We start from the raw sequence: 115,343 nt of genomic DNA on the forward strand, positions 1-115,343 counted from the left end.
TCCAACCCCAGGAAACCCTGAGGCCGGGGATGTCAACATATCTGGCGTTGACTTTTGGCACGCTGTTGAGTTCTCAAGGAACGGACGCTTCCTTCGGGCGGCTTTCACACCGGCCCTCCGGGCGCTTCGTTCTTTCGTATTCCCAGCTTATCAGATGTTTTCCGCTCCGTTTTCCGGAGTTTCATTCGTCCGACTTGCCGGTGTCTTCTGCGGCTTGGCGCCCCGTCCGACGTTCTGAACTGTAGCCGACCTCCGCTCCGAAAAGCGAATCCGGCCGCAATCCCTATAAATAGAAACGCCGAAGAAACCCGGAGCCGGGTGCCGTTGGTATTTCCAGAGGATTGGCCGCCCGGGACCGTCCGCGCCGTTGCGTGTCCGGTGCTCCCGTTCGAGCGACTTAAAAACACTACCCCTCCCCCGCCGACGGGGCAAGTTCACCCGCTGGTCAGGAGTAGAGCGCGTCGATGAGGACGGCGTAGCGGGCCTCGACGACGGTGCGGCGGATCTTGAGGCTGGGGGTGAGTGTGCCGTCCTCGACGGTGAAGTCCTGGTCGAGGATCGCGAGCGCGCGGGCCCGGGTCGCGGGGGCGAAGTGGGTGTTGGCCCGGTCGAGCTCGGCCTGGACGAGGGCGCGGACGGCGGGGTGGTGGGCGAGGTCCGGCAGCCGTTCGGTGATGCCCCGGTCGGCGGCCCAGGCGGTGATGGCCTCCGGGTCGAGGGTGACCAGGACGGCGGGGTGCGGGCGGCGGTCGCCGATCAGCACCGCCTGGGAAACGCAGGGGTTACGGCGCAGCAGGTTCTCCAGGGCGGTGGGGGCGATGTTCTTGCCCGCGGAGGTGATGATGAGGTCCTTCTTGCGGCCGGTCACGGTGAGGAAGCCGTCGGTGTCCAGGGAGCCGAGGTCGCCGGTGTGCAACCAGCCGTCGACGACGGTCGCGGCGGTGGCGGCGGGGTCGTGGAGGTAGCCGGCGAAGACGCCGGGGCCGCGGGTGAGGATCTCGCCGTCCTCGGCGATCCGGATCTCCACGCCGGGCAGCGGTCGGCCGACGGTGCCGTGGCGGCGTTCGTGGAGCCGGTTGGCGGTCATCAGCGCGCTGCTCTCGGTCATGCCGTAGGTGTCGAGCACGGGAATCCCGCAGGAGTCGAAGAAGTCGAGGATCTCCGGGGCGATCGGGGCCGCGCCGGTGGCGGCCATCCGGATGCGGCCACCGACCGCCTGGGCGACCACGTCCGGGGGCAGGTCCTTGACGGCGGCGTACGCCTTCTCGAACAGCCGGGGCGCGGAGGGCAGGACGGTCGGGCGGACCTCGGCGAGTTCGGCGATGACGGCTCGGATGTCGCCGCCGAAATAGGTGAGGGTCACGCCGTGGGAGAGGGCGACCAGTTGGATGGAGCGCGACATGATGTGGGCGAGCGGCAGGTGGAGGTAGACCTCCTCGTCCTCGCCGAGTCCCTCCACCAGGGCGGCGGTGGCCGTGCAGGAGGCCCGCCAGTTGGCGTGGGTGATCATGCAGCCCTTGGGCCGGCCGGTGGTGCCGGAGGTGTAGATGACGGTGGCGGTGGCGGACTCGTCCGCCGCGCGGGCGAGCTCGTCCAGCCGTTCGCGCTCGGCGTCGTCGGGCGGGGTGCGCAGGGAGTCGAGCGAGCGGTACGGCTGTGCCGGGTCGGGGTCGAAGACGACGACGGTGTCCACGGCCGTGGCGAGGGCGGCGGCTTCGGCGCGTGCGGGGGTGTCGCAGAGGACGATCCGGGTCCGGGCGTGGTCGAGGACGTGGGCGCGGTCCTCGGGCGGGCCGGTCGGGTAGACGGGGATGCTGACGGCCCCGGCGCGGGCGACGGCGAGGTCGCAGAGTGTCCATTCGGGTCGCGTCTCGGCGACCAGGCCGACGTGGTCGCCGGGGCGGACCCCGAGGCGGATCAGTCCGGCGGCCAGTCGGTCGACGGTCTCGGCGAGTTCGTTGTAGTCGAGCGTGTGCCAGGTGCCGTCGCGCTTGTACCGCAGGGCGGCGCGGTTCCCGAAGGCGCGGGCGGCGAGGCCGGGAAGGTGGGCGACGGTGGGCGGGGTGAGCATGGACACGGTGGTGCCTCCTTCGGGTGACGCGAACGACTCGTGGACGGCAGCGGTGCGGCCGGCTGCCGCGGGGTGCCCAGGTGGGTGCCGCGGGGTGCCGCGGGTTCCCCGGTGGGCTCAGAGGTCGAGTTCGGTGTCCGTGATCGGGTAGGCGACGCAGGAGTGGGTGTAGCCGAAGCGTTCGTCGGAGAGACGGAGGCGGGCTTCGGTGGCGGTGTGGACCTGGCCCTTGACCACGCGGATCCGGCACAGGCCGCATTCGCCGGAGCGGCAGGCGGCCTCGGGGCGGAGGCCGGCGTCCTCCAGGGAGTCCAGGAGCGGCCGGTCGCGACGGGTGCGGTAGCTCAGGCCGCGGGCGGTGACGGTGACCTCGGCCGCCGGGTCGGTGCCGGTCGGCCAGTGGGCCTGGGCGGTGGGGTCGGCGGGGGCGCCGTTGGCCTCGAAGCGGATCCGGCGGCGGGGGTGGCCGAGGCCCGCGAGCTGTCGCAGGGCGTAGGGGTAGAGGGCCTGCGGTCCGCAGACGTAGACGGTGCGGCCGGCGAGCGGTCCGGCGAGGGCCTCCACCAGGGCTCCGGTGAGCAGGCCGGTGGGGCCGGTCCAGCCGGCGGGGGCGTCCTGGACCACATGGTGGACGTGGAGGTCGGGGTGGGCGGCGGCGAGGGTGTCGAGTTCGGCGCGGAAGACGATGTCCTCGGCGCTGCGGGAGCCGTAGAGGAGGTGGAAGCGGCGGGGCAGACGGTGGTCGACGATGTCGCGGATCATGCTCATCGCCGGGACGACGCCGGAGCCGCCGGCCAGGAAGACGACGTCCTCGCCGTGGAAGAGCGGGTTGTGGTGGAAGGTCCCGGTGGGGCCGGTGGTGGTGAGGGTGTCGCCGGGCGCGAGGGTGTCGATCAGGTGGTTGCTGATCCGTCCGCCGGGCACCCGGCGCACGGTCAGGTCCCAGTGGTCGGGCCGGGCGGGGCTGGACGCGATGGCGTAGGGGCGGTTGGTGCCGTCGGCGAACACCCCGACGTACTGACCGGCGAGGAAGGGCGGCAGGTCTCCGCCGTCGGGGCGGCGGAGACGGAAGGTGCTGGTGCTGACGGTCTCGGCGCGGATCTCGGCCACGGCGAGGCGCAGCCGCCGGGGGTGGTGGGCCTCGACGGCGGTGGCGGTCGCGGCGGGGTCGGTGGCGCGGTGCGGGCGGGCCTCGATCTCGGCCCGCACGGTGTCGTGGTCGTCGAAGTGGGGGGCGGTGGGGTGGCCCACGGGGGCGGTGGGGTGGCTCACGGGCGTTCTCCGTCCGGGTTCGGGAGCCTGCGGGGGGCGGAAGCGTGCGGGAGCAGGAGCCTGCGGGGAGCGGGAGCCGGGTGGTCCGGGGCTCAGGCCGCGTCCCTGGCCCGCAGCAGGCGGCGGGCGACGCGGGCGCCGGCCTCCAGGGTGGGCTGGAAGCCGCCCGGTCCGGCCCAGGAGCCGGCCAGGTGCAGTCCGGGGACGTGGCTCCGGCGTTCGCTGTCGCGGAAGAGCCAGCCCTCGGTGCGGTCCTGGTCGTAGCCGTAGATCGCGCCGCCGGGGTGACCGAGGTAGCGGGCCATGGTGAGCGGGGTGGCGACGTCGACCTCCTCGATCGCGTCGCGGATGCCGGGGGCGACGGCCTCGACCCGGTCGAGCAGGGTCTGCGCGTAGGCGAACTTGGTCCGGGCGTAGTCGGCGGGCGGGATCTTCTCCCAGTGGTCGCCGTACTGGAGGGTCATCAGGCTGACGTGGGTGGCGCCGGACGGGGCGAAGCCGATCGGTGCCACGTCGTAGGAGGTGACGCAGATGCCGCGGGCGGGTTCCAGGGTGCGGGTGGCGGCGTAGGTGCGCTCGTCGTCCTCGTCGGCGTGGACGAAGGTGGTGCTGGTCGTGAAGCCGAGTTCGGCGGGCGCGGCGGCGAGGCCCATGTGCAGGACGACGCCGGAGACGCCGGTCCGGCGGGTGGCGAGGTCCTCGCGGACGGCGGCCGGGACGGCGTCCGGGCCGAGCATCGCGTAGGTGACCGGGAGCGAGGCGTTGGAGACGACGTCGCGGGCGGTGACCTCCTCGCCGTCGTCGAGCCGGACGCCGGTCACCCGGCCGTGCTCGGTGAGCAGGGCCGTCGCCGTCGTGTTGAACCGCACCTGTCCGCCGGCGCCGAGGAAGGAGTCCAGGATCGCGGTGGACAGTGCCTGGGATCCGCCCATGAGGTGCCAGGGCTTGTACTCCAGGTAGGCGAAGAGGGTGAGCGCGAGGTCCTGGAAGGCGAGCCGGGAGGGCGGCTGGCCGAGGTAGGTCCAGTAGGTGCCGAGGACCGACTTCGGGCCGGGGTCGTCGAAGAGTTCGTCGAGCACGTCCTTGACCGGGCGCAGCCCGTACCGGAACAGCACCGGGTCGACCTGCTCGGGCGGCATGCCGCGGATCGCCGCGATCTGCCAGAACGCGACGTCCCGGACGAGTTGGAGGAAGCGTTCGATCCGGTCGCGGTTGCCGGGGAAGGCGGCGGCCAGGGCGTCGCCGGTGCCCTGCCAGTCGGCGGGCAGGGTGACGTCGTAGCGGCCCGGGACGACGGCCCGGTAGAGGTCGTGCTCCTCGACGAACTCCAGCTTGTCGCTGACGCCGAGGCGGTCGAGGAGGCCGCGGAGGGTGAAGGGCTGTCCCTCGGTGCCGACGCCGGAGAGCTGGTGCAGGGCGACCTCGAACTCGAAGCGGCCGCGGCGGAAGGAGGTGGCGCAGCCGCCGGGAAGGTTGTGCCGCTCGACCAGCAGGGTGCGCAGGCCGGCGAGTTGGAGGCTGGTGGCGGCGGTCAGTCCGGCGTTGCCGGCGCCGATGACGACGGCGTCGAAGTCGGTCACCGGTCCGCCGTTCCGGACCCGTCCGCCGTCCCGGCGGCGTCGACCGTCCCGGCGGCGTCGGCGGCGATCCGGTCGAACTCGGCGGCCATCGCGGCGGCGAGCGCCTGCGCGCCGGAGAGCGGGCGGACCATCACGGTGAGCTCGTCGATCCTCCCGTCCTCGTCGAGGTGGAGGAAGTCGCACCCCTGGATCCGCTTGCCGCCGACGGTGGCGGTGAACACGAGGGCGTGGTCCCGTCCGTCGGGGTCGCCGATCTCGCGCACGTACGCGAAGTCCTCGAAGACGCGCAGCACGCCGCGCAGGATCGCGCCGGTGATCGCCTTGCCGGGGTAGGGCTTGAAGGCGACGGGGCTGGTGAACACGACGTTCTCGGCGAGGAGATCGGTCATCGCCTGGGCGTCCCGGTCCTCGACCGCCTTGCGGAAGGGGTGCATGGGGAGACCTCCGGTCCTAGTCATCGAATTGAGTAGGTCTACTCGCGAGTATGGAGCGGTCGGGAACGCGCTGTCCATAGCCCTCGGTCGCCGTGTCGACCGGTGCTGCTAGCGTGACCGCATGGCTTTGCGGCACGCGGTGATGGCCGCCCTTCTGGAGGGTGAAGCCTCCGGCTACGACCTCTCCAAGGGCTTCGACGCCTCGGTGGCGAACTTCTGGATGGCCACCCCGCAGCAGCTCTACCGCGAGCTGGACCGGATGGAGGCGGCCGGCCTCATCTCGGCCCGGGTCGTCGAGCAGGAGAAGCGCCCCAACAAGCGCCTCTTCTCCCTCACCGAGGCCGGTCTGGCCGCCGTCCGCGCCTACACCGCCGAGAACGCGAGCAGGCCCACCACGATCCGCGACGAGCTGTTGGTGAAGGTCCAGAGCGTCGACGCCGGTGACGCCGGCGCCGTCCGCGCGGCCGTCGCCGAGCGGCTGGCCTGGTCCCGCGCCAAGCTGGCCCGCTACGAACGCCTCCGGGCCAAGCTCCTCGACGGCCGCACCGAGGACCAGCACCTCGCCGAGGCCGAGCGGGTCGGCCCCTACCTCACCCTCCTGCGCGGGATGGCGTTCGAGCGCGAGAACATCCGCTGGTCCGAGACCACGCTCCGGGTGCTCACCGCCCGCACCGCGTCCCACGGCTGACCGACGGGCCGCACGAGCCGGTCCCCGCGACCGCTCGACGATCCGCCGGACGGACGTTCCGCACCCCTGCCCCGCCGACAGTGGCGCGGGCGGTTCGGGGGTGCGGAACGGCGGTCACTGGTCGGCGGCGCGGGACCTGCCCTCGACGGCGGTCAGGACCGCTTCGCCCAGGCGCAGGCCGGGTGCCCGGCGGCGGGGGACGCGGACGCCGGCGGAGGGGGTCGGGTGCCGGGCGGGGCCGGGGACCAGGGCCGGACCGGGAACCAGGGCGGGGCCGGGGATCAGGGCGGTCAGGCGGGCGGGCATCACGACCGCTCCCCACTCCTCCAGCAGCGCCTGTGCCTGGCGCTCGCCGAGCCGGTGCCCGTTCTGCTGGTGGATGGCCAGCGCGCGGCGGGCGAAGTCGTGCGCCGCGGCGCCCCGGGCGCTCTGGGACCGGGCCAGGATCAGCAGGCTGTCGGCCTCGCACAGGCGGAAGCCGTGGGTCTCCGCCAGCCGAAGCGCCTGGAGGGCCCAGTCGCGCGCGACCTCCGGCCGCCCCACGGCCTCGGCGGTGGCGGCGGCGGCCACCAGGGCCCGGCTGTGCCAGCCCGGGTTTCCCGACGCCGCCGCCTGGGCGACCGCCGCCCGGTGGGCCTCCGGGTCCCGGTCGACCGTCGCCAGGACGCCGCGCGCCAGCCAGCTCCAGCGGGGCGTGTCCAGCTCCCGCGCCAGACGCCAGGCGTGCTCCGCGCAGGCCCTCGCCGCCTCCGGCCGCCCGGCGTTCAGGTGGACCCTGGCCAGTTCGCTCAGGGCCACCGACTCCACGTCGGTGTCGCCGAACTCCCGCAGGCCGACCAGGGCCCGGCCGTACAGCGCCTCGGCCTCCTCCAGCCCGCCCAGGGCGTGCTTCACCATGGCCAGGTTGACCAGGACGTACGGTTCCTGGTCGCGCGCGCCGACCTTGGTGACCAGGTCCAGTGCCTGTCGGCGGAAGTGCAGCGAGTCGGCCAGGCGGCCCGACTCGAAGTACACCTCGCCGAGCCGGGAGAGGGTGATCACCGTGCTGGAGGCGCTGAGGGCCGTTCTGGCCTCGGCCATCGCCGACTCCAGGCGGTCGGCCGCCTCCTCCAGGTGTCCGGTGAGGGTGAGGATCTGGGCGATGAAGTTCTCGCAGCCGTCGATGCCGTGGCGGTGGTCGATGGAGCGCGCGATCGACAGCGCCGTCCTGAACCCGTTCATCGCCTTCGGGTAGTCGCTCACGCTCATGTCCGCGTGCGCCAGGCTGTACCAGCCGCTGAACTGGCCCTTGGCGTCGCCGAGGCGTTCGGCGGCGCGGATGGCGGCGTTGGCGGCGTCCATCCAGTCGCCCACGTTCATCTGGGTCGCGAAGTAGGGGTGCAGTCCGTCGACCAGCTGCCAGACGTGGGCGCCGTTCGGGTCGTCGTGCAGGGTGGCGATCAGGTTCTGGATCTCGCTGTCGAACCAGGCCAGGGCTTCGGCCGCGGTGTCGAACTCCCCGTCGGGCGTGTGCTCCGCGCCGGACATCCGGGTGTACGCGGGGAAGGCCGTCGCCTGAGCCGCCAGGGTGCGTCTCAGGTACCAGCCGGTGAGCCGGGCGCGCGCGGTCCCCCGGTCGGGCCGGGAGTCCTCGGCCTCGGCGCGCGACCGGGCGTACAGCCGGGTCAGGTCGTGGAGGACGAAGCGGTGCGCCACCGATTCGCCGATCAGATGGGCGTCCAGCAGGCGGTCCACCAGCCGGCAGGTCTCGACCCGGGTGAGGCCGGCCAGGACCGAGGCCGCCGCGACCGTGAAGTCCGGGCCCGGGAACAGGCCGAGGCGGCGGAACAGTCGGCGGGTGTCGGGGTCCAGGGCGTCGTAGGACTGGCCGAGGACGGTCTGCATGGTGCTGTCGCTGTCGCCGGGGGTCTGGAGCACGGCCAGGCGGTTGCCCTGGAGCAGGGAGCCGATGTGGTCGCCGATCGACGCCAGCGGATGGTTGGCGATGTTGGCCGCCGCGATGCTGAGCGCCAGCGGCAGGCCCCCGCACGCCTCGGCGAGTCGGCGGGCCGCGCCCGGCTCGGCCCGCAGCCGCTCGGCACCGAGGATGCGTTCGAGCAGTTGCTCGGCCTCCTGCGGCGGCATCGGTTCGACCGTCACCTGGCTCGCCCCGTCGCGCACGACCAGGCCGGTCAGCCGGACCCGGCTGGTGATCAGGGTGGTCGAGCCCGGCCCGGTGGTCAGCAGCGGGCGGACCTGCTCGACCGAGCGGGCGTTGTCGAGCAGGACCAGCAGCCGCTTGCCGGCCACCGTCGAGCGGTACAGGTCGACGAGTTCGTCGGCCTCGGCCGGGATGGCGTCCAGGGGCAGCCCCAGCGAGCGGAGCGCCCGGGCGATCGTCTGCGCCGGGGTCATCGCGGGCTGCGTGTCGTGGCCGCGCAGGTTGATGTACAGCTGGCCGTCGGGGAAGAGGTCGGCGACGGTGCGGCCCCAGTGCACGGCCAGCGTCGTCTTGCCCACTCCGGCGGGGCCGACCACCGCGACCGTGCGCGAGACGCCGCGGTCGGCCGGTCCCCCGGTCAGGAAGTCGTCGAGCTGGTCGAGCAGGCCCCGCCGGCCCACCAGCGGTGGCGCGGAGGGCAGTTGCATCGGCACCGGCGGTGCGGCCGGTGGCTCCGGGGCCTCGGCGGGCGCGCTGTCCGCCGGCGGCGCGGGCATGGGGGCCGGTTCGTTCTCGGCGAGTGCGGGCGCGGGTGCAAGTGCGGACCCGGACGCGGGTGCGAAGGCGGGTGCGGACACGGCCGGGGCCGGTGGGCCGAACGGCGCGGCGTCCAGTGCGGGATCGGCCCGCAGGATCGCCTGCTCCGTGTCGGTGAACCGGCGGCTCGGAGTGAGCCCCTGCTGCTCGGCCAGCAGTGAGCGCAGTTCGCGCGCCTGCTCCAGCGCCGCGGACTGGCGGCCCGAGTGGTAGAGGGCGAGCATCAGCTTCCCCCGCAGCGTCTCGTGCAGGGGGTGCGCCGCGACCAGCGGCATCAGGTCGTCGATGAGCGCGCCGTAGTGCCCGGCGGCGAGCTCCAGGTCGGCCAGGTCCTCGTAGGCGGTCAGCCGCAGGCTGGTGAGCTGGGTCTGCGCGGACTCGGCGTAGCTGACCGCGATGTCGGCCAGCGGCATGCCCTGCCACAGGGCGAGCGCCCCGCGGATCAGGCGCACCGCCGAGCAGCTGTCGCCGCGCACGGCGTCCTGGCGGGCCCGGGCCATGCCGTCGCGGAAAACGTCCAGGTCGAGTTCGCCGTCGTCGACGGCGATCGAGTAGCCGGGCGCCCGGCTCTCGATCGGGATCTCGGCTCCGGCGTCGCGGCACGCCCTGCGCAGTGACGCGATGTCGGCCTGGATCTGCGAGCGGGCCGTCTGCGGCTCGGAGCCGCCCCACAGTGCGTCGATCAGCTGCCCCGTGGACACCACGTGATTGGCGTGCAGCAGCAGATAGGCCAGGACCGCCCGGCAGCGGGGGCGTCTGATCGCCACCGGGGTGCCCAGGAAGTCCATTCCCACTGGTCCAAGCAATGTATAGCGCATAGCCGTCCGTATCCCCCGTCAACCCAGGGCGGCCGACCACGCGCCCGGCGTCCGTCGCCACCCCGTCTTCCCTGTACTGGCCAGCAGTCGCACGGGGAACGGTACTTGAGCCGGCAGGTGTATACAATTTTATTGGCTTGATCCAGTTTCCCCTTGACACCGGCCATGGCGCGTGCACGGCAGGCCATGGCCGGTGTGCCGGGGGAATCGGACGGTGGCAGATGACGATCCGATGGATCGTCAGAACGTCTTCTCGGAAAGCCGGTTCACCGGGACGACGGGCCGGCCGCCTCGGTCGTCGCCGCCGGCACGGCGACCGGCTTGCCCCCGGACGGGGCCCCGGCGTCCCGCTCGCCGACGATGCCGACGGTGCCGTCCGCGAGCCGCTGGACCGAGCGCACGCCGCGCGACAGGTTCAGCAGGACGCACGGCGTGCCGATGACGGCGGCGACCACCAGCAGGGTGGTGCGCAGCCCGAGGAGCTCGGAGACCGGGCCGGCGGCGGCGTAGCCGGCCGGCATGGCGATCAAGGAGATCATCCAGTCCAGCGAACTGACCCGGGCCAGCATCTCCTTGGGGAACAACTGCTGCTGGGTGGTCGCGAGGACCTCGCCGCCGAGCGCGGTGGTGGCGAAGGTGACGGCCACACCGACGGCGACGAGCAGAACCGGGGCGGGCGGAGCGAGCAGGGCCAGCGGGACGCTGCCGAGCAGGGCGAGGACATTGGTGGTGACCAGGGGGCGCCGCGGCAGGTAGCGCAGCGCGGCCAGCCCGCCGAGGATGGAGCCCACCGCGCCGGTCATCAGGACGATGCTCCAGCCGGTGGCGCCGCCGTTGCCGTTCTCCATCACGACCGGGCCCAGGACGAAGAAGAACGCCAGGCCGAAGTTCCACACGCCCCAGGCGAACAGATTGGCCAGGTACCAGCGGCGTTCGGCCACGATCGCCCAGCCCTCGCGCAGCTCGGTGAAGAAGTGCTGCTGCTCGGGCCGTTCCAGCGGCTCGCGCAGGCGCATCCGGGAGACCAGGACGAAGCTCAGCAGGAAGCTGAGGGAGTCGATCAGCAGCGCGATGCCCGGGGTGGAGACCGCCAGCAGCAGCGCGGCGATGGCCGGGCCCAGCACCTTGGTGCTGTGGTCGGTCAGACCGAGCAGGGCGTTGGCCGGCTGGAGGTTCCCTGATTCGACGAGTTCGGGCACGACCGCCCTGGAGGCGGGGGTGAAGAAGGCGAAGGCCATGCCGGCGACCGTGTAGGTGACGCCGAACTGCCAGACCGCCGCGTGGTCCAGGAACACCATCGCGGCGAGCAGGCCGTAACAGACCGCCTGCACGGCGTCGGTCGCCATCAGGACCAGCTTGCGCGGCAGCCGGTCCGACCAGACCCCGCCCACCGGCAGCATCACCACCTGGCCGACCGCCTGGCAGGTCAGCACGATGCCGACGTCGACGGCGGTGCCGCCCGAGTGGAGGATGGCGAAGACCACCGTCACCGGCATCAGGGCGTTGCCCAGGGCGGAGACGCTGCGGGCGGTCCACAGCAGCCGGAAGGGGCGGTCCCGGAGGATGCTCAACGACTTCGGCACGGGTATGGGCACAGGTAGCCCTGCTTTCTGGGTGAGGGGGTTTCGCGGACCCGGCACGGGCCCGGCGGACGGTGGACCCGCGTCGTCAACAGCCGTCCCCCGTCGCGCCGCGGCCGACGGCGTACTGCTGCTTCGCGAACAGGACGGTCGTCGGTGTGTCGTCGGCCCGTGCCCACGTCACCGTGCCCGCGATCAGCGTGTGGTCCAGGAGCTGCACCGTCTCCCGCACGGTGCAGAGCATGGCGACCGACGCCTCCGTCAGTACGGGCACCCCGTCCACGCCGTGCCAGGGCACGTCGGCGAACCGCTCCGCCGCGGTGCCGGTCGCGAACTGCGCGACCAGCCGCCGGTCCGACCAGGACAGCACGTTCACCGCGAAACGCCCCTCGGACCGGATGTGCGCCAGGGTCCGGCTCGTGGTGGCGAGGGAGAGCAGCACGGTGGGCGGGTCCAGGGACAGGGACATGACCGCGTTGGCCGTGCACCCCACCGGTCCGGCCGAGGTGATCACGGAGACTGCGGTCGGCAGCCGGGAGATGGCGTGCCGGTATTCCTCGGCGGAGACGCTCAGCCGGCTCGGTACCCGGTCCTCGGTCCTCATGACGCTCCTTTCGGCCTGCGGCAGCCGGTCGTACCGATCAGTCGCCAGGGGTTGTCCGTCGGACAACCCCTAGTCGCGCCGGTCGGCGATCATGGCGGCCGCGGCCTGTCGGTCGATCTTTCCGTTGGTGTTCAGGGGCAACTCGTCGAGCACGGCGATGCGCCGGGGCAGCATGTACTCGGGCAGGCGGGAGCGCAGGTCCGACATGATCAGCTCCGGCCGCAGGTCCCGGCCGGTGCAGATCGCCTCCAGGGACAGCCCGGCCCGCGGGTCCGGAACGGCGAGCACGACCGCGTCGCGGACACCCGGCCGGGCGCGCAGCCGGGCCTCGATCTCGCCGAGCTCGATCCGGTAGCCGCGCACCTTCACCTGCTGGTCCGTCCGCCCCAGGTGGACCAGCCGCCCGTCCCGCCGGGCCACCCGGTCACCGGTGCGGTACCAGTGCGCGGGGGTGAGCGGCCCCTCCCCGGTGTACGGGACCGAGGTGCCGGTGCCGCCGTCGTGCAGCAGGAAGCGGTCCACGTCGTTCAGCGGGTCCAGATAGCCGGGGAAGCGCTGGGGGCCGCGGACGACCAGTTCGCCCTCCTCGGCCGGACGCCCCTGCGGATCGAGCAGCAGGTGTTCCAGCCCCGGGTACAGCGCCCCGATCGGGACCGTGCCGTTCGCCGGGCGGGGCCACTGCGCGACCTCCCGGGGGAGGCGGAACTCGGCGCAGCTGATGGTGAGTTCGGTCGGCCCGTAGAGGTTCTCCAGGGTGCTCCCCGGCGCGGCCGCGGCCCACGCCTCGGCCTGTTGCAGGGTCAGCGGCTCGCCGCAGAACAGGCTCCACCGCAGGGCCGGCAGGGATCCCGGGGTCAGGGCCCGCATCCGGCGCGCGTAGGACACCATCGACGGGACGGAGAACCAGTGGGTGAGCTCCGCCTCCGCCGCCCACCGCACCGGCGCCAGCAGGTCGCGCCGGGTGGGGACGACCAGGGTGGCACCGCTCCCCCAGGCGGCGAAGAGGTCGAACACGGACAGGTCGAAGGTGAGGTCGAAGGTCTGCGACAGCCGGCTCCCGGGGCCCAGTCCGTACCGCGCCACGACGTGTTCGAGGTAGGGGCCGAGGTTGCCGTGCCGGACCGGCACGCCCTTGGGAGCGCCGGTCGAGCCGGAGGTGAACAGCACGTACGCGAGGTCCTCGGGCCCGGCCCGTCCGGGCGGGGGAGGCCGGTACCCGTCCGCCGCCGCCGGTGGGTGCGCGAGGGTCAGCACCGGGACCGGCAGCGCCGGGGCTCCGGGCGCCTGGTCGGCTCCCTCACCGGTAGGACCGGCGGTGGGCCCGGCGGTGGGCCCGGCGAGGACGAGGTCGAGCCCGCCGGCGGTCACGATCGCGGCGTTCCGGGCGGCCGGGAACGCCGGGTTGAGCGGGACGACCGTGGAGCCCAGCAACTGCACCGCGAGATAGCCGGCGTAGGCGACGACGCCGCGTTCGGCCAGCAGCCCGACCCGGCGGGGCACCCCGCCGGTCGCGGTGAGCAGCCGCGCCGCGACGCGCTCGGCCGCGTCGTGAAGTTCCCGGTAGGTGAGGCGCTCCGCCCCGATCTCCAGGGCGGTGCGGTCCGGGAACTCCGCGACGGAGGCGGCGAACCAGTCGTACAGGGTCTGCTTCACGGTCGTCCTCGCACGGGATCGGCGGTGCCGGACTTCTCGACGGCGGCGGTCAGTTCGGTGAACGCCTCCTCCACCAGGCCGGTGCGGGGCCGGCCGCGCGCGGCGGACATGGCGGCGATGCGGAGGATCCTGGGGACCTCCTGCCAGGCCGCGGTCTCGGCGGCGGCCTGCCCGGGGTCCAGCAGGCCGTCCGTGACCAGGACCTCGTTGCGGTACGCGTAGTGGCGGGCGGCGGCCCACATGTCGTCCGCGTGGCGGGCGATCGCCGACGGGTCCGCCAGCAGCACCGCGAGGACGTGGGACAGCACGGCCACCGGTTCGAGCAGCCACTGCCCGTCGTCCGCCGCGCCGGGATGCGGGTCCGGGGCGGGCGCGGAACCGTCCCGGGTGCGCACCAGCCAGCGGTACCGGTCCCCGGCGGGAACGGCCGTGGCCGAGCCGAGGGCCATGACGTCCCGGCGGACCACCTCCGGCCCGGGCCGCACCACCGGTGCCAGGGCGAGCGCGAGCGCGGCGTCGTCCAGCAGGCCCCGGAACGGCTCCTGCTCGCCGTGCGGGGTGAGCGCCGCGAAGTGGTCGGCCACGTCCCAGGCGCCGCCGCGCCGTCCGCACACCAGGATCCAGTGCGGGGCGGCGGCCCGGCCGAATCCGGGCGCCCAGCCGAGCCGCTCGGTGTTGGCGGCGGCCAGCACCCGGCCGCTCGCCTCCAGTTCGGCGAGCAGCAGCTCCCGGGCCGTGCTCCAGTCGGCGGCGCCCCGGTAGGCCAGCGCCGCGCCGTCCGGTGCGATGTCGATCCGGGCGTGGTGCGAGAAGGCGAGCTCTCCCGCGGGCAGGTCGGTGCGTACCGCCAGCCGGGTCGCCTCGGCGAACCGGTGGGACACGGCGGGGTCCTCGGTCGCCAGGTAGTGGACCAGATTGGTGGTGTAGCAGCTCAGCTGGGGCGTGGTCGTCAGGGCGTCAGGCACGGCGGTACTCCGGGTCGGCGGGCGGGGCGTGGCCGCGGTCCGCGGTGGCGGGGTCCGCGCGGGAGGTGAAGGCGCAGCTGAGCGGGACCGGGGAGGAGTCGCGCAGGCTGATCCACCGGTAGCGGCCCCAGCGGCCGTGCCGGTGGCCGGGGGTCACGGCGACGGCCCAGGGGCGGCCGGCCAGGCCGGTGCCCGCCGCCTTGACGCACGATTCCTGGACGGTCCAGACCCAGGCGAACTCACGGGCCCGCTCCGGGGCGGGCAGGTGTTCGATCCGCGCGGCGTGCTCCCGCAGACAGCGGCGGAGCATGCCCGCGGACGGCTCGCCGGAGGGGAGTTGCACGTCGACGCCGACCCGGCGGCCGGGCGCCAGGGCGGCGGCGCTGACCCCGCCGTCGTGGGAGATGCTCACGCCGACGTCCGGGTGTCCGAGCAGGCGGGGGCGTCCGCGCGGGTCCGGGCGGACCGGTGCGCCCGCGAGGTCGGGACGCACCTCGCGGATGAGCCGGCGCAGGGTGGCGCGCCCGGTCAGGAACTGCTCGGCCCGCCACGGCGGGAGGCCGCGTGCCTGGGCGAGGTCGTCGTGGTCGAGGTCGGCGTGGTCCTCGTGGTCCTCGTGGTCGAGGTCCGCGTGGTGGTCGTGGTCGGGGTCCGCGTGGTCGAGCCGCGCGGTGCCGGCCGCCGTCCGGCCGGCGCGGTACATGACCCAGACCCCGTCCGTGACCTCGTACCGGCCGCCGGGGTGCCCGGCGTCCGCTGCCGCCGTCATGTCCGCAGCTCCGCCAGGAGCTGTTCGGACAGGTCGGCCACGCTGTCGAGCATCAGCTCGGTCACGCCGCCGCCGATGCCGAGGACGGCGGCCTCGGCCCGGACGGTCTGCGCGCCGCCCGCGGCGAAGCCGTCGGCGCCCTGGAGCTGGGCGCACCGGGCGAGCACGGCGTCGGCGGTGAGGCCGACGGCCGACTTCAGCAGGGCGCCGGCCGACAGGTTCCGGCCCTGGGCGGCCGTTTCGGCGAGTTGCTCGCACAGGGCGCGCAACTGGGCGACGCGCACCAGGCACTCGGCGAAGTCCCGGCGGACGACGGCGTTGTGCCACAGCGGTTCCCCGTCGACGGTGCGCCGCCGCAGCCGCTCGCGGGTGTCGGCGAGCACCCGGCCGGTGAGGGCGACGGCCCACTGCGCCCCGGCCAGCCGCTCGGTGCTCATGTGCCGGGCGAAGACGGCCAGGCCGCGGCCGTTCGCGCCGACCAGGTGGTCGGCGGGCAGGCGCACCGTGTCGAACCCGATGTGCCCGGTCGCGGCGTTCGCGAGCAGTTCGGTGGCGGCGGGGCGCACGGTGACGCCCGCCGCCGCGGCCGGCACCAGCACCCAGCTGAAGTCGGTGAAGTGCCGGCCGGGGCGGCGCCGGGCCAGGACGAGCAGGTACTCGGCGCCGCGGGCGTTGGTGACCCAGCGCTTGCCGCCGTGGACGACCAGGCCGCCGTCCTCGAACCGGAGCTCGGTGCCGAGTCCGGCGAGGTCGGAGCCGGCCGCCGCCGCGTCGGTGGCGGCGAGCGCCACCTGGGCGGCGCCCGCGAGGACCCGTTCGTGGGCGGCGGCGACCGGGGACGGCGCGGCCGGGGCGGCGCCGGAGCGGACGGACCGCCCGGAGCCGAGGATCGGCAGCGCGCTGGCCGCCTGCACCAGCACGCTCAGCGTCGCCCCGTTGTCGCCGCGGGCGTCGACCGCGCCGAGCAGGGCGCCCAGGCGGGCCGGGTCCGCGACCGGGCCCAGGGCGTTGCCGTCCCGGTACAGCCCGCGCAGGACGCCGGCCTCACCGAGCGCCCGCCACACGGCGGGCGCCGGCGCGCCGGCCGGAACCCCCGCCAGCGCCCGCGCGGCCGACTGCCGGCCGGCGTCCGGCGGCGTCTCCCGGTCGGCGGCCCCGGGGCCGGGCGCGCCGGATGCCGGGCCGGGACCGGCGGATGCGAGGTCAGACAAATCGCACCTCGGGGTCGAGGAGGGCGAGCTTGCCGTCCGTCAGGTGCAGCCGGTCGTTGCTGTAGTTCAGGGACGCCGAACGCAGGTCCCGCAGCGCCTGTTCGAGCCGGGTCGGGGAGCCCTTGAGGTAGCCGTGCCGCATGCCGACCGCCTCGATCAGGCCGTCCACGACCGCGAAGCACTCCTCGGCGGCTGTGATCTTGAGCGCGTTCAGCTGCAGCTGGACCCTCGGCAGGCTCAGGTCGGCGCTCCCGGCGACGGTCCGCTCGGTCCGGAGCAACAGCGCGTGCACGGTGTCCAGCCGTCGGCGCGCCTCGGAGATCCTGGTCAGCAGCAGCTCGGAGTCGAGGTCGACCCGGTTGCGGTTCTCCCGCGAGCGCAGCATCCGCAGCACCCGGGAGAGCGCGCCGGCCGCGGTGCCCAGCCAGGCGGCGGACCAGCCCAGGTGCGCCATCGGGCCGAACACCGAGGTGACGACGGTCCGGAAGCCGCCCTGCTCGCCGACCACCTGGTGCCGCGGCACCCGGCCGCGCAGCCGCAGCGCGACGCTGTGGCTGGCCCGCATGCCCAGCGGCTGCCAGTCGCCGGTCTCCTCGACGGTGAGCTGGTCGCGGCGCGCGTGGACCAGCGACACCTGGTTCGGCGAGGTGGCACCCGGCGCGAGCATCGTCACCAGGAAGCCGTCGGCGTGCGCGCCGCCGGTGACGATGGGCGCGAACCGGTCCACGTCCAGCTCGTCGCCGGCGGCGTCGAGGGCCGCCTCGGCCGTGAGCAGGTGACCGCCCTTGCCCGCCTCGGTGGTGACCGAGGCGAGGTAGGTCCGGCCCTCGGCGACGCCGGGCAGCAGCTCGCCGCGCAGGCGCTCGTTGCCGTGGCGCACCACCGCCGCGACCTGCTGGCAGTGCATCGCGAAGATCATCGCCACGGACATGTCGGCGCGCCCGAGCGCGATCGACGCCTCGACCATGTCCCGGGTGCTGCCGCCGAGCCCGCCGTACCGCACCGGGACCAGCAGCCCGAGCAGCCCGGTGCGGCGCAGCTCCGCCAGCGCCTCGACGGGGAACACGGCGTCGCGGTCGGTCCGGTCCAGGTGCTCGGCGGTGACGGCGGCGACGCGGCCGGTCAGCTCGGCCAGCCGCTCGGGCGTCGGACCCGCGGCGGCCCCGGGGGCGACCAGGGCCTCGGGGTCGACCTCGGCCGGGGGGACGACTGCGGCCGCGCTCACGCCGGGCCCGCTTCCGAGGCCGCGTTGATCACGTTCCAGAGCGTGCCGGCGGTGGCGAAGGTCGCGTCGTTCATGTCCTCGTCGGGCAGGGCCACGTCGAAGGTGTCCTCGATGGCGAAGAGCAGCTCGATGGCCTGCATCGAGTCCAGCCCGTACTCCCTCAGCGCGGTCCCGGCGGTGATCTCCCGATCGCCGAGGAACTTGAGGAAGGGCGTGAGCAGTTCGGTGAAACGGGGGTCCAGACGGGGGTCCATCAGATCACTCCAGGGGTGGGGCCGGACGGGAGCGGAACAGGACTGCGGGTCAGCGACACACGGGTCGTCACCGGGGCGGCGCCGGGCCGGTCGCTGTCGACCACGGCCTCCGCGGGCAGGGGGTGGCCGAGGAAGCCGATCAGGCTGGCGTGGAGGCCGTAGGCGCCGACGTTGGGGACGGCGACCAGGTCGCCCGGGGCGAGGGCGGGCAGTTTCGCGCCGCGCGCCCAGGTGTCGAGCGGGGTGCAGAGCGGGCCGGTCACGATGGCGTCCAGCTCGGGGGCGGCGTCGGGGCCGCCGGCCGCGCGGACGAGGTGCGGGGTGAGCGGGGGGAGGCGGCGCAGACCGGACATCCCGCCGAGGTGGTGGATGCCGGAGGCGAGGACGACGACGTCCCGGCCCTGGGAGCGCTTCACGTCCAGGACCGGCGTCACCAGCGTGCCGGCGGTGCCGACGAGGTAGCGGCCGGACTCGAACACCACCTCCGGCGCGCCGTCGCGCCAGCCGGACAGCTCCTCGTCGAAGAGCCGCTCCAGCCGGGGGCGGAGCGCGGTGAGGTCGACGGCCGCGCCCGGCTTGGCGAACGGCGCGCCGAACCCGCCGCCCAGGTCCAGGATCCGCAGCCGCGAGCCCTGTCCGGCCAGCAGTCCGGTCAACTGCCGGGCGGTGGCCAGCGAACGCCGGAACTGGCCGTACAGGGCGTCGACCTCGGTGAGGTTGGTACCCATGTACAGGTGGAGTCCGACGACCGCGGCCCGGGGCCGGTCCCGGAACCGTTCCGGCTCGCCCGTCACCCAGCCGGTGTCCGCGCCGAACTGCGACGCGACCCCGGTCATGACCAGGCCCTGGCCGGGGACCGGCTGGTCGTCGTTGATCCGCAGCAGGCACTCGGCCCGGACGCCGGACCCGGCGGCGATCCGGTCCAGTTGCTCGATCGCGTAGGGCGAGTCGACGGAGAACAGCCGCACACCCCGGTCCAGGGCGTCCCGGATCTCCTGGTCCGACTTGCCGGGCCCGGTGTAGAGGACGGCCGCGGGGTCCCAGCCGGCGTCGAGCGCCGCGTGCAGCTCACCGGTCGAGCAGACCTCCGGCCGGGTGCCGCGCTCGCGCAGGGCCGTCAGCAGCGCCGGGTGCGGGTTCGCCTTCAGCGAGTAGTACAGGCCGGTGCGGTCCGGCAGGGCCGCGCGCAGCAGCGCGTGGTTGCGGCGCACCTCCGCCGTGTCGTAGACGTACGCGGGCGTCGGCACGCCCGCCAGGTCGGCCATCGGCACCGGCAGCACCCCGGCGCGCTCCTCAACCGCGGACACGGGCCACCTCGTTCGCCAGCGCGGCCAGCTCCTTGCGGTCGACCTTGCCGTTGCCGGTGAGCGGGAGGGCCGGCAGCACCACGCAGATCCGCGGGATCTTGAACTCCTCGATCACCTGACGCATCGCCTGCAGCACCTCGGCGCCGGTCGACCCGTCGGTGACGGTCACGAACAGCCGGGTGGGCGCGGAGCCGTCCGGTGCCAGGACCGCCGCCGAGGCGACGGCGGGCAGCCGGCGGGCCGCCGCCTCCACCTCGACCGCGCTGACCCGGAAGCCGTTCTCCTTGTAGACGTCGTCGCGCCGGCCCTCGACGTACAGGTAGCCGTCCGCGTCGACCCGGCCGTAGTCGCCGGTGCGCAGTTCGGGGAACAGCCCCTCGGTCCTGGGGTAGCGCCGGGCGGTGAGTTCGGGTTGCCGCCAGTAGCCGGACATGACGTTCGGGCCGCGGACCACGATCTCGCCGTGCTCGCCGGGCGGCAGGCGCTTCCCGTCCTCGTCGACGACGAAGACCTCGGTGCCGGGCAGGGCCGGGCCGCTGGAGCCCGGCCGGTCCAGATCCCCGTTCGCGGGCATGATGGTGCCGCGCTTGCACTCGGTGAGCCCGAACATCAGGTGCACGTCCAGCCCGGGCAGGTGCGCGCGGAGCACGGCCAGCGCGTCCTGCGGCATCGCGGCGCCGGTGTTGGTCAGCATCCGCAAGGGGGGCCGGCGGTCCCCGGCGCGCTTCAGCAGCCGCCCCAGCGCGTCGGCGACGGCGGGCACCGCGGGGAGCACGGTGGCCCGCGCGGCCAGCAGGTTGGTCAGCAGCGGCGGCCCGACCTCCGCCGGGCGGCCCAGCCAGACGTGGGCCCCGCTGCGGGCGCCGAGGAACAGCTGGTAGAGGCCGTAGTCGAAGGACAGCGGCAGCGGGCTGTAGACCACGTCGTCCGGGCGGTAGCCCAGCACCCGCTGGATCGCCCGCACCGAGAACAGCAGCTGCTGGTGGGTGCTGACGACGGCCTTGGGCAGCGAGGTGGTGCCGGAGGTGTAGATCAGGCAGACCGGGTCCACGGCGAGCGGCGCGCCCGGGATCGGCTCCTGCGCGCCCTCGGGGTCGAAGGCGCGGGCGGTCGCGGTCGCGAGGTCCTCGGCGCCGACGCAGTGCTGCTCCGCCGTCGCCTGGTTGAGCACGGAGTCGCTGATGATGAGCGTGGGCTCGCTGTCCCTGAGCACGTGCTCCAGCCGGCTGCCCTGCACCTGCTCGTGCAGCAGCGAGAAGGCCACGCCCAGCCGCGAGGCGGCGTAGACGAGGGCGGGCACGGTGGTGGACGCCGGGGCGCTGATCAGCAGCCGCTGGCCGCGCCGCAGGCCGAGTTCACCCAGCCAGGTCGCGACCCGGCGGCTCGCGGCGGCGAGTTCCCCGTAGGTGACCGTCCGGCCGTGGCAGGTCACGGCCGGACGGTCCGGCCAGTGTGCCGCCGCCTCGTCCAGCAGCTCGTGCAGCAGGTCGGCGGTGGTGTGATCGGTCATCAGGATTCTCCGAGACGGGCGAGCGCGGGCCCGGCGGACGGGGACCGCCGCACGATCGCGCAGATGGCGTCGATGTCGTGCAGGTTCTCCGGCACCAGGTCGGCGGCGTCGAACTCGAACCGCAGCTCCTCCTCCAGGCGCTCGACGATCTCCACGATCCGGAAGGAGCTGAACTGCGGCACGTCGGCGAGGGACTGCCCGTCCAGCAGCGGTTCGACCGCCGTGCCGAGCACCGAGGCGGCCACGGCGGCGACCGTGCCGCGCAGTTCGGTGCCCGCGGCGGCGGGCGGGGCCGCGGCGGTGCCTCCGGCGGCGGCCGGGACGGCGGCGAGGGCGGCGCCGAGGACCGCCGCGTCCGCGTGCAGTTGCTCGCGGAGGCGGGGCAGCAGCGCCGGCGGCTCGGTCCGGCCGCGTTCGACCCGGCGCGCGGCCAGGTAGGTCTGCTCGGTGAGGGCGCCCCAGGCGCGCACATGGGTGTCGACGGCGTCGTCCGGGGCCGCTCCCGACGCCGCCCGGAAGGCCGCGTGCAGTCCGCGCGAGCGGGCGAGGAACCAGGTCTCCAGGGTGAGCCGGCCGAGCGCCGCGTTCCGGTCGGGGTGCCGCGCGTAGGCGTCGACGTAGGCGTCGACGGCCCCGGGGCCCGCGAGGTCGGCCGCGGGCGCCACCGTGCCGGGCCCGGGGGCGGCGGGCGCCAGCTCGGCGACCAGGGCCGGGCCGGGCACGGCGGCCGACAGCTCGCGGGCCGGCAGCGACCACCGGCCGGGGCGCGCGGCGCCCCACGGGGTGTCGTTGTGGTAGCCGTCCACCACGCTCACGCCGTCCGGGCCGTCGGCCTCGACCAGGAAGCTGTGCTCCAGGTGGCGCTGCCCGAAGTAGGGCACCCACGGCAGGTGGTAGGCGTCCGCCACCACGTAGCGCCCCCCGGCCGCGGGGAGGCCGTCCGCCCCGGACGACCGGTGCAGCGAGCGCACCTCGATCCCGAGCGCGGTCCGCGCGTCGGCGAGGTGCTGCTCGACGGTCCGGGCGACGGTCGGCAGCCCGTCGGGCCCGGCCGCGGGGCGGAACCGCAGCGTCGCGCCGAGGCCCAGGTGCGTGCCCGCGCCGTGCCACCGGTCGGCGAGCACGGCCAGGTTCACCTGGAGGCAGTCGAAGAGTTCGTACGGAAGGGCGGGCGGCGGGGTCTGCGTCACGACGCCGCCGCCGTGCGGTCGACCGGTCCGGCGACCGCGTCAGGATCAAGTCCAGTGTCCATACGGCATTCCTTCGCAGGGGAATCGGGAGGAGTGGTGGCCGGAATCCGGATCGGAGGGATATCGGGGTGCCACGGGGGCGCACCGGGAAAGCAGGTGTGTTCACCGCTCGCCGAGGAAGCTATCGGAGCGCCTTGATATCGCCGCCATCCGTGCGCCATGCGCTTGGTATGCAGACCCCTTCCACGACCGCGACGGTGACGTTCCGACCGGCTCACGACGATGTTCCGACGGTTCGGCGACCGAATTCTCCGGGTTGTCCGCACAGTGCCACGAAGGTGGCATTCGGGCTGCGAACAGCCGGTCACCAGGGCCGTCCCGACCTCGAACGAGAGCGAATCGCCCCCCCGAACGGCTTTCGGGGTACGGGCGCCGATCCACCGGGCCGGCAAGGCCGACGGGGCGGTGGCTCGGGATACCGGAGAGTTCCGCCGGGGCCGGGCGCATTTGTCGCGGAGGGAATTCATGCCGCACGCATGGCGCACGAATGGCGGCGATATCAAAGTGCTCCGCTAGCTTCCTCGGCGAGCCACAAACCAATCCACGAGGGAGGGGACGGCGGTGCGCCACGAGGCATCAGGCACGAGCGACGACGGCCTTTACGGGAACAGCGGGGCCGACGGCTCCGAGGCGAACGACCACTCCGGCACCGGTGCCGATCACCGCGAGGCCGACGCCGCCGGAGCCGGTGACCTCGACATCGCGGTGATCGGCATGGCGGGCTCCTTCCCCGGGGCGCCCGACCTGGACCGGTTCTGGTCCGTCGTCCGGGCGGGGCGGCGGACCGTGCGCACCGTGCCGGCCCCCGAACTCGGCGCCGGCGCCCACGGATCGGCCCCCGGCGCCGCGACCGCCGTCCGCGCCGGGGGCGTGCTCGACGGGGCCGAGCTCTTCGACGCGGCGTTCTTCGGCTACAGCCCGCGCGAGGCCGAGCTGCTCGACCCCCAGCAGCGGGTCTTCCTGGAGTGCGCGTGGACCGCCCTGGAGGGCGCCGGCTACGGCTCCCCGGTCGGGCGGCCGGTCACCGGCGTCTACGCCGGGGCCAGCCTGAGCACCTATCTCATCCGCCATCTGCTGCCCGATCCGGGCCTGGCCGAGCTGCGCGAGGAACAGCTGCTCGGCAACATGACCGACACCCTCGCCACCCGGGTCGCCTACCACCTGGACCTCCACGGTCCGGCGCTGTCGGTGCAGAGCGCCTGCTCGACCTCCCTGGTCGCGATCCACCTCGCCTGTCAGGCGCTGCTCGCCGGGGACTGCGAGATCGCGGTGGCCGGCGGCGTCTCGGTGCGGCTGCCGCAGCTGACCGTCCACGACGGCCGGGGGAACGGCATCCTCTCCCCCGACGGCGACTGCCTGCCCTTCGACGCCCGGAGCGCGGGCACCGTCAGCGGCAACGGCGTCGGCGCCGCGGTGCTCAAGCCACTGACCGCCGCGCTCGCGGACGGCGACCGGGTGCACGCCGTGATCAAGGCCACCGCCCTCAACAACGACGGCCGCCGCAAGGTCGGCTTCACCGCGCCCAGCGTCCAGGGCCAGTCCGCCGTCCTGCGGGCCGCCCAGGACCTCGCCGGCGTGGACCCGGCCGACATCGGTTATCTGGAGGCGCACGGCACCGCCACTCCGCTGGGCGACCCGATCGAGTTCGCGGCGCTCGCCGAAGCCTTCGCCGGGCGCGACCCCGAGCGCGACGGGCGGTGCGCCCTGGGCTCGGTCAAGGCCCTGACCGGGCACCTGGACGCGGCCGCCGGCATCACCGGGTTCCTCAAGGTCGTGCTGGCCCTCAAGCACGCCGTGGTGCCGCCGAGCCCGTACTTCGGCGAGCCGAATCCCGGCATCGACCTGGCCGGCAGCCCGTTCGAGGTGCCCACCGCCGAGCGGGCCTGGGAGCGGCCGCGCGGCGGCCGGCGCCTGGGCGCGGTGAGCGGCTTCGGCATGGGCGGCACCAACGCGCACGTGATCCTCCAGGAGGCGCCCGACCCGGCGCCGGCCGGTCCGCCGGTCCGCGGGCGGCAGCTGCTCGTGCTCTCGGCCCGCACCCCGGGCGCGCTGGACACCGCCCGGGAGCGGCTGCGCGAGCGCCTCCTCGCCGGGGCGGGGCCGGGCGGGCTCGCCGACGCCGCCTTCACCCTCCAGGCCGGCCGGACCGCCTTCGCGCACCGGCTGGCCGTGGTCGCGGACTCCACCGCGGCGGCGGTCGCCGCGCTCGCCCCCGGCTCGCCGCAGGCCCTGGCCGGCCGGGCCGGCACCGGGCGCCGCGACACCGTGTTCATGTTCTCCGGCCAGGGCGCCCAGCACGTCGGCATGGGCGCCGGGCTGTACCGCGCCGAGCCGGTGTACCGGGACGCCTTCGACACCTGCGCCGAACTGCTCCGGCCGGTCCTCGGCCGGGACCTGCGCGAGCTCGTCCTCGACGCTGCCGCTGCCGGTGCCGGTGCCGGTGCCGACGACTCTGCCGGGGCAGCCCCGGCCGACGCCGAGCCGCTGCGCCGGACCGAGTTCGCGCAACCCGCGCTGTTCGCGGTCGAGTTCGCCCTCGCCCGGCTCTGGGACTCCTGGGGCGTCCGGCCCGCGGCGATGATCGGGCACAGCGTCGGCGAGTACGTCGCCGCCTGCCTGGCCGGCACGATGCCGCTCCGGGACGCGCTGCGTCTGGTCGCCCTGCGCGGGCGCCTGATGCAGGCGCTGCCGCCGGGCCGGATGCTGTCGGTCGCGCTGCCGGCCGAGGAGGCCGAGCGGTTCACCGGGGGCGGGGTGGCGGTCGCCGCCTCCAACGCCCCGTCCCTCAGCGTGCTCTCCGGACCGGCCGAGGCGCTCGACGCCGTCGGACGGACGCTGGCCGCCGAGGGAGTGGCGGTCCGTCCGCTGCACACCTCGCACGCCTTCCACTCCCCCGCGATGGACCCGATCCTGGCGGAGTTCCGCGCCCTGGTGGCCGCCGTCCCGCTCGCGGAGCCCGCGCTGCCGTTCGTCTCCAACCTGACCGGGACGTGGATCACCGGCGAGCAGGCCACCTCGCCGGACTACTGGGTGCGGCACCTGCGGGGACGGGTCCGCTTCGGCGAGGGCCTCGCGACCCTGGCCGGGGCCGGACCGCTGGCGCTGGTCGAGGTCGGACCGGGCACCGCCCTGGCCACCCTGGCCCGGCAGCACCCCGGGGTGTCCGGGAACCTCGTGGTCACCAGCCTGCCCGCGCCCGGCCGCCCCGACCCCGCCGACCGCACCGTCACCGAGGCCCTGGCCCGGCTGTGGCTCACCGGCACGGAACCGGACTGGGCCGGCTACTGGCGCCACGACCCGCGCGGGCGGGCCGAGTTGCCCACCTACCCGTTCGAACGCGGGCGCTACTGGATCGAAGCGCCGGTCACCGGGACCGTCCCCGGCCCGGTTCCCGCCGCGGACGGCACCGCGACCGGCTCCCGGCCACCGGCGCAGCCCGCGCCGCTGCCCGGGACCGGACCGGCCCCGGCCGCGCACCCCCGGCAGCTGGCCACCCCGTTCGTCGCGCCCCGGGACGAACGGGAGGAAGCCGTCGCCAGGATCTGGGGCGATCTGCTCGGAATCGCCGACATCGGCGTCCACGACGACTTCTTCGAGCTCGGCGGCCACTCGCTGCTGGCAACCCGCGTCGTGTCCCGGCTGCTCGACGTCCTCGGCGTCGAACTCCCGCTCGGCGCCGTGATGAAGGCACCGACCGTGGCCGCGCTGTGCGACTACGCCGACGAGGAGCTCATGAACGCCTATCTCGACAGCCAGTCCCCCTCGACCTCCCCGTCCCAGCCCGCCTCCAAGCCCCAGCCCGCTGCCGCCGACCCGTCGGCCGACCCCCGGAACGAGGGTGTCCGATGACCGAGACCGTCCGTGAACCCGCCCAGGAGATGTCGGCGGACCAGCGCGCCGAACTCCTCGCCCGTCTGCGCGCCGAGAAGCGCGCCGCCGCCGCGGCCGGCCGGCCGCGGCCCCGTGACCCCGGCCTGGAGCTGGTCCCGCTCAGCCCCGCGCAGGAACGCCTCTACTTCCAGGACCTGCTCGACCCGGGCAACCCGGCCCTCAACATCACCGTCTCGATCCGGATCCGCGGCGCCGTGGACCACGGCGCCCTGGAACGCGCCCTGGCCGCCGTCGTGGACCGCCACGAGGCGCTGCGCACCGCCTTCGTCGCCGGCCCCGAGGGGCCGCGCCAGCGCGTCGTGCCCGCCGGGCCGGTCACGGTGTCCGTCGAGGCCGGCGCCGACACCGACGGACACGCCGACACCGACGGACGCGCCGCCGCCGACGCGGCCGCCGCCGGGACCGCGCCGCACCTCGACGCGGCCCTGCTCCGGCACGCCCGCACCCGGCTCGACCTGGTCACCGGACGCCTGCTGGCCGCCGCGCTGTTCCCGGTCGGCGGCGACGAACAGCTGCTCCAGATCGTCGTCCACCACATCGCCTTCGACGGCTGGTCCACCTCCGTCCTCGTGGGCGAGCTGGTCGAGTCCTACCGCGCCGACACCGGGGACCGCCCGGCGAAGCTGGAAACCCTGCCGGTCCAGTACCCGGACTTCTCGCTGTGGGCCCGCGAGCGCGCGGCGGGGGAACGCCAGGCGCGGGGCCTCGCCGCCGTCCGCGACCGCCTCACCGGCGCCCCGTTCGTCCTGGACCTGCCCGCCGACCGGCCCCGGCCCGCGCTGCAGACCCACAACGGCGCCCTGACCCCCCTCGTCCTGGACGCCGGGACCAGCGCCGACCTGGCCGCCCTGGCCCGGGCCGAGGGCACCACGCCGTTCGTCGCCCTGCTCGGCGTCCTGACGATCCTGCTCTCCCGCGCCTCGCGCGACGCCGAGCTGGTCGTCGGGTCCCCGGTGGCCGGGCGCACCCGCCCCGAACTGGAGCCGATGATCGGCTGCTTCGCCGACATCCTGGTGCTGCGGATGGCCCCGGCGGCCTCGGCCACCTACCGGGACCTGCTGCGCGCGGCGCACGAGGAGGCCGGCCGGGCCTACGGGGACCAGGAGGTCCCGTACGCCAAGGTGGTCGAGATCCTGGCCCCGCCGCGCGACCCGTCCCGCAACCCGCTGTTCCAGGTCATGTTCGGGTTCCACGAGGTCGTTCCGGCCCGCTTCGACGACGCGGTCCCGGCGTTCACCGTGGAGACCCGCGACAACGGCGTCACCGACTTCGACCTCTTCCTGAACATGGAACGCCGCGCGGACGGCTGCTTCGAGGGCGAACTCCGCTACAACACCGACCTGTTCACCGCCGAGGCGATCGCCGACCTGACCGGGCGGTTCGCCGAGGTGGCGCGCGCCGTCGCCGCCGCCCCCGACACCCCGTGGACCCGGCTCGCCCCGGCCCGCTCCGGACTGGTCGCGCTGGCGGCCTCGTTCCCGGTCGAGCCGGTGCTCCCGGCGCTCCGCGCCTGGGCCCGGCACGCGGGCCTCGGACTGGACTTCGAGGTGTCGTCCGAATCCGGCCCGCTGGCCGGCCGGCTGCGCGCGCTGAACGGCGTGTTCGGCCTGAACCCCGGCGCGGCGCACGTGGCGCTGCTGCGCTGGGAGGACCTGGTCAGGGCCGGTGCCGTGCGGGACCGGCGCGACCCCGAGGAGGTCGGCGCGGCCCTGGACCGGGGTCTGGTGGAGCTGTGCGACGCCCTGTCCGCCTACCGGGCCTGGTCCGAGGACCCGCTGACGATCGTGCTCTGCCCGCCGTCGGCGGCCTGGGCCCGCTGGCAGGGCACCGAGGTCTTCGACGGGGCGGCCCGCCGGCTCGACGAGGCGTGCGGGCGCTGGTCCGACGTCCGGGTCCGCACCGCCCGGGCCGAGGCGCCCGGCAGGCACAACGCCTCCGAGGACGCCGACGGCTCCGACGGCTCCGACGGCTCCGAGGACGTCCTCGGCCACGACGAGGAGCGGGAGGACGCGGACTTCCTCGACGGACTGGACCTCGTCCCGTACGCCGGTGCCGACTTCTACCCGCTTCTCGGCGCCTCCGTGGTGCGCGGGCTGCTGCCGCTGACCGTCCGCGACGAGGACGGCCGCACGGCCGAACTCACCCCGGTCTGGCCCTCGCGGCTGGCCGCCGGGGCCGCCGGACCCGTCGACGTCGCCGACGCGTCCGACGGCACCGACGGCGGAGCGGCGCCCGGCACCGGACTGCCGGGCGCGGGCGGATTCCGCGAGCCGGCCACCGACACCGAGCGCCGCCTGGCCGCGATGTGGCAGCAGACGCTCAAGGTCGACCGCGTCGGCCTGGACGACAGCTTCTTCGCGCTCGGCGGCCACTCCTTCCTCGCCATCGAGCTGCTGACCCGGATCAAGGCCGAGTTCGACCGCTCGGTGGAGCCGTTCGAGCTGTTCAGCGGCCCGACCCTGGTCCACCTCGCCCACCTCGTCGACGCCGCGGCTCCCGGGGTGGTCGACGACGGTCCGGTGCCCGTGTCGCGCGAGCAGGTGCTCGCCCCGTCCTCCACCCAGCGCCGGCTGTGGGCCCTGGCCCAGGTGCACGGCGCCGGGCTGCTCCACAACAGCGCCTTCCCGCTGCGCCTCGACGGCGACCTCGACGAGGCGGCGCTGCGCGCGGCCGTCGCGGCCCTCGTCCGGCGGCACGAGACCCTGCGGACGACGATCGTCGAGGGCGGCGACGGCGCGCCGGTGCTGCGGGTCGTGCCCGACGCCGCCGACTGGGACAGCGAGGTGTTCCCGGCGACGGTGACCGTCCCCGACGGCCCCGACCGGGCCGCCGAGGTCGAGCGCCTGATGCGGGAGGCCGCCGAGGAGACCTTCGAGCTCCACCGCGGCCCGCTGACCAGGTTCCGGCTGTACGCGGCCGGTCCGACCACCCACTACCTGTCGATGGCCATGCACCACGCGGTCACCGACAACCGGTCCTGGGCCGTCGTCGTGCGCGACCTGGCCGAGCTCTATCGCGCCGCCCGCTCCGGCACCGTCCCGGAACTCCCGGACCTGCGCGTGCAGTTCGCCGACTACGCGCACTGGCAGCAGGACTGGCTGGCCGGCCCGGGCGGACGCGAGCACGAGGAGCGCTGGCGGGAGATCATGCGGGACGCCCCGGCGGTCTCCTCGCTGCCGACCGACTTCCCCCACACCGGGCAGATCGGCTCGGACAGCGGTGTGGTGTCCCGGCGCCTCGGCGCCGGACCGGCCGCCCGGCTGCGCGCCGCCGGACGCCGCCTGGACGTGCCGCTGTTCAGCGTCGCGCTCACCGCGTTCCACCTGCTGGCGGCCCGGGCCGGCGGACGCGAGGAGTTCGTCGTCGGCACCCTCAACGCCAACCGCGAGTACCCCGGACTGTCCGACATCGTGGGCGACTTCGCCGACCTGGTGCCGATCCGGCTGTCCGGGAGCGGCGAGCTGACCGTGGCCGACCGGGTCGCCGCGACCCACCGGGCGATCCTGGACGCCCGCTCCGTCCAGCGGCTGCCGTTCGAGAACATCGTCTCGGCGGTCCGCGCCGCCCGCACCCCCGGCCGCCAGCCGCTGTTCCAGACCCTGTTCAACTTCGTCGACGGCGACGACAGCCTGCCCGCCTTCGACGGCTTCACCCCGACCCAGCTGACCTGGCTCCGGGCCGGGACCGAGTTCGAGCTTCTGTTCAGCGTCGACGCCGAGGGCGACGAACTCCTGATCACCCTGGACTACCGGACCGGGCTGTACACGCCCGCCGGGGCCGCGGCCCTGCTCGACGCCTACGCCGCCATGCTGGCCGCGATCGCCGACGACGCCGACGCCCGCAGCGGCGACCTCGCCTTCCCCGCGGAGTGCCGGATCCCGGAGCTCGCGCCCGGCACCGGGTCCGAGCCGGAGTCCGGCCCCGCCGCCGCGCCCCGCACCGCCGTGGCGGCCAGTTTCACCGCCGAGGCGGGCGGCCCGGCGCTCGGGTTCTGGCTCGACCTGTTCGGCCGGCCGGCCAAGGTCCCCTTCGCTCCGTACGCGCAGGTGGTGCAGCAACTGCTCGACCCGGGCGCCGCCTTCGGCACCGCCGGGGCCCCCGTCAACACCGTGCTGCTCCGCTGGGAGGACTCGGTCCGCCATCTCGGCCACGACCCGCGCACCCTCGCCGGGGCCACCGACGCCCCGACCCGGTTCGACGCCGTCGTCCGCGACCTCGAAACGGCCTTCGCCGACCTGCACGCCGCGCTGCTGAGCCACCGCGGCTGGTCCCGGACGCCGCTCCTGCTCGCCGTCTGCCCGGCCTCGCCCGGCTGGTCCGCCGAACCGTGGGCCGCCCTGGGGCGCGGGCTGACCGCGCGGCTGACCCGGCTGGCGGCCTCGCTGACCGACGTGCGCGTGCTCGACGTCGGACCCGTCGCCGACCGGTACCCGGTGGAGCGGCGCGACGACGAGCACGCCGACCGGCTCGCGCACATGCCGTACACCCCGGAGTTCACGACCGTCCTGGCCACCGTGCTGGCCCGCGCCGTGCTGAGCACCGGACCGCGCGGCACCGTCCTGGCGGCCCCGGACCGCCTGCTGGGACTCGGCGACGGGGCCGACGGCGGGGACACCGGGACCGACGACGGCCACGGGTCCGCCGCGCTCGTCGCCCGGGCGCTGCGGCGCGCGGCCGAACAGGGCCGGTCGCTGGTGTTCACCGGCGCCGGACCCGCCGTCCGGGCCGCGCTCGCCGCCCGGCCCGACCTGCTGCCCGACCCGGACGCCGCCTCGTGGCTCGCCGGGGACCAGGACGGCGGCCGGAGCGGGGAGCAGGACGGGGAGGTCGAGGCCCGGTTCGCGGAGGCGCTCGCCGCCGGGGACGTCGACCCGGCCGACTGCGTCCTGCTGGACCCGGACGCCGGACTCTGCGGCCGGCTCAACTCCCGCTTCCCGGGCCTGCTCGCGGTCGCCGTACCGCCGGACGCGGACGGCGCGCGCCAGGTCCTGGACCACCTGTGGGCCCTCGACGAGCCGCTGTTCACGGTGGAGCGGGAGGCCGGGGCCATCCCCGGTGCCGCAACCGTCGCCCCGGTCACCGGCGCCGCCGCCGGGCTGCGCGTCCTGGCCGAACTGTCGGACGCGGCCGGCATCCACGCGGCCGTGGACCGGGCCCGCTGGCGCGTCTCCCGGGGCGAGTACATCGAGCCGCGCTCCGACCGCGAACGGCAGCTGGCCGAGATCCTCGCCCGACTGCTCGGCACCGACCGGGTCGGGCTCTCCGACAACTTCCTGGCGCTCGGCGGCGACTCGATGACCGCGATCCAGGTGGTCTCCCAGGCTGCCCGGCACGGCATCAGCCTGTCGCCGCGGGCCGTCCTGGAGACGGCGTCGGTCGCCGAGCTGGCCGAGGCCGACGGGGCCCCGGTCGTCGTCGCCGACCAGGGTCCGGTCGTCGGACCGGTCGCCCTGGCCCCGGCCCAGCACTGGTTCTTCACCAACCCGGTCGGCACCACCGGCGACCCCAACTACTACAACCACCCCTACTACCTGACGGTTCGTCAAGGTGTCACCGCCGAGCACCTGGAGCGCGCCCTCCGGGTCCTGGTGGACCACCACGACGCGCTCCGGCTGCGCTTCGCCCGCGGCGCGGACGGCGAGTGGCGGCAGTGGTCGGAGCCCACCGGAATGGAGGTGCCGTTCGAGCGCGTCGACCTGACCGGGCTCCCGGCCGGGGAGCGCGCCGCGCGGGCCGAGGAGCTGGCCACCGCGCTCCAGGGCAGCCTCGATCTGGAGCACGGGCCCTCGCTGCGGGTGCTGCACCTGCACACCGACGGCGAGCCGGACCGGCTGCTGATCATGTGCCACCACCTGGTCGTGGACGGCATGTCCCGGGGCCTGGTACTGGAGGACCTCACCACCCTCACCGAGCAGGCCGTCGCCGGAGAGCCGCTGCTGCTGGCGCCGAAGACCACGTCGTTCCGCGACTGGACCGACCGGATCGACGCGTACGCGGCCGGCGAGGAACTGCTCACCGAGGTGCCGTTCTGGCTGGAGCAGGTCGCCCCCTTCCCGGAGGGCGCCCGCAGGCCGGTGGTGCCGGTCGACCACGAGGGCGGCTCCCGGCAGATGGCCTACATGGAGACCGCCGAGGTGCGGGTGAGCGCCGAGGAGACGGCCGCGGTGCAGCGCCTCGCCGTCGCGGCGCGGTCCAGCCTGTCGGACGCCGTCCTCGCGGCCTCGGCCGCGGTCCTGAGCGAGTGGACCGGCGCCGACTCCTGCCGGTTCGCGGTCGCCGGCCACGGGCGGCCCCAGCGCTTCCCCGACCTCGACCTGGTCCGGACGGTGGGCTGGTTCCAGATCTACTTCCCGATCGGCATCGACGTCGGCGACAGCGAGGGCATCGACCTGGTGCGGTCGGTGCACCGCCAGCTGGCGGTCGTCCCGGACGCCGGCCTCGGCTACGCGGTGCTGGTCCACCAGCACGCCGACCCCGCGCTGCGGGCCGCGCTGGCCGGGGGCGAGCAGCCGCAGTTCACCTTCAACTACATGGGCGAGTCCGGCTTCGAGCAGACCTCCGCGCACACCACCCTGTTCGGGCACTGCCCCGACCCGGTCGGCCCGTGCCAGGACGGCGCCTGCACCTGGCCCTACCTGCTCGACCTGATGCCGGCCATCGTCGACGGCGCGCTGGTGCTGCAGATCTACTACCGGCGCAGCATCCACGACGCCGCGACCGTGCAGGCGCTCGGCGAGCGGATCGCCGACCGGTTCCGCGCCCTCGCCCGGTGAGCGCCGCGCCCGCTCCCCCGTCCCCGCTCCCGTTCCCCGTTCCTGCCCGCGCTCCGCGAAAGGTGGTCCCCGCCATGTCCTCCCGCCCCACCCAGCCCGGTACCGGCGCCGCGTCCCCGGCCCACCGCACCCGACGGGCGGCCCGCCGATGAGCGCCACCGAGCGGCCGGCCCCGCAGCAGCCGGCCGACCAGCACGCGGCCGACCGGCTGACCGGCCTGGTCGCCGAGGTCCTGGGGGTGCCGGGGAGCGAACTGTCCGAGGACTCCGGCCCCGGCGCGCACCCCGCCTGGACGAGCCTGAAGCACGTCGAGGTCGTGGTCGTGCTGGAGGAGCACTTCGACGTGGCCTTCAGCAGCCGGGAGATCAAGGGCCACACCAGCATCGCCGCGCTGCGCGGGCTGCTGACGGCCAAGGGGGCCGCGGCGGCGGCCCCGTGACCGCCGCCCGGCCCGTACCGGCGCCGACCCGCACCACCCCCACGGCCTCCCGCGGCCACCGTTACCCCACTCCTTGACGGCGGTCCGTTCCCTCGCCGAGGTCAAGCAGGCCCTGGAAACCGCCGGCGTCCCGGCCGGGTCCGGGTGCCGACGGAAGGACGATCATGCCTCTGCCCCTCATCGACGTGCCGGTCGACCTGCGCGCGCTGCGGGCCGCCCACCAGGCTGCCGAGCGCGCCGGACCGCCCGGCGGACCGCGCGTCGGGATCATGGCCAGTTACACGGCCGACCCGCTCGTGCCCTATCTCGCGACCGCGCTCGGCGGGGCGTTCGGCCGCCCGGACGTCCGGGTCGCGCCCTACAACCGGATCGTCCAGGAGTGCCTCGACCCGGACAGCGGCTCCGCCCGGGCCGACCTGGACGTGGTGGTGGTCGCGCAGCGCCTGGAGGAACTGGAGGACGGCGCCTGGAGCACCGGGCTGGCGGCCGTCGCCGAGGTCACGGCCGAGGCCGCGGCCCGCTGGGGGGCCACCCTGGTCATGGTGCTCCCCGGGCTGCCGGCGGCCGATCCGCTGGGCGTCGCGGGCGACTGCTGGTCCGACGGCCGCACCGCCGCCGCCGCGGCCGCCCGCGAGGGCGTCCGGGCCGCGCTGGCCGACCGGCCGAACGTCCACCTGGTGGACCTCGAAGCGGTGCTGCGCTCGCTCGGGGCCGCCAAGGCGCACCACCCGGCGCTGTACCAGTACGCCAAGGTCCCGTACCGCGAGGAGGTCTTCCACCACCTCGGGGCGCGGATCGCCCACGTCCTGCGGCTGCGGGCCGGCGACACCTGCCACGCGGCGGCGCTGGACCTGGGCGGCCTCGTCGACGCCGACGACGTCGACGGCCTCGGCGGGGTGCTGCGCTGGCTGTCCGCGGCCGGAGTGCCCTCGTACGCGCTCGGCGGTCCGGACGCGGTCGGGGCGTGGCGCGAGCTGCTCGACGGCGACCCGGCGGTCGCGGCCCTGCTGACGGACTGGCACTTCGACGACCGCGGCCCCGACGCCCAGGTGCGCGAGCTGGCCGCCGGACGCGGTCTGGCCGCACGGGACGTGGCCCTGCTCCGGCGCCGGGAGGACCGGCTGACGGTCACGGTGCGCCCGGCCGACGGCGGCCCCGCCGAAACGGTGGACCTGGGCCCGGAGGCGGCGGCCTGGCCGTCGCTGCTGGCCGCCGCGGGCGTCTTCGACCGCCTGCCGGTACCCGGCGCGCCGGCCCGCGGGCCCGGACCGGGCGGCGCCACCGGCCCCGCCGGTCCCGTGGAACCCGCCGGCGCGCTGTCCCTGGCCTCCTTCATCGCCGGGCTCGGGGTCGAGACCGACTTCCGGGAGCCCCGGGGCGCCGACCTCGCCAAGATCAACGACATGCTGGTGGCCTCCAAGGAGTTCACCCTCGGCCTGCCGATGACGCCCGCCGAGGTCGACGCGGCGGCCGCCGGCGGCGACCGGGTACTGCGGCTCGGCCGGGTCCGGGACCGCCTCGGCGACCTCGGCCCCAGCGTCGTGCTGGCACTCGCCAAGGACGGCTCGGACTGCGTCGTCGAGGCGTTCGTCATCTCCTGCCCGGCCATGGGCAAGGGGGTCGAGGTCCGGGCGATGCGCGAGATCGCCGCGCACGCCCGGGCCATGGGCGCCGACCGGATCGTCCTCGGCTACCGCGACACCGGCCGCAACCACGCGGCCGTCGACTTCCTCCGTTCGCCCGCGGCGGGCGACAGCACCGAGTTGCCCGACGGCGCGCCCCTGGACGTCCTCCTGCGCGCCGAGACCCCTGAGATCGGAGCCGTGACCACCTCATGACCGAGATGCCCCCTCGGCCGGGCGCCCGCGCCGGCCGGTTCTCCGCCGAGAGCCTCCGGCGCGTCCACCAGCAGGCCGGACTCGATCCGCTCGACGCCGCTCCGGCGGCCGCGGCCCGGACCGGACGGCCGGACGCCGGGCAGGAGGACATGTGGCTGTTCGACCTGACCACGCCCGAGGCCCTGGTCCACCAGCTCGCCCTGGTCGTCGACCTGACCGGACCGCTCGACCCGGAGACCGCGGCGAACGCCGTCCGGGTGCTCGGCCGCCGCCACGAGGCGCTGCGCGCCCGCTTCCCGGCCGGCCCGGACGGCACCCCGGTCCTGCTGGTCGAGCCCGACTTCACCGGCCGGATGGACCTGGTCGACCTGACCGACCCCGGTACGGACCCGGCGGGCACCACGCCCGGGGCCGGGGCCGAGCAGCGCTGGGAGGCGCTCGCCGACCGCGAGACCCATCGGCCGTTCGACCTGGAGCACGGCCCGCCGGCCCGCTTCACCCTGGCCCGGCTGGCCGGGCAGCGGCACCGGCTGCTGGCCGTCGTGCACCACATCGTCGCCGACGGCCGGACGTTCCAGCTGTTCCAGGCCGACCTGGTGGCGGCGCTGCGCGGCGAGGACCTGCCGACCCCGCCGCCGGCCCTGGCCGCGGCGGCGGACCGGATCCGCTCCGCCGCCGACGGACCGGACGCCGCCCGGCGGCTGGAGCTCCGCGCCGCCGAACTGGCCGGCCTGCCGCCGGCCGCCGACCGCTGGCCGTCCTTCGGTCGCCCCGTCCAGGGCGACGACCCCTACGCCGCGGCGGTCCTTCCGGTCGAGGTACCAGCCGGGCTGGCCGACGCCGTCCGCGCCGTCGCGGCGGCGGAGCGCGCCACCCCGTTCATGGTCTGGCTCACCGCGCTGTCCGTCCTGCTGCAGCGCCTGTCGGGCCAGGGGGACACGGTCGTCGGCACGGTGGTCGGCCGTCGCGACGAGGACTCCCGCGACACCGCCGGCTTCCTCGCCAACCAGACCGCGCTGCGGCTGCGGCTGTCCTCCACCGGGACGTGGCGCGAGGCCCTGCGGGTGGCCCGCGGCGCGACCCTGTCGGCCTTCGACGACGCCGACCTGCCGTTCCGCCGGGTGGTCGAGCGCCTCGCCCCGGCCCGCCGGCCCGAGGTGCACCCGCTGTTCCAGGTGCTGCTCGGCGGCATCCAGCCGCTGGACCCTCCGGCCACCGCCGGACCGCTGCTGGTGGAGGCGGTCGAGCCGCTCTCCCGCCGTTCGCTGTACGAGGTCGAGCTGCAGCTCGCCGACCTGCCGACGGGCATGCGGGGCTATCTGCGCTACCGGACGGCGGTGCTGGACGCCGGCACGGCCGCCGCCGTCGCGGCCGGTTTCGTCGGCCTGCTCGAAGCCCTGACCTCCTCGCCCGACAGCCCGACGGCCGCCGCGCCGTGGCCCGCCGAACTCGTGGCCGCCGAACTCGCCGCCGCCGAAGCCGCCGCGGCCCGGACCGCGGCCGGGGCGGCCATCGGGTCGGCCGCCGCCCCGGACGGCGCGGCCGAGGACCGCCCGACCACGACCCCGGGCCGCCCCGGCACCCCCCGCCGGCAGCCCACCGGCCCCACCCAGTCCCGCGTCGCCGCGATCTGGCACGAGATCCTGGAGCAGTCCCCGCCCGGCGTCGACGACGACTTCTTCGCCATCGGCGGCCACTCGCTCAGCGCCGTCCGGGCCGCCGCCCGGCTGGCCACCGACTTCGGCCTGCCGATCACCGCCCGGGCCCTGTTCGACCATCCGACCGTCGCCCTGCTGTCCGCGTTCCTCGACGGCTGGGCCGCGGCCGCGGCCGCCGCGGGCACCGACACGGCCGGCGGCCCCACCGGGCCGGCCCCGGCCGCGCCCGTCGCCGTGGTCGAGCGGACCGAGGCGGGCGCGCCGCTGTCGGCGACCCAGCGGCGGATGTGGCTCTCGTCGCAGCTGTATCCCGACAACGCCGTCTACAACCTGTCCTACGCCTTCCGCGTCGGCGGCGACCTCGACGCCGCCGTGCTCGAAGCGGCGCTGGGCGACCTCGTCGCCCGCCACGAGGCCCTGCGCACCGTCATCGACGTCCACGACGAACAGCCCCGGCAGCGGGTCCTGCCCGCCCTCGCCGTGCGCCTGGCCGTCGACCGGCCCGCGGACCCGGCGTCGAACCCGGCGGCGGCGAACACGGCACCCGCCGACATCGGGCCCGCCGACCTGGCGGCCTGGGCCGCCGAGCGGGTCGACGCCGAGGCCCGGGCACCCTTCGACCTGTCCACCGGCCCGCTGCTGCGGGCCCGGCTGATCGCCCCGGGCACCCCGTCGGCCGCGCTCGTGCTGACCGTGCACCACATCGTCTGCGACGGCTGGAGCCTGGAGCTGCTGTTCGCCGAACTGGCGGAGGCGTACACCGCCCGGACCGAGCACCGCCCCGCCGCCGCGCCGGCGCCCAAGGTGCAGTTCCTGGACTTCGCCGCCTGGCAGTCCGAGCAGCTGACCGGCGCCCGCCGCGAGCGGCTCGCCGACTACTGGCGCGGCGAACTCGAAGGCGCCCCCACCCTGCTGGACCTCCCCACCGACCGGACCCGGCCCGCGCGGCGCCGGCCGGACGGGGCCGAGGTCTCCTTCGCCTGGCCCGCGGAGGTCGAGCAGCTGGTCACCGGGTTCACCCGGCGGCACGGCGTCACCGCCTACGCGACCCTGCTGGCCGCGTTCGCCTCGGTCGTCCACCGGCACACCGGCCGCGACGACATGATCATCGGCTCGCCGGTCGCCAACCGCGTCCGCCCGGAGTTCGCCCGCACCGTCGGCTGCTTCGTCAACCTGGTGCCGCTGCGCCTGCGCGTCGGCGCGGACACCACCTTCCTCGACCTGGCGCGCGCCGCCCACCGCACCATCAGCCAGGCCCAGGAGCACCAGGACTTCCCGTTCGAGGACCTCGTGACACTGCTGCGCCCGGACCGGGACCCCAGCCACGACCCCGTCGTCCAGCTGCTGTTCGTCCTCCAGGACGTCGAGACCGCGCTCGGCCTGCCCGGCGCGGACCTCACCCCGCTGCCCGTGCACGGCGGCGGCGCGATCCAGGACTTCTCCGTCATCCTCGAACACGCCGGGGCGGGGACCGGCGGCGGCTACCGCGGCACCGCCGAGTTCAACACCGGCCTCTACGGCACCGACACCGTGAACCGCTTCCTCGGCCACCTGGGCACCCTGCTCCGGGCCGCGCTGGCCGCACCGGACACGGCCGTCGCCGACCTGGACCTGATGACCGCCGACGAACTCGCCGAGCTCGACCGCTGGAACGACACCGGCCTGCCCGAGCCGCTCGCCCCGGACGTCCCGGCCCTGTTCGAACGCTGGGCGGACCGGGAGCCCGGGCGGCCCGCCGTGGTCGGCGCCGACGGTGAACTCAGCTACGCCGCCCTGGAGGCGCGGGCCAACCGGCTCGCCCACCACCTGACCGCGATCGGGGTCGGCCCCGGCACCGCCGTGGGCGTCGCGCTCGACCGCTGCCAGGACCTGCCGGTCGCCTTCCTCGGCGTGCTCAAGGCCGGGGCGGCGTACGTGCCGCTGGACACCGCCTACCCGGCCGAACGGCTGGCCCTCATGATCGAGGACACCGGGATCAAGGCCCTGGTGACCCGCACCGGCCGGGCCGACCCGCCCGGCGCCGACCGGCTGCCGGTGGTCCGCCTGGGCGGCCCCGACGACCCGCTCGACCAGTACCCCGACACCCGCCCCGCCCGGACCACCGGGCCCGCCGACCCGGCCTACATCGTCTTCACCTCCGGCTCCACCGGCCGGCCCAAGGGCGTCGTGCTGCACCACCGCGGCGTGGTCAACTCCGCCCACGCCGAGCTGGAGTTCATGGACCCGCAGGCACCGGACACGGTGCTCCAGTTCTCCTCGCCGAGCTTCGACGGCTCGGTCCTGGACTTCACCCTCGCCCTCGCCCACGGCGGCCGCCTGTGCGTCGTGCCCCGCGACCGGATGCTGCCCGGTTCCGACCTGGCCGAGACCGTCCGCCGCTACGGCGTGACGATGGCGTTCCTGCCGCCCTCCGCGCTCGCGGTGACCCGGCCGGAGGACGTGCCGGGACTGCGCACCATCCTGGTCGGCGGCGAGGCGTTCCCGCCGGAGCTCGGCCCGCTGTGGGCGCCGAACCGCAGGCTCGTCAACATCTACGGCCCCACCGAGATCACCATCTGGTGCACCCACACCCGCCTGGACGGCGAGCGCCGGCCGACCATCGGCACCTCGGTCGCCGGCACCACCGCGCACGTCCTGGACGAGCGGCTGCACCCCGTGCCGGTCGGCGTCCCCGGCGAGCTGTTCGTCGGCGGCATCGGGGTGGGGCTGGGCTATCTGCGCCGCCCCGAGCTGACCGAGCAGAAGTTCCTGCCCGACCCGTTCACGTCCAGGCCGGGCGCCCGCCTCTACCGCACCGGCGACCTGGTGCGCCGGCTGCCCGACGGCACCCTGGACTACCTGGGCCGGATCGACCGGCAGGTGAAGGTCCGCGGCCACCGGATCGAGCTGCCCGAGATCGAGGCCCGGCTGGAACAGCTCCCCGGCGTCGGCCGCGGCGTCGTCACGGCGCGCCGAAGCGATCCCGGGCCCGGGCCGCTGCGCCTGGTCGCCTACGTCTCGCCCGCCGCGCCGCTCACCGCCGCGGAGCTGGACCCGGCCGCGCTGCGCCGCCGACTGACCGAGTTCCTGCCGGAGTTCATGATTCCGTCGGTGATCGTGCCGCTGGACTCGCTCCCGCTCAACGGCAACGGCAAGATCGACCACCTGAAGCTGCCGGAGCCGCCGCGCGACCGGACCGCCGGCGCGGCCCGCGTCGCCCCGGTGTCGCGGCTGGAACGGGAGATCGCGGCCGTCTGGTGCGACCTGCTCGGCCTCGACGCCGTCGGCACCCACGACAACTTCTTCGAGATCGGCGGCGACTCGCTGCTGCTGGCCCGCGCCAGGACCAGGCTGACCCAGGTCCTGGACCGGCCCGTCGCCGCGCTGCTGCTCTTCACCCATCCGACCGTGCACGACCTGGCCACCGCGCTCGCCGACGACCCGCCCCGCGCCGCGGCCCCGGCCGCCCCGGCCGCAGCGGCCCGGCCGGCCGGTTCCGGAGCGCGGAGCGCCCTGCTGGCGAGGTCGCGACGCGCCACCGCCGGCCGCGACAACGAGGGGAACGGGACCCGATGACCACCGCACCGCCGAGCACCACCGCACTGCCGGACGCCACCGCACTGCCGGACGCCACCGCACTGCCGAGCACCACGCCGCCGGCCTCCGCGGCCGCGCGCGCCGCACTGCTCGACCGGCTCCGGGACGCGCCCCCCGCCACCGGCTGGCCGGCCGACCGGGGCGGGCCGGACCCCACGCCGCGACAGCCGCGCCCCCGGCTGGAGTTCCCGCTCCCGGACGAGCTCGCCGAGGGCCTCGCGGCGGCCGCCCCGGAATCGGGCGTACCGGTGCTGGCGACCCTGGCCGCCGGACTGCAGGCGCTGCTGTACCGGGTCGCCTCGCCGTGGGAGAACACCGGGACCGAGGAGGTCGTGGTCGGCGCCGGGGCGGACGGCTCGTGGGCGCCGCTGCGGAGCCCGCTCGACCCGGACACCGTGTTCGCCGACCTCGCCTCGGCGGCCGCCGGGCAGCTGCGGGACGCGGCCGGCGGGGAGTTCGCGATCGACGAGCCGGCCGGGACCGCCGTCGGGGACCGCTGCCGGGCGGCGGTCCTGCTCGGCGGCGGAGACCTCGCGCCGGACCTCCCGCTGGACCTCGTGTTCGCCCTCGACCCGGAGCGCCGCCGCGGCTCGCTGGCCCACGACGGCCTGCGCCACGGGCCGGACACCGCCGAACGCGTCGTCGAAGCCTACCTGGAGCTGCTGCGCGCGGCGGTCCGCGACCAGCGGACGCCGGTCGGCCTGCTCCCCCTGGTGCCGCCCCGGACCGCGCCGGCCGGGACCGACGGGACCGACGGGACCGACGCCTGGGACCTCACCGCGCACGGGCTGTTCGACCGCACCGCCGACCGGCACCCCGACACCCCGGCCCTGCGCTGGGACGGCGGCGAGATGACCTACGCGGAACTGCGGGCCGCCGCCGACCGGTTCGCCGACCGGATCGGCACCGCCCGGGTCGTCGCGCTCTCCGGCCCGCGCTGCCCCGAACTGATCGTCGCCCTGCTGGCGATCCTCAAGAGCGGCGCCGGCTACGTGCCGCTCGACTCGGCCTACCCCCGCGAGCGCCTCGACCACATGCTCGCCGACAGCGGAGCCGAGGTCCTGGTCGGCCCGCCCGGGATCGAGGGCGACCTCACCGTCCCCGGGGGCGTCCGGGTCGTCGACCTGTACGGGACGCCGGCCGGCACGCCGGGCCTCCCCGCGGCCCGGCCGACCGCGGCGCGCCCCGCGAGCACCACCGCGGACCTCTGCTACGTCATCTACACCTCCGGCTCGACCGGGGTGCCCAAGGGCGTCGCCATGCCGCACCGGCCGCTGGCGGCCCTGCTGGACTGGCAGTTCCGGCACTCGGAGGCCGGACCGGGCTGGAACACCCTCCAGTTCGCGGCGTTCAGCTTCGACGGCGCCTTCCAGGAGATGTTCGCCACCTGGGGCACCGGCGGCACCCTGGTGCTGATCACCGACGACGTCCGCCGGGACCCGGACCGGCTGGTCGACTGGCTGGGCGAGCGGCGGGTGCACCGGCTGGTGCTGCCCTTCGTCGCGCTCCAGCAGCTCGCCGAGGCGTCCTCGCGCCTCGGCCGCTACCCCTCGGAGCTGCGCGAGGTCATCACGGCGGGCGAGCAGCTGCTCGTCAGCCCGCTGGTGCGCGAGTTCTTCCGGCACACCGGCGCCTCGCTGGAGAACCAGTACGGCCCCTCGGAGACCCATGTCGTCACGGCCGAGCGCCTGCCCGCCGACCCGGCCGACTGGCCGGACCTGCCCGCGATCGGCGCCCCGATCGACCGCGCGGTGGTGGAGATCCTCGACGCGCGGCTGCAGCCCCTCCCGGACGGCGTGCCCGGCGAGATCTGCGTCTCCGGCGTGCCGCTGGCCGACGGCTACCTGGGCCGGCCCGACCTGACCGCCGAACGCTTCGTGACCCGCGACCCGGCCGGCGCCGGAGCGGCCCCGGACCGGACCTACCGCACCGGCGACTTCGGCACCCGGCTCCCGGACGGCCGGATCCACTACTTCGGCCGCCGGGACGGACAGGTCAAGATCCGCGGCTTCCGGGTCGAACTCGGCGAGGTCGAGGCACGGGTGCTGGCCCAGGACGGCGTGGCCGACGCCGTCGTGGTGGTGCGGGACGGTGCGACGGAGAAGCAGATCATCACCTACTACCGCCTCGCCGAGGGCCACGACGTCCCGCCGCGGACGCTGCGCGCCGAACTGGCGCGGACCCTGCCCGGGTACATGGTGCCGTTCGCCTGCGTCGCCGTCACCGCCCTGCCGCTGACCCCCAGCGGCAAGGCCGACCGGCTCACGCTGGCGGGGCGGCCGCTGCCCCAGGACCTCGACGCCGCGTACGAGGCCGTGCTCCGGGAGCGCGACGTCTCCGTCCTTCCCGGGGCCCGCACCCCCGCCGACGCCGCACTCGACGCCGACACCGCCGACACCGCTGACACCGCTGACACCGCCGCCGACGCCTCGCCGTTCGCCGAGCTCCTGGTCGAGCTCTGGGCCGACGCCCTGGCCCGCGACACCATCGACGCCCGCACCGACCTGTTCGCCCTCGGCGCCGAATCGGTCACCGCGATGAAGGTCGCCTCGCAGCTGTCCGGGATCTTCCGGGTGACCGTCCCCCCGAGCATGCTGTTCGACCGCCCGACCGCGGCCGGGCAGGCCGCGTGGTTCACCGCCCGCGACACCGCCGAGGTCGGCCGCCTGGCCGGTATCGCGCGCCTCCTCCTCGCCCACGAAGCCTGAGACCGCCCCCGGCCCGCTTCACCTCCCGACCCGGAAGGTCGACATGGAAGACCGCATCAGCACCCTCCACGACGTCTTCGCCGCCACCGCGAGGCGCCACCCCGAACTGCCCGCCGTCGAGCTGGCCGGCTCGTCGATCGGCTACGCCGAACTGGAGCGCGCGGCCGAGGCGCTGGCCGAGCGCATCACCGCCGAACACGGCCGGGTCCGCTCGGTGGCCCTGCTGGCCTCGCGCAGCGGGGTCGCCTACGGCGGCTACCTCGCGGCGCAGCGCCTGGGCGCGCAGGTCGTACCGCTGAACCTCAAGTACCCGCCGCGACGCAACACCGCCATCTGCGAACTGGCCGACGTCGACGTGGTGATCGTCGACGCCGCCGGGCAGCAGTGGCTCGACCACTGCCCCGCCGGCACCCGGCCGGCCCGGCCCGTACTGGCGCTCACCGACGCGGAACTCCTGGCCGCCCGGCCGGACGGTTCGCTGCCGGCACCGTCCGCCGGCCCCGACGACATCGCCTACCTGCTGTTCACCTCCGGCTCCACCGGGCGGCCCAAGGGCGTGCCGATCCGGCACCGCAACGTGCTGGCCTTCCTGGAGCACGCCGTCCCCCGGTTCGAGGTCGGTCCGGGCTGCCGCACGTCGCACACCTTCGACCTGACCTTCGACCTCTCGGTGTACGACCTCTTCGTCACCTGGGCCGGCGGGGCGACGCTGGTCGTGCCCGACGCGGCCGAGCTGCTGAGCCCGGTCGAGTACGCGGTCGACCGGAAGCTCACGCACTGGTTCTCGGTACCGTCCGCGGTCTCGGCCGCCGCCGGGCTCGGCGGGCTGCCCGCCGGCCGGGGCGCCGGGCTGCGCCACAGCGTGTTCTGCGGCGAGCAGTTCACCTACGCGCAGGCCGAGGAGTGGCACGCCTTCGCCCCCGGATCGGTGCTGACGAACATCTACGGCCCGACCGAACTGACCCTCGCGTGCACCGGTTTCCGGCTGCCGGCGCAGCGCGGGGAGTGGCCGGACACGGTGAACGACACGGTGCCGATCGGCACCCTGTTCCCGGGCCTGGACCACACCGTCACCGAGGACGGTGAGCTGTGCGTCCGCGGGCCGCAGCGCTTCGACGGCTACCTGGACCCGCGCGACGACACCAACCGCTTCCTCGGCGCGGACGGCGGCGCGGCGGACGGGGAGCGGTACTACCGGACCGGCGACCGGGTCCGCACCGAGGACGACGGCACCCTGGTCCACCTCGGCCGGCTGGACAACCAGGTCAAGATCCGCGGCTACCGGGTCGAGCTGGGCGAGTTCGAGACCCTGCTGCGCCGCCGCCCCGGCATCCGGGAGGCCGTCGTGGTGCCGGTGCGGCAGGGCGGGACCACCGAGCTGATGGCCTGCTACACCGGCGAGCCCGCCCGCGAGGCCGAGCTCCGCCGCACCCTCGCCGCGGGCCTGCCGGTCCACCTGGTGCCGAACGTGTTCCTGCACCTGGAGTCCCTGCCCCTCAACCCCAACGGCAAGACCGACCGCGCCGTCGTGGCGGAGCTCGTCGCCGCGCACGCCGCGACCGCCCGGCCCTGAACCCCCACCGGCAGTCGAGAGAGGACCGCGAACCCGTGCTGACCGTCTACACAACGATGCCCTCCTGGCACGACCGAACACCGCAGGAATACCGCCGCCGGGTCGTCGACGTGGCCCGCTGGACGGAGCAGGCGGGCTTCCGCGGCGCGCTGATCTACACCGACAACACCCTGGTCGACGCCTGGGCGGCGGCGCAGATCGCCATCGAGGACACCGAGCGGTTCGTCCCCCTGGTCGCGGTCAACCCGCTGGACACCCACCCGTTCGCGGTCGCCAAGACGATCAGCACCCTGGCCTTCCTCTACGGGCGGCAGGTCGACCTGAACCTCGTCACCGGCGGTTTCTCCAAGCACCTGACCGAACTGGGCTGCGAGCTGGGCCACCGGGAGCGCTACGACCGGCTGGTCGAGTACGGCGAGATCGTCCGGCAGCTGACGGCGGCCCCGACCGCGGTGACATACACCGGCAAGTACTACGCGCTGGACGCCGCCACCCTCAGCCCGCCGGCCGATCCCGCCCTGGCCCCCGGCCTCTTCGTGTCCGGGGCCTCCGACGACTGCCGCGACGCCGCGCGGGTGCTCCAGGTCGGCCGGCTGTCCTACCCCCACCAGATCGACACCTACCAGGGCGACCGGCCGCTCGCCGGCTGCGGCGTGCGCCTCGGCGTCATCGCCCGTGACGACGCTGCGGAGGCGTGGCGGATCGCCCACGAGCGCTTCCCCTCGGACGCCTCCGGGGAGAAGCTCCACGAGTGGGCCGTCGGCCGGATCGAGTCGCACTGGCACCTGAAGCTCTCCCGCGACGCCCTCCGCTCCCACCAGCCGAACGGCGTCTACTGGCTCTACCCGTTCCGCGCCTACCGCACCTTCTGCCCCTACCTGGTCGGCACCTACGCCGAGGTCGGCGCGATGCTCCGGCGGTACATCGCGCTCGGTGTGGGCACCGTGATCCTGGACGAGGTGGTCGGGCAGGAGGACCTCCAGCACACCCGCCTCGCCCTGGACCACGCCTTGGCACCCGCCGTCTGAACGGCCCGGCCGCCGACCCCGGGGTCGGCGGCCGGGCCGCCACCGTGATGGACGAGGAGAACCGCCGTGTCGCGACCGCCCTCCGTATCCTCCGTACCTTCAGTGCCCGCCGTACCTTCAGTGCCCTCCGTACCGGCCCCGCCCGCCGTGCTCGCCGTGGTCGCCCACCCGGACGACGAGGCGCTGCTCGCCGGCGGCACCCTGGCCATGCACGCCGCCGCCGGGGCCCAGGTGGCCGTGGTCACGGCCACCTGGGCCCCGGACAGCCACCGCGCCGAGGAGCTCGCCGAGGCGCTGGACATCCTCGGCGCGGGCGGTCCGAGGATGCTCGGACACGCCGATCACCGCGTCCCGCGGTCCGCGCCCGGCCGGGCCCGGCTCTGCGACGCGCCCCTCGACGAGGTGGTCGAGGGCATCGTGCGGCACATCCGCGAGGTCAGGCCCGCCGTCGTGCTCACCCACGACCCGTACGGCCAGGTGACCGGACACCCGGACCACCGGCTGACCAACCGCGCCACCCTGCTGGCCGTCGCGGCCGCCGGTCTCGAACACCTCTACCCCGACGCCGGCACGCCCTGGCAGCCCGGCGCCGTCCACATGGCCACCCATCCGCACTCGGCGCTCGCCGACCTCGGCCCCCTGCTTCGGCGCGTCGGCAAGAGCACCCTCAGCGTTCCGGACGAGCTGGTGGACCTGACCCGGGACGTGAGCCCCTGGGCGGCGCGGAAGTGGGCCGCGATCGCGGCGCACCGCAGCGAGGCCGCGCGCGAGCGCCCCCTGCCCGGTGTCCTCGGCCGGCTGCCGGAGGACGTCCGCCACCGGATCATTGCCACCGAGTACTTCATGGTCTCCGCCCGCGCCACGACCGGCACCGCCGGGGCGACCGTGAGCGGCGCGTAGGGGTGGCCGGACCGCCGGGCGACCGAGCGGGCGCCGGTTCTCGGCGGTTCTCGCTCCGCGCCGGTGCTCGCGGTGCTACGCCGCGAGGGTGGGCCGGCCGGGTTCCCGGCGGCGGCCGGGAGCGGCCTGGGAGTCGCGGCCGGAGGCGGCCCGGGTGTCGCCGGCCGGGCGGCCGCGGCGGCCCCGGCTCCCGGACGGGCCGCGGCGCGGCCGTTCGACGACGGGGTCGGGGATCACGGTGGGGACACCGGTGGGCACGCGGGCGCCGGTGATGCGCGCCAGGTCCTCGCCGCCGGAGCTGACCCCGGTGGTGACCGGGGTGATGGCGGCCGTCGCCATCAGCCGGGCCATCGCGCGGCGCTGCTTGGGCAGCACCAGGGTGACGACGGTGCCGGACTCACCGGCCCGGGCGGTGCGTCCGCCCCGGTGCAGGTAGTCCTTGTGGTCGCTCGGCGGGTCCAGGTTGACGACCAGGTCGAGGCCGTCGATGTGGATGCCGCGGGCGGCGACGTTGGTGGCGATCAGCGCGGTCACCTGGCCGTTGCGGAACTGCTCCAGGGTCCGGTTGCGCTGCGGCTGGCACTTGCCGCCGTGCAGGGCGGCGGCCTTCACGCCGTTGGCGAGCAGGTCGTCCACCAGGCGGTCGGCGCCGTCCTTGGTGTCGATGAACATGATCACCCGACCCTCGCGGGAGGCGATGTGGGCGATGGTGGCGTTCTTGTCGAAGTTCTGCACGTGCAGCACGTGGTGCTCCATCGTGCTGACCGCTCCCGCGGACGGGTCCACCGAATGGGTGACCGGGTCCTTGAGGAAGCGACGTACCAGGCGGTCGACGTTGCGGTCCAGGGTCGCCGAGAACAGCATCGTCTGGCAGCCCTCGGCCACCTGCTCCAGCAGCTCGGTGACCTGCGGCAGGAAGCCCATGTCGGCCATCTGGTCGGCCTCGTCGAGCACCGTGATGCCGACCCCGTCCAGCTGGCAGTCGCCGCGCTGGATCAGGTCCTTGAGCCGGCCGGGCGTGGCCACCACGACCTCCGCACCACGGTTCAACGCCCACGCCTGGCGTCCGATCGGCACCCCGCCCACCGCGGTCGCCATCCGCAGCCGCAGCGCGTGGGCGTAGGGGGTGAGGGCCTCGGTGACCTGCTGCGCCAGCTCCCGGGTGGGGACCAGCACCAGGGCCAGCGGGCGGCGCGGCTCGGCCCTGCGCCCGGCGGTGCGGGCCAGCACGGCGAGGCCGAACGCGATGGTCTTGCCGGAGCCGGTACGGCCCCGGCCGAGGACATCGCGGCCGGCCAGCGAGTTCGGCAGGGTCGCGGCCTGGATCGGGAACGGCGCGGTCACGCCCTGACGGGTCAACACCGTCAAGAGGGCCTTCGGCATCTCCAGCTCGGCGAAGGACTCGACGGCGGGCAGCGCCGGGGTGGTGCTCACCGGCATCGCGAACTCCCCCTGGGGGCCCGCGGCCCGGTCGGCGCCGCGGCCGGAGGGACGCCGGCCGGCCGGGGAACGGCGGCCTGCGGCGGAGCGGGAGGTGTTCGGGTACGGAGAACGGCTGGAACGGTTCATGCGGGACCTTCCTCGGTGCGGCGCGCGTCACGAGGAAGCCTCCGGGGCGCGGCAACGCGGGCGGAGGTCGCAGGGGAAACGGGCCTGGCGTGTGACGGGCGGAGCGTGGACGGCGGAACCGCTCGGCGCGTCAGCTACGGTCGGCGCCCGTCCGCGGACGGCCCGATCGGCCGGAAGAACGCGGGGAGCAATGCCGAGAGGCCCGCACCGTGCGTGTGCGCGGTGCGGGCCTCTCGCTGCTTGGCGGGTGCCGTGGCAGAAGAACTACAGCGGGCGGATGTTCTCGGCCTGCGGGCCCTTCTGACCCTGCGTGACGTCGAACTCGACCTTCTGGCCCTCAAGCAGCTCGCGGAAGCCGTTGGCGTTGATGTTCGAGTAGTGGGCGAAGACGTCCGGGCCGCCACCCTCCTGCTCGATGAAGCCGAAGCCCTTTTCCGAGTTGAACCACTTCACGGTGCCATTAGCCATTGGAAATCTCCTTCAAGAGGCTGTCCGAAGCGCACGAAGTGCACGCTCCGAGTCGCCGCGGGAAGCACCCACCCGGGACGAGCCGGGAAACAAAAAATGCGCCTGCGAAACATCAGCAGGCGCACACAAAGTTCATGGGAACCACTACTGCAACTAACAGCCACTCTAGCAGGCCCGGAGTCGCCGCGGGTGGACATTTCGCCCCCGGTTTCGGTCGGGCACCCCCGGGGCCGCCCGACCCGGGCCGCCGCGGCCGCCAACGCGCCCCGGATCCAGGCCGGTTGGCACGATCCGATGCCCTCCGGACCGACGGCCCGGAAGGTCAATTCCCGGGGGCGCGGCGTGGCCGGCTCGCACGCCGGCGCCGCCGCACCGGCCACGCGCCCCCCACCAGCACCGTCCGGGCGTGTGCTGGACCACACGGGCGGCATTCCGACCCCCGTTCGAAACCGAGTGCACCGAAAAGGCTCCGTCCCGCGATTTCCGGCGCATACTGGAGGGGATGACGAAATTTGCAGCAGTCCGCCGCCCCCTGCCCAGCAGCCCCTTCAAGGCCCCGGTAGAGGCGCCGCGCAAGCATTTCGCCGTCGGCGACCGGGTCACTCACGACCGGTACGGCCTCGGCCGGGTCGTCGACGTCGAAGGTGACGGCGACATCGCCGTACTCGTCGACTTCGGTTCACGACAGGAACGTCTTACCCCGCCCTACAGCGCGATGTTCGCGCTCTGACCCCGAGAGCCCGGCTCCGCACCCCTGGGAGCCCGGGCGCCTCGGCGTGCCCCGGAGCCCGGCGCCCGGCCGCGCCGCACAGCTCCTTCCCAGGCATGCCCCGGCACCGGCCCCGCACCACGACGCCGTAGCCGACCGGAGGTCCGCCCCGCCCCCGTCGTCGAGCGGCGGCCGGCACGGCACCTCGCGCCGACGCATGCCTGCCGCCCGCGGCGGGGCGGCGCGGTCGAAGCGGCACGCCCACGAAGCCCCGACCACCGGGCGGGCGAGGCCCCGGCGAGCCGTGCCCGACCGCCCACGCCACGCAGCCAGCCAGCGGAATCCCCGGGACCGTTTGCGCACATCAGGTCGATCGGGGACGGACGATCTCCCGGACCACCTACGAACACGGCGCCGACACCGAAGGGCCGACACCGGAGGACGGCGAACCTCGCCCCTCCGGGATCACCCGGCCCGATCCGGCCGCGCGGGCGGGTCAGGACAGGTAGTCTTCCAGGCCGCCGTCGCGCCGGATGTCCAGGGTGACGCAGTGGAAGCCGCCGCCGAGCACCCGGGAGTGGCGCAGCCGCTGCGGCAGGACGGTGATCCCGACGTGTTCCAGTTGCTTGATCAGGGCGTCCTGGCCGGACTCGACGATCGCCGTGTCCGGGGAGACCATCAGCAGGTTCATGCTGATCCAGCTCTCGCTGAGCGCGTTCTCGACCGCGGCGCCGGTGGGGTCGGCCGGCGGGCACCACAGGATGTCCCAGCCCCGCAGCGGCTCCGGCACGGTCTCCGGGCCGATCCGCTCCGGGTTGAGCAGCACCAGCCCCGGCCGCAGCAGCGCGATGGTGCTGTCGATGTGGGTGTACCCGTAGATGTCGCGCAGCGGGTGCAGACGCAGCCCGCCGTCGCCGAGCAGGCCGAGGGTGGACTCCAGCCAGCGCAGGCCGAGTTCGTTGCCGCTGCGGGAGACCTGGTAGAACACGTCCCGGCCCAGCCGCAGCACGTTCGCGGCGTCGAACACCGGCTCGCTCTCACCCAGCAGCGGAAGCCCGTCGGCGTCGAACTCGAAGAGTTCGTCCCGTAGTTGCGGCCGGGGAGCGGAGATCCAGCGGGCGCCGCGGCGCAGGTAGTCCTGGAAGAGCGGGCGCAGCCCGAAGACCTCGAAGTAGCGCTGGCGCATCGGGCTGGCGACCTCGATGACCGTCTCACCGACCACCAGGGTGAGGTCACGCGGGCAGTAGGAGTGGAACCCGCCGTCGGCCCTCCACAGCGGGGAGGCGAACTCGGCCGCGTGGTCGACCGCTTCGGGCCGGTGAACGGTGACGCCGAGGCCGCGCAGGGTGGCCGTCAGCGCGTCCAGGTCCTCCTCCGTCTCCTCCACCACCTGCGGCGGGTAGGGGCCGACCCGGATCGAACCGAGGTCGGCGGCGGCGGTCTTCGGGAAGCAGGAGAGCCAGGAGGACGGCTCGGTCTGCTCGGGCAGTCGGGCGCCGACGGCACTGCCGACCACGACCTCCCGCAGCGTGCTGAACTCGTCCCAGCTGTGGACCGGACGGGCCGAACCGGACATGACTCCCCCTTGACACGGGTTCAGGGAAACGCGGACACGGCGGCGAACACGACGCTTTCCGGGACCACGACGGCCGGGCGGCGTTCGGGGTCGGCCCCGGCTGGGGCGGGGTCCCCGGACATGCGGAGCCCGTCCCGGGGAACGCGGTGCGGATTCGTCGCCGGATCGCCCCCTACCGGCAACGGTGCAGCGAACTTCCTTGCCAGGCACTCGAATTCGCCGTTCGACGGGCCGGAAGCGCTCGTCAAGCTACCCGGCCGGTCGACGGCGGCGCAAGGACCGTGATCGGCACCGGGAGGGCTGCTGCGACCGAGCCCCGATTGATCGATCGATTGTTCGACCGACCTGGTCCGGCGCTGAACAACACCCCCGCCCGGACCCGCGGCGGCCGGCCGCACTCCACATCCGCCGACCGCCGTGCCCGCGAGCCGTCCGGCAGGTCACCACCGCCAGGCCCGGCGGATCCGGCTCCCGCCCGCCAGCACCAGCAGGGCCCCGCTCGCCGCGGCGACCCCGGCCACCGTCAGGTGCTGACGCTGCGCCCGGCGCCGGTCGGCGGCGGCGGTTCGGGCCGAGGCCGCCAGGAAGGCCCGTTCGACCCCGGTGGCGGCCAGCTCCCCGGCCGCGACCCGCCGCATCAGCGGTTCGAGCCGAACACCCCTGTACAGCAGTTCCGGATCCCGGTCCGCGGCCGCCCACCCCCGGGCCGCCGCGGTGAGCGCGCGCTGCTCGCCCAGTGCCCCGTGCCCCTCGGCCAACCACCCGCGCAGCCTCGGCCAGACCTGCGGAAGGGCATGGTGGGAGAGTTCGACGGTGTCCCGGTCGACCACCACCAGCCGGGCCCGGACCAGCCGTTCCACCACCTCCGGAACGCCGGGATCCTCGAACTCGGCCCGCCCGACCGGCTTCCGGGCGCCCCCGTCGCCGCCGCCCACCAGCACGCCGCGCGCCGTCAGCCCCTCCCCCAGGGCGGGCGCGCCGACGGCGTCCCAGCCGGACCCGGACAGCTCCCCGTCGAGCAACTCCGCACCGAGCCGCACGAACACGGCCCGCGCCAGCCTCCGGTCCGCCGCCTCCAGACCGTCGTACAGCGTCTCAGCCGTCCGGGCCAGCGCGCCCTCGAACCCGCCCGTGGCCTGGAACCCGGCCAGCGTCAGCGCGTTGCCGCTGCGCCGCCGCCAGGTCGCCAGCAACGCCTCGGACAACAGCGGCAGCGCGCCCGGCTGTTGCGCGACGGTCGAGATGAGGACGGCCAGCAGAGCGCCCTCGACGGTGCAGCCCGCCCGCGACGCGGGTTCGGTGATCGCCCGCCGGAGCTCCTCCGGCGCCGGACGCCCCACCGGCAGCACCCCGTGGCGGCCGACCTCGGCCAGTCCGGGGTGCTCGGCGAACAACGGCGCGCGCTGGTCCGAGCGGACCACCAGCACCACCCGGCACCGGGCCGGCGCCGCCACCGGCAGCCCGGCCACGGCCTGCCCCGGAGCGCCCGCGGCCGTCGCCACCAGCGCGTCCAGGAAGCGCGCCCGCTCGGCGGCGTCCCGACAGCGGGTGCGCAGTTGCTCGCCCTGGTCCACCACCAGCACCGGATCGCCGGCCGTCGGCCCGGACGTGTCGCGCGCCGTCTCCCCGGCCAGCCGCCCCAGCCGGGCGAGCGCGAGCGCGTACGCCTCCATCGGTCGTTCGCCGGGCGTCAGCAAGGCCACCGGCACACCGCCTCCGGCCGGGGAACGCCCCGCTCCGTCCCCGGCCCCGGTTCTCCCGGCAGGCACGCCGACGACTGTCGGGGCCCAGCCGAGCCGGGCCAGCAGACCGGCTCTGACCAGTGAGGACTTGCCCGACCCGGAAGGCCCGGTGACGATCACCAGCCGCCGCTCGGCCAGCGCCGAGACCAGCCGGTCCAGCAGCGCCTCCCGGCCGAAGAACCGCTCCGCGTCCACCGCCTCGAAGGCCGCCGCGCCCGGGTACGGCGCCCGTCCGCCGTCCGGAGCGCGCCGCCGGGTCGCCGCGTCGGCGGCCAGTTCCGCGGCCAGCAGCTGCCAGCGGTGCCGCCACTCCCGGACATCCCCGCCGCACGCCTGCACATAGGCGAGGGTGACGGCCAGGCTCGGCAGCCGCCGCCCGCCCGCGGCCACCGACAGACTGGCCGCCGAACAGTGCGCCAGCAGGGCGAGCTGGCGGTACGGCGGACTTCCGGCACGCTCCCGCAACGCCCTCAGATCGGCCGCGAAGCGCAGCAGCGCCCCGTCCCCAGGATCCAGTGGCCTCTCCCGACGCGGCACTTACGGCCCCCCTCTTCGTTGAAGCGGTGTCCTGACGCCCTTGCGTGGCCACGCGCCTCCGCGTGCCACGCGCGTCACGCGTGTCTCCTGTCCGCCCCCGGTGATTCATCATGCACAGTGCGGTCGGCGCCGAACAACGGTGCGTACCGGTCGGTTGTTCCGAGTTGATGTTCAATGTCCGGCCCTACGACGCCGAACACGGCCGCCGGGACGGAACCGGGACCGGCAGGACCCGCCGCGTCGAAGCGGACCCGGCCCCGGTCCCGACGACGGAGCCCCCTCGGGACTGCGGGTTCAGCGACGGCATCGCCGTCGGTCCGCGCCAACTCGCGCTGATGCAGGAGACGTTCAGCCCGGACAGGGGCCTCCCGGCGCGTGCCCGCCGGGTGGCGCGGCAGCCCTCGACGGGCTCCCCGGACTCCGCTGCCGCTGCCACCCGTTCCTCCGCGTCGACGGCTGCCACTCGCCGTCCGTCATGGGCGAGGGCCGTGAGGGCTTCGCCCGTTCCCGGCCGGGGTGAGGTCGACCAGCACCCGGTCCGGGCCGGCCACCGGCACCGTCCCGGCGCGGAACCGCCGGTGGATCACCGCCACCCGCATCCGCGTCGTGGCAGCCTCCCGGTGGCGGCCGCGTCCGGACTCACCCGCCGAAGAGCGCGAGCAGCGCGGTCTCCAGGGCACGGGCGGCCTCCGGGCTCTCGGCCACCGCGCAGTACATCACCGAACCGTCGGCGGGCGTGAAGTTGCAGCTGAAGAGCACACCGGTGCCGGTCTCCGGGGCGAAGCCGAGCCCGGCCGCCCCGACCGCCGCCGCCGCCTCGGCGAAGGACGGCACCTTGAGGCCGGTCAGCTCCAGGATGCAGCGCGAGCCGCGGTGCTCCTCGCGCAGCAGGTGGCCGAAGTAGACGTCGTGCAGGTGGCTGGAGCCGGTGATCCGGCCGTTGGTCTCGTGGAAGAGGACCTCCCCCTCGGGCGTCAGCACGGCGTCCGCGCTGACCGTGCCGCGATAGCCGATCAGCCGTAGGGCCTCGCACAACCGGGCTCCCTGGGCGACGAGTTCGGCCCGGACCTCGGCGTCCGGGGTGACCGGCGGGGTGATCTCCCCGATCACCACCGGCCGCATCACCATCTCGCCGCAGCCGGAGAGCACCACGGCCGACCCGTCGATCAGGAACTGCGCGTACAGCGGCACGGAGTCGGCGAAGTACCGTTCCACCACCACCCGTTGGCCGCGACCGCCGGTCAGCCAGGTCCACCGCCCGGCGACGTACCCGGCCACCGCGGCCCGGTCCGCCAGCGCCACCACGCGTTCGGCACCGGCCGGGTCCACCCGCTCGTCCCGGATGAGGACCTCGTTGCCGAAGCCGCCCGCCTGGAACTCGACCTTCACCATCACGCTGCGGCCCCGCGCCAGCAGTTGCTCGATCGCGTCCTCGACCTCCGCGGGCGAGCCGGCCACCCGGCCGGGCGGGATCGGTACCCCGACACCGGCGGCCACGGCCCGGAACGCGGCCTTGCTGTTCACCAGGGCGTTTCCGCCCTGCGCGGCGAACGCCTGCCCGTCCATGGCGTGCGCCAGCCCGAGCGCGGCCGCCAGTTCGGCCACCGCTCCGTTCGGCGACATCGCCAGCACCTCCTCCACCGCGCGACCCTCCACGGCGCGGGCCTCCAGAACCCGCCTCAGCTCGGCCCGGAAGACCGGGTCCGCCAGCCGGTCGGTGGTGAGCAACTGGTCGCCCAGGGCGCAGGGCGGCGGAACCACGAACGTCAGACTCCCGGCCCGCACCCCGGTCAACCCGGTGACGTACGCCAGGTACTCCGGATCCGGACTCCAGGGCAGCACCAGGACGTCCCCGTCCTTCGCCCACCAGAGCATCCGCTGCGCCCAGCATCCGGCGAACAGCTGCTCCAGCGGCGCCATCCGGGTGAGGTCTCCGACCGTCTCCTCGGTGCGGTTGTTCGCGATGCAGAGCGTCGTCATCTCGTGCACTCTCCCGGGGTTCGGCGCTGTCGCGGCCCTTGTCCCTCGCACGGCACGGGTGTGGCGTGCGCTACCGGTGTAGCGCACCGGGATTGTTCCGGTTCGGCCCTCGGTCATTGAACAAAACGGCGAACAACCCGCGCCCGCTCGGAGGTTCCCGGTGGGGCACCCGCCGGGGTCGAACCGGGCGAGGCCCCCTGGACGGTCGTGGCCGATCCGGAAGATGTTGCAATCCGGTGCTCGACTCCGGGCGGGTAACCTCGTTGACGCGGGCGGCTTCAGCGGGCCGGACATCGCGATCGACGCGGTCGCCTTCACCCTCCTGACCCGACACGTCCCGATCGGGCTGAGTCGTAGGACGCCCATGCCTGGGCCCAGATCGCTGTGCCGAAGCACGGCACCTGTCGCCAGGACGCTGACCGGCCCTTGGTGAAACCCCCGGGTGACGCACGACGGTTGACACCGTTTGCGCGCGGCAGTGGTCACCTTCGATCAGTGCTCAGCAGTTCTGTCACCGGTAGCCACGGGGCGGGGCCGATATCCGATCGGGACGGATATCGGCCGCCGCGACGGCGCACCGGTCGTGCAAGGGCGGGTTGGCTGCCAGTGCGGGCGGCTTCGGATTCCCGGCGCCTCCCCTTTTCCGGCCCTACCGGGAATTCACTCCCGGAACACCCGCCCCGCCCTTCCCGTTCGAAACCGGGAGATCACGCCGGGATCGGTCCGTAAGCGCCTCCCGCGCTGTTTCGGCGCGACGGGCAAACCCGCCGTGCTAGCTTCGGCGGGCGAGTCCTGACGGTCGATTCACACCCGGCGAGGGGCTGTAAGGGGGAAGATCCTGTGGCGGAGGGATTCACGGTGGACCTGGCGGCTTTGGAAAAGGCCGCCACCGGGATCACCGGCACGGTGGCGAAACTTCAGTTCAGAAAAGTGAAGGACCTCGATCCCAGGAAGGACGAGATCGGGCACGGACACCTGGCCGACGTCCTGGAGAAGTTCTGCACCCGCTGGGAGATCGGCGTCGAACACCTGCTCAAGGATGCCGCCCAGGTCTCGCAGCGCCTGACCGCGAGCGTCAAGGCATACCGCGAGGTCGACGGAACCCTCTTCGGCCGGCCGGGCGGCACGGTGACCCGTCCGGGCGGCGAGGACCCCGGGGTGAAGTAGTGGCCAAGAACCTCGGGCAGACCGGCGACCCCAGGGAACTCGTCCCGGGGAACCCCGAAACGATCGCCTCGACCGTCGCCTGGCTCAAGAGCTACGGCGACACCCTGCACTCGACCGGCGAGGGCCTCAAGCGCATCGACACCGTCGAGGGCTGGTCAGGCAAGGCCGGCGACGCGTTCCGGCACGCCTTCCACGGCGAGCCCAAGAAGTGGCTGGTGGCCGGCGACTGCTTCCACGACGCCTCCACGGCGCTGGCCGACTACCGGTGGACGCTGGCCTGGGCCCAGGAACGGGCCGCCGACGCGATCCGGCAGTGGAACGAGGGCCAGAGCACCACGAGCAACGCCAAGTCCGAGCACCAGGACGCGGAGCGCAACGCCGGGCACGAACTGCCCTTCACGGATCCGGGCGAGGGCGCCCGGGCGGCCGCGAAGCAGACCCTCAAGACCGCGCGGGAGCAGCTCAAGAGCGCGGGCGACACCGCGGCGCGCACGATCGCCAAGGCCCGCGACAAGGCTCCCGAGGAGCCCGGCTGGCTGGACAAGGTGGGCAACTTCTTCTCCGGCGCCGGCGACTTCGCCCTGGACCTCGGCAAGACCGCCGTCGAGGACCTGGCCTCGGTGGGCAACGCGATGATCCACGACCCGGGCGCGGTGCTGGAGGTCGCGGGCGGCCTCGGCCTGGCCGCCCTGGGCGCCGGCGGCGAGGTGCTGGGCGCCGGCCTCGACCTCACCGGCGCGGGCGCGGTGATCGGCGTGCCCGTGAACGTGGTCTCCGCCGGGGTGATCGCCACCGGTCTGGGCATGGCCGGCATCGGCGCGGGCCAGATCATCGAGGACGCGGCGGGCCCCGACCGGGTACACATGGAGGGGAACGACGGGGGCGGGGGCAGCGGCGCGGGCGAGGTCCGCACCCAGCCGTCCAGGGCCCCCGACCCCAACGCCACGCCGCAGGGGTCCACCACCCGGATCAACCCGGAGGACGCCGCCGAGAACCGGCTCGCGCTCCAGCGCGAGAACGAGTCGGCGGAACTCCTGGCGAAGCAGGGCTACCACGTCGAGCAGAACCCGTCGGTCCCCGGTCCGAAGAATCCCGACTACCGGATCGAGGGCGAGATCTTCGACTGCGTCTCACCCAGTAGCCGGAGTGCCCGGAACGTCGGTTCGAGGATCGAGGAGAAGGTCCTGGAAGGCCAGACCAGCCGGATCGTCGTCAACCTCGCGGATTCCCCGGTGGAGGTCTCGGCCCTCAAGGCCCAGCTCCACGACTGGCCGATCGAAGGGCTCCAGGAGGCCGTGGTGATCGACCGACAGGGCAATATCCTGCACATCTACCCCTAGCGCATCCGAACGGATCCCAGCCATGTCAATCTCCCACAGCTTCAACCTGGCCACGCCACTGTCGGTCGCCGAGGTGGCCGACGTGCTGGACGACGTCGCGCGGGGCGCCAGGCTGTTCGATGTGACCACGGCGGCGGCCGACCTGCTCACCGACGGCGTCGTCACCAGGTACGGCACCTGGATCCGGGTCTTCGCCCCCAACCCCAGGCCGTGGAACCCGCTGGTCACCGACCTCCACATCACTCCGACCGTCACGGTGGCCTTCCGGCTGGACAAGACCACCGACCTGTCGGGGCAGGAGGACGACGTCGTGCGGGTGGTCGCGGGCGTCCTGGACCGGGTCCCGGGCGACGCGGCGCTCCAGTACCACTACGAGGTCATCTGGCTCCTGCGGCGCGGCGGCCTGCTCAGCCTCAACGAGCGGGACGACCTCTGGCCGCCCGACCGCCTGGCCGTCGTCCCCCGCCCCTTCACCCGCGAGACGCACGTCTTCTCCGACGAGGACTGATCCCGCGCCCTGCGCACCGACGCCGACGGCCCCGCACCCGGGAGGTGCGGGGCCGTCGACCGCATGACGGGCAGAGCAGGCCGAAAGCTGGCTCAGGTAGTAGAGCGTGCGTCGGGAGGGGACCTCGCGGCCTCGCCCGGCGGCGCGGCGCAGGACGCAGAAGGTGATGAAGCCGAATCCGACGCCGTTGCTGATGGAGCAGGTGAACAGCATCGTCGCGATGGCCGGGAAGGCCAGGAAGGCCGGGAAGGCCGGCAGAACGTGGCCCGCCTTCGGGTCCTCGCCGCCAGACATCCCGAGGACCGGGCGCTCGCCGGACGGGTGCGCGAACTGTCCGCGCGAAGCCCGGAGTTCCGGCGGTGGCGGGCCCGTTACGGCGTGCAGGACGGCAGCAGCGGGCGCAAGCAGTTCGACCGCCCCGTGGTCGGCCGTCGCGCCCCCGACCGGGAGGCCCTTCCGCTGCCCGACGCCGGTGACCGTCCGTCTCTGGGTCACCGACCTGGTGCACGCCCGGGTCGGCGACCCGCTCGACCTCACCCGGGTGCACGCGCGTACGGACGGCGCCGTCCGTACGCTGCAGGAGCACTACGGCCTCCGCGGCCCACGCCCACCGGCGGCCGGCCCTGCACTCGAAGCGGCGGTGTTGTCAGTGAACCGAGCAGGCACACGCTGCTCCGTCCAACCGCCCGATCCCGTCGCCCGGTCGGGTGAGGGCAGGCATGGCACCGGCCGGGGCGGGCAGGCGGTCAGCACCTGCCCGTTCCGTCTCGGAGGTGCACATGTCCCTCGCCATGGTGCTGATGCTCGTGCCGCTGGTGGTCGCGGCCGTGGTGGCGGTGTTCGTCCCGCTCGCCGAGGACCAGGACACCACCCGTCCGCGGGCGGCCCGGCACGCCGCGGGCCGCTCACCCCGGCACGCCCGTCCTTGACGGCGCGAATGCCGGTGGGCCCCGACCTCCCGGTCGGGGCCCACCGGCATTCCGACGGCGCGGGAAGTCAGAGGGCTCCGCCGTAATAGCCGCCGATCGTCCGGTGGTAGTCGGGATCCCCTGCGTGCCGGTCCCTGACGTACTCCGGCGAGTTCTTGACCTCGTCCTTCGTCCGATTCACCCACACCGTCCGCTCGTCGACGTCCACCCGCCGGACCGTGCCCGCCGGAAGCAGCACCTCCCGGCCGAAGATCCACGGGCCGGTGTCGACGACGATGTGCGCGGAGTCGACCTCCACGGTGTGCCGGTCGATCTTCCCGATGTGCCCGTCCTCGGCCTCGACGCGATAGCCCGTCAGGTCCGTGCTCGGGGCGTAGCCCTCGGCGTTGCCGTAGTCCCACATTCCGCTGGTCATCGGAGCCTCCTCGCTCGAAAGTCGCCTTCGCGACGCGGCTGTCGGCTGCCCCGATCGGCCCGGAGCATGCACCCCATGACGGTGCATTCAGCCACAACTCCGGCAGACGTCCAGGGCTTCGGTCGGCCAGGGGGCTCGGCATGGCGACGGAGCACCGCAGCAGCCCTGGAGGTACGGACTCGTGACCAGCTACCGCATCGACCCCGACCGGCACACCGGGCTGACCTGGATGACCGAGGCGATCGTGCCGCTGCACGTCCTGCGGAAGATCGCCGGACACGGATCGCTCACGACCACCCAGCGGTACCTGCACCCGGACCGGCGCTCGATCGAGCTGGCCGGCGCGGCGCTGAACGCCCACCTGAGCGGCCCTCGGGAGGCCCCTGGTCCCGAAGTGGTCCCGCAGGACTCCCCCGGCCGACACCTGCGGCTCGCGCGCCGACCCCGCTTCGGAAACGGCAAAAGCCCCGCTGGCCCGGACTTCCGTCCAGTCAGCGGGGCTCCGACATCACTGTCGGGACGACAGGATTTGAACCTGCGACCCCTTGACCCCCAGTCAAGGGGTTCAACTATTGTCGGCAGCCGAGGGCTCCAGGTCTCGGTTTTCTAGCTACTGAACTACGTTGAAGATATGGGAAGTTGATGCTCTTCATGGAGATCGTCGGTCAACCGAGCTCGAACCCGCTCGATGCCCAGTCGGGTTCAAGTTCGTACATAGATGCCCGGAAGCGCCCATGGGCGCTCATGGGTGCTCACCAGGTGCGGTCCCAAACTGGTCCCCAAATGGTCCCCAGACCTCCAGAGCCGTCTTCGTCACCGCGAGTAACGGCGATCTGTCGCTCCTTCAGAAGGCTCCTGGCGCCGACTGCTACAGCCCTCCGCGAGTCGCCCCTGGCCAGGTCAGGTGCCTCGGCGGATCACGGTCGCTTACCCACTGGCTACGGATGGTGATCTTCCGGGCGGTGTGTCGTCTTGAGCGTGTCTTCGCCGTCCGGTTGTGAGTGCTTCGCGCACCGTCCCGCACGCTCTGCCGCCACAGCCAACACGGCAGTCACTCTTGCCCCAGAGGCACCATCCAGTCCGAGAGAAGGGAAAGCGCAGGGACAGCGTGTGCAGCGGGGTCGGGTGTACCGGCGGTGTGTTTGTACGGACGGATCGGGGAAGCAGTTGGGGCCGTGGTGTCCGCGGCTGGCCGGGGATCTGAAGCACGGGAGGTGGACGTACTGCGTCGACCTGGCCCCAGAGGACGGGAATCGGAAGACCCACCGGCGCGGTGGGTTCGCCACCCGCGCAGAGGCCACCCGGAAGATGAAGGCAGTGCTGAACGGTGAGCTACGCGGGGTGTACGAGGACCGCCGTACGACGGTGGCGAGCTTCCTGCAGGAGTGGCTGACGGCAAAGAAGGAGGAACTCGCCCGAACACGCAGTGACGGGTTTGCCCCACCAGGACTGTCCGTCGATGCTCACCAAGCCGGCCCTCCAGCGGATGTCTTCAGCCTTGGGCAGCTCATCGGGTGGGTCCTCACCGGAGAGGCTCCGAGCCCCAACATCCCCCTTGCTCCCGTAGCCGGGTCCTGGCGGGGTGATCTCGGCACGGCTGGCTGCCCACGGCGATCGCCGGTCCGCAGCCGCTGACGAATCGAGGGCAGCCCAACAGGCCGATTCGACATCCAGTGAGATAGATTTTTGGCAAGATATCAGAATGATCGATCCATCAAAGATTGACCTACGGGACTTTTTGACCCTATGGTACGGGCCGCCGAACAGACTGCCAAGGCCGCTGCCCCGCGAATGCGACTGGCTTCCGGAGCCCCTCAGGGAATGGCACAGTACCATTGCTTGCTGGACTCCATCGCCGCAATCCCTCAAGCGCATGACCCCTCCTGCGGAAATCACAGAATCTGAGGGAAAAGCTGTTTTCATGAAGGATCCATCAGGCGATTGGCTCTGGGCGTTTGACGCTGCAGGGGAGACCATCTACGATGCCGAACTCCACGGGGACTGGAAGAAAGTATCAGAACGCTTCACCGAGTTTCTCATTCACAATGCTTTGAATGAGGCGGTTTACGGAGCAAGCGCTTGGCGCGAGTGCACTAATGTGCACAGCGAGGTTTTGCCAGAAATTGTTTCACACATGACCGCAGTATCAGTCGGTGAATGGCGGTGGCCGACTCCGGGCGGGCAGATGTTCATGAGTGATGAGCTCCTGGCGGAAGTGTCGCCGGCGATGCACCCTGGCAAAGGCATGGAAACTTGGGAGGTGCGGGTGGCTTCCATTGATTCTGAGCATCTGAGCTACCTGGATGCGATGGAATCCGTTAAATGGATGGGCCCGCACTAGCTCTCTTGAAAAGGCAGGGCGGGCTCCGGGAGTATAACCCCGGAGCCCGCCCTGCTTCGATCACATGGCTTCACTGGATTGGATCTGGCGAGGCCAAGCGACATGTCGCATTAGTGGTTCTGGATGGCCTAGCGCGCGACCAATTTCAGCATCTTTGTCAGTTCGGCTTAGGTGTCGATCTGGTGCTATCGATCAGGAGAAGACCCCCAAGGGTCATCCTCTATACCCTCATCGAAAATCTGGAAAGGCTTCCATTTGACACACTTTGGAACATTTCCTCCGGAATGCAGGAACTCCTTGACTGCCTCCCGGACGAGAGTAATTGGAATCTCCGAATCGTCCGGAAATTCAGTCCAATTCTCGGCGACATGATATGCCACACCACTGCGAGAGTGAGTGCCCGCTGAAGCGACATATCCGGACTCGGGCGCCGTGAGAGCCAGCGCGCCTACATTCCTATCCTTGCTGACGCCGACATACAGCTCGTGATCCGGGAATCCTGCCCATGTCAGAGAACGAGCACGTGACAGAATATGTGCCGCATCATGGAGTGCTGGTCCCTCTAGCAGGGCATCGATGAGGGAATCGACGTCACCCGACGTGGAAAGCAGAATTGGATTCTGCATATCTGCGCGACGGTAACGCGCCTCTAGTCGATTGTCGGCCACCATCACCCATGTCCTCCCTTAGCCAAAATCAGCCAGCCCTTGATATACATGACTATTCCACACGCCCGAGCCGTCAACATAGTGAACCGTTAGCGTCTGTCCCTTGTTGAGGATGTATGGTAGCACCATGTCGCAGCCCAAGGGCTCGTCACATGGGCCGGCCCGATGATTGATGACTAGGTCTACGCTCTTAATGCGCGTACTTCCATCTGGCTTGAGCATGCTGGCAGCAACCTTTTGCTCGACATCACTCGCGCGCACAGTAGGCGATCGGAATCCCCACTGGCCCAGCCGGCTATTCACTCGATCGGTTAGACCCCGGAGGGACCCCTTGCCGCTCGTGATGATATCGCTTATAGCGCCGTCGCTGTCCATGGCGATGCCCGAAGTTTGACCACCGTCGACTCTCTCCGGAAGCTTGCTCAGGAGAGTCCGGAGGTCGCAGTTGGCGTTATGTACCAGTACTGGCACGGTGCCGGCCAACACGTAGTACGTGTGGATTCCGTCCACGGAGAGATTGTGGACGGTCTCGTTTTGAGTCCACCGGGTGATGGAATCGATCTCAATGCTTTCTCCGTCCTCACCACGGAGACGATCCCCTATTTGCAGATCTGTAGCATCTACCCATCGACCCTTGTTATCAACCCAGAAAGGGTGATGGTCCGTAGCTGTGATGGATCCGGTCTCGGAATACTTATCGTCATGAGCGGCTATGTTGACTAGATTCTTCGGGCCAGTTCCCGATATTACTGTTGTGACCCTGCGCGGAGATGTCTCTCCCGTTACTGGGTCGCTTGCCAGTACCGAGTCCCCCGCCTTGAGATTTTCAATGGGCTCGGGGGAGCCATCGGCGGTCAAGACAGGGGTTCCGGCTTCAAAGCTATTGCAGGGGATGAAGCGGCGAAGTGCAGACTGCGCCTGGGATGCGGCTAGTGATTCCTTTGCTGTTATGCCGGCTTCGCCAGCTGGACCCAGGAGGCCCCATGCCAGTTCTTCGCCACTCTGTTCGCCGGACTTAAACTGATAAGAATTTGTATTGGAGCCGTTATTTTTGGCGAACTTCTTTACCTTGTTTGCACCTCCCTTGCAGTCGTCGACGAACCAACAGATCGGGTTTACGACATTTTCTACTTTCTCGGCGACCTTCGCCGTTCCTGTCACGAACCCCCAGCCCACGTCTGCCGCAGATCCGGCAGCCCCGCCGTCAGGCTCTGGCGTCCCGCAGGGATTCCGTAGCACGTAGTGGCAGGTATTCCCGCTGCTGGATTGTGAGTTGCAGAACGGACCTTGGCAGCTCGACCCACCACCTCCGCATGAATCCATGATCCCGCCGGCGCAAGGCGCCAGCCCTGTGGGGTCGCTGAAGTTAACCGGGTTGTTATTGCTGTAGGCGTAGCCGTTCCACTGTTGAGGGTCCCCGGGAATGATTAGGGGGTCAGGGCTGATGAAACGGCCGATGGCGGGGATGTATTGACGGGCGCCAAGGTTGGTAAGGCCAGTGTTGTCGTCCTTGCTGCCGCCGACGAAGCCCTTGCTGCCCGCCCATTGACCTACTGCGGGTTCTGCACCGCGAGGGTTACCGAATGGGTCAGTAGGACGCCGGGTGACGGACTGGTTTCCATCAGTGCCAATTTGGACGCCATTGGTACCGTGCGGGTCAGCGGCCTGGATCAGGACGCTGCCTCCGCCGATTGGGGAAGTGACTCGGTTATAGGTCAAGCCGCCCTGGGCGGCGAGTGAACGAACGTTGCTCAGAGCGCCACTTGCCGTGTCGAGGGTGAGTTCGTCGGTCGGCAGGTTGAGCGTCGTCTTGTCGGGATTACGGCGGATGAGCTGATTGCCGTCCGCGTCATAGAGGTAAGTAGTGGCGCTCGATTGACCGGTCTTGGCGACGGCGTCGAGCTTGTCTTCGCCGTTCCAGGTCAGGACGGTGGTGCCGTCGGTATCGGTGATGGCGGTGGTGTTACCTGCGCCGTCGTACTGGTAGCTGACGGCTTTTGTGCCGACGGGTCCGCGGGTGGTGGAGCTGAGCAGGGCGTGGGGTCCGCCGGTTCCGCCGCCGGTGTTGGGGGCGGTGGTGGGGGTGTTGCGGCTCTTGGCGGCTCCGAAGGTCTGGGTGGTGGTGGTGTCGTTGAGGCTGTTGCCGGTGATGTCGTGCTGGACAAGACTGGTACGGTTGCCGGTTGCGTCGTAGCTGTAGGTGTTCCAGTAGGGCGCCGGGCCGCCGACGGTCCGTCCGCCGGGGCTGACGGTGGCCGGCCCGTTGCTGTTCGTGCAGCCGCCGATGCCGGGAACGGTGGTGGAGCTTCCGGTGCCGTGGACGACGCCGGAGGAGTCGGTCCAGTCGGCGGTGGTGAAGGTGCCGCCGGTGTCTGTCCAGGCGTTCGTCAGCCGGCCCAGGTGGTCATAGGTGAAGCACTGGGTGTCGGTAGCGGCGGCGTCCTGGATGTCGGCGACCGAGGTGATCTTGCCGGACGGCGTGTAGGTGTAGGTGGTTTGGTCGGTGGAGACCGTGCCGATCTGACGGTCCAGGAAGGAGTTGATGATCCTTCCGGTGGCCCAGTCGTACTGCTGGGTGGAGACGACCTGGGTGCCGTAGTCACCGACCGTTGTTCGTACAGCGCGGGCGAGGGCGTCGTAGTCGACCTGGGTGACGATGGCCTGGTCCAGGCTCGCGGATCCGAAAAGCAGACCGGTGATGGTCCGCGCATAGGTGACCGACTCAGCCGGGAGCCCGCCCGCTGCGGGGATGTCCGTTTCCGTTACCGCACCGAGGACCGGACTGTAGGTGTTGGTCGTGGTGTAGGTGCCGGCAAGTTCCTTCTCAGTGGAAGGGATGGTGACAGAGGTGCCGATCGGCCGGTAGGCGGTGTCGTATCCGGTAACGGCCTTTGTGTAGCCCGCACCAGTGTTACCGCCGACATAGCGGGTGGAGGAGGTGGGTTGGCCCTTGGCCAGGGTGTCGTAGGTCCACGCCGCCAACTGGTTAGTCGGAGCCACACTGCCGCTGAACATGCCGGTCTTTCGTCCGAGCAGGTCGTAGCTGTAGGCCAGCGTGTTGCCCTTGGCGTTGACGGTGTGGTCGATTCGCGAGTTGACGTCGTAGAACGTCTGGGCCACGCCGGTATCCGGATCGGACGTGGAGACTTGCCGTCCACGGAGGTCGTAGGTGGAACTCCACGTGTTTCCGCCGCTGTCCGTGCGAGTAGCAGGCAGACCGCTCGGCGTGTAGGTGTAGGTGGTGAGATCTGCGTCGGCGTTGTTACCCGTTGCTGTAGCCGTGCGGTACTGCCAGAACGCGGTCGCACGTCCTCGCGCGTCAGTCACAGTTGAAGTCGCAGTTGCGCCGTTGGGCGGGGTCCTGTCGGTCCGGTCGACGCCCGGGTAAGCGGTCGTGGTCGTCCACTGGAGGTTGCTGTAGGAGCGGAACTCCGCGCGCACTACGCGCCCATTGCCGTCGTAGGTATTCCAGGTCTGGCCCGGTATCTGGCCGTCGCCCTGGGGAACGAAGATCGACTCGCTAGGGAAGGAGCTCTTCTCGTAGTACGGAGAGGAGGTCTTGATCACCCAGCCGTGCGAGTCGTAGATCGTGTCAGTGATGAGGCGCCCGGTGGGCTTCGCGGCGCTGGTCTGTTGGGACTGACGGGTGCGTCCTAGGCCGTCGTAGACGTCGACGTTAACGGTGAACGTAGCCGCGTCGTCGTTTAGCGACTCGGTCTTAACACTGGACGGCCCCGCGGTACCTCGCATGGTGTAGGAGAACCGTCGGCTCGGGAGCTCGTTGGTGGGCCGGTCAGGCGCCCAGACAGCGGTAAGCCGACCAAGCGCGTCGTATTGTGCGGTAACCACACGACCGTTTAGATCGCTACTGGCGATTGCCGACCCGCGGGCCGGATCCAGGGTAGTTGTGGTGGACCAGTCCGACCCCATGGGGCCGGTGGCTCGTACCTGGGTCGGCAGTGCGCCGGTGGCGGGGGTGAGAGCAGTCGTGCTCACCGCCGGAGTGACTGAGGCGCCGCTGAGCTGAGCGCCCTCGCTGTTGTAGGTGGAACCGTCGCTAGTTGCCGTGGTCAGGCTCCGTCCGTAGGTGTCGAACGTTGCATTGCCGGCGAGGGTATAGACGGCGTTGCCAGTCTGGTCGAAGTGATCAAGAACTTGGCTGCCTGTCGGATCGCCAGCGGGGCTGGCATGACCGAAGGGCCTACCATCAAAGAGCGTGCGACCACTGGACAGCGTGTTGGCAGCCGTGGCAGTGCCGGAGCAGGACCCCTGATAGGCAGTTTTCTCCGACACGAGCGTGAGGAGCAACGTGTTTTCGCTGGCCGCGTATCCAGTGGTGGTGCAAATCTCCGGGGCGGTTGCGGTGCCGTCGCCCTTGTCGTCGACCTTGACGACGCGGTTGCCGTTCGCCGGCTCGGTGGTGGTGACCGCTGTGGTGGTGCGCCAGGTGCCGTTGGCGAGTTTCGCCTTCGTAATGGCTGTTGTCTCGGAGTCGGGCCTCCAGGCGTAGATCTGTGCCGCGCCAGCAGCCTGAGCATGGGTCGCGGAGACTGTCTGCCCGTTGTAGGTGCTACCTGAGACCGAGGTGACCGTGCCGCCGGCCTGATCAAAGATTTCGGTGGCGACGACCCTTCCACTCAGCTGGGCGCTGTCGGGGACGGTGCCGCCGAGGGGGTTCGCGACGTCGGGGACGGTGCGCAGGGTTTTTCCGTCGGCGAGGTAGTCGCCGGCCATGCCGCGCAGGTAGGTGACCTTCTGCTGGGTCTTGGGGGCCTCGGTGATGGACCCGTCGCCGGTGGTGGTCGTCACCGTCTGGTAGCCGCGGAAGCCGTCCCAGGTGCGGGTCTTGGGGTCGGTGAACTCGGCGTCGTTGCGGTGCCAGCCTGCGCCGCCGCCGTAGGTGTACTCGGTGGTTTTGGAGATGTTGGGGGTGCTGACGAGGTCCTGCTCGACGACCCTCTTGACGAGGGGCTTGTCGAACCAGTCGTTGACCGGAGTGCTGGAGGACTGTCCGGGCAGGTACCACTTGACGGGTGTGCAGGCCATCGAGTTGTTGTCCTCGGAGGCCGGCATGTGGTTGTTGACCCGGGAGCACTCGGGGTCGGTGTAGTAGACGTTGATGCTCCCGCCCATCTCGGTGGTGATGTTCTGAATGCGCGGACGCATGAACATCGGCGAGGCGGGGACGAGGCCGTCGATACGGTTGGCCCGCATCTTGTACTGGAAGCTCACCGGCGGCAGGTTCGTGATCTCCGCCTGCCCGTTGCTCGGCACACGCTGCACCGAGTCCAGCTGCAGGAGATGCTTGGTGCCGTCCCCGGGGTCGGCGAGCTGCTGGGTGAGGTTCCAGGTGTCGACGGTGCGGTAGGCGGAGTTGACCAGGACCTGGGTGGTGATCGCGGTCAGCCGCTTGGTGGTGAAGAACGTCGGCGCGACGTTGACGCAGGTGGCGTCGGTGCAGATCTGGTCAACGGGCGTGTCGGGCCAGGAAGTGGCGTTCGCTGCGGTGCGCTGCGCCTCGGTGCACGTGATTGCGCCGCTGGGTATGCAGCGTTCTGCGGCGGTGAAGAGGATCTTCGCGGCCGGGTTGGCGCTGCCCTTGGCCGCCTTCTGTTCGTCCAGGCGCTGGCCGTAGGCGATCTCGGTGAGATGGCCGGCCCGCTGGTAGTCCGTGAGGGTGCCGTTGCCGCCGTTCTGGACGCTGCCGCGCTTGTACTTGTTACTCTCGGCGGCGTACTTGTACGTGGTCAGGTTGCCGTGCGGGTCGACGACGTAGTCGAGTTGCCAGCGCCACGCCATCTGGCACCACGAGTTGTTCCCGCTGGCGGACTTGTAGCAGGGGTCGCCGCTCTTCGGGGAGTAGACCGCGGTGGTGAGGGCGGAGTTCGTGGCCGGGTCGCTTCCGTCCCCGCCGGGCAGGTGGTTGGACCCGAAGTAGTACTGGATGCCGTCGGGCGTGGTGATCCGCCAGTACTCGTCGCGGTACTCGATGCCGTTGACCGTGCGTGGTGCACCGGTGACCTGCTCGACCTTGGTGCCGTCGTCACTCTCCAAGTGCCAGACACCGGTGGCGTCGTCGCGGATGATGGTGCCTGAGTGGCCGGCCAGGGATAGGGCGGCGTTCTGGCCGCCCCAGCACAGGTCGGCGGAGCCGGTGATGCCGGCCTTGTCACAGGACTTGTAGGAGCGTTCGACGAAGCCAGGCTCATAGCCCCAGCCGTCGCCGACCCATGAGGGTTGCGCGTTCGTCGAGGAGGTCTTGCCGTCCACGTCGGCCGAGTTGTAGCCCAGCGCCACCGACGGAGCCGAACCGCCGAGCGACGGCGGGACCTGGATCGGGTAGCTGTAGGTGAAGTTTCCCGCGTTGGAGCCCGAGGTCCAGGCCGACGACGGGGTCAGGGTGCTTGCGGTGTAGTTGCCCAGAGCGCCGGACGGTGACGGTGCCGCGGCGAGTACGACCGACCCGCCGCTGCCGCCGCTACCGGTGGTGGCAGCCGACAGCGCGGGCGTTGCCGGTGTGGTGAAGGATGTCTTCACCACACCGCCCTGGTCCTGCTGGCCGGCTGTCCTGGGGGGCAGGGTGACCTCGGCGGTTACCGTGCCCCGCCCGTCGGCCTTCGCCTGCACCGGAGTCTGGGTTCGGCATTCGGGTCGGTCCGGCGTGGTCAGCGCACATGCCGGAAGGGTGACGAGGGCGGCCCGGTCGGACCACCCGGCTGCCTGAAGTCCTTTCAGGTCCAGGGTGACGCTCGCGGCGCGGCCCTTGTCGGCAGCGGGTGCTTCGGCGTCGGTCAGGGCGATGAGCGGGCCGGTGACGCCGGCGGCCGTGCCCTTGTCCTGCTCGGTCACCTGAACGGTGACCGAGTGCGCGCTCTCGCCCGTGTCGCCGCCTGGGGCGACCTTCACGGGCATGGCACCCGCCTTCGAGCCTGTCGCACCGCCGGAGGCCGATGAGGTGCCACTGGTTGCCCTGCGGGCGGCCTGTGCCTCCGGGCTGTCGGCCCCCAGGGTCACCGTTGCGGTGCCGGTCACCAACGGTACTGCCGGCTCAGGCTTCCAGGCGGGGGCCGTGGCTGCGGGCGCGGGCGTCGTCCTCTGGGCATCGTGGCCCGCGACCGAGACGGTTGCGTTGCCCAGCGGCGTATGCGGTGGAGTCCAGACCTTCCCCTTGGGCGTGGGGTAGGTCCACGCCAGCGCCGGGGGCGCGGTCGCTCCCGTCATCGCCAGGGCGACCGCCGCCGCAACTAGCGGTGACCGCCACCGGCCGCCTGGTGATCTCCAAGCCCGTTTGCGGGCTGACCAAACCATCGTCAGTTCTCCTCGAACGTAGTTGACATGACATCAAGGGGACACAGATGCGCCATTGTCGACGTGACGATAAGTGAGAATTCGAACACGAAGCCAGTTTGTTCGATTTAAGTGTGAGATTTTTTGCGCAACCTTGACTTTGTGATCCTTTGTTGTCCGGACATATCCGGGCGGCTCAGTAACCGGTTTGACCTATCGCCAGGTCAGGCCACATCGTTCCCATTCGAACGCAGACAGCTTCCAGCGTCCGCCGAGCGGGAGGGATCCACAGAGGGACCATGTCCACATCACGAGTCGTCACAAACAACGCGCCGCCGCCATCGATACGCAGGCCCGCCCTGCGCCTGGCCGCACTCGGGACCGGGTGCGCCCTCAGCCTCGGGTTGCTCGTCGCGCCGGGCGCGCTGGCCGCGGAGCCCGCCACGACGCCGCCCCACGGACCGGCCGGCGGAGTGAAGCCGCTTGTCCCCTCCAAGCCAGCCCCGCCCCGTACACCCCAGCAGCAGGCGATGCTCGATGCCGTGGCCAGGGCGAAGTCCATGGGTAAGTCAGTCGTCGTTGATGCCATGACGGACGAGGCGTCGAAGACCATCGCCAACCCGAACGGCACGCTGACAACGACGGACAATGCCCTTCCAGTGCGGTTGAAGCGAGACGGCGGCTGGGCGGACCTCGACTCCACGCTGCGTCAGAATTCCGATGGAACCGTCAGCCCCGCCGTCGCGAGGACCTCGCTCACGCTCTCCGGCGGTGGCAATACTCCGATGGCCACCATCGCGACCCCTGACGGCAAGAAACTGTCCGTCGGCGCGCCGTTCGTGCTGCCCAAGCCGGCGCTGAACGGGGACACGGCTACCTATGCGAACGTCCTTCCCGGCATCGACCTCCAGGTGACCGCCCTGCCGGTCGGCGGCTGGCGCGACGTGATCGTCATCCGGACACCCGAGGCCGCCGCCAATCCGGCACTGAAGACCCTGCGCTTCCCGATCACCTCCGAGGGCCTGACGGTCGCCTCGGACGACAAGGGCCGTATCGACGTCAAGGACGACAAGGGCAACCTTCGCTTCAGCTCACCGGCCCCCCTGCAGTGGGATTCCTCCAAGCCCGCCACCACCGCACCGGACAGTGCCCCCGCGAAGGTCAAACTGGCCTCCTTCTCCGCCGCGGCTCCAGCCTCTGAGCCGGTATTCGCGCCCGCCGGGGCCGCGCCCTCGACCGCCGAGGCACCGGGAGATGGCGCAAACGTCGCCTCCATCGGGAGCAAGGTCACCGGCGGCGCGATCGAGCTGACACCCGATCCCCAGGCCCTCGCCTCCGGCACCGGCCCGTGGTATCTGGACCCGACGCTCACCCCCGCCACCAGCTACACGGCAAGTTCTGTCGAGGTCCAGGAGAACCACAAGGACGCGAAGAACTGGAACACCAAGTCCAACCTCGCCACGGGCTTCTGCGGCTATCACAGCTCCGACCCCAGCCAGGACTGCGGAAGCGAAGGCCGCCAGCGCGCCTACTTCCAGTTCAACGTCAACCCGGCCATCTACACGATCCCCCAAGGTGCCGAAGCGCCGCCCACGCTCTTCACCTCCACCCTCCTTGCCCAGGTTGCCGGCGCCTCCAGTCCAGGCACCCCCACCAATCTTGGTGTCTACTGGGCCCCCACCGGAATCGACGGCTCCACCACCTGGAACAAGCAGCCGTGCGGCGACAACGGCAACCTGATCATGGGCGGCTGCAGCTATGTCGGTGGCCAACCCATCACCGGGACCGGCCCGATGTCCGTCGACGTGACCGGCATCATGAAACAGGCGGCCGCTGGCAAGTGGCCCACCTGGACCATCGGCATCGCCCCCAGCGACACCGAATGGAATAAGCTCTACCGCCACTCCATCGCCAGCAACCCCAGCGTCACGACGACCTACGACATCACCCCCACCATCTGGTACCCGCGAACCACTCCCACACCGGGCTTCGCGGGCAACAACAGCCAGGCCGCCTGCACGAGCAACGGCCCGAACCCCTGGGACAACCCCGGCTGGGTCGGGAGCAACCAGGAGATCTACCTCACTGCCAACAGCTGGTCACCCACCGGTCAGAACCTCTACACCGGCTACCAGATGTGGGACGACAACGACCCCGACTTCACTGCGACACCGGGAGACTGGGGCCGTAGCTACAATGACCCCGGCCCCATGAAGAGCGTGGGATCGCTGTCCGACGGGCACCAGTACGGCTGGCTCGCCCGCTCCACCGACGAACTCCTCACCTCGCCCTCCAGCGCCTGGTGCTACTTCCGCGTGGACCGGACCAACCCGCGCGTCAGCATCAGCTCGACCGACTTCCCGCCCTCCGGCACCCCCAACCCCAGCCCCGCCAAGTACATGAACGACTGGGGCAGGTTCTGGATCAGCGGCGAGGACCCCGCACCCGGCGCGGGTCTGCATGCCTCGGGCATCGCCTGCCTGCGAGTCAGCACCGACCCGACCCCCGTCGTCGGCTGGCGCTGCGGCCAGAACGACACCATCTCACCCGGACAGCCCTACGACTTCCAGCCTCGCCGCTGGGGCACCAACACCCTGTACGCCTGGGCCATGGACAACGCCGGCAACTACAGCCAGCCGGCCACGTACAACTTCTACGCGCCGTGGAAGCCCGGTACCCAGCCGCTGTTCGGTGACGTCACTAACGACCAGCAGCCGGACATCGTCCTCAGCGACAAGAACGGCGACCTGAAGATCATCGGCGGCACCGTCGACCCGATGAACTCCCTGGTCGCACCCGCCGCCGCCGCACCCGGCAACCTCCAGTACGGCGCGACCTGGGCGGACTACCAGATCAGCCACCACGGCGCCCTCCTCGCCGGCCAGGCCGTCGACCAACTCGTCGTCCATTACACGGGGGCCTCGGAGGAACTGAAGAAGGTCCTCTACGTCATCCCCAACGACGGTACGGGACGATTCGACCAGACCACCCCGATCGCCCCGACCCGGCCCACCAGCTGCAAGGTCTACGGCACCACCACGCCGTGCCCCGGCTACAGCACCGCCGGGTGGAACAACGTCTCCCAGGTGCTCGCCTTCGGCACGCCCAAGGGCGAGGCCGTCGGCCCCAAGGTCGGCGACCCGACCAAGACGGTCTTCACCACCCAGACGTCCATCATGACCCTGGAGAACAGCAACCTCTTCGTCTACACCCCTGCCGGCAACCTCCTCACCGGCGCAACCCTCATCCCCACCGTCTCCGGCAGCTGGAGCGACTACGAACTCCTGAACCCCGGCGCGGCGAACGGAGCCACCACCAACCCCCTCACCAAGGCGGCCGCGAACCAGACCACTCTCTGGGCTCGCAACCGCACCGATGGCAACATCTACGCCTACCCGCTGGCCTGGAACACAGACGGCACGGTCGACTACTCGACCCTCACCAAGCCCGACGCCGGCACCCTGATCCTCTCCGGTTCCGGACTCCGTCCGGACAGCCACCCGCGCATTGGCGCCGGTGACCTCAACAACGACGGCTACCCCGACCTCTGGGTCGTCAACAACACCAATGCCATCGCCGTCTTCCCCGGGAAGAGCAGCGACGGCACAGCGAACAAGGTCGACGGCTTCGACAACTGGCAGCTCGTCGGCTACGCCGACGCCAGCGTCTCCGTTCACCCCAACAGCGTGAGCTGGCAGTGCCTGGACGCCGTCGGAGGCCCCCGGGACGGCGCCGAAGCCGCCATCTACGGCTGCTGGCAGACCGCCAACCAGCGGTTCAGCTTCGCCACCGACGGCACCATCAGGGCCGGAAGCTACTGCCTGTCCACCAAGGACAACGTCCTCGACAACGGCGCCCCCGTCGTCCTCGCGACCTGCACCGGCAAGGCCGGCCAGAAGTGGGCCATGCGACCCGACGGCCGGATCTACCTGCCCGCCACCGTCGACCCCACCGACAACCCCACTGGCAAATGCCTCGAACTACCCGGTTGGGCCACCGACCAGGGAACCCGCGTCGGCATCTGGGACTGCCCCAACCTGCAGGCGAACCAGCAGTGGACCATCCAGCCTGAACGCAATCCGTAACACTCACCTTGAACATGCAGCAGCGGGGCGGGGAAGTCGGCTATCGGCATCTCCGCGCCCGCTGCCATGGTGACGGCGTGCCAACCAGTGCGCATTGGCGCGCCGCCTCCCGAACCAGGTTTCGCACAGCGAGGGCCGGCTCCCCGTCCTCGTCGGTTACCCCGTCTACAAGGATCCCACCACCTCCATCCTGCGGATCGTCCACGAACTGGAGCCTCCAACCTCGACCTTCCCGTTCCAGGTCTTCACCGAACACATGGAGAGACACGGCGATCGCTCGCCCGCGACGGCCCTTCACCGGTGCGACCAGGTGTTCACCGACGTCCGGCTCTGCCCGACTTTCGTCGGCCGCCTCACGATCGAGACCAGCACCCGGTCCTTCAGTCTGGGCGGCACCACCGCCCTCGTCTGGCCGCAGCGGCTGCCTCCTGAATCAGTGGAAGGTCCAGCCCACTGTCCAAGGATTCCGCACCGGGCAGAGCCGCCAGCCCCCGCTCCGACTCGTACTCCCTCGTCGAAAGTAACAGTGGCTGGCCTGCCCGGTCCTGCCCTGGACAGGACCGGGCAGGCGGCACACGGGCACGAACGCCAGGAACTCCGGCGTGCTTCAAGGTAATACAGGTGCTGAGGAGGTGAGCCTGGGTCTATGCAGGAGCTGACCCCTGACGGACTCGGCTCAGCTCGGCGGATGTGGCAGCGTGGACTCTGCCGCCGCCAACTGGCGGGGGAATTCAATGGCTTCGCGCGGTCCGGCGTGTTCGTCCAGTCGGGCGAGTTCGGCCAGCGCGGTGGCGTCGCCGGTGGCGGCGACCTCCCGGTAGATGCCTCGTGCGCCCTTCATGTCCCCGTGCAATTCTCTCATTCGTCCCGCCTCGGTCAATGCGGCGTGGTAGCCGGCATCGACGGCCTGTCGTGCGAATACGCCTGCTGGGTCGAGCTCCTGTCCGTGCGCTCGTGCCAGTTCGGTCAGGGCGGCGGCGTAGCCTGCCTCGGCGACCTGCCGGTAGAGGGCGTCCGTACCTTTCGTGTCGCCGCCTTGCTCACCCAGTCGGGTGAGCTCGGCCACGACCGTGCCGTGCGCGGCGACAGCAGCGCGCTGGACGAGTGCTTCGGCGCCCTTCAGGTCGCCGTGTTGTTCCCTCAGCCGTGCCAGTTCGGTCCGGGAAGCGGTGTATCCGGCCTCGGCGGCCTGCCGGTAGAGGATCTCGGCGCCTTTCCAGCTTTCGGTCTGCGCCCTCAGACGCGCTAGCGCGGGCCCGAGGCCCGCGTCGGTGTCGTCGGTTGCGGTCCGTCCGGCCTCCTGTGGGGCGCCGCCCTGCTCCTTGTCCTGTGCCGCTCCGGTGAGACCTCCACCCGCGCGGAGGTACACGGCCCGGTTCCTGAGCATGGATGCCCATTCCATGCGGTACCGGTCCTCGGCTGCCTCGGCGAGGCGGTCGAGGTCGTCGGGACTGTCAAGGTGAGCGTAGGCGGCCCACCAGAAGGAAGCGGGTGGGCAGAGCCTCCAGCGAATGGCACGGCCGTGCTGGTCGAGGTAGTCGGCGAGGCGAAAGGACGAGACGAGTCCCGCCGCCTCCGACAGCCCGGCCTGCGTGCCGGGCGCCGGCCAGCCGAGGGGACGGTGTGTGCGCCGCGGGTCGATGCGGCGCAGCGGCGCGAGTTTTCCATGGACGCGACGGGTGGCGTTCGCAAGGGCGGCCTCGCCCCAGTCGAGGGGGAGTTCCTCCCATTCGTGCTCGTCGAGGTAGCCGGTGGCGGCGGTGACGAGGAAGTCCTGCGGCTGGTGGAGACCGACGCCGAGACGGCGGGCATCCATAGCGGCTTTCAGAAGCGCGCGGGTCCGGGGGGCTCCGTGTTCGAAGCGGCGCAGTAGCTCGGGGGCGCCGGCGAGTTCCTGGGCGAGGCGTCCGTGTGCGGCGGCGCGAGTGAGGGCGTCGGCGAGGAGTTCGTCGCCGGCTCCGGCGAGAGCTGCGGCGGCGGCCAGCGCCCCGCTGGGGAAGGTGTCGGGAACATTGAGCGTGCGGTAGGCGAGGAGTTCGCGGACACGGCTGTACGGGTCGGTGCCGTCGGGCTCCGGCAGGGTCGCGTAGCGGTCGGCGTACTCCTGCCACAAGGTGCCCAGAACAAGGACGGGCGCACGGTCGGGGTCGTTCAGGAGGGTGTGGAGGGCGGCGGCGATGTGTTCGCCTGTCGTCGGGTTCCCGAGGTAGTGCTGGGCCTCGTTGAGCCAGACCACGGTGTGTGGGCCGACGCGCCCGATGCCCGTGACTGCGGCCTCGGAACGCGTGGGATCAGCCGGGTGCCACAGTCGCCATCCGCTGTCCGAGAGTGGTTGCACGGCTTCCCAGCAGGCCCTTGTCTTGCCCGTCGAGGAGGATCCGACCAGCACCAGCATCCGGCTGAGACCGTTCTGCGCTGCGTGCACCGCGTTTGCCAGGACCTCGTCGTGGGCGCGGCGCACGTAGCCGGGTTGGGTCTGCGGTGAGTCGTCGGCGGTGCTGGCGGGGTGGACCTCCAGGACGTGCGGGTCCCAGGTGCGGATCGGCCTGCCCGGGGCCGTTTCCGGGGCGGTCGCAAGATCTGTTGCCGACCGTCGGAGTTCCAGCAGTTCCCGGCGCTGTGTCTCGGGCAGGCCGAGTGCGGTCGCCAGGGCGGCAACGGTTTCGGCGGACGGCACGTTCCCGTCGGTACGCAGTGCTTCGTGGACGGTGGTGCGGCCCAGGCCGGCTCTGGCTGCGAGGAGGGTCCTGCTCATACGGGCGGAGGCCAGACGGTCGGACAGGATCGAGCGCAGCAGTACGAGGGACTGCTGCCGGTCGCTTTGGCCCCGCGGCCCGTTCATGCGCGCTCCGATCTCCGGTCCGTCGGTGTCCGACGGCGTTCATCATCGTCCAGGGCGGACCCGGAAGGACGTCGTTTGCGCCATTTTGGGCCGGGCCGACAGCCGAACCGTTCGAAGGACAGCATTGTGGACCGTACTGCCGTTGTTCTGCTCGCCGCCGCTCTCGTGGCCGTGTTCGCGCTTCTGGTGGCCGCAGCCGCATGCCTGCTCGCGCGCCTGGACGGCGCGAGCTTTCCTGCGGCCCTGACACGCGGAGCCATGGCCTTCGCCGCCGTCCTGACCCTTGCGACCGCCCTCGGCGGTGCCCTGGGCCAGTTCCTCCGCTGATCACGGGGTCCGGGGCAGTCTTTGCGGATTCATCGTGACCCGCCGGCGGCCCCGGCCCTCTCCTCCGAATCCTGTCGGGCGCCAAGCCCCCGCGCCTGGGAGGCGCGCGGTGATCCCACAGGATCCGAAACAGAGGCATGGGCCGCGATCCGGTCTGTTCCGTCCCGACAGGCCCACCCGCGCCGACCCAACCTCGGGCAGACCGCAGGCAGTGGCCGGCTCGTGATCGTTTCCGAATGTGGTTCGGGAACGGCAGACACTCTCATCAGGATGGGATGTCAGCCTGGCCGTCGACACGCCACACCTGGGCAACGGTCTGCTCCGGCAGGCAGCCGGCGGCCTCCACACCAGCCAGCTGACTGCGCGCGTCCAGCAATAGCTGTTCAAGCAGACTCACTCTGGCCGCAAGAAGGGCAGCCATGGATGCTCGGCTTGGGCCGGCACTGTTCGTGGCGCTCCTGGGGTTGCCGGCTCGCAGCGCGACGATGGCGCTGGCCAGGTCGTCCTGGCTCCGCAGATAGCGTGTGGATACCCCGGAGCGCCGGGAGACTTCCGCAAACGTGACTGCCACCCCGGAAATGACAGCTTCGGCCAGACCCCGCTCGGCTGCGGACCGCTTGGCCAGTGTCTTGCCACGGCTCGCTCTCCGAAGAGCGGCGACCTGCCGCTGACGTCCACTCTCCGGCACCAGGCGTCCCTTCCAGTTGCCTACTCGTGGGCGCACTCACAAACCTTTATGCGCGGCGCCGGAAATCGACCACGTTGGACACTGGTTCTGAGGCCAATCCCCGCTTGGCCTCAGCCTTGACGGGAGCCGGGCGCTGGCCGTCCACGACTTCCTGCATCAGGTCCTTGGACCAACCGCCCGTGAGCGCCGAGAACAGCTCAGCAGAGGGCCGTTCATCCATGCCACGCTCTGTCATAACCGCAAGCAGTCGCGGTCGTTCCGGCTCCAATTCGTCCCAGGCGGGCTCCTGTACCCGCCAGGTCACATGGGTCACGGAGTCACGGCGGGCGGAGAGCTGCTTGAACAGGCCAGTGGCCCGCGCTTCATCGAGGAGTTGGTTGTGCCGTCCATGCATGATCAGCGACGACAGCGACATCTGCCACCGACGCTTGAGCGGCATGAGGGTCGCCAAAGTAGCCGTTGCCGGCCACTCCATCTCCAGCGCCAGGGGTGGAAAGAGAAAGGCGTTCGCGAAGCGGTTCGCCTCGTCCTCGGCCGCTTCAGGCAAAGCGCCGTGATGCATGACCAGATGCCCCAGCTCATGGGCGATGGACCAGCGAGTCCGCTCCCAGGAGTTAACCGGGCGCGCGACGATCAGCGGCTCGTCATGAAAGTCACCTGTCCATACGGAGAAGGCATCGTGCTTCGCGTCGGGCATGCCGATGTCGGCTACAACGATGGGCACACCGGCCCGCTCGACAGCGTGCGTCACATGAGGGATCGGCTCTCCCTCTTCCAGATCGAGAGCCAGCCGGGTCAGGGCAGCAGCGTCTTCGGGAGTCGTGCCAGCCAGCAGGTTCTTGGGGAGCCGCAACGGCGGATGAGTTGCGTGTTGGGACAGCACCTGCCAGAGCTCCTGGACCATCTCCGCGAACGCCGTCAAAGCATCGACCTCGGCGATCTTGATGCTCTTCTTCGCCCTCAAGAGCAGCGAGCCTCGGTGCACCGGAAGCCCTGCGGGGGGCGAGGTGAAGAACTCCTGGGGGAAGCGCAACCGCAGTGCGAGTGCTCGAACCCGTAGCACGGGCATACGAGTGCCGGCCGAACGCTCAAGGGCCGTCCAGGCCGAAGGCGTCAGCCCGAGCATCTCGGCCAACGGCTTGATCGGACTGCTGCGGATCGTCCTCGCTTGACGGACCCGGTGTCCATAGACCAGCACCGTGTCAGCCACAGCAGTCCACCTCTCCACTTCTCCCTGGCGCCGTTAGGCTCCGGTACCCGTATCCCCTGCTTCCTCCGCCGCTGCGGCGACCTTGCCGACGAGGTCCTCGAAGTCGTCGTGCACGGCCTGGCCGACCACGCGAAGGCCGGTCCTCTCGGCGAGCGCCACCGCAGGGATGCACACAGCGGCCAACGCATTCGCCGTGTCCAGCTTCTTCACGCTGTCCACCACGAGAGCAGTGAACTCGCTCAGCAGCCCGTCCACGCCGAGCGACCAAACCACCAAAGGCCAGGTGCCCTCCGGTAGAAGATCCACGCCGATCGGCGTATCGAACAATAGTTCCTGAGTGGCGTGCCTGGGAACCTCGACCTCCGCCCGAACGGCGGCTCGCGCCGCCGGCAGGGCGCGTACCTTGCGGAGCGGAAGCTCCAGGCCCGAGCCACGCTCGACCAGCCGCACGCCTCGGTTGTGAACCGGCCGAACACTCAGCGAAAGCCCGTCCATGGACGAAGCCGCGAGGAGGAACCGGTCCCGGAAGTCCATGCCCACAACACTGCCGGCCACGGCATCGGGCTCCGGGCGCTTCGAGCGCTCGGTGACCATGGCCTCGGCGAGAACGTCCTCGGCCACCGTTCGCGCCCGCCCGAGGGCCACCAGATTGCGCTCCACGTAGGCGTCCAGCCACGACTGTGGGTTCATGCCGAAAATTTCTCGCACCAACCCACATCACGTCAAGCCAACTTCCGCAAAAATGGCAGGACTTGGCAACACTGTTCCCATGAGATCAGCGTACTCATCTGGGGCTATTCCGCTCGGAAAACTCGCCAAATACCCCCGAACGAGCAACCCGAGCCAGTGGAAGGCGCTGGCCACGAAAGGTCACCCCAGGTGTGGAGCTTCCCGGGGTGCCCGAACCCCGATTCAGGGGATCGACCGTCGTCTTGTTCAAGACGGAGCCCGGGCAGGCCCTCGGTCCGGACGGCGTCGAGCCCGCCGCACTGGCCGTGCACTCCCCCGCGAACCCCGACGTGAGGAAGGGCCCCCAGCTGCGCACGCCGTGCGGCCTGGACACCTGCGCCCTCCTACGGCGTTGGCGGCTGGTTCCGCACGGGCTCGACGGAGGCGGGATCGAAGAGGATGTGCCGCGCGGGCACGGATTCGTCCGCGGAGGCCCGGCCCGTCGCCGTCAACCGCCCACCCAGATCTGCGGGCCTGTGCCAAACGACGAGGCGGGCGAGGTGCCGCCCGCTGGCCACTTCAATCCACACTGGCCGCCACGGGGCAACCGTGGAGCTGAGGCTTGCGGGGCCGGAAGCACCGCTCTCCACGGCATCCGAGCGGGGCCGGCAGGAGCCGAACCCGGACTCCGGCGGGCAACAGCGCCCCGGACCGGGCGGTCCGGTTCCGCCGGCGAAACAACCGGGCTGGGGACCTCAACACGGGTATGGCGCGCCGCCCCCGCCCCGGTGGCGAAGTCCTCCCGGTTCGGGCGCGGCTGCCTGGTCGGCGGCTGTCGCGCCCGGGCAGCTCGCGAAGACCGACGTCTCCGACATCGTCGAGGTCGGCGGCACGATCCAGTGCAAGGTCATGCGAGTGGACCGGGTCGCCGCCTGACCAGAGCGTACGGGCGGCCGGTGGGCGGCCGACCGACCGGCCGCGCCGGTCCACTCGTCCGGCTCCTCCTGCGCGAACTCGGTCCAGTCGGCCTGACCGATGATCCATGCCGGGACGGCCCAGACGCCGTGAGCGTGCGAGAGGCCGTGTCCGTCCACGGTCACCTGGTAGGCATCGGGGCCCTGATTGCCATCGCGGCTTTCTCCTCACCAGGAGTCCGCCTTGTAGGTGAAATTGACTGCGGTCGGTGGTGCGCTCAGTGAGGGTGGTGCGGGCGGAACGGCCAGATCCCGGTAGCGCTAACGGCCCCACAAGGATCGGAGGGCTGGAGCGCACGGAGGGGTCGGTGGCCGCCCGTCGGGACGAGCAGCCACTGGCCGGGGCAGTGCGACGTGCGGTCGGCCCGGACTGGGACGGCGCGGTGGGCCCGGAGCCGTCACAGTCACCGGACCACCGCACCCAGCGTGGTAAAGACCCAGGAACGGCCACCCTCGCCCGGATTCAAGGTCAACCACCCGCGCCTGACGATTCACCGAAGAAAACTCCTGATTATCAGTCAGAACTCCTTGAGGCAGATGCCGCACCGAAGCGGACCGGAGACACAACTTCATGACCCGCTACTGCATCGACCTCTCCCGCCACGCGCTGATCGCGGCCTGGGGAACGTGCGAGGGCGACCTCGCCACCCGCGTCGCGGCCCTCCCGACCGACGCCGACACCTCCGCGCTCCTGGGCCTGACCCGAGCCCTCACCCAGCTGTCCGAAGGTTCGTGGCGCAGCAGTAGTCGGTCGTGCCGCTGGAGTCGGCCCGCCTGCCGGGTCAGTCCGGCTTTCCCAGGCCCACGCCCGGCCGGGCGATCGTTCGCGGAACGCTGCTTCGCTGGGGCGCGTTCGGGCCTCTCATCGTGACGGCGATCCGAACGCAATGGCGACGAGGCCAAAAGGGCGCGGCTACCAGATGTCGCACTGGTGGCTGAAGTCCGGGCCGAGGGCTCCGACACCGAGCACCGGCGGGCCGCAGACGCCGGGCGGGACGTGAACGGGCACCTGGAGGCCGCTGCCCCTGTCGGCAGTGGTGCCGAGGGCGACGACTCCGTGGGCGCCCGAGGCACGCTGGGCATCATGGCGTCGGATCCGCCGAAGCGGTTAGCATCACGCCGACCGATACGTAGAGCGGCCGAGTGAATGCATCCTGCGATGAATCTCTCGGCAACAAGCAACTGGAGCGTCCATGGAATCCACCAAGCCGTCCGGCACCAGGGTGTGGCGTTAACGCAGCTGACGTCAGCGGCCGACTTCGGCAGCCTGAAGTCGCAGGGCGTCGAGTTCGCGATCGTGAGGGGCTACCAGCCCATCGGCCGCGTGGACCCCAACATGGTGGCCAACGTGGAGAACGCGTGGGGCGCCGGCCTGTCGGACGTCCACATCAGCCACTTCCCCTGCTTCTCCTGCGGCAACGCCGCGGGGCAGGTGAGTGACCTCGCCAGCCGCCTGAATAGCAACAACGTCCGGTGCAGCATGGTGTGGCTGAACGTCGAAGGCCCCGGCACGTACTGGGGCAGCAGCACCTCGGCCAACGCGGCCTTCATCAGCGACTGGATTGCGGAGGCGAAGGGCAACGGCCTCAACGCCGGTATCTGCACCTCCGCATCCCAGTGGGCCCCGATCGTCGGGAGCTACACCAGCGGCAGCGCATTTCCCCTCTGGTACGTGAGCCGTGACGGCGAACGGGCCTTCGACGACTTCGTCCGCCATCCTCAGCCCGCTCCCTGTCTCCAAGCGCGATCTTCAGGGCCTCGACGGCACGTCCTGGCTCATCCCACTGCGAACTGTTCCGAGTGCCCCGGCTTTCCAAGAGCTCGGCGACCGCGTGCCACGCGAACGAGGCGCTTCCTTCAATCGCTTCGCCGACGCGGAAGTCGGCGGCGTTGTCCACGCTGCCGAACAGGCACAGATCGACCCTCTGGCCAGAGGTACTCCAGGTCTGGGCATGGAGCACCAGCCCCTTGTCCCTGGCCGGCCCGTCGGTGAAGGCCGAGAAACTGACCCGGCCCAGTCCGCTGGCGAGCAGCACCTGCGGCTCCTCGTAGGTGACGGCGATCCGACCGCCATTGCGGCCAGCAGCCGATCTGCACCTCGCCGCCGACTGCGTTCGCGGGCCTCCGCACGCTGGAAGCCGAGCACTGGAAGCGGGACGCCGAAGAAGGAATCCGGGGTGCTGACCGATGCGGCCTGCCACAAGCGTCCGAGCCGGAGTCCATTGTCGCGTTCGAGCACGCGGATCTGCCGAGCCGACCAGTACCGGTACCTGGTGAAGTCGCTGTGCCGTCGCACTGACACCTCCATCGAGTCCGCAGAGCCTACAGACGACCGGCCAACCGAAACGAGCCGCAGGGACCAGTCACCAAGGTCAGACGAACGAACGTCACGGAGCGCTACGGAGCAAAGCAGCCAGAAGCTCTACGCGGACGAGGAGCCGGCCTCCGGCGACGGCAGATGTGTCGACCTCGACACAGACTCGCCACCTGATAGGCGGTCACGCTTGGCCAACTATCGCCACACAAGCCGGATTCCTGCCAGCAATGTGACCGAAACTCGATGGTCTCGACTCGACAACGGTCACTCAGCGTGACCTAGAATTCGGGCGATTCGGGCACTTGCTTGAAGGTAGTGGTGTCGAGTTCAGCCCGCTGGTCCCAAAGTGGTCCCAAGCAGTATGCGAACCAATTCCTCTGGCCCCTGACGGACCATCATGCAAAAGGCCGCCGACCTGGGCGTTAACCCGGCCAACGGCCTCTCCGACTCACGTCGGGACGACAGGATTTGAACCTGCGACCCCTTGACCCCCAGTCAAGTGCGCTACCAAGCTGCGCCACGTCCCGTGGTCTCGTGGCCCGGGCGGAGCCTGGGGGGCTCTGCTTCGGGTTTCTCGACCTTGTCGGCCGGTTGTCCGGGCGACGAGGAAAACAATACAGCACGTCGGGGGGTGCTCGCTGCAGGGTTCGGCGGGGGGTGGGTGGGGGTGCGGGTCAGGGGGTGGGGTGGCGGGCGTCGTAGCGGAGGAAGGCGGGGCGGCGGGCGGCGAGGAGGAGGATGGCGGCGACGCAGGCGAGGCCGCCCGTGACGACGGAGACGGTCGGGCTGGTGAGGGAGGCGACGGCGCCGGACTCGAAGTCGCCGAGGCGGGGACCGCCGGCGACGATCACGACGAAGACGCCCTGGAGGCGGCCGCGCATCTCGTCGGGGGCGGCGACCTGCATCATCGTGTTGCGGAAGATCATGCTGATGGTGTCGGCGCAGCCGGCGGCGGCGAGCAGGAGGAGTCCGAGCCAGAGGTTGTGGACCAGGCCGAAGGCGGCGATGGCGAGGCCCCAGGCGGCGACGGCGGCCATGACGGCGGCGCCCTGGCGATGGATGCGGCCGACCCAGCCGGAGAAGAGGGCGCCGGTCAGGGCGCCGACGGCGGGAGCGGCGGCGAGGAGGCCGACGGTGCGGGCGTCGCCGCCGTAGAAGGTGACGGCGAGGGCCGGGAAGAGGGCGCGCGGCATGCCGAAGATCATCGCGGCGAGGTCGGCGAGGAAGCTGGTGCGCAGATTGGGCTGCTCGCGCAGGAAGCGGAGGCCGTCGAGGACGGAGGCGCGGCCCTTGCGTTCGCCGAGCGGACGCATGGCGGGCAGGCGCCACATCGCGTAGAGGGTGGCTCCGAAGGCGACGGTGTCGACCAGGTAGGCGGCCTGGACGCCGTAGGCGCCGATGAGGACGCCGCCGATCATGGGGCCGACGGTGAGGCCGAGGTTCATGCTGACGGTGCTCAGGGCGTTGGCGGCGGGGAGCTGTTCGGCGGGGACGAGGCGCGGGATCATCGCCGAGCGGGCGGGCGAGGCGAGGGCGAAGAAGGCGGCCTGGAGGGCGACCGCGGCGTAGAGGACCGCGACGAGGCCGAGGCCGGCTATCGCCTGGGTGGCCAGGACGGCGGAGACGACGGCGAGGCCGGCCGAGCCGATCAGGCCGAGGCGGCGGCGGTCGACGGTGTCGGCGACGGCGCCGCCGTAGAGGCCGAAGGCGACCAGCGGGACCAGGGAGAAGAGGCCGACCAGACCGGTCGCGAAGGTGGATCCGGTCAGGTCGTAGACCTGGACGGAGACGGCGACGGCCGTCATCTGCTGGCCCACGGAGGAGATGGACTGGCCGAACCACACCCGCCGGTAGTCGGCGTGGTCGCGCAAGGGGCTGAGGTCGGCGAAGGCTCCCCTGGCCAGCCGCCGGTAGCGGGACCGCGGCGGCGCCGGGGGCGGCGCGGCAGGAGGAGCGACGGCAACGGCGGGGACCGGCGGCGGGTCTCCGTCGGCCGGCGAATTGGCAGGATGATTGGTCGACACAGTGCCCCATCGTCGTCCCGGCCGTCCCGGCCACGGAAGCCGGGGGGCATTTGCGCCCGCTTGACCCCGGCTTCATCGCCACCCGGTGGGATGGCTCTGCCCCTGGAGCGGGCCCGTGCACACACGGGTCCGGACGGCAGGGCCGGAGCGAGTGGAGGCGAGGGCCGTATGTCGAGCGCGTCGGTCGAGAAGCGCGGCGGCCCGCCCACGGGCGGCAGTCCCCCCAGGACCGCTCCCCCGGCGCCGGTGGGCGTCCGGCTGGACTCCCTCACCGGGCTGCGCTGGATCGCCACCTTCGGCGTCTTCCTGTCGCACCTCAACATCCTGTTGCCGCTGCCGCACACCCGGGGCCTGTTCTCGCTCGGGGAATCGGGGGTCTCGCTGTTCTTCGTCCTGTCGGGCTTCGTGCTCGCCTGGACGTGGACGGGCGCCGACTCCGCGCGCTCGTTCTACGGCCGCCGGTTCGCCCGGGTGTGGCCGCTGCTGGCGGTGGCCGCGCTGTTGCCGACGCTGTTCGCGCTGCCGAACAAGGACTCGGGTTCGCCGCTGCACCTGCTGGTGGTCGCGCTGTCCGCGATCCTGCTGGTGCAGGCATGGGTACCGGACTGGATCCTCACCGGTGCGACACCGGTGACCTGGTCGCTCTCCTGCGAGGCGTTCTTCTACGCGCTGCTGCCCGGCATCGCCCGCCGGATGACCGGCTGGTCGACGCGCCGCCTGGTCGTGCTGGTGGCCGGGTCGGTGGTGGTGCTGTGGGCGGTGCGGATCGGGCTCTGGGTGGCGTACCCGCCCGTGTTCCGGGTGTCCAGCCTGGACGGCTACGGGCCGGCCGTGTTCGGGGTCTACGCGCCGGTCGCGCGGATCCCGCAGTTCCTGATCGGCGTGGCCGCGGCGATCGCGGTGCGGCGCGGGTGGCGGGCGGTCCGGGTGGAGGTGGCGCTGGCGGCCCTGCTGGTGCCGCTGGTCACGCTCTGGCTGCTGCGCGGCGAGGCGTTCCGCGCACAGGTGCTGTTCGACGCCGTCGACCCCGCGCTCACCCCGTTCTTCGCACTGCTGATCGCCGCGTTGGCCCGGCGGGACCTGGACGGCGGGCCCTCGCTGCTGCGCTCGCGGCCGATGGTGCGGCTCGGTCAGTGGTCGTACGCCTTCTATCTCTTCCAGTTCACGGTGATCCTGCCGGTGGCGCTGGCCGCCTCCCCGGGCCGCAAGGTCGCGGACTTCTTCACCGATCCGGTGCCGGCGCGGACCGGACACCTGGGGCACGCGGTGCTGGCACTGGCCGTCACGCTCGCCGTCTCGGCCTTCTTCTACCGCTTCGTGGAGCATCCGCTCGAACTCCGGCTGCGCCGCCGCTTCCGGGCCGGCGGGTCATCCGGCGAAAAGCTCCGCTGAAGAACCCCGGCGGGAGAGTCCGAGGGGAGAGTCCGACGGGAAAGCCCAAGGGAAAGCTCCGGCGGGAAACTCCAGCGGAAAGCTCCGGATTCGGCCGAACGGCCCGCAATTCATTTGATCGAAAATTAATCACCCAACCATAGCCTGCCTGTCGGCACGGAAGTCGATCCAGGTGATCCGAGGGGGTCGCATGAGCGAGACCGTCAACACCGAAAGCGAACCGGTCCGGGAGGGGCGCGCCGGCCCGGCCGCGGATCCGCCGCGGTTCCCGCAGGACCGGACCTGCCCGTATCTCCCGCCAACCGGCTACCAGGCGTTCCGCGACGGCGCGCCGGTCCGGGCCGCCACGCTCTACGACGGGTCGCCGGCCTGGGTGGTGAGCGGGTACGAGGCGGCGCGGCAACTGCTGGGGGGAACGGGCCTCTCCGCGGACCGGATGAATCCGGGATATCCGATAGTTTCCGAGCGCATGGAGGGCATCCGGTTCCAACCGCCGTCCTTCGTCGGAATGGACCCGCCGGACCACACCCGGCACCGTCGGACCATGCTCGCGGAATTCTCGGTCCGCAGCATCAACGCGATCCGGCCCGGCATCACGGCGATCGTCGACGAACACATCGACGAGATGCTGGCGCGCGGTGGCCCGCTCGACCTCGTGCAGGCGTTCTCGCTGCCGGTCCCGTCCCGGGTGATCTGCGAGATCCTCGGGGTGCCGTACTCGGACCACACGTTCTTCCAGGAGACCAGTCAGAACCTGGTCCAGGCGGAGAGCCCGGAGCAGGCGATCGAGTCGGTCGGGCTGCTGATCGCGTACTTCGACGAACTGATCTCGGCCTGCCTGAAGCAGCCGGGAGCCGGGATGATCGGCCGGATCGCGACCGAGCACGTGGCGACCGACCGACTGGCCAAGCACGAACTCATCATGAACGCGCTGATGCTGTTGATCGCCGGGCACGAGACCACCGCGTCGATGATCACCCTCGGTGTGATCACCCTGCTCGCACACCCGGAGCAGTTGGCGAAGCTGCGCGGGGACGAGGCGCTGGTGGGGCCGGCGGTCGAGGAACTGCTGCGTTACCTGTCGATCGCGGACATCGCGGGCACCCGGGTGGCGGTCGCGGACATCGAGGTCGGCGGCATCACCGTCAAGCGCGGCGACAGCCTGGTGGTCTCGCACTCGCTGGCCAACCGCGACCCGTCCGCGTTCACCGCCCCGGACGCCTTCGACATCGCCCGGGGCAGCCGGCACCACCTCGCCTTCGGGTACGGGGTGCACCAGTGCCTGGGCCAGAACCTCGCCCGCGCGGAGCTGCAGATCGCGCTGCCCGCGCTGTTCTCCCGCATCCCCGACCTGCGGCTCGCGGTCGACCAGGACGACCTGGTGCTGCGCGACGGCGGCACGGTGCAAGGCGTCAACGAACTTCTGATCACCTGGGGGGCCGAGGCATGACCGAGAACCACCTCACCGACGGATCCACCCGCCACGGCACCGGGACCGGGACCAGCACCGGGAGCGGGACCAGCACCGGCAGCAGCCACGACAACGGCAGCGGCGCCGCCGACACGGACACCGACACGCTCCGCGTGGACGTGCTCCAGGACGACTGCGTGGGCGCCGGACAGTGCGTGCTGTCCGCTCCGGAGGTGTTCGACCAGGACGACGACGGCATCGTGGTCCTGCTGCGCGAGGGTCTGGACGGCCTGGGGCGCGCCGACCGGGAGGGAGTGGAGGAGGCCGTGCGGCTCTGCCCGTCCGGCGCGCTCCGCCTGCTCGCGCGCACCGCACCGGTGGCCACGGCGGACTGACGCCCTGCCGACGGCGGGTGCGGCGATCGACGGGCGCGACGAGCCGTCGGCCCACCCGCCGTCGGCGCGCTCCGGAAGCCGCCACGACCCACCGTCAAACACGGTCCACCGTCGACGCGGCCCGGCGCCGCCACCACCCACCGTCAAACACGACCCACCGTCAACGCGGCCCGACGTTCTCCAGGATCCGGTCCAGCAGCGTCCCGAGCTGCGCGACCTCCCGGTCGCTGAGGCCCTTGAGCATGTCCTGCTGGCTGCTGATCGCGACGGAGGAGATCCGGTTGTACATCTCCTCGCCGTCGGGCGCGATCTCCACCGTCGCCGCCCGGCGGTCGACGTCGGTGCGCTTGCGGACGACCAGGCCGCGCCGCTCCATCGACTCCAGGTGTCGGGAGAGCGTCGGACCCTCGATGCTCAGGTACTGGGCGAGCGCGCGCTGGATCATCGGGCCCTCCAGCTTGAGGGCGGCGAGCACCGTCCAGGCCGCGAAGGTCGCGCCGGCCTCGGCGAGGCGCTCCTCGAAGAACGCCCGACAGGACTTCGCGGTCAGGTGCAGCTTGGGCGCGACGCTGCTCCGCAGCCACGTCGGACCGGCGTCCGCCTCGGCGGCGAACCGTTCTGCGCTCTGCCGGCCGGGCATCCGAACCTCCCATTCGTCACGAAATCCTCTGTGAAGCGTAGCGCCGACCGGTGCGTTGACCAGCCCCGGGCGGTTGACCGTCGCTTAATTCATTCGTTAGGCTGCTAATGGTTGTGTGACCTGGGTAACGATCGGAGCAGCTGTGACCAACACCGACGTGAGCACTACCCCCGTACCACCCACCGAACCGCCGCCGCCCTCCCGCCGGGACTGGCTGGGCCTTGCCGTCATCCTGCTGGCCGCCTTCATGGAGCTGCTCGACGTCACCGTGGTGACGGTCGCGTCGCCGCAGATCCAGGACTCCCTGGGCGCCAGCTACGCGGAGGTCCAGTGGGTCCTCGCGGGCTACCAACTCACGTTCGCCGCAGGTCTGGTGACCGGCGGCCGGCTCGGCGACATCTTCGGCGCGAGGCGGGTCTTCGTGTACGGCGTGGCGGCCTTCACGGTGGCCTCGCTGCTCTGCGGCATCGCCACGTCCGGACCGCTCATCGTCGCCTTCCGGCTGATCCAGGGGCTGGCGGCCTCGCTGATGTTCCCGCAGGTGGTGTCGCTGATCCATGTGACCTTCCTCGGCAAGCACCGCGCGGCCGCCTTCGGGGCGCTCGGCGCCGTGACCGGGCTCGCCGGCATGGCGGGACCGCTGCTGGGCGGCGAGCTGATCGACCTCGATCTCTTCGGCACCGACTGGCGGCCGATCTTCCTGATCAACATTCCGATCGGCGTGCTCGCGGCGGTCGGCGCCTGGCGGCTGCTGCGGGAGCGGCGCGCGGCGGAACGGACCCGGCTGGACATCCGCGGGGCGCTGCTGGGGACCCTCGCGGTCACCCTGGTGATCTTCCCGCTGATCCAGGGGCCGCAGGCCGACTGGGCCTGGTGGATCTGGCTGCTGCTCGGCCTCTCGGTGCCGGTGCTGTTCCTCTTCTGGGTCAACCAGCGGCGGCTGCAGGAACGCGGCGGCTCCCCGGTGGTCGACCTCACCCAGTTCCGCGGCGGGTCCTTCGGCCTCGGGCTGGTGATCCAGTTCCTCTGCTTCGCCGGCGTGTCCTCGGTCTTCCTGATCCTCGCGATCGAACTCCAGGCGGGCCACCAGTTCTCCGCGCTGAAGACCGGCCTCGCCTTCCTGCCGATCGCCCTCGGCACCGGCCTCGCCTCGGGCATCGCGATCCCGCTGCTGCCCAAGCTCGGCAAGATCGTGCTGCAGATCGGCGCCGTCGTGATGATCGCGGGCATGGTCGCGCTCATGTACACCCTGCGCACCTATCCGACGGACCTGACGATCTGGAAGCTCACTCCCGCCGAGGTGATCGTCGGCATCGGTCTGGGCATGATCGTGACCACCGTGAACGACGTCGTCCTCGCCGAGGCCACCGGGCCGAGCGCGGGCTCCGCGTCCGGTGTCCAGGCCACGCTGGGACAGGCGGGCAACGCGGTCGGCGTGGCCGTGCTCGGGGCGATCTTCTTCGGGCTGCTCAGCGGCAACGCGACGGCCGCCGCCCGGGCGGAACTCCCCTCCTTCGGCGACCGGCTGCGCGCCACGTCGGTCTCGCCGCAGACCGCCCTGGCCCTGGAGGACGGGCTGATCACCTGCTTCAAGGACCAGTCGGGCGCCGACGACCCGGGCAGGATCCAGCCCAGCTGCACCGCGCTGATCGGGCAGGCCGCCCAGGCCGGTGACCCGGCGGTGTCCGCGCTGGTCGCCGACACCATGAAGGAAACGACCCGCAAGCACTTCTCGCACTCGATGGACCGCAGCCTCTTCTACGAGATCGCGGTGTACGCGCTGGTCTTCCTGCTCGTCTTCCGGCTACCGCTGCGGCGGGGCCTGCAGGCGGGCGCCGCCCACTGACGGACCCTGCCCGCGCCGACCGGTTCGGGCGGGGACGAAAGGACCTCCCATGAACCCGGACCCGCGGCACGAGAGCACCGAAAACACCGAGAGCACCGAGAGCACCGACCGGACCAGCACCGACCGGACCAGCACCGACGAAACCGCCACCGACCGGACCGGCACCGACGAGACCGGCCACGACGGCGCGGGCACCGGCACCCCCACGGGTGCGGGTGCCCGCGCCGCCGCGCTCACCGGTCGGACCGCCCTGGTCACCGGCGCGAGCCGCGGCATCGGCGCCGCCACCGCGCGGCTGCTCGCCGAGCGCGGCGCCGCCGTCGTCGTCGACTACCACACCGACAAGGACGCCGCCGAGGCCCTCGTCGCCGCCATCGAGGCGGCGGGCGGGCGCGCGCTCGCCCTGCGGGCGGACGTCACCGACGCCGAGCAGGCCGCCGATCTGGTGGCACGGGCCGAGCGGGAACTCGGGCCGGTGGACATCCTGGTGGCCAACGCGATCGGCGTGGGCGCCCGGGCCGGCCGTCCCTCGCCGTTGCTGCGAACCGCCCCGGAGGACGCCCTGGCGGTGGTCGGCGCCCAACTGCGGGCCTTCCTCCACCCGGTACGGCTGGTCGTCCCGGGCATGGTCGAACGCGGCCGGGGCGCGGTGGTGGCGGTCGGCGCGTCCCTCTCCCGGCGCTCCCCGGAGGGGTTCGGGACGCTCTCGATGGCGAAGTCGGCCCTCGACGCCGCCGTCCGGACGCTGGCCCGCGAGGTGGGACCGGCGGGAGTCCGGGTCAACCTGGTGGCACCCGGGCTGATCCTCAGCGAGCTCGCCACGCACATCCCGGAGCCGGTCCGCGCGGCCAACGCGGCGCGTACGGCGGTGCGGCGCAACGGCACCCCGGAGGACGTCGCGCACACGGTGGCCTTCCTCGTCTCCGAGGAGGCGTCCTACCTGACCGGCGGCTACCTGCTGGTCGACGGCGGCACCGCCATGCTCTGACGCCGGCCACCACCCGAACCCACCCCGGCCCGGCCCAGCCCGGCCCACCTCGACCCGGTCCACCCCGGCCCGGCCCACCGGAATCACATTTCCATCCCATGGCCCTGGGATAACTTGTCCATGGCGCCGCGCCCGAACCGGGTGGATCCCCCCGAAATACGCGTACTCGAACGGAACTGCGCGCTCCACGACTAGCCCGGATTCATCCCGAGGGTCGATATACCGACTTCCGGACGCGCGATAGGTTCTGCGCAACGACGCGGTTGTGGGGGGACACCGGGCGTCCGCAGAGTGACCACTGCAGCACCGTCCGCACGGGCGTCGCCGAAACGGGGGAACCCTCCTGTCGCGCGCACCGTCGACCCGGTGCACCGGTGCGCCGCCGGCCTGCATGTCCCCGCCATGATCTCTCGGCATCAACCTGGGAGAACAATCATGGAAAAACAAGCACCAGTCAGACCCGAACAGATCTCCGGTGAAATCGACCAGCGCGAACTCCGGGCGATATTCGGCCGGTTCGCCACCGGAATCGCCGTGGTCACCACGAACGTCGGCGGCGAACTGTACGGAATGACCGTGAACTCGTTCACATCCCTTTCGCTGGACCCGCCGATGGTTCTCTTCTGCGTACACACCAGATCCTCCTTCCTCGCCGCCCTGGACGTCGGATCGGCGTTCACGGTGAACATCCTGTCCGAGCAACAGGCGGACATCTCGACGCTCTTCGCCTCCGGGAGCGACCGCTTCCTCAAGGTGAACTCGCTGCCGGGGCTGGGCCGAAGTCCCGTTCTCACGGCCGCGCTGGCCTATCTGACCTGCGAGGTCGTGCGCGAGGTGGAGGCCGGCGACCACGCGATCGTCATCGGCCGGGTCGCGGACATCGGCCTGCTGCACCGCGACGGCGCACCACTGGTCTTCTTCGGCGGTGCCATGAGGAAACTCCGGTCGCACCACTGACATCGAAACGGGGGACGACTCACGGCATGAAATTCAGACTGCTCGGACAGTTACAGGTCTACGGCGACGGGCGTATTCTTACGCCACAGGCCCACAAATTGCGGGTGTTGCTCGCAGTGCTCCTGGTGCACCACAACAAGGTCCTCCCGGTCGATTCGCTGATCGACGAACTCTGGCCCCAGGGACCGCCACGAACCGCGTTGCAGGCACTCCGCGTGTACATCTCACAATTGCGCAAGACCTTGCACGGCGGCAGCACCCGCCATCGCGTTTCCCTGGTCAGCGAAGCACCCGGCTACTACCTTCTGGTGGACCGGGAATCGATCGACGTGGTCCAGTTCGACCGCCATTGGGCACTCGCCCGGGCGGCCCACGAACTGGACGACCCGGAGGTGGCGCTCCAGCACTACCGGGCAGCCACCGGCCTGTGGAACAGCACGCCGCTGGTGGACCTCCGGGAGGGCCTCCTGCTCCAGAGCGCGGCCTCGCGCCTGGAGGAATCCTGGCTGGCCGTCCAGGAGAGCCGGATCTCCCTGGAGCTCCGACTCGGCCGGATCCGCGGCGAACTCATCGCGGAGTTACGTGAGTTGGTCACCCGTTACCCGTTCAACGAGCGCCTCCAGGCCATGCTGATGATCGCCCTGTTCCTCTCCGGGCGCAGCGGGGACGCGCTCCAGGTGTACCGAGGCACCCGCAAGTGCCTGATCGAGGAGCTCGGCATCGAGCCGGGTGACGACCTCCGCCTGGTCCACCAGCTGGTGCTGGACTCCGACCGGACGGCTCTCGAAGGAATCGGACTGTGGACCGCGTGATCCACGAGCGAAGGAGATCGTGATGGGCACGACGGAGAACCCCGGCACGGACCGGGTGGCACTGGACGACGCGTTCGACGTGATGCTGGTCGGATGGTCGTTCGTCCGGAGCAAGCTGATGATGACCGCGCTGGACCTCGGCCTGTTCGAGGAACTCGCCGAACGGCCCGGCACTGTCGAGGAGTTGGCCGAGCGACTCGGGCTGCACCCGCGGGCCGCGGCGGACTTCCTGGACGCGCTCACCGCACTGGGCCTGCTGGAGCGCGTCGACGGCGCCTACCGCAACGGGCCGGCGGCCGGGCGCAACCTGGTGCCCGGCGCACCCGGCTACGTCGGCGGGTTCCTGACCATGACCTCGGCCTTCATGGGGACCGGGTGGGACAGCCTGTCCGACCTGCTGCGGACCGGACTGGCGCACCGCCAGGAAGGGGCCGAGGTCCCGTTCGCCCAGATCTACCGGGACAAGGAGCGGCTGCGCCAGTTCCTGTCGGCGATGGACAGCCTCAACGGGGCGATCGGGCCGGAGCTGGCCCGACGCTTCGACTGGGGGCGGCACAAGTCCTTCGTGGACGTCGGCGGCGCCCGGGGCAACCTCGCGGCGCGGCTGCTGGCGGAACACCCGCACCTGTCCGGGGGAGTCTTCGACCGTCCGGTGATGAAGCCCTTCCTGGACGAGCTGGCCGACGAGCACGGGGTGACGGAGCGGATCGCCTTCCACGGCGGCGACTTCTACGTCGACCGGCTGCCCACCGCCGAGGTGGTGGTGTTCGGCAACGTGCTGCACGACTGCCCGGTGGACGTGCGGCGCGGCCTGATCGCCCAGGCCGCCGCGGGGGTCGGCCCGGGCGGTGCGGTGATCGTCTACGACCCGATGATCGACGACGCCCGCAGCGAGATCGACACCCTGCTGCTCAGCCTGACCATGATGCTGCAGTCCCCCGCGGGCAACGAGTACACGCCGTCCGAGTGCGCCGAATGGATGCGGGAGGCGGGCCTGGAGGTCGAGTCCGTCCTCGACCTGCCGGCCCACGCCACCGCCGTGGTGGGCCGCCGCCCGGCCTGATCGCACGTCCGCACGACGGCCGGGCGCGCCGCTCCCCCGCGCGCCCGGCACCGCACATGGCCGCCTGACACCACCGCCGCCGCCGCCACCACCACCGCCGCCACCGCCACCACCACCGCCGCCACCGCCACCGCCACCACCGCCACCGCCACCGCCACCGCCACCGCCACCGCCACCGCCCGACCAATACCGCCGCCCGGTCAGTACCGGAACGGCACGGTGGCCCCCGCCCCGAACGGGTTTGACAGGACACCTTCCCGCCCAGATACTTCGTGAGGTAGCTAATGATTCCCACGGAAACGCGCCTCGCGGCCACCGAAGGGAGAACCCACCCATGGCGAAGAACTACGTCGACCTGACCGTCATGCTGGTCAGTCACGAAGCCTTCCGACGCGACATCCGCCGACTGGAGGGCGCCGCCGCCCGCAAGGACCTCGCCGACCCGGTCGCCCGCAAGCGGGTGCGGACCGGCTGGAACATCCTCAAGACCCAGCTGGCCGTCCACCACGAGGGCGAGGACCGCGACCTCTGGCCGCGGATGGCCAAGGGCCTGGCCGGCAGCCCCGAACAGCTGTCGACCCTGCGGGAGTTGGAGCAGGAGCACACGCTGATCGACCCCCTGCTCGCCGAGGTCGAGCGGGCCATGGCCGACCACGCCACCCGGCCCGAACAGCTCGGCGAGGCGGTCGCCGCGCTCGGTGCGGCGCTCGACGCGCACCTGCTCCACGAGGAGCGGGACGGCCTGCCCTACGTCCAGGAAGCCCTGACCGAGAAGGAGTGGAAAGCCTTCGTGCTCGACCAGCGCAACAGCCTGGGCTTCAAGGGGGCGGCCGAGTTCTTCCCCTGGGTGCTCGACGAGGCGACCCCGGAGACCGTCGCGAAGATCTCCTCGATCATGCCGGCGCCGCTGCGACTGGTCATGAACTCGGTCTGGAAGCCGATGTACAAGGCCCAGGACACCTGGACCAACTCCGGCCGCTGACGGCACTGCCACAGCCCGTACGCCCCGCAGCCCCTGCGCCCCGCCGCCGCCCGCAAGCCCCTTCGCGCGTCCGCCCCGCCTGCTTTGATTCCGGCTTAACCCCGCTGTGGAAATGTTCGACCGACCACAGCACCCGGCCCCGGCACGGGGCGGACGCGCGGCAGCCGACAGCGGTCGGCCCCGCCGCCCGTCCGCCCCCGCCGGCGACCGGACCGCCGCCCGGCGGGCGGCCGAAGCAGGGAGGGACCATGGGGTACGGGATCACCGCGGACACCGGCGGCTTCAAGCTGGGCCTGTTCGCCGCCAACGCCTCCTCCGGGCTCGCGATCACCACGATCGACGAGCGCTGGTCGGGCAGTTGGGAGGACAACCTGGCGCTGGCCCGGCTCGCGGACCGGGCCGGGATCGACTTCCTGCTCCCGGTCGGCCGCTGGATCGGCTGGCCCGGGACGACCTTCCACGACAGCGTCCTGGAGACCATCACCTGGGCGGGCGGACTGCTCGCCGCCACCGAACGGATCTCCGTCTTCGCGACCGTGCACAGCGCCCTGCTGCACCCGGTGGTGGCCGCCAAGCAGCTCGCCACCCTCGACCGGATCGGCGGCGGCCGGGCCGGACTGAACATCGTGGCCGGCTGGTACGAGGCCGAGTACGCGGCCTTCGGGCTGGACCTGCCCGGCAGCCCGGCCCAGCGCTACGCGCACGCCCAGGAGTGGTGGGACATCGTCCGGACGCTCTGGAGCAGCGATCGACCCTTCGACCACGACGGCGAGTTCTTCCCCGGGCTGCGCGGGCTGCACGGCAGCCCGCGCCCGGCCGCCGGCCCGCTGCCGGTGATCAACGCCGCCGTCTCTCCCGCCGGGCGTGAGTTCGCCGCCCGGAACGCGGACTTCCTGCTCACCGCCACGTTCGATCCGGACCGCGGATCGGCCCTGGTCAACGAGGCCCGGCAAGCCTCGACGGCCCACCGCGGCCGTCCGGTCGGCGTGCTGTCGAACGCCTTCGTGGTCTGCCGGCCCACCCGCCGCGAGGCCGAGGAGTACCTCGCGTACTACGCCGACACCCATGCCGACTGGGCCGGGGTGGACACCGTGATGGCCGGGCAGGGCATCAATCCACAGTCGTTCGGCCCGGAGCAGATCGCCGCATTCCGGCCCCGCTTCGCCGCCGGCCACGGCGGCCACCCGCTGGTGGGCACCCCCGACGAGATCGTCGCGACGATCGCCCGGTTCGCCGGGGCCGGCGTGACCGGGCTCGCGCTCTCCTTCGTCGACTATCTCGGCGAGCTGGAGCACTTCGCCGCCGAGGTGCTCCCCCGGCTGGAGAAGGCCGGGTTGCGCGGCCGCGGCGCGTCGATCGGATCTGCGCCCAACTGATCGCGCCTTGACGGCCCTTCGCCTACACTCGCCCGGAACTGAACACGTACTCCGACGGGGTCCGGCCGACTCCTGACCGCCGCCCCCCGACGGCTTCCGCCGCGAGGCTCCGCGTTCCCGAACCGAAAGGGGTATGACCGGATGGTGGCGGTGGCGGTCGTGGGCGCGGACTCGCACAAACGCGACGCGCTGGCAGAACGGGTCTCGGCCGTCGACGGGCTGACCCTGATCTCCCATGACGAATTGGACTTCGAACAGGCGGAGTTGGTGATCGTGGCGGCGGATCAACCCGGAATCGGGCTGATCCGCCGCATCGTGTCCGGCAGCGCGGGGGCCCCGCCGCCGCTCCTTCTGGTGGTGGGCGAGCCCTTCGAGGAACTGACCGGGGCGATCTGGCTGGGCGTCACCGGGATCGTCCTGAGCTCGGCGTCGGATCGTGAACTCGCGGACTGCGCGACCCTGGTGGCCGGCGGCTGCACCGTGTTCCCGGGCGGACTCTTCGCGGACGGCCGGCTGCCGGGCGCCGGACTGGCGGTGCACTGGGTGACCGGCCACGGTTCGCAGGCCGCGCTGGACGGTCTGAGCCGGCGCGAGCTGGAGGTGCTCGCCCTGGTGGGCGGGGGTCTGAGCAACTCCGAGATCGCCGCCGCGCTGTGGCTGAGCGCCAACACGGTCCGCACCCACATCCGGCGGCTGATGCAGAAGCTCGGGCTGCGCAACCGTCTCTGCGTGATCATCTTCGCGCACGAGGCCGGGCTGGTCACCCGCGCGGATGCCGAGGCGGCGGCGGACACCGGGCTCGCGCCCGCGTGTCCCACCGCCGCCGCCCGGCCGTAGCACCTCCGCCGGACCGGCCGGGACCCGCCCACACGGGGCCCCGGCCGTCCGCCCCCTCGGCCCGTCCAGCAGGACAGCCGTCCAGCCATTCGGCTGGACGGCTGGACGGCTGGACGGCTTTCCGGCACTTCTGACTGTCCGTCACACCCGGTACATCCGCCGGACCATCGCCTGCAGCAGTCGGCGCGGCATCACGCTCAGCAGGTACGGCTGGGGCTTGTACGCCGCGCCCGGCGTGACGAACGGCCGCCCCTTCGCCACCGCGTCCAGCGCCTCCGCCGCGATCCGTTGCGGTACCAGCCACCCCAGTTTCGGCAGCCCCGCCGGGTCCACCCCGGCCGCCTCGTGGAACCCGGTGCGCACCAGCCCGGTCCGCACGGTGGTCACGTGCACCCCGCTGGCCGCGGTCTCCAGGAAGAGGCTCTCACCGAACGCTCCCAGGAACGCCTTGCTCGCGCCGTACACCGCCGAGCGGGGCATCGGCAGCACCGAGACGATCGACGAGACGTTCACGATCCCGCCCCGTCCGAGCCGGCCCATCGGGCCCAGCACCGCGTGGCTCAGCAGTACGGGGGCGACCAGGTTGACCCGGATCTGGTGTGCCTCGCGCTCGACCGGCAGGTCGGCGAACAGGCCGGCCGAGCCGTACCCGGCGCAGTTGACCAGGAGGTCCACCGGCCGCTCCCGGTCCCCGGCCCGGCGCGCCACCGCGGCCAGGTCCTCCTCCCGGCCCAGGTCCGCGGCCAGCACCTCGGTGCCGACTCCGTACCGCTCGCCGAGCCGGGCCGCGAGTTCCTTCAGCCGCTCCTCGCGGCGCGCCACCAGGACGACGGCGGCGCCGCGGCGGGCCAGTTCCTCCGCGAAGGCCGCGCCGATGCCGCTGGACGCACCGGTGACCAGCGCACGCTGGTAGGGGTAGGGCATGTCGGTGTCTCCGTCCGTTCCGTGGGGCCGGCGCGCCGCGGCGGGGGGCGGCGCGGCACGCCGGCCGGATCATGGGGTCTTCTCCAGGACGGCGGCCGGGGTACGACCCGACGGGTCCGCGCCACGCGCACCTTCGGCGCCGTCCACAGCCTCCGCGCCGTCCGCGCCGTCCGCCGTGTCGTCCCGGGCGTAGGCCCGGCGCGGCACCAACGGCCCCGCCATCGCGGTGGTGACCAGCGCCATCAGCACCATCATGGTGAACATCCGGGTGTCCAGGACGCCCATCCGCACACCCGCGTTGAGGATGATCAGCTCGGTCAGCCCGCGGGTGTTCATCAGCACACCGAGCACCGCGGCGTCGCGCCAGGAGAGGCCGGACAGCCGGGCCGGACCGAGTGTCCCGCCGAACTTGCCGAGGCAGGCGACCGCGATCACCGCCGCCAGCTCCAGCAGGCCCGCCGAGCCGAGCCCGGTGACGTCCACCGACAGGCCGGTGGCGATGAAGAAGATCGGCAGCAGCAGGGTCGTGCAGTGCTCCAGCGGCACGCCCACCGCCGCCTTGAGCGAGCGCAGCGTGCCGCGCGGCATCACCAGACCGAAGGTGAACGCGCCGAAGATGGCGTCCAGTCCGATCCGGTGCGTCGTGTACCCGGCCGCGAGGACACCGGCGGCGATCACCGGCAGCAGCCGCGGTGACACCACGCCGTCCTTGGTCATCCTGGTCACCAACCGCCCGAGCAGCGGCCGTACCACGCCCACCAGGACGGCGCCGTACAGCACCGACCCGGCCACGACGGTGACCAGGTGGCCGGAGCCGCCGGTCGCCGCCGCCATCGACACCACGGCCAGCATGCACCACGCGACGGCGTCGCCGACCGCCGCGCTGGCCAGCGCCAGGATGCCCACCGGGGTCAGCTGCAGCCTGTGGTCCTGGATGATCCTGGCCAGTACCGGGAACGCGGTGATCGCCATCGCGGTGCCCACGAAGAGCAGGAACGCCGGACGCGCCACCTCGTGGCCGGCGACCGTGCGGTGGCCGTCGTAGAGCCGGAGCGCGAGCGCGGCACCGAGTCCGAACGGGATCGCCATCGCGGAGAGCGAGATCCCCAGGACCGCCTTGCGGCGGGCCCGGATCTGCCCGAGGTCGGCCTCCCAGCCGATCAGGAACATGAAGAACAGGATGCCGACCTGGGCGATCGCCGACAGGTTGGTGCGCACCCCCGGCGGGAAGAGCGCCGCCGGCAGGTCACCGGGGAACAGCCCGAGCAGGCTGGGGCCGAGCAGGATGCCGGCGAGGATCTCGGCGATCACCGGCGGCTGGCGCAACCGGCGCAGCAGCGGGATCAGCAGCGATCCCGCCACCAGCACCAGCGCGGCGCCCGCGACCGTCTCCGCGAGGACCGTCGCGGAGTCCTGGGCCATCGCCGCTACCCCCGACCGGGGTTCCCACCGGCCGGGCGCCCCGTTCCGGGCGCGCCACCGGGACCACCGGGACCGCCACCGGGACGCCCGACGACGGGAGGGCCGACCGGTCCGTCGCCGAATGCCTCACCCGGCCGGCGGGACGGGCCGCCCTTGGGCCGGAACCCGGTGATCCGGTGACGGTCGGCCAGTTCCTGCATCCGGTCCCAGTCCGGCGGCCGCTGCTCCGCCAGCAGCTGCCCGAGCTCCCGGAACCAGGACTCGATGCCTCCGGGCGCGACGACGCAGAGCATCCGGCCCGGCCGGTCCCCGGAGTTGACGAAGGCGTGACGCAGACCGCGCGGCCCGTACACCATCGAGCCCGGGCCGACCTTGTGGAAGTCGTCGCCGAGCTGGAACTCGTACTCGCCCTCGACCACGTAGAACGACTCGTCCATCTCCTGGTGGATGTGCAGCGGCGGGCCGCTGCCGGGAGGGGTGGTCACCTCGAAGAAGGAGTAGAGCCCTCCGGTGTCCTCCCCCAGCAGCAGCCAGCGGCCCGTCTCGTCGCCCCAGGTGATGGGCTCGACGCTGCCGATGTCGACGACGTGTGCTCGTTGCTCTGTCATGTCCTACGCCTTCCGGTTCGGGTGGACCAAGTCTCGGCAGGCCCGGTAAAGCCGCTGCTAAAGCGGGCGATAAGCGAACGACGGGCCGGGGCCGGGGCTGGACGGGACCCCTCCAACCGGCGCTTTGCCCACGACTAACCGCAGCTTTTCCGCCGCCGCGCAGACTCTCCGGAGAGACGGCCGGCCAGGTCGGCCACCCCGCTCCGCGCCCGCCTCCGCCCTTCCTTCCCGCCATCCGCTCACCATCGAGGAGCCGATCTCTCATGACCGAGAAGACCACCGGCGTGAACCACGTGAATCCAGCGACCCTCCGGGTGGCGGCCGACGAGGCCCCCGTCAACCGCCGGCGCGGCGGCCTGCTGCGGACCCTGCTCGGCCCCGCCAACACCGGTGCCACCAGCGGTTTCACCGGCCTGGCCACGCTCGCACCGGGCGAGTTCGTCAATGAGCACTACCACCCGTACTCCGAGGAGTTCGTCTACCTGATCACCGGCCGGATCACCGTCGCGCTCAACGGCGAGCCGCTCGAACTCGTCGCCCGCGAGGGGCTGCTGATCCCGGTCGGGGTCCGCCACCGGCTGACCAACACCGGCGACGGAACGGCCGAACTCGTCTACCACCTGGGGCCGCTGGCGCCCCGCCCGGACCTGGGACACGTCGACACCGAGGCCCAGCCCTTCCCCGACGCCCCGAACGGGGAGATCCGATGAGCGAGTGGGGCGCGGTCGTCACCGGGATCGGTGTGGTCGCCCCCGGCGGGATCGGCCGGCCGGCCTACTGGGACCTGCTCGCCTCCGGGCGCACCGCGACCAGGGGCATCAGCCTCTTCGACGCCACCGGCTTCCGGTCCCGGATCGCGGCCGAGGTCGACTTCGACGCCGCCGCCTGCGGGCTGACCGCCGAGGAGGTCGAACGGATGGACCGCAGCGCCCAGTTCGCCGTGGTCGCCGCCCGCGAGGCACTGGCCGACGCCGGTCTGGAACCGGGCCGCACGGCCCCCGAGCGGGTGGGCGTCTCGATCGGCAGCGCGGTCGGCTGCACCACCCGACTGGAGGACGAGTACGTCGTGGTGAGCGAGTACGGCTCCCGCTGGGAGGTGGACCCGGGGCTGGCCGGCCGGCACCTCTACCGGGCGCTGGTCCCCAGCACCCTGGCGGTGGAGGTGGCCTGGGCCGCCGGCGCCGAGGCACCCGCGACGGTGGTCTCCACCGGCTGCACCTCGGGGCTGGACGCGGTGGCGCACGGCGTCCAGCTGATCTCCGAGGGCGCGGCCGACGTCGTGGTCGCCGGCGCCACCGACGCGCCGATCTCCCCCATCTCGGTGGCCTGCTTCGACGCGATCGGCGCCACCTCGCGCAACAACGGGGACGCCGCGCACGCCTCCCGCCCGTTCGACCGCGACCGCGACGGCTTCGTGCTCGGCGAGGGCGCCGCCGTCCTGGTCCTGGAGAGCCGCGAGCACGCCGCCCGGCGCGGCGCGCACCGGTACGCCGAGGTCGTCGGCTTCGCCCAGCGCAGCAACGCCTTCCACATGACCGGACTCAAGCCGGACGGGCTCGACATGGCCGAGGCCATCCGGCTGGCGCTCGGCCGCGCCGGGGTCGCCCCCGGCGCGATCGACTACATCAACGCGCACGGTTCCGGTACCAAGCAGAACGACCGGCACGAGACCGCCGCCTTCAAGGACGCCCTGGGCCGGGCCGCGTACGGGGTGCCGGTCAGCTCGATCAAGTCGATGATCGGCCACTCGCTGGGAGCGATCGGCGCCCTGGAGGTCGCGGCCTGCGCGCTGGCGATCGAGCACGACGTGGTGCCGCCGACCGCCAACCTGCGGAGCGTGGATCCGGCGCTCGACCTGGACTACGTGCCGGTCACCGCCCGCGAGCACCGCACCGACGTGGTGCTGAGCGTCGGCAGCGGCTTCGGCGGCTTCCAGTCGGCGATGCTGCTGACCAGGCCGGACTTCCTGCCCCACCGGCGGTTCGGACGGGCGGCGTGACCGGGCCGGGCGCGATGTCGGACGGCGGGCGCGCCGTCTTCACCGGGCTCGCCGTGATCGCCCCCAACGGCGCCACCACCAAGCAGTTCTGGGACGCGACCCTGAACGGCGTCAGCGGGATCCGCGAGGTCTCCGCCTTCGACGCGGCCGGCTACCCGGTCCGGCTGGCCGGCGAGGTCCGCGACCTCGTGGTGCCGGAGCTGGTGGAGGGCAGGCTGGCGGTGCAGACCGACCGGTGGACCCAGTTCGGCCTGGTGGCCACCGAGCGGGCGCTGGAGGACGCCGGCGTCGACCCGGGCGAACTCGACCCGTACGACCTGTCGGTGGTCACCGCGGCCTCCTCGGGCGGCAACGAGTTCGGGCAGCGGGAGATCCAGAAGCTGTGGGCGGACGGCCCCCGCTTCGTCGGCCCCTACCAGTCGATCGCCTGGTTCTACGCGGCGACCACCGGCCAGATCTCCATCCGGCACGGGATGAAGGGCGCCTGCGGGGTCCTGATCGGGGAGCAGGCGGGCGGCCTCGACGCCCTCGCCCAGTCCCGGCGCTCGCTGCGCTCCGACGCCCGGACGGCGGTCTGCGGCGGCACCGACGCGCCGCTCAGCCCGTACGCGCTGGCCTGCCACGCCACCGCCGGGCTCCTCACCACCCGCGACACCCCGGACCGCGCCTATCTGCCGTTCTCCGCCGAGGCCGACGGCTATGTGGCCGGCGAGGGCGGGGCGATGTTCGTCCTGGAGGGCGAACGGTCCTGGCGCTCCCGCGGCGACGGGCCCGGCTACGGCGAACTCGCGGGCCACGCCGCCACCTTCGACCCGCGGCCGGGCTCCGGCCGGGAGCCCGGGCTGCGCCGGGCCATCACGCTCGCCCTGGCCGATGCCGGGGTCGGGCCGGAGGCGGTCGACCTGGTCCTCGCGGACGGCCTGGGCGTACCGGCCGCCGACCGGGCCGAGGCCGAGGCGCTGGCCGCGGTGTTCGGCCCGTACGGGGTGCCGGTGACGGTACCCAAGCGGCTGACCGGGCGGCTGCACGCCGGCGGGGCGCCGCTCGACGTGGCGATCGCCCTGCTGGCGCTGCGCGACCAGTTGGTACCCGGAACCCCGGGCGCGGGCCCGCTCGCGTCCGGCTGCGAGGTCGACCTGGTGCGGGAGACGAGGTCGGCCCGGCTGCGGACCGTACTGGTCCTGGCCCGGGGCTTCGAGGGCTTCAACGCGGCCGCGGTGATCCGCGCCCTGTGAGGGCCGGGACCGGCCGCCGCACCACCCGAACCGAGACGGAGGAGTAGTCCACCATGAGTACGACCACGATCACCCTGGCCGAACTGGCCGATCTGATCGGCCGGGCCACCGGCGTGAAGATCGACACCGAGCAGTTGCTGGAACCGTCCGTCACCTTCGGCGACCTCACGGTGGACTCCCTGGGCCGCCTCGGCGTGCTGTCCGAGCTGGAGCGCCGCTTCGGCCTCGATCCGGAGAGCGACGAACTGCCGTCGGACACGGTGTACGCCCTGCTGCACGGGTGCTACCGCCGACTCGTCACCGCCGGGCGGCTGGAGTCCGGCCTGACCGAGCAGGCGGTCGTCATCGACGCCCCCTACCGGGAGGTCTGGGAGCAGACCAACGACGTGCCGGCCTGGCCGGAGCTGTTCAGCGAGTACGCGAGCGCCGAGATCCTGGAGCGTTCGGGCGACACGGTGACCTTCCGGCTCACCATGCATCCCGACGAGAACGGCGCGGTCTGGAGCTGGGTCTCGGCACGGACCGTCGACGCCGCGACCGGGACGGTGCGCGCCCGACGGGTGGAGACCGGCCCGTTCGCGTTCATGACGCTCCTGTGGACGTACCGCGAGGTACCCGGCGGCGTGGAGCTGCGCTGGCGGCAGGAGTTCGCGATGAAGCCCGACGCGCCGCTCGACACCCCGGCCATGACCGCCCGGATCAGCGCCAACTCCACGTTCCAGCTGGAGCTGATCCGCGGCCGGGTCGAGGAGCGGGCCCGCCGCCGCGCCGCCTGACCGGCGGACGGCACCACGACCCGCGCCGGCGGAGCCTCCTGGGCTCCGCCGGCGCGGTCGTGCGGGTGGGGGCGGGGTCGGCGGCGCGGGGTCGGCCGCGCCGGGTCAGCCGCGCCCCCCGATCGCCTGCGGGAAGCGGAACAGCCGGTACGGGTCGTACCGGTACTTCGCCGCCACCAGCCGCGGGTAGTTCTCCGCGTAGTAGGAGGCCGCCCAGTTCCGCAGCTCCGGGTCGACGAAGTTCTGGTAGGTCTCGCCGTTGGAGTGCGGGTCGAGCACCGCGAACCCGGCGTCGGTCCAGCGCCGGGCCGCCCCGGTGGCGGCCCCGTCCGCGGGCCCGGCGGCGATCACGCCGAGGAAGCTGGTGCTGAACAGCGCGTCCCGGTGGACGTACGCGGTGGCCGTGCGGGGCAGGTCGTTGGCGGCACCGCCGAGCGCGCCGACCTGGATCAGGTGCTGCTGGCCGGGGACCCGTTCGCGGTCGAGCAGCGCGACCGCGTCCTCCCACATGCGGCGGGCCGGCGGAGCGGGGAAGAGCCGGCTGCGCTCGACCGCGTACGCGGGCCTCGGCAGCGCCGCGGCGGGCCCGGTCCCGGCCCGGTGGCACTGTTCATGGGTGAGCGTCCCGCAGCCGTACAGGCCGTTCATGACCACGTGGTACGGGCCACCGAACCCGCCGCGGGCGAGCGGCGCCGACCCGACCAGGTCGACCAGGCGGTCGGTCTGGGCGGTGAGTTCGGCCTCGGTTCCGACCGAGCTCAGCAGTACCGAGACGGTGGGCGGCTGCCCCGGCGCGGCGTCGCCGAGGACGACCACGGCGGCCCCGCCGATCGTGCGCGGGGCGTCGACCAGCCAGTGCGCCCAGGCGTCCAGGACGGCCACCGCGCGCTCCGGTCCCCAGGCCAGGGTGCCGACGGCGAGGGCGGTGAGCGCGGTCGGCGCCACGGTGTAGGAGGTGACGACACCGAAGTTGCCGCCACCGCCACCGCGGATCGCCCAGTACAGGTCCTCGTGCCGGTCGGCCGAGGCGGTGACGGTCCGCCCGTCGGCGAGCACCACCCGGGCGGCGGTGACGGTGTCGCTGGAGACGCCGACATGGCGGGTGAGCAGGCCGATGCCGCCGCCCTGCAGAAAGCCGCCGAGGGCGACCGTGGGGCAGAAACCGCCGGAGACCGCGAGACCGTACGGGGCGAGGCCGTTGGTCACGTCGACGAGCTGGGCGCCGGTCCCGAGGGTGACCGAGCCCGCGCCGACGGCGACGCCGTTCAACCGGGAGACGTCGACGACCAGGCCGGTCCCGGTGGAGTACCCGGCGGCGCTGTGCCCGCCGGAGCGGACGGCGATCGGGACGGCGCGGTCCTGGGCGTAGCGGAGGCAGAGGGCGATCTCGGCCTCGTCGGCGCAGTAGGCGACGGCGGCCGGCTCGACGCTGTCGAAGCGGGTCTGGCCGATCTGCTTGGCGGTGCCGTACGCCGGGTCGCCGGGCAGGACGAGCCTGCCGTGCAGCCGGTCGGAGAGCCCGGACCACCGTCGTCGCCGGGTCTCGGCCGCGGTGGCGACGGCGGGCAGGGCGTGGGCGGCGGCCAGCGGCAGGGCCAGGGCGCCCGCCCCGAGGAGCGATCTGCGAGTGATCATGCCGGTCCTTCCGGTCAAGGTGGTGCCGGGTGCGGATCAGGGGAGATCGGGGGAGGACCGCTGCCGACGGGGGACGCGGCGGCGGCCGGAAGCCCACGGTAGCGCAGGACAGGTAGAGAGCATGCTAATAAATCCGAAAACCCGCACCCGGGCGCCGACGGTGTTTTCCGTGCCCTGAGGGACGCTTTACCACCCGCCGACAGGATGAGCCGGAACGGTCGTCCGACCAGGTCCCGAGGTGAGGAGAGCCCGTTGCAGTACACACTGATCGTCGCGCGCATGTCCCCCGGGGACGCCGGACGCGTCTCCGACATCTGGGCCGAGTCGGACGCCACCGAACTCCCCCACCTGATCGGGGTCCACCACCGCCGGCTGTTCCGGTTCCACGACCTCTACTTCCAACTCATCGGCGCGGAGGACGGCTTGGCCGAGCGCGTCGAAGCCGCCCGCGCCCACCCGCTCTTCCGGGACGTCAACGAGCGGCTCAAGCCGTTCATCGGCGCCTACGACCCGACCACCTGGCGCGGGCCCCGGGACGCGATGGCCCAGGAGTTCTACACATGGAACGCCTGAACCGGCCCCGCCCCGGCACCTGCCCCGACACCAGAACCGGCACCGGACGGAGGCGGCCGTGATCCGCACCACCCTGTCCATGGTCGTCCGCCCCGGCCGGGAGCGGGACTTCGAGCGGACCTGGCTGGCGGCCGCCGAGCAGAGCTCCCGCCGACCGGGGGCCCTCGGCCAGGCGCTGCTCCGAGATCCGCGCGATCCGCGCCACTACACCGTCACCGCCGACTGGGCGACCCACGAGGACCTCGCGGCCTACCAGGCGAGTGACCACCGGGTGGCGCTCTCCACCGCGCTGGAGCAGCTGCGGGAGTCGGCCGACCGGTCCGTCCTGGAGATCGTCGCCCAGCTCCCGCCCGCCCAGCCGTCACCCACCGAGCCCCCGCCAGCGAAGGAGACGCCGCGATGACCGTCCGCGTCGTGATCACCGCGACCATCGACCCGACCCACCACGAAGCCTTCGAACGGGCCTATCTGGAGGTCACCGCCAAGGTCCAGGGCACCCCCGGCCACCTGCGTGACGAACTGCTGCGCGACGCCGCCGTCCCGGACCGGTACTGCCTGCTCGCCGAGTGGGAGTCGGAGGCGCTGTTCCGCGCCTGGGCCGACGACCCCGCGCACATCGCCCAGTCCGCCGCCATGTTCCCGTACTGGGCGGACACCTTCCAGCGCCGGATCTACGACGTGCGCGCCGCGCTGGACTCGCTCGGTCCGGCGCCGGCCGCGACCCCGTCCGCATGACGTCCGCAGCGGGCACGCCGCGCACCCGGGGTGCCGCCGGCGTCCGCCCGGTGCGCAGCGCCGTCGTGATCGGCGCCGGCATCGGCGGCCTGACCACCGCCATCGGCCTGCGCCGGGCCGGCGTCGACGTCACCGTGCACGAGCGCCGCACCGAACCCGGCCGGCTGCTGACCGGCGGCGGCTTCATGCTCTGGCACAACGCCTTCGTCGCGCTGCGCCGACTGGGTCTGGACGACGCCGTCGCCAAGGTGTCCTCGGAGATCGAGTTCCACGAGTTCCGCTCCGACCGGGGCCGTACCCTGGCCCGCTGGGCGATCGCCCCGGAGTCCCGCCGGATCGGCGCGCCGGCCGTCGCCCTGCGCCGTTCCGATCTCAACGCCCTGCTGCTGGAACACGTCGGCGACGACGTCGAGCTGGGGGCGCGGTGCTCCGGCTTCACCCAGGACGACGATGGTGTCACCGTACGGTTCGCCGACGGCTCCACCCGGCGCGCGGACGTCCTGATCGGCGCCGACGGCATGCGCTCCACGGTCCGTTCCGCGCTGCGCCACGGTCACGACCTGCCGCCGCGCTACGCCGGCTACACCGCCTGGCAGGCGATCGCCCGGCTGCCGGGCGAGGACGTCGTCCCGAGCGGGACGTTCTTCAACCTGTGGGGCCGGGGCGGCCTGCGCTTCCTCTACTGCCGGCTCAACGAGGAGGAGGTCTACTGGGACGCGATCACCTCGGACGGCGCCAGCGCCGCCTTCGACATGTTCCGCAAGGACCGTCGGACGGTGATGCGCGAGTCCTACGCCGACTGGCCCGACCCGATTCCCGCCCTTCTCGCGGCGACCGCCGAGGAGGCGATCCTGCCGATCGACATCGCCGACCGCCCGCCCGAGCGGGAGTCCGCCTGGAGCCACGGCCGGGTCTGCCTGGTCGGGGACGCGGCGCACCCCATGACGCTGAACCTCAGCCAGGGCGCGGGCCAGGCCATCGAGGACGGCGTGGTGCTCGCCGAGCGACTGGCCGCGGACGGTGACGTCACCACCGCCTTCGCCCGCTACGAGGCGCTGCGGCGCCGACGGGTGGACGCCATGGTCCGCGGCGCCTACCGGATCGGCCTGCTCGGCACCCTGCGCGGACCCGTCAGCTGCGGCGCCCGCGACCTGTTCATGCGGGCCTTCTTCGGCACCTTCGCCAGGAAGGGCACGTACCGGCTGATGATGGACTTCGAGTACTGAGGGGGGCCGGGGTGTTCACCCAACTGCTCGCCGCGGCCCTGCTGCTGATCAGCGGGACGCTGGCCGGGGTGCTGGTCGCGGTCGAGGTCGCCGTGGTGCCGATGCTGGCCGGGCTGCCCGGCGACCGCTACGTCCAGGTGCACCGGCTGCTGGACCCGCGCTTCGATCCGCTGATGCCCACCCTGAACAAGATCGGCCTGGGATGCGGGCTGCTGCTGGTGGTCCTGGCCCCCGGAGTCGGCGCCAAGGTGTTCCTCGGTCTGGCCGAGGCCGCTCTGGTCGGGGTCGCGCTGGTCTCGGAGCTGACCAACGTCCGGATCAATCGCGCCATCGACGGCTGGGACCCGGGCCGGCTGCCGGAGGGGTGGGCGGTCGTCCGGACCCGCTGGGCCCGGGCCAACCGGGGGCGCACCTGGATCTCGGTGACCGGTTTCGCGGCGGCCGCCGGCGGCATGCTGCTGCTGACCCGCTGACCCGCCGCTCACGGAAGCGCCACCCGCCGGACGCCACACGGCACGGCAACCCGCAGCACGACGGCACGACAGGACGACAAGCACCGAAGGGGCCCGCACCGCCGCTGCGCGGTGCGGGCCCCTCCCCGCGGGCCCGGGCAGGGCCCGCGGGCGGGAGGGTCAGAGCGGCACGACCCGGAAGAGCGGGATCTCCTGGGCCGCCTGCTCGAAGCTCTCCGGCCGCTTGTCCGGCACCACACCGTTCTTCACGAAGATGCCGGCGCCCATCGGGACCTGGGTCGGGAACTGCTTCGCGATCGGCGCGCGCTCGTGCGGCGGCACCTCCACCAGCCTGACCCGCCGGGCCTTGCGGCCGCGCACCAGTACACCCTCGCCGGCCGCCCGGACGTTCTTCACCCAGTCCGACCCGGGGAACGCCTGGAGGATGTACATCGTGCCGCCGACGGTCACCGGCGCGACCGGATTGGTGTACTCGCGGCCGGACTTGCGGCCCTTCACCTTCAACAGCTGCATCGGGCCGACCGGCAGACCGATCCCGTGAAAGACCTCCATCATCTTGTTGCCGAACCTCTGGAACCCGGTGACGCGGACGCGGGCGGTGGTGGACATGGCGGGTGCTCTCCTCTGGTGGGGTGTGCGGTCAGGAGGGGACGCCCGCCCGGTGCGGGTGCCACGCGACGCCCGGCCGGACGAGGCCGACGGCGTACGCCCTGGTGATCACGTCGATCCGGCTGTGCAGCTCCAACTTGCCGAGGAGGCTGCGGATGTGGCTCTTGACGGTGCTGGCGCTCAACGCCAGGGCCTCGGCGATCTCCTGGTTGGACCAGCCGCGCAGCAACAGGCTGACCACCTCGATCTCGCGCCAGGTCAGTCTGGCCAGCTGGGCCCGCAGCGCCGGGTCCCCGACTCCGGTCAGCGGGCGGTCGCCGCTCCCGGGCCGGCCTCCGGCCACCTGGTAGCCGGACCCGGCCAGGCGGACCGCCGAGACCAGCATCGCCGGGTCGGTGAGGCCGGCCAGGATGCCGTGCACGCCCGGCGGGACGTCGTCGTGCGCGCCGGCCCCGCCGAGGCGGAGCAGCAGGACGCGCGGCGCCCCGTGGCCGCCGTCGGCCAGGGCGGCCAGCACCGGCTCCGGATCGGCGTCGTCGAGGATCACCACCACGTCGGGCCGGCACTCGGCGGCGGCGCGGTCCACCGCGCCGGGGTCGGTCGCGCTGTGGCGGGGCGGCGCGAAGCCCTCGGCTCCCGCGAACGCGGAGACCACGCCGATCCGGCTGAACGGGCTGTCACTGATCACCAGGATCGACAGCGACCGTTCCGGGGATCCCGCTTCCGCCGACGGTCCGGAGATCGTCACCGCCACCCACCTCCCTCGGGCAGAGCCCGGCCGGCGGTCGATCGACGGCGCTGGGCGTGGCCCGCACGGTCCCGGCCGCCCGAAGGGCATAAATAGCTTGCTATCTAAGTAGGGTGACACGCTCCGGGGAGGCTGTCAACGCGAACCCCGTGACCTTCAACTCCCGCACTGGATCGAGTGGGTGGGGCGCGGATCCGGCTTTCTCCGGGCTTTACCCCCCGCCCGTACGGTGGAGACGCCATCGGGCCGAAGCGGCGCCCGCACAGGACACTCGCACCGGCGGACGGCCCCGACCAGGGCCCCGTCACCGGCGGGCGTCCGGCCGTCGGCCGCGATCGCCGCCCTCCACCACGGTCCAGCCGTGCGCGGGCCGATGGCCTTCCGATCTTCTGGTCCATCCGAGCGATAGGCGGATTCATGGGCGCAACTGTGGGAGCCGAGACCGGCAGCGCCGCACCCCTGCGGCCCGCCGAGGTCTGGCGCCGGGCCGAGGACGCGCGCAGCTTCCTCGACCGGGCGGCGGCCGAACTGGCGACGGTCAAGAGCGAACTCGACAGCGTGCTCCGGGTCTCCCCCGGTGACCGCGTGCTCGACGTCGGCTGCGGGACGGGCGCCGACGTCCGGGCGATCGCCACCCGGGTCGGCCCGGCCGGCCGGGTGGTCGGCCTCGACTCCAGCAAGGAGCTGATCGACCGGGCGGTACCGGCCGGGCCCGGCGACGCGCCGGTCGAGTTCCACCACGGCGACGCGACCGCGCTGCCGTTCCCCGACGACGGCTTCGACGCCGCCCGGGCCGAGCGGGTGATCGAGCACGTCCCCGACCCGGCCGCGGCGATCGCCGAGATGCTGCGGGTGGTCCGGCCCGGCGGCCAGGTGTTGATCACCGACCCGGACCACGGGCTCTGGGCGCCCGACCTCGACGACCGCGAGCTGACCCGCAGGATCATGGGCTGGTGGGGCGACCACGTTCCCAATCCCTGGGTCGCCCGGCAGCTGCGGGACCTGCTGGTCCGCGCCGGGGCCCGGGACGTCACCGTCACCGCCCGGCCGGTCGTGCTGACCACTCTCGCCGCGGCCGACTCGCTCACCTGGATCGGCAAGGCCGCCGATGCGGCCGCCGCCCAGGGGGTGGCCACCCCCGAGGAGGCCCGGGAGTGGGGCGAGGAGATCCTCCGCCGGGACGCCGAGGGCCGCTTCCTGATGCTCGGCACCTTCGTGATCGTCTCCGGGACCAAGCCGTGAGCGCCTCGGCCGCGCACCGCGAGCTCGTGGAGACCTGGTTCACCAAGGGCTGGGCCGGCGGTGACACCGGGATCGCCGAACAGGTCTTCTCCCCCGGCTTCGTGCTCAACGGCCGGCGGGTCGGACCGGCCGGACCCCGACACAGCGTGGCCGGGGTGCACGCCGCCTTCTCCGACATCCGGGTCGACCTCGACCTGGTGCTCGGCGACGGCCGGTACGTCGTCACGCACTACACCACCACCGCCCGGCACACCGGCGACTACCGGGGCGTGCCCGCCACCGGGCGCTCGATCAAGGTGTCGGGGATCGTCATCTGGCTCATCGAGAACGGCCTGGTCGTCCAGGACTGGAACGCGTTCGACACCGCCGAGGTGGTCGCGCAACTGACCGCCGGACACGACAACGAGGAACGAGTGGGAGGCTGACATGAGCGAGGCAGTCACCGCCAGGCCCGACTACGACGTGATCATCCTGGGCGCCGGCATGGCCGGCACCGTGCTGGGCGCCGTCCTGGCCCGCCGGGACGTCCGGGTGCTGATCATCGACGCCGGCGTGCACCCGAAGTTCGCCGTCGGGGAGTCCACCACGCTCTACACCCTGAAGGGCTTCCGCCAGCTCGCGGAGCGCTACGACGTGCCGGAGCTGGAGTACCTCACCTCCTACGAAGGCGGGCTCTCCAACATCGCCCCGACCTCCGGGGTGAAGAAGCACTTCGGCTTCATGCTGCACCACGAGGGCCGCGAGCCCGATCCGCGCGAGGTCAACCAGTTCAGCCCGCCGTCGAAGGCGCTGCAGACCGGCCACCTGTTCCGCCAGGACACCGACGCCTTCCTGTTCCACACCGCGATCAAGTACGGCTGCGACGTGCGCCAGGGCTTCCGGGTGAGCGACCTCGACCTCGGCGAGCACCAGGTGTCGGTGGCGGACCCGTCCGGCGAACGGTTCACCGCCCGCTACCTGGTCGACGGCAGCGGATTCCGCTCGCCGGTCGCCGACAAGCTCGGACTGCGCGAGGCCCCGGACGCGCTCAAGCACCACTCGCGGTCCCTGTTCACCCACATGATCGGGGTCCGGCCGACCGACGAGGTGCTCCGGATGGAACCGGAGGACCTGCCGCCGATCCCCTGGGTCGAGGGCACCATGCACCACATGTTCGAGCGCGGCTGGTTCTGGTCCATCCCGTTCAACAACGAGCCGCGCTCGCTGAACCCGCTGGTCAGCGTTGGTCTGACCTTCGACGAGCGGCTCTACCCGCGTCAGGAGGGCATGACGCCCGAGGAGGAGTTCCGCTTCCACGCCGCACGGTTCCCCGCGGTGGAGCGGGTCTTCAAGGACGCGAAGACCGTCCGGCCGTGGGTCTCCACCGGCCGGCTCCAGTACTCGTCGACGCAGACCGTCGGCCACCGCTGGTGCCTGATGTCGCACGCGGCGGGCTTCATCGACCCGCTGTTCTCCCGCGGCCTCACCAACACCACCGAGGTCATCAACGCCTTCGCCTGGCGGCTGTTCGAGGCGCTGGAGGAGGACGACTTCGACGTCGAGCGGTTCGCCTACGTGGACACCCTCCAGAAGGGGCTGATCCGCTGCAACGACGACATGGTCAACTGCTCGTTCATCGCCTTCTCCGACTACGAGCTGTGGAACGCCGTCTACCGCGTCTGGGCCGCCGCCGAGGTCCCGATCAACCTCCGTTTCGACCGCTTCGTCGAACGCTTCCGCGAGACCCGTGACGACCGGGTCTTCCGCGCTATGGAGGACCTGCCCTACCCCGGCCTGCTGATGCCCGACCAGCCCAGCTACAAGTTGCTGTTCGACGACATGGTGCGGCTCTGCGAGGACTACGAGCAGGGGCGGACCACCGCCGGCGCCGCCGCCCGGGAACTGATGGACCGGATCCAGCGCTCCGAGGGCGTCCTGCGGGGCATCGGCCTGGAGGACCGCGAGCGCCGCTTCATGTTCCCCGGGATCCCCGAGCTGAAGGACATGACCGCCTGGCTCACCCGACAAGCACCCGCCGAGATGCGCTACCTCGCCCCCGCCGACCCGTCCGGCTCCACCGCCGGAACGCGTTCGGCCAGCGAGGTCATCATCCCCGAGTAGCGGATCGGCGAGCCGTCGTGCGACGCGAGCCCCGCTCCGGGACGCGCCGGCCCGGCCACCTGGCCCGGCTGGGCCGGCGCGTCCTCGGATTCCTGTACCGGGGGCTGATGCTCCTCGGTGCCCAGTGGGTGCCCGCCGTGCTGGACCCGGAGCTGGGGGTACTGCCGACGACGGCCCCGCCCCGGCTGGACGAGCCGCCGTGCGCCCACCCCGAGCGGCTCTGTCCGCTGCCCCCGACACCGGTCGAACGCGAGCTCTGGAACGCCTTCTACGCCGAGTGACCGGGCCCGACGCCCAGCGGGCGACCCCCGCCGGGCCCGGCGGGCGTTCCCGGGCGGACGTTCCCCGGCGGACGTTCCCCGGCGGGCCCGGACCCTACCGGGTGAGGACCTGCTTCTCGCCCGCCTCCACGGGGAAGTCCAGCCGGTTGCCGGGCGGCGGGAAGGGGCAGATGAAGTGGTCCGCGAAGGCGCAGGGGGGCAGGTAGGCGCGGTTGAGGTCCAGGACCGTACGGCCGTCCTCGTCCGGGGCGGGGAGGGTGACGAAGCGGAAACGGTAGGTGTCGCGGCCGCTGGTCGCGTCGGCGATCACCCCGCTCAGCCGGCCGTCGTCCGAGCGGCTGACCGTGAGGGTCCGGTGCTCGCCCGCGACGGTGAAGGCGATCCGGCCGGTCACCGCGAGCGGGCGCTCCCTGCCGTCGGCGTTCGGGACCAGCACCGCCTGCCCGGCGCCGCCCTCGAAGGGGGTGAAGACCGCCGGGACGGCCCACTCCGGCGCGTAGGGGTAGGCCGAGATCCCGGCGAACGACGCCCGCCCGGGCGAATTCGGGTCGAAGACCCGCAGGGCCGGCTCGCCCTCCCGCTCGATCGGCACCAGCAGCACCTCGCCGAGCGCGGCCGTGTCCGCCTCGGGATCGGTGTCCGGGCGCAGCAGGACCTCGCCGTCGACGGGGGCGCCCGCCCCCGCGACGGTGACGCCGTCGGCCGCCGCCGCCCGCAGTCGCACACCCTCCGCGTCCGCCCACCAGACGCCGGGCAGGCCGGCGATCGCCGCCGGCTCCGGCTCCAGCCAGTGCGTACCGGTGAGCGCCAGCTGACCGTGCGGCGAGCTGACGGTCGCCGCCCGCCGGTCGCTCCAGTTCTGCCATTCCTCCGCGGCCGTCGCCGTCATCGGCTCGCCCTCCCATTCCGGTCGAGGCCCGCGGGGCGGGCCGTTCGTTCTCCGTTACCCCGTCGAACGTCCGGTACCCGGGCGGAGCATTCCCGGCCCCGGACACCGTCGCGCGCTCGTCGCACGGCCGTCACACCGGTCACAGCGGTCAACACGCCGTTCGCACCGCTGCCACCCGTCAGCCCTTGATCCGGCGGAACAGGCCCTCCTGCACCACCGACACCACCAGTTGCCCGCTCCGGTCGAAGATCTGTCCGCGGGCCAGGCCCCGGGCGCCGTGGGCGATCGGGGACTCCTGCTGGTAGAGCAGCCAGTCGTCGGCGCGGAACGGCCGGTGGAACCACATCGCGTGGTCGAGCGAGGCCATGTCGAAGTGCCGGGTGCCCCAGAGCGGCTCGACCGGGGCGCGGACCGCGTCCAGCAGCGTCATGTCGCTCGCGTAGGTGAGCGCGCAGACGTGGATCAGTGGATCGTCCGGCAGCTCC

General features: G+C 72.4%; 84 protein-coding genes, 1 tRNA gene and 1 pseudogene (1 of these 86 running past the window's edge). 46 read left to right on the forward strand and 40 right to left on the reverse strand.

Annotated features, from left to right (window positions below; translation table 11 throughout):
- Window positions 1–445 precede the first annotated feature (445 nt).
- The 4 genes from ACIQ9P_RS32935 to ACIQ9P_RS32950 all read right to left on the reverse strand — a co-directional run bounded on the left by ACIQ9P_RS32935 (window position 446) and on the right by ACIQ9P_RS32950 (window position 5,357).
- The gene (locus ACIQ9P_RS32935) at window positions 446–2,071 is read right to left on the reverse strand and encodes an AMP-dependent synthetase/ligase (protein ID WP_402364884.1); all 1,626 of its coding nucleotides are present in this window, start codon (window positions 2,069–2,071) and stop codon (window positions 446–448) included.
- A gap of 117 nt (window positions 2,072–2,188) precedes the next feature.
- Window positions 2,189–3,343 carry an FAD-binding oxidoreductase gene (locus ACIQ9P_RS32940; RefSeq protein ID WP_402364575.1) on the reverse strand — a complete coding sequence of 385 codons (1,155 nt, stop codon included), beginning with the start codon at window positions 3,341–3,343 and terminating at the stop codon, window positions 2,189–2,191.
- Between the two features lie 92 nt (window positions 3,344–3,435).
- On the reverse strand, window positions 3,436–4,923 hold the full coding sequence (locus ACIQ9P_RS32945; protein ID WP_402364578.1) for a phytoene desaturase family protein: 1,488 nt from the start codon (window positions 4,921–4,923) through the stop codon (window positions 3,436–3,438).
- Complete coding sequence (locus ACIQ9P_RS32950) at window positions 4,920–5,357, reverse strand: nuclear transport factor 2 family protein (RefSeq protein ID WP_402364581.1); 438 nt, start codon at window positions 5,355–5,357, stop codon at window positions 4,920–4,922. Before ACIQ9P_RS32950 ends, ACIQ9P_RS32945 begins: the two co-directional genes overlap by 4 nt.
- Before the next feature lie 121 nt (window positions 5,358–5,478).
- Between ACIQ9P_RS32950 and ACIQ9P_RS32955 the strand changes: the two genes are divergently transcribed.
- The gene (locus ACIQ9P_RS32955) at window positions 5,479–6,045 is read left to right on the forward strand and encodes a PadR family transcriptional regulator (protein WP_402364584.1); all 567 of its coding nucleotides are present in this window, start codon (window positions 5,479–5,481) and stop codon (window positions 6,043–6,045) included.
- Between the two features lie 114 nt (window positions 6,046–6,159).
- On the opposite strand, the gene ACIQ9P_RS32960 is transcribed toward ACIQ9P_RS32955, so the two are convergent.
- From ACIQ9P_RS32960 to ACIQ9P_RS33015, 12 genes are all read right to left on the reverse strand, one after another.
- The gene (locus ACIQ9P_RS32960; RefSeq protein WP_402364887.1) at window positions 6,160–9,570 is read right to left on the reverse strand and encodes an AfsR/SARP family transcriptional regulator; all 3,411 of its coding nucleotides are present in this window, start codon (window positions 9,568–9,570) and stop codon (window positions 6,160–6,162) included.
- A gap of 296 nt (window positions 9,571–9,866) precedes the next feature.
- Window positions 9,867–11,171: an MFS transporter gene (locus tag ACIQ9P_RS32965; RefSeq protein ID WP_402364587.1), complete on the reverse strand. Its 1,305-nt coding sequence runs from the start codon at window positions 11,169–11,171 to the stop codon at window positions 9,867–9,869.
- A 97-nt stretch (window positions 11,172–11,268) separates the two neighbouring features.
- A complete protein-coding gene (locus ACIQ9P_RS32970) occupies window positions 11,269–11,784 on the reverse strand; it encodes a flavin reductase family protein (protein ID WP_402364589.1) in 516 nt (171 codons plus the stop codon).
- Between the two features lie 69 nt (window positions 11,785–11,853).
- Window positions 11,854–13,437, reverse strand: a complete 1,584-nt coding sequence (locus ACIQ9P_RS32975; protein WP_402364592.1) for an AMP-binding protein — start codon at window positions 13,435–13,437, stop codon at window positions 11,854–11,856.
- Window positions 13,434–14,402 (reverse strand): hypothetical protein, encoded by a 969-nt coding sequence (locus ACIQ9P_RS32980; RefSeq protein WP_402364595.1) that lies wholly within the window; start codon window positions 14,400–14,402, stop codon window positions 13,434–13,436. The genes ACIQ9P_RS32975 and ACIQ9P_RS32980 overlap by 4 nt, the downstream gene beginning before the upstream one ends.
- Window positions 14,395–15,171, reverse strand: coding sequence for a 4'-phosphopantetheinyl transferase family protein (locus tag ACIQ9P_RS32985; protein WP_402364598.1), 777 nt, complete (start codon window positions 15,169–15,171; stop codon window positions 14,395–14,397). Before ACIQ9P_RS32985 ends, ACIQ9P_RS32980 begins: the two co-directional genes overlap by 8 nt.
- The gene (locus ACIQ9P_RS32990) at window positions 15,168–16,382 is read right to left on the reverse strand and encodes an acyl-CoA dehydrogenase family protein (RefSeq protein WP_402364601.1); all 1,215 of its coding nucleotides are present in this window, start codon (window positions 16,380–16,382) and stop codon (window positions 15,168–15,170) included. The genes ACIQ9P_RS32985 and ACIQ9P_RS32990 overlap by 4 nt, the downstream gene beginning before the upstream one ends.
- Complete coding sequence (locus ACIQ9P_RS32995; RefSeq protein ID WP_402364604.1) at window positions 16,375–17,607, reverse strand: acyl-CoA dehydrogenase family protein; 1,233 nt, start codon at window positions 17,605–17,607, stop codon at window positions 16,375–16,377. The genes ACIQ9P_RS32990 and ACIQ9P_RS32995 overlap by 8 nt, the downstream gene beginning before the upstream one ends.
- Window positions 17,604–17,861: an acyl carrier protein gene (locus ACIQ9P_RS33000; RefSeq protein WP_402364607.1), complete on the reverse strand. Its 258-nt coding sequence runs from the start codon at window positions 17,859–17,861 to the stop codon at window positions 17,604–17,606. The genes ACIQ9P_RS32995 and ACIQ9P_RS33000 overlap by 4 nt, the downstream gene beginning before the upstream one ends.
- Window positions 17,861–19,168 (reverse strand): type III PLP-dependent enzyme, encoded by a 1,308-nt coding sequence (locus tag ACIQ9P_RS33005; RefSeq protein ID WP_402364610.1) that lies wholly within the window; start codon window positions 19,166–19,168, stop codon window positions 17,861–17,863. The genes ACIQ9P_RS33000 and ACIQ9P_RS33005 overlap by 1 nt, the downstream gene beginning before the upstream one ends.
- Window positions 19,155–20,678: a class I adenylate-forming enzyme family protein gene (locus ACIQ9P_RS33010; RefSeq protein WP_402364613.1), complete on the reverse strand. Its 1,524-nt coding sequence runs from the start codon at window positions 20,676–20,678 to the stop codon at window positions 19,155–19,157. The genes ACIQ9P_RS33005 and ACIQ9P_RS33010 overlap by 14 nt, the downstream gene beginning before the upstream one ends.
- Window positions 20,678–21,868: a hypothetical protein gene (locus tag ACIQ9P_RS33015; RefSeq protein ID WP_402364616.1), complete on the reverse strand. Its 1,191-nt coding sequence runs from the start codon at window positions 21,866–21,868 to the stop codon at window positions 20,678–20,680. Before ACIQ9P_RS33015 ends, ACIQ9P_RS33010 begins: the two co-directional genes overlap by 1 nt.
- Before the next feature lie 621 nt (window positions 21,869–22,489).
- On the opposite strand from ACIQ9P_RS33015, the gene ACIQ9P_RS33020 reads away from it, so the two are divergent.
- The 9 genes from ACIQ9P_RS33020 (at window position 22,490) to ACIQ9P_RS33060 (ending at window position 46,312) form a co-directional block, all read left to right on the forward strand.
- Window positions 22,490–25,777 (forward strand): type I polyketide synthase, encoded by a 3,288-nt coding sequence (locus tag ACIQ9P_RS33020; protein WP_402364619.1) that lies wholly within the window; start codon window positions 22,490–22,492, stop codon window positions 25,775–25,777.
- Window positions 25,774–32,592: a condensation domain-containing protein gene (locus ACIQ9P_RS33025; protein ID WP_402364622.1), complete on the forward strand. Its 6,819-nt coding sequence runs from the start codon at window positions 25,774–25,776 to the stop codon at window positions 32,590–32,592. Before ACIQ9P_RS33020 ends, ACIQ9P_RS33025 begins: the two co-directional genes overlap by 4 nt.
- 148 nt (window positions 32,593–32,740) lie before the next feature.
- The gene (locus ACIQ9P_RS33030; RefSeq protein WP_402364625.1) at window positions 32,741–33,031 is read left to right on the forward strand and encodes a phosphopantetheine-binding protein; all 291 of its coding nucleotides are present in this window, start codon (window positions 32,741–32,743) and stop codon (window positions 33,029–33,031) included.
- A gap of 164 nt (window positions 33,032–33,195) precedes the next feature.
- Complete coding sequence (locus ACIQ9P_RS33035; RefSeq protein WP_402364628.1) at window positions 33,196–34,869, forward strand: hypothetical protein; 1,674 nt, start codon at window positions 33,196–33,198, stop codon at window positions 34,867–34,869.
- Window positions 34,866–40,082: an amino acid adenylation domain-containing protein gene (locus tag ACIQ9P_RS33040; protein ID WP_402364631.1), complete on the forward strand. Its 5,217-nt coding sequence runs from the start codon at window positions 34,866–34,868 to the stop codon at window positions 40,080–40,082. The genes ACIQ9P_RS33035 and ACIQ9P_RS33040 overlap by 4 nt, the downstream gene beginning before the upstream one ends.
- A complete protein-coding gene (locus ACIQ9P_RS33045; protein WP_402364634.1) occupies window positions 40,079–42,811 on the forward strand; it encodes a non-ribosomal peptide synthetase in 2,733 nt (910 codons plus the stop codon). Before ACIQ9P_RS33040 ends, ACIQ9P_RS33045 begins: the two co-directional genes overlap by 4 nt.
- Window positions 42,812–42,854: 43 nt before the next feature.
- Window positions 42,855–44,384 carry an AMP-binding protein gene (locus tag ACIQ9P_RS33050; RefSeq protein WP_402364637.1) on the forward strand — a complete coding sequence of 510 codons (1,530 nt, stop codon included), beginning with the start codon at window positions 42,855–42,857 and terminating at the stop codon, window positions 44,382–44,384.
- Window positions 44,385–44,419: 35 nt separating this feature from the next.
- Window positions 44,420–45,412, forward strand: coding sequence for an LLM class flavin-dependent oxidoreductase (locus ACIQ9P_RS33055; protein WP_402364640.1), 993 nt, complete (start codon window positions 44,420–44,422; stop codon window positions 45,410–45,412).
- A gap of 120 nt (window positions 45,413–45,532) precedes the next feature.
- Entirely contained in the window at window positions 45,533–46,312 is a 780-nt protein-coding gene (locus ACIQ9P_RS33060) for a PIG-L deacetylase family protein (RefSeq protein ID WP_402364643.1), read from the forward strand.
- A 75-nt stretch (window positions 46,313–46,387) separates the two neighbouring features.
- Here ACIQ9P_RS33060 and ACIQ9P_RS33065 read toward each other — a convergent pair whose 3' ends face one another.
- On the reverse strand, window positions 46,388–47,881 hold the full coding sequence (locus tag ACIQ9P_RS33065; protein ID WP_402364646.1) for a DEAD/DEAH box helicase: 1,494 nt from the start codon (window positions 47,879–47,881) through the stop codon (window positions 46,388–46,390).
- 264 nt (window positions 47,882–48,145) lie between these two features.
- The gene (locus ACIQ9P_RS33070) at window positions 48,146–48,349 is read right to left on the reverse strand and encodes a cold-shock protein (RefSeq protein ID WP_045694210.1); all 204 of its coding nucleotides are present in this window, start codon (window positions 48,347–48,349) and stop codon (window positions 48,146–48,148) included.
- A 502-nt stretch (window positions 48,350–48,851) separates the two neighbouring features.
- On the opposite strand from ACIQ9P_RS33070, the gene ACIQ9P_RS33075 reads away from it, so the two are divergent.
- Window positions 48,852–49,079: a hypothetical protein gene (locus ACIQ9P_RS33075; RefSeq protein ID WP_402364650.1), complete on the forward strand. Its 228-nt coding sequence runs from the start codon at window positions 48,852–48,854 to the stop codon at window positions 49,077–49,079.
- A gap of 475 nt (window positions 49,080–49,554) precedes the next feature.
- Here the strand turns inward: ACIQ9P_RS33075 and ACIQ9P_RS33080 are convergent, their stop codons facing one another.
- From ACIQ9P_RS33080 to ACIQ9P_RS33090, 3 genes are all read right to left on the reverse strand, one after another.
- Window positions 49,555–50,634: an inosamine-phosphate amidinotransferase 1 gene (locus tag ACIQ9P_RS33080; RefSeq protein ID WP_402364653.1), complete on the reverse strand. Its 1,080-nt coding sequence runs from the start codon at window positions 50,632–50,634 to the stop codon at window positions 49,555–49,557.
- Between the two features lie 440 nt (window positions 50,635–51,074).
- Window positions 51,075–52,913, reverse strand: a complete 1,839-nt coding sequence (locus tag ACIQ9P_RS33085; RefSeq protein WP_402364656.1) for a hypothetical protein — start codon at window positions 52,911–52,913, stop codon at window positions 51,075–51,077.
- Between the two features lie 639 nt (window positions 52,914–53,552).
- Window positions 53,553–54,893: a peptide ligase PGM1-related protein gene (locus ACIQ9P_RS33090; protein ID WP_402364659.1), complete on the reverse strand. Its 1,341-nt coding sequence runs from the start codon at window positions 54,891–54,893 to the stop codon at window positions 53,553–53,555.
- Window positions 54,894–55,733: 840 nt separating this feature from the next.
- Here ACIQ9P_RS33090 and ACIQ9P_RS33095 point away from each other — a divergent pair.
- From ACIQ9P_RS33095 to ACIQ9P_RS33115, 5 genes are all read left to right on the forward strand, one after another.
- Complete coding sequence (locus ACIQ9P_RS33095; RefSeq protein WP_402364662.1) at window positions 55,734–56,060, forward strand: hypothetical protein; 327 nt, start codon at window positions 55,734–55,736, stop codon at window positions 56,058–56,060.
- Entirely contained in the window at window positions 56,060–57,400 is a 1,341-nt protein-coding gene (locus ACIQ9P_RS33100) for a putative T7SS-secreted protein (RefSeq protein ID WP_402364665.1), read from the forward strand. Before ACIQ9P_RS33095 ends, ACIQ9P_RS33100 begins: the two co-directional genes overlap by 1 nt.
- Window positions 57,401–57,422: 22 nt before the next feature.
- Entirely contained in the window at window positions 57,423–57,908 is a 486-nt protein-coding gene (locus tag ACIQ9P_RS33105) for a SitI3 family protein (protein ID WP_402364668.1), read from the forward strand.
- A 63-nt stretch (window positions 57,909–57,971) separates the two neighbouring features.
- On the forward strand, window positions 57,972–58,619 hold the full coding sequence (locus ACIQ9P_RS33110) for a hypothetical protein (protein WP_402364671.1): 648 nt from the start codon (window positions 57,972–57,974) through the stop codon (window positions 58,617–58,619).
- A gap of 68 nt (window positions 58,620–58,687) precedes the next feature.
- The gene (locus ACIQ9P_RS33115; protein WP_402364674.1) at window positions 58,688–58,837 is read left to right on the forward strand and encodes a hypothetical protein; all 150 of its coding nucleotides are present in this window, start codon (window positions 58,688–58,690) and stop codon (window positions 58,835–58,837) included.
- 67 nt (window positions 58,838–58,904) lie between these two features.
- Here ACIQ9P_RS33115 and ACIQ9P_RS33120 read toward each other — a convergent pair whose 3' ends face one another.
- Window positions 58,905–59,252, reverse strand: coding sequence for a PRC-barrel domain containing protein (locus tag ACIQ9P_RS33120; protein WP_402364677.1), 348 nt, complete (start codon window positions 59,250–59,252; stop codon window positions 58,905–58,907).
- Between the two features lie 181 nt (window positions 59,253–59,433).
- Between ACIQ9P_RS33120 and ACIQ9P_RS33125 the strand changes: the two genes are divergently transcribed.
- From ACIQ9P_RS33125 to ACIQ9P_RS33135, 3 genes are all read left to right on the forward strand, one after another.
- Entirely contained in the window at window positions 59,434–59,862 is a 429-nt protein-coding gene (locus tag ACIQ9P_RS33125; protein ID WP_402364680.1) for a hypothetical protein, read from the forward strand.
- Window positions 59,863–60,377: 515 nt separating this feature from the next.
- Window positions 60,378–60,887 (forward strand): Arm DNA-binding domain-containing protein, encoded by a 510-nt coding sequence (locus ACIQ9P_RS33130; protein WP_402364889.1) that lies wholly within the window; start codon window positions 60,378–60,380, stop codon window positions 60,885–60,887.
- A gap of 238 nt (window positions 60,888–61,125) precedes the next feature.
- Entirely contained in the window at window positions 61,126–61,593 is a 468-nt protein-coding gene (locus ACIQ9P_RS33135; protein ID WP_402364682.1) for a hypothetical protein, read from the forward strand.
- 185 nt (window positions 61,594–61,778) lie between these two features.
- Here the strand turns inward: ACIQ9P_RS33135 and ACIQ9P_RS33140 are convergent, their stop codons facing one another.
- Together ACIQ9P_RS33140 and ACIQ9P_RS33145 are read right to left on the reverse strand one after the other, a co-directional pair.
- Entirely contained in the window at window positions 61,779–62,264 is a 486-nt protein-coding gene (locus ACIQ9P_RS33140) for an Imm1 family immunity protein (RefSeq protein ID WP_402364892.1), read from the reverse strand.
- Between the two features lie 15 nt (window positions 62,265–62,279).
- On the reverse strand, window positions 62,280–69,293 hold the full coding sequence (locus tag ACIQ9P_RS33145) for a DddA-like double-stranded DNA deaminase toxin (protein ID WP_402364684.1): 7,014 nt from the start codon (window positions 69,291–69,293) through the stop codon (window positions 62,280–62,282).
- Between the two features lie 815 nt (window positions 69,294–70,108).
- Between ACIQ9P_RS33145 and ACIQ9P_RS33150 the strand changes: the two genes are divergently transcribed.
- Window positions 70,109–73,633 (forward strand): ricin-type beta-trefoil lectin domain protein, encoded by a 3,525-nt coding sequence (locus tag ACIQ9P_RS33150; RefSeq protein WP_402364687.1) that lies wholly within the window; start codon window positions 70,109–70,111, stop codon window positions 73,631–73,633.
- 676 nt (window positions 73,634–74,309) lie between these two features.
- Here the strand turns inward: ACIQ9P_RS33150 and ACIQ9P_RS33155 are convergent.
- Window positions 74,310–76,475: a helix-turn-helix domain-containing protein gene (locus tag ACIQ9P_RS33155; protein ID WP_402364690.1), complete on the reverse strand. Its 2,166-nt coding sequence runs from the start codon at window positions 76,473–76,475 to the stop codon at window positions 74,310–74,312.
- 126 nt (window positions 76,476–76,601) lie between these two features.
- Here ACIQ9P_RS33155 and ACIQ9P_RS33160 point away from each other — a divergent pair, with 126 nt between their 5' ends.
- Window positions 76,602–76,802, forward strand: coding sequence for a hypothetical protein (locus ACIQ9P_RS33160; protein ID WP_402364693.1), 201 nt, complete (start codon window positions 76,602–76,604; stop codon window positions 76,800–76,802).
- A 265-nt stretch (window positions 76,803–77,067) separates the two neighbouring features.
- On the opposite strand, the gene ACIQ9P_RS33165 is transcribed toward ACIQ9P_RS33160, so the two are convergent.
- From ACIQ9P_RS33165 to ACIQ9P_RS33190, 6 genes are all read right to left on the reverse strand, one after another.
- Entirely contained in the window at window positions 77,068–77,373 is a 306-nt protein-coding gene (locus ACIQ9P_RS33165; RefSeq protein ID WP_402364696.1) for a hypothetical protein, read from the reverse strand.
- A 163-nt stretch (window positions 77,374–77,536) separates the two neighbouring features.
- On the reverse strand, window positions 77,537–78,700 hold the full coding sequence (locus ACIQ9P_RS33170) for an ImmA/IrrE family metallo-endopeptidase (RefSeq protein WP_402364699.1): 1,164 nt from the start codon (window positions 78,698–78,700) through the stop codon (window positions 77,537–77,539).
- 33 nt (window positions 78,701–78,733) lie between these two features.
- Window positions 78,734–79,390, reverse strand: a complete 657-nt coding sequence (locus tag ACIQ9P_RS33175) for a hypothetical protein (protein ID WP_402364702.1) — start codon at window positions 79,388–79,390, stop codon at window positions 78,734–78,736.
- Between the two features lie 2,258 nt (window positions 79,391–81,648).
- Entirely contained in the window at window positions 81,649–81,948 is a 300-nt protein-coding gene (locus ACIQ9P_RS33180; protein ID WP_402364705.1) for a hypothetical protein, read from the reverse strand.
- Window positions 81,949–83,113: 1,165 nt separating this feature from the next.
- A tRNA-Pro gene (locus tag ACIQ9P_RS33185) sits at window positions 83,114–83,187 on the reverse strand.
- A 147-nt stretch (window positions 83,188–83,334) separates the two neighbouring features.
- Window positions 83,335–84,531, reverse strand: coding sequence for an MFS transporter (locus ACIQ9P_RS33190; RefSeq protein WP_402364708.1), 1,197 nt, complete (start codon window positions 84,529–84,531; stop codon window positions 83,335–83,337).
- 321 nt (window positions 84,532–84,852) lie between these two features.
- Between ACIQ9P_RS33190 and ACIQ9P_RS33195 the strand changes: the two genes are divergently transcribed.
- The 3 genes from ACIQ9P_RS33195 to ACIQ9P_RS33205 all read left to right on the forward strand — a co-directional run bounded on the left by ACIQ9P_RS33195 (window position 84,853) and on the right by ACIQ9P_RS33205 (window position 87,882).
- On the forward strand, window positions 84,853–86,076 hold the full coding sequence (locus tag ACIQ9P_RS33195; RefSeq protein ID WP_402364711.1) for an acyltransferase family protein: 1,224 nt from the start codon (window positions 84,853–84,855) through the stop codon (window positions 86,074–86,076).
- 190 nt (window positions 86,077–86,266) lie between these two features.
- A complete protein-coding gene (locus tag ACIQ9P_RS33200; protein ID WP_402364713.1) occupies window positions 86,267–87,526 on the forward strand; it encodes a cytochrome P450 in 1,260 nt (419 codons plus the stop codon).
- Window positions 87,523–87,882: a ferredoxin gene (locus tag ACIQ9P_RS33205; protein ID WP_402364716.1), complete on the forward strand. Its 360-nt coding sequence runs from the start codon at window positions 87,523–87,525 to the stop codon at window positions 87,880–87,882. Before ACIQ9P_RS33200 ends, ACIQ9P_RS33205 begins: the two co-directional genes overlap by 4 nt.
- 160 nt (window positions 87,883–88,042) lie before the next feature.
- Here the strand turns inward: ACIQ9P_RS33205 and ACIQ9P_RS33210 are convergent, their stop codons facing one another.
- Entirely contained in the window at window positions 88,043–88,522 is a 480-nt protein-coding gene (locus ACIQ9P_RS33210; RefSeq protein ID WP_402364719.1) for a MarR family winged helix-turn-helix transcriptional regulator, read from the reverse strand.
- A gap of 157 nt (window positions 88,523–88,679) precedes the next feature.
- On the opposite strand from ACIQ9P_RS33210, the gene ACIQ9P_RS33215 reads away from it, so the two are divergent.
- The 8 genes from ACIQ9P_RS33215 to ACIQ9P_RS33250 all read left to right on the forward strand — a co-directional run bounded on the left by ACIQ9P_RS33215 (window position 88,680) and on the right by ACIQ9P_RS33250 (window position 97,383).
- Window positions 88,680–90,368 carry an MFS transporter gene (locus ACIQ9P_RS33215; RefSeq protein WP_402364722.1) on the forward strand — a complete coding sequence of 563 codons (1,689 nt, stop codon included), beginning with the start codon at window positions 88,680–88,682 and terminating at the stop codon, window positions 90,366–90,368.
- Window positions 90,369–90,417: 49 nt separating this feature from the next.
- Entirely contained in the window at window positions 90,418–91,356 is a 939-nt protein-coding gene (locus tag ACIQ9P_RS33220; RefSeq protein WP_402364725.1) for an SDR family NAD(P)-dependent oxidoreductase, read from the forward strand.
- Between the two features lie 435 nt (window positions 91,357–91,791).
- The gene (locus ACIQ9P_RS33225; protein WP_402364727.1) at window positions 91,792–92,313 is read left to right on the forward strand and encodes a flavin reductase family protein; all 522 of its coding nucleotides are present in this window, start codon (window positions 91,792–91,794) and stop codon (window positions 92,311–92,313) included.
- Window positions 92,314–92,417: 104 nt separating this feature from the next.
- Entirely contained in the window at window positions 92,418–93,125 is a 708-nt protein-coding gene (locus ACIQ9P_RS33230; protein WP_402364730.1) for a BTAD domain-containing putative transcriptional regulator, read from the forward strand.
- Between the two features lie 22 nt (window positions 93,126–93,147).
- Window positions 93,148–94,188: a methyltransferase gene (locus tag ACIQ9P_RS33235; RefSeq protein WP_402364733.1), complete on the forward strand. Its 1,041-nt coding sequence runs from the start codon at window positions 93,148–93,150 to the stop codon at window positions 94,186–94,188.
- A 334-nt stretch (window positions 94,189–94,522) separates the two neighbouring features.
- Complete coding sequence (locus tag ACIQ9P_RS33240; RefSeq protein ID WP_402364736.1) at window positions 94,523–95,170, forward strand: hemerythrin domain-containing protein; 648 nt, start codon at window positions 94,523–94,525, stop codon at window positions 95,168–95,170.
- A 248-nt stretch (window positions 95,171–95,418) separates the two neighbouring features.
- Window positions 95,419–96,546 (forward strand): LLM class flavin-dependent oxidoreductase, encoded by a 1,128-nt coding sequence (locus tag ACIQ9P_RS33245; protein WP_402364738.1) that lies wholly within the window; start codon window positions 95,419–95,421, stop codon window positions 96,544–96,546.
- A 141-nt stretch (window positions 96,547–96,687) separates the two neighbouring features.
- The gene (locus ACIQ9P_RS33250; protein ID WP_402364741.1) at window positions 96,688–97,383 is read left to right on the forward strand and encodes a LuxR C-terminal-related transcriptional regulator; all 696 of its coding nucleotides are present in this window, start codon (window positions 96,688–96,690) and stop codon (window positions 97,381–97,383) included.
- A gap of 141 nt (window positions 97,384–97,524) precedes the next feature.
- On the opposite strand, the gene ACIQ9P_RS33255 is transcribed toward ACIQ9P_RS33250, so the two are convergent.
- The 3 genes from ACIQ9P_RS33255 to ACIQ9P_RS33265 all read right to left on the reverse strand — a co-directional run bounded on the left by ACIQ9P_RS33255 (window position 97,525) and on the right by ACIQ9P_RS33265 (window position 100,337).
- Window positions 97,525–98,307 carry an SDR family NAD(P)-dependent oxidoreductase gene (locus ACIQ9P_RS33255; protein WP_402364744.1) on the reverse strand — a complete coding sequence of 261 codons (783 nt, stop codon included), beginning with the start codon at window positions 98,305–98,307 and terminating at the stop codon, window positions 97,525–97,527.
- 69 nt (window positions 98,308–98,376) lie between these two features.
- Window positions 98,377–99,729, reverse strand: coding sequence for a cation:proton antiporter (locus ACIQ9P_RS33260; RefSeq protein ID WP_402364747.1), 1,353 nt, complete (start codon window positions 99,727–99,729; stop codon window positions 98,377–98,379).
- A gap of 5 nt (window positions 99,730–99,734) precedes the next feature.
- Window positions 99,735–100,337 carry a cupin domain-containing protein gene (locus ACIQ9P_RS33265; protein WP_402364750.1) on the reverse strand — a complete coding sequence of 201 codons (603 nt, stop codon included), beginning with the start codon at window positions 100,335–100,337 and terminating at the stop codon, window positions 99,735–99,737.
- A gap of 263 nt (window positions 100,338–100,600) precedes the next feature.
- Here ACIQ9P_RS33265 and ACIQ9P_RS33270 point away from each other — a divergent pair, with 263 nt between their 5' ends.
- From ACIQ9P_RS33270 to ACIQ9P_RS33290, 5 genes and pseudogenes are all read left to right on the forward strand, one after another.
- A complete protein-coding gene (locus ACIQ9P_RS33270) occupies window positions 100,601–101,047 on the forward strand; it encodes a cupin domain-containing protein (RefSeq protein WP_402364753.1) in 447 nt (148 codons plus the stop codon).
- Entirely contained in the window at window positions 101,044–102,336 is a 1,293-nt protein-coding gene (locus ACIQ9P_RS33275; protein ID WP_402364756.1) for a beta-ketoacyl-[acyl-carrier-protein] synthase family protein, read from the forward strand. Before ACIQ9P_RS33270 ends, ACIQ9P_RS33275 begins: the two co-directional genes overlap by 4 nt.
- Window positions 102,337–102,350: 14 nt before the next feature.
- On the forward strand, window positions 102,351–103,571 hold the full coding sequence (locus ACIQ9P_RS33280) for a ketosynthase chain-length factor (protein WP_402364895.1): 1,221 nt from the start codon (window positions 102,351–102,353) through the stop codon (window positions 103,569–103,571).
- 53 nt (window positions 103,572–103,624) lie between these two features.
- Window positions 103,625–103,813 (forward strand): annotated as a pseudogene (locus ACIQ9P_RS33285) (phosphopantetheine-binding protein); the annotation flags it as partial.
- A 69-nt stretch (window positions 103,814–103,882) separates the two neighbouring features.
- Window positions 103,883–104,347, forward strand: coding sequence for an SRPBCC family protein (locus ACIQ9P_RS33290; RefSeq protein ID WP_402364898.1), 465 nt, complete (start codon window positions 103,883–103,885; stop codon window positions 104,345–104,347).
- A 105-nt stretch (window positions 104,348–104,452) separates the two neighbouring features.
- Here the strand turns inward: ACIQ9P_RS33290 and ACIQ9P_RS33295 are convergent, their stop codons facing one another.
- On the reverse strand, window positions 104,453–105,982 hold the full coding sequence (locus tag ACIQ9P_RS33295) for an FAD-binding oxidoreductase (protein ID WP_402364759.1): 1,530 nt from the start codon (window positions 105,980–105,982) through the stop codon (window positions 104,453–104,455).
- 252 nt (window positions 105,983–106,234) lie between these two features.
- On the opposite strand from ACIQ9P_RS33295, the gene ACIQ9P_RS33300 reads away from it, so the two are divergent.
- Genes ACIQ9P_RS33300 through ACIQ9P_RS33320 form a run of 5 tightly spaced genes read left to right on the forward strand, consistent with a single transcriptional unit; the run spans window position 106,235 to window position 108,989 of the window.
- Window positions 106,235–106,555, forward strand: a complete 321-nt coding sequence (locus ACIQ9P_RS33300; protein ID WP_402364762.1) for a TcmI family type II polyketide cyclase — start codon at window positions 106,235–106,237, stop codon at window positions 106,553–106,555.
- Between the two features lie 58 nt (window positions 106,556–106,613).
- Window positions 106,614–106,958, forward strand: a complete 345-nt coding sequence (locus ACIQ9P_RS33305) for an antibiotic biosynthesis monooxygenase family protein (protein WP_402364765.1) — start codon at window positions 106,614–106,616, stop codon at window positions 106,956–106,958.
- The gene (locus ACIQ9P_RS33310) at window positions 106,955–107,290 is read left to right on the forward strand and encodes an antibiotic biosynthesis monooxygenase family protein (RefSeq protein ID WP_402364768.1); all 336 of its coding nucleotides are present in this window, start codon (window positions 106,955–106,957) and stop codon (window positions 107,288–107,290) included. The genes ACIQ9P_RS33305 and ACIQ9P_RS33310 overlap by 4 nt, the downstream gene beginning before the upstream one ends.
- Window positions 107,287–108,516: an FAD-dependent oxidoreductase gene (locus ACIQ9P_RS33315; protein ID WP_402364771.1), complete on the forward strand. Its 1,230-nt coding sequence runs from the start codon at window positions 107,287–107,289 to the stop codon at window positions 108,514–108,516. Before ACIQ9P_RS33310 ends, ACIQ9P_RS33315 begins: the two co-directional genes overlap by 4 nt.
- Before the next feature lie 11 nt (window positions 108,517–108,527).
- Window positions 108,528–108,989, forward strand: coding sequence for an anthrone oxygenase family protein (locus tag ACIQ9P_RS33320; RefSeq protein WP_402364774.1), 462 nt, complete (start codon window positions 108,528–108,530; stop codon window positions 108,987–108,989).
- 159 nt (window positions 108,990–109,148) lie between these two features.
- Here ACIQ9P_RS33320 and ACIQ9P_RS33325 read toward each other — a convergent pair whose 3' ends face one another.
- Window positions 109,149–109,598: a nitroreductase family deazaflavin-dependent oxidoreductase gene (locus ACIQ9P_RS33325; protein ID WP_402364776.1), complete on the reverse strand. Its 450-nt coding sequence runs from the start codon at window positions 109,596–109,598 to the stop codon at window positions 109,149–109,151.
- A 31-nt stretch (window positions 109,599–109,629) separates the two neighbouring features.
- Window positions 109,630–110,346, reverse strand: a complete 717-nt coding sequence (locus tag ACIQ9P_RS33330) for a response regulator transcription factor (RefSeq protein ID WP_402364779.1) — start codon at window positions 110,344–110,346, stop codon at window positions 109,630–109,632.
- A 417-nt stretch (window positions 110,347–110,763) separates the two neighbouring features.
- Between ACIQ9P_RS33330 and ACIQ9P_RS33335 the strand changes: the two genes are divergently transcribed.
- From ACIQ9P_RS33335 to ACIQ9P_RS33350, 4 genes are read left to right on the forward strand one after another with little or no spacing between them, the layout of a single operon-like run.
- On the forward strand, window positions 110,764–111,588 hold the full coding sequence (locus tag ACIQ9P_RS33335; RefSeq protein WP_402364782.1) for a methyltransferase domain-containing protein: 825 nt from the start codon (window positions 110,764–110,766) through the stop codon (window positions 111,586–111,588).
- The gene (locus ACIQ9P_RS33340; protein WP_402364785.1) at window positions 111,585–112,013 is read left to right on the forward strand and encodes an ester cyclase; all 429 of its coding nucleotides are present in this window, start codon (window positions 111,585–111,587) and stop codon (window positions 112,011–112,013) included. The genes ACIQ9P_RS33335 and ACIQ9P_RS33340 overlap by 4 nt, the downstream gene beginning before the upstream one ends.
- Before the next feature lies 1 nt (window position 112,014).
- A complete protein-coding gene (locus ACIQ9P_RS33345) occupies window positions 112,015–113,688 on the forward strand; it encodes an NAD(P)/FAD-dependent oxidoreductase (protein WP_402364787.1) in 1,674 nt (557 codons plus the stop codon).
- A 17-nt stretch (window positions 113,689–113,705) separates the two neighbouring features.
- Window positions 113,706–113,969 carry a DUF6059 family protein gene (locus ACIQ9P_RS33350; RefSeq protein ID WP_402364789.1) on the forward strand — a complete coding sequence of 88 codons (264 nt, stop codon included), beginning with the start codon at window positions 113,706–113,708 and terminating at the stop codon, window positions 113,967–113,969.
- Between the two features lie 94 nt (window positions 113,970–114,063).
- On the opposite strand, the gene ACIQ9P_RS33355 is transcribed toward ACIQ9P_RS33350, so the two are convergent.
- Window positions 114,064–114,858: a DUF1684 domain-containing protein gene (locus tag ACIQ9P_RS33355; RefSeq protein WP_402364792.1), complete on the reverse strand. Its 795-nt coding sequence runs from the start codon at window positions 114,856–114,858 to the stop codon at window positions 114,064–114,066.
- A gap of 178 nt (window positions 114,859–115,036) precedes the next feature.
- Window positions 115,037–115,343 carry the 3' portion of an acyl-CoA thioesterase II gene (gene tesB, locus ACIQ9P_RS33360; RefSeq protein ID WP_402364795.1) on the reverse strand. 554 nt of this gene lie beyond the right edge of the window, so the window shows 307 of its 861 coding nt (coding positions 555–861); its start codon lies beyond the right edge, outside the window; the stop codon is at window positions 115,037–115,039.

Source organism: Kitasatospora sp. NPDC094019, from assembly GCF_044764505.1.
GTDB lineage: Bacteria > Actinomycetota > Actinomycetes > Streptomycetales > Streptomycetaceae > Kitasatospora.

Excerpts from the sequence above, each read along its gene's own strand:
- ACIQ9P_RS33295 (WP_402364759.1), bottom strand. The coding sequence starts at position 105,982 with ATGATCACTCGCAGATCGCTCCTCGGGGCGGGCGCCCTGGCCCTGCCG.
- ACIQ9P_RS32960 (WP_402364887.1), bottom strand. The coding sequence starts at position 9,570 with ATGGACTTCCTGGGCACCCCGGTGGCGATCAGACGCCCCCGCTGCCGG.
- ACIQ9P_RS33150 (WP_402364687.1), top strand. The coding sequence starts at position 70,109 with ATGGGTAAGTCAGTCGTCGTTGATGCCATGACGGACGAGGCGTCGAAG.
- ACIQ9P_RS33030 (WP_402364625.1), top strand. The coding sequence starts at position 32,741 with ATGAGCGCCACCGAGCGGCCGGCCCCGCAGCAGCCGGCCGACCAGCAC.
- ACIQ9P_RS33110 (WP_402364671.1), top strand. The coding sequence starts at position 57,972 with ATGACGGGCAGAGCAGGCCGAAAGCTGGCTCAGGTAGTAGAGCGTGCG.
- ACIQ9P_RS32955 (WP_402364584.1), top strand. The coding sequence starts at position 5,479 with ATGGCTTTGCGGCACGCGGTGATGGCCGCCCTTCTGGAGGGTGAAGCC.
- ACIQ9P_RS32970 (WP_402364589.1), bottom strand. The coding sequence starts at position 11,784 with ATGAGGACCGAGGACCGGGTACCGAGCCGGCTGAGCGTCTCCGCCGAG.
- ACIQ9P_RS33240 (WP_402364736.1), top strand. The coding sequence starts at position 94,523 with ATGGCGAAGAACTACGTCGACCTGACCGTCATGCTGGTCAGTCACGAA.
- ACIQ9P_RS33310 (WP_402364768.1), top strand. The coding sequence starts at position 106,955 with ATGACCGTCCGCGTCGTGATCACCGCGACCATCGACCCGACCCACCAC.
- ACIQ9P_RS33040 (WP_402364631.1), top strand. The coding sequence starts at position 34,866 with ATGACCGAGATGCCCCCTCGGCCGGGCGCCCGCGCCGGCCGGTTCTCC.
- ACIQ9P_RS33010 (WP_402364613.1), bottom strand. The coding sequence starts at position 20,678 with ATGACCGATCACACCACCGCCGACCTGCTGCACGAGCTGCTGGACGAG.
- ACIQ9P_RS33070 (WP_045694210.1), bottom strand. The coding sequence starts at position 48,349 with ATGGCTAATGGCACCGTGAAGTGGTTCAACTCGGAAAAGGGCTTCGGC.
- ACIQ9P_RS33270 (WP_402364753.1), top strand. The coding sequence starts at position 100,601 with ATGACCGAGAAGACCACCGGCGTGAACCACGTGAATCCAGCGACCCTC.
- ACIQ9P_RS33205 (WP_402364716.1), top strand. The coding sequence starts at position 87,523 with ATGACCGAGAACCACCTCACCGACGGATCCACCCGCCACGGCACCGGG.
- ACIQ9P_RS33105 (WP_402364668.1), top strand. The coding sequence starts at position 57,423 with ATGTCAATCTCCCACAGCTTCAACCTGGCCACGCCACTGTCGGTCGCC.
- ACIQ9P_RS33260 (WP_402364747.1), bottom strand. The coding sequence starts at position 99,729 with ATGGCCCAGGACTCCGCGACGGTCCTCGCGGAGACGGTCGCGGGCGCC.
- ACIQ9P_RS33225 (WP_402364727.1), top strand. The coding sequence starts at position 91,792 with ATGGAAAAACAAGCACCAGTCAGACCCGAACAGATCTCCGGTGAAATC.
- ACIQ9P_RS33135 (WP_402364682.1), top strand. The coding sequence starts at position 61,126 with ATGACCCCTCCTGCGGAAATCACAGAATCTGAGGGAAAAGCTGTTTTC.
- ACIQ9P_RS33250 (WP_402364741.1), top strand. The coding sequence starts at position 96,688 with ATGGTGGCGGTGGCGGTCGTGGGCGCGGACTCGCACAAACGCGACGCG.
- ACIQ9P_RS33255 (WP_402364744.1), bottom strand. The coding sequence starts at position 98,307 with ATGCCCTACCCCTACCAGCGTGCGCTGGTCACCGGTGCGTCCAGCGGC.
- ACIQ9P_RS33065 (WP_402364646.1), bottom strand. The coding sequence starts at position 47,881 with ATGAACCGTTCCAGCCGTTCTCCGTACCCGAACACCTCCCGCTCCGCC.
- ACIQ9P_RS33090 (WP_402364659.1), bottom strand. The coding sequence starts at position 54,893 with ATGACGACGCTCTGCATCGCGAACAACCGCACCGAGGAGACGGTCGGA.
- ACIQ9P_RS32950 (WP_402364581.1), bottom strand. The coding sequence starts at position 5,357 with ATGCACCCCTTCCGCAAGGCGGTCGAGGACCGGGACGCCCAGGCGATG.
- ACIQ9P_RS33245 (WP_402364738.1), top strand. The coding sequence starts at position 95,419 with ATGGGGTACGGGATCACCGCGGACACCGGCGGCTTCAAGCTGGGCCTG.
- ACIQ9P_RS33045 (WP_402364634.1), top strand. The coding sequence starts at position 40,079 with ATGACCACCGCACCGCCGAGCACCACCGCACTGCCGGACGCCACCGCA.
- ACIQ9P_RS33120 (WP_402364677.1), bottom strand. The coding sequence starts at position 59,252 with ATGACCAGCGGAATGTGGGACTACGGCAACGCCGAGGGCTACGCCCCG.
- ACIQ9P_RS33175 (WP_402364702.1), bottom strand. The coding sequence starts at position 79,390 with ATGAACCCACAGTCGTGGCTGGACGCCTACGTGGAGCGCAATCTGGTG.
- ACIQ9P_RS33200 (WP_402364713.1), top strand. The coding sequence starts at position 86,267 with ATGAGCGAGACCGTCAACACCGAAAGCGAACCGGTCCGGGAGGGGCGC.
- ACIQ9P_RS32985 (WP_402364598.1), bottom strand. The coding sequence starts at position 15,171 with ATGACGGCGGCAGCGGACGCCGGGCACCCCGGCGGCCGGTACGAGGTC.
- ACIQ9P_RS33275 (WP_402364756.1), top strand. The coding sequence starts at position 101,044 with ATGAGCGAGTGGGGCGCGGTCGTCACCGGGATCGGTGTGGTCGCCCCC.
- ACIQ9P_RS33000 (WP_402364607.1), bottom strand. The coding sequence starts at position 17,861 with ATGGACCCCCGTCTGGACCCCCGTTTCACCGAACTGCTCACGCCCTTC.
- ACIQ9P_RS33210 (WP_402364719.1), bottom strand. The coding sequence starts at position 88,522 with ATGCCCGGCCGGCAGAGCGCAGAACGGTTCGCCGCCGAGGCGGACGCC.
- ACIQ9P_RS33315 (WP_402364771.1), top strand. The coding sequence starts at position 107,287 with ATGACGTCCGCAGCGGGCACGCCGCGCACCCGGGGTGCCGCCGGCGTC.
- ACIQ9P_RS33155 (WP_402364690.1), bottom strand. The coding sequence starts at position 76,475 with ATGAACGGGCCGCGGGGCCAAAGCGACCGGCAGCAGTCCCTCGTACTG.
- ACIQ9P_RS33220 (WP_402364725.1), top strand. The coding sequence starts at position 90,418 with ATGAACCCGGACCCGCGGCACGAGAGCACCGAAAACACCGAGAGCACC.
- ACIQ9P_RS33035 (WP_402364628.1), top strand. The coding sequence starts at position 33,196 with ATGCCTCTGCCCCTCATCGACGTGCCGGTCGACCTGCGCGCGCTGCGG.
- ACIQ9P_RS33050 (WP_402364637.1), top strand. The coding sequence starts at position 42,855 with ATGGAAGACCGCATCAGCACCCTCCACGACGTCTTCGCCGCCACCGCG.
- ACIQ9P_RS33140 (WP_402364892.1), bottom strand. The coding sequence starts at position 62,264 with ATGGTGGCCGACAATCGACTAGAGGCGCGTTACCGTCGCGCAGATATG.
- ACIQ9P_RS33325 (WP_402364776.1), bottom strand. The coding sequence starts at position 109,598 with ATGTCCACCACCGCCCGCGTCCGCGTCACCGGGTTCCAGAGGTTCGGC.
- ACIQ9P_RS33265 (WP_402364750.1), bottom strand. The coding sequence starts at position 100,337 with ATGACAGAGCAACGAGCACACGTCGTCGACATCGGCAGCGTCGAGCCC.
- ACIQ9P_RS33075 (WP_402364650.1), top strand. The coding sequence starts at position 48,852 with ATGACGAAATTTGCAGCAGTCCGCCGCCCCCTGCCCAGCAGCCCCTTC.
- ACIQ9P_RS33115 (WP_402364674.1), top strand. The coding sequence starts at position 58,688 with ATGTCCCTCGCCATGGTGCTGATGCTCGTGCCGCTGGTGGTCGCGGCC.
- ACIQ9P_RS33025 (WP_402364622.1), top strand. The coding sequence starts at position 25,774 with ATGACCGAGACCGTCCGTGAACCCGCCCAGGAGATGTCGGCGGACCAG.
- ACIQ9P_RS33335 (WP_402364782.1), top strand. The coding sequence starts at position 110,764 with ATGGGCGCAACTGTGGGAGCCGAGACCGGCAGCGCCGCACCCCTGCGG.
- ACIQ9P_RS33080 (WP_402364653.1), bottom strand. The coding sequence starts at position 50,634 with ATGTCCGGTTCGGCCCGTCCGGTCCACAGCTGGGACGAGTTCAGCACG.
- ACIQ9P_RS32935 (WP_402364884.1), bottom strand. The coding sequence starts at position 2,071 with ATGCTCACCCCGCCCACCGTCGCCCACCTTCCCGGCCTCGCCGCCCGC.
- ACIQ9P_RS33235 (WP_402364733.1), top strand. The coding sequence starts at position 93,148 with ATGGGCACGACGGAGAACCCCGGCACGGACCGGGTGGCACTGGACGAC.
- ACIQ9P_RS33345 (WP_402364787.1), top strand. The coding sequence starts at position 112,015 with ATGAGCGAGGCAGTCACCGCCAGGCCCGACTACGACGTGATCATCCTG.
- ACIQ9P_RS33280 (WP_402364895.1), top strand. The coding sequence starts at position 102,351 with ATGTCGGACGGCGGGCGCGCCGTCTTCACCGGGCTCGCCGTGATCGCC.
- ACIQ9P_RS33355 (WP_402364792.1), bottom strand. The coding sequence starts at position 114,858 with ATGACGGCGACGGCCGCGGAGGAATGGCAGAACTGGAGCGACCGGCGG.
- ACIQ9P_RS33195 (WP_402364711.1), top strand. The coding sequence starts at position 84,853 with ATGTCGAGCGCGTCGGTCGAGAAGCGCGGCGGCCCGCCCACGGGCGGC.